At 71.2% G+C, this 115,343-nt stretch carries 87 protein-coding genes, 2 tRNA genes and 1 pseudogene (1 of these 90 running past the window's edge); 57 read left to right on the forward strand and 33 right to left on the reverse strand.

Annotated elements, in window-relative coordinates:
• A partial coding sequence (locus tag D457_RS37690) for a hypothetical protein (RefSeq protein ID WP_017579889.1) occupies window positions 1-348 on the reverse strand: 348 nt, incomplete at its 3' end.
• 57 nt (window positions 349-405) lie between these two features.
• Between D457_RS37690 and D457_RS36380 the strand changes: the two genes are divergently transcribed.
• The 11 genes from D457_RS36380 to der all read left to right on the forward strand — a co-directional run bounded on the left by D457_RS36380 (window position 406) and on the right by der (window position 12,548).
• Window positions 406-1,407, forward strand: a complete 1,002-nt coding sequence (locus tag D457_RS36380; protein WP_017579890.1) for a pseudouridine synthase — start codon at window positions 406-408, stop codon at window positions 1,405-1,407.
• Between the two features lie 120 nt (window positions 1,408-1,527).
• Window positions 1,528-1,890 (forward strand): chorismate mutase, encoded by a 363-nt coding sequence (gene aroH, locus D457_RS0106770; RefSeq protein ID WP_017579891.1) that lies wholly within the window; start codon window positions 1,528-1,530, stop codon window positions 1,888-1,890.
• A gap of 386 nt (window positions 1,891-2,276) precedes the next feature.
• Window positions 2,277-3,809 carry an anthranilate synthase component I family protein gene (locus D457_RS0106775; RefSeq protein ID WP_017579892.1) on the forward strand — a complete coding sequence of 511 codons (1,533 nt, stop codon included), beginning with the start codon at window positions 2,277-2,279 and terminating at the stop codon, window positions 3,807-3,809.
• Window positions 3,806-4,378 carry an anthranilate synthase component II gene (locus D457_RS0106780; protein ID WP_017579893.1) on the forward strand — a complete coding sequence of 191 codons (573 nt, stop codon included), beginning with the start codon at window positions 3,806-3,808 and terminating at the stop codon, window positions 4,376-4,378. Before D457_RS0106775 ends, D457_RS0106780 begins: the two co-directional genes overlap by 4 nt.
• A complete protein-coding gene (locus D457_RS31990) occupies window positions 4,375-5,088 on the forward strand; it encodes a flavodoxin family protein (RefSeq protein ID WP_017579894.1) in 714 nt (237 codons plus the stop codon). The genes D457_RS0106780 and D457_RS31990 overlap by 4 nt, the downstream gene beginning before the upstream one ends.
• Window positions 5,085-6,347 (forward strand): MFS transporter, encoded by a 1,263-nt coding sequence (locus D457_RS0106790; RefSeq protein WP_017579895.1) that lies wholly within the window; start codon window positions 5,085-5,087, stop codon window positions 6,345-6,347. Before D457_RS31990 ends, D457_RS0106790 begins: the two co-directional genes overlap by 4 nt.
• The gene (locus tag D457_RS0106795) at window positions 6,344-7,516 is read left to right on the forward strand and encodes a nucleotide disphospho-sugar-binding domain-containing protein (protein WP_017579896.1); all 1,173 of its coding nucleotides are present in this window, start codon (window positions 6,344-6,346) and stop codon (window positions 7,514-7,516) included. Before D457_RS0106790 ends, D457_RS0106795 begins: the two co-directional genes overlap by 4 nt.
• Window positions 7,513-8,649, forward strand: coding sequence for a hypothetical protein (locus D457_RS34010; protein ID WP_051072880.1), 1,137 nt, complete (start codon window positions 7,513-7,515; stop codon window positions 8,647-8,649). Before D457_RS0106795 ends, D457_RS34010 begins: the two co-directional genes overlap by 4 nt.
• 195 nt (window positions 8,650-8,844) lie before the next feature.
• Window positions 8,845-10,011: a prephenate dehydrogenase gene (locus D457_RS0106805; protein WP_017579897.1), complete on the forward strand. Its 1,167-nt coding sequence runs from the start codon at window positions 8,845-8,847 to the stop codon at window positions 10,009-10,011.
• A 163-nt stretch (window positions 10,012-10,174) separates the two neighbouring features.
• The gene (gene cmk, locus D457_RS0106810; protein ID WP_017579898.1) at window positions 10,175-10,873 is read left to right on the forward strand and encodes a (d)CMP kinase; all 699 of its coding nucleotides are present in this window, start codon (window positions 10,175-10,177) and stop codon (window positions 10,871-10,873) included.
• 235 nt (window positions 10,874-11,108) lie between these two features.
• Window positions 11,109-12,548: a ribosome biogenesis GTPase Der gene (gene der, locus D457_RS0106815; protein WP_017579899.1), complete on the forward strand. Its 1,440-nt coding sequence runs from the start codon at window positions 11,109-11,111 to the stop codon at window positions 12,546-12,548.
• A 215-nt stretch (window positions 12,549-12,763) separates the two neighbouring features.
• Here der and D457_RS0106820 read toward each other — a convergent pair whose 3' ends face one another.
• Window positions 12,764-12,973, reverse strand: a complete 210-nt coding sequence (locus D457_RS0106820; RefSeq protein ID WP_017579900.1) for a hypothetical protein — start codon at window positions 12,971-12,973, stop codon at window positions 12,764-12,766.
• 290 nt (window positions 12,974-13,263) lie between these two features.
• Here D457_RS0106820 and D457_RS0106825 point away from each other — a divergent pair, with 290 nt between their 5' ends.
• Window positions 13,264-13,743, forward strand: a complete 480-nt coding sequence (locus D457_RS0106825; protein WP_017579901.1) for a MarR family winged helix-turn-helix transcriptional regulator — start codon at window positions 13,264-13,266, stop codon at window positions 13,741-13,743.
• On the opposite strand, the gene D457_RS0106830 is transcribed toward D457_RS0106825, so the two are convergent.
• A complete protein-coding gene (locus D457_RS0106830; protein ID WP_017579902.1) occupies window positions 13,700-14,932 on the reverse strand; it encodes a DUF418 domain-containing protein in 1,233 nt (410 codons plus the stop codon). The two genes, D457_RS0106825 and D457_RS0106830, sit on opposite strands and share 44 nt — an antisense overlap.
• Before the next feature lie 163 nt (window positions 14,933-15,095).
• On the opposite strand from D457_RS0106830, the gene D457_RS0106835 reads away from it, so the two are divergent.
• Window positions 15,096-15,392 (forward strand): AbrB/MazE/SpoVT family DNA-binding domain-containing protein, encoded by a 297-nt coding sequence (locus D457_RS0106835; protein ID WP_017579903.1) that lies wholly within the window; start codon window positions 15,096-15,098, stop codon window positions 15,390-15,392.
• Between the two features lie 84 nt (window positions 15,393-15,476).
• Here D457_RS0106835 and D457_RS0106840 read toward each other — a convergent pair whose 3' ends face one another.
• A complete protein-coding gene (locus tag D457_RS0106840; RefSeq protein ID WP_017579904.1) occupies window positions 15,477-16,931 on the reverse strand; it encodes an MFS transporter in 1,455 nt (484 codons plus the stop codon).
• Window positions 16,932-17,029: 98 nt separating this feature from the next.
• On the opposite strand from D457_RS0106840, the gene D457_RS0106845 reads away from it, so the two are divergent.
• On the forward strand, window positions 17,030-17,527 hold the full coding sequence (locus D457_RS0106845) for a DUF523 domain-containing protein (protein ID WP_017579905.1): 498 nt from the start codon (window positions 17,030-17,032) through the stop codon (window positions 17,525-17,527).
• Window positions 17,528-17,594: 67 nt separating this feature from the next.
• Here the strand turns inward: D457_RS0106845 and D457_RS0106850 are convergent, their stop codons facing one another.
• Both D457_RS0106850 and D457_RS0106855 read right to left on the reverse strand, forming a co-directional pair.
• Window positions 17,595-18,155 carry a dihydrofolate reductase family protein gene (locus D457_RS0106850; protein WP_017579906.1) on the reverse strand — a complete coding sequence of 187 codons (561 nt, stop codon included), beginning with the start codon at window positions 18,153-18,155 and terminating at the stop codon, window positions 17,595-17,597.
• A gap of 32 nt (window positions 18,156-18,187) precedes the next feature.
• The gene (locus D457_RS0106855; RefSeq protein ID WP_086002187.1) at window positions 18,188-19,252 is read right to left on the reverse strand and encodes a helix-turn-helix domain-containing protein; all 1,065 of its coding nucleotides are present in this window, start codon (window positions 19,250-19,252) and stop codon (window positions 18,188-18,190) included.
• A gap of 73 nt (window positions 19,253-19,325) precedes the next feature.
• Between D457_RS0106855 and D457_RS0106860 the strand changes: the two genes are divergently transcribed.
• Window positions 19,326-19,399, forward strand: a tRNA-Pro gene (locus D457_RS0106860).
• Here D457_RS0106860 and D457_RS34545 read toward each other — a convergent pair.
• The 5 genes from D457_RS34545 to D457_RS0106885 all read right to left on the reverse strand — a co-directional run bounded on the left by D457_RS34545 (window position 19,365) and on the right by D457_RS0106885 (window position 26,565).
• Window positions 19,365-20,240, reverse strand: a complete 876-nt coding sequence (locus D457_RS34545) for a site-specific integrase (RefSeq protein WP_152514161.1) — start codon at window positions 20,238-20,240, stop codon at window positions 19,365-19,367. The two genes, D457_RS0106860 and D457_RS34545, sit on opposite strands and share 35 nt — an antisense overlap.
• Window positions 20,241-20,570: 330 nt before the next feature.
• Window positions 20,571-23,342: an alpha-L-rhamnosidase gene (locus D457_RS32000; RefSeq protein ID WP_083926688.1), complete on the reverse strand. Its 2,772-nt coding sequence runs from the start codon at window positions 23,340-23,342 to the stop codon at window positions 20,571-20,573.
• Between the two features lie 149 nt (window positions 23,343-23,491).
• On the reverse strand, window positions 23,492-24,745 hold the full coding sequence (locus D457_RS0106875; RefSeq protein ID WP_017579910.1) for an ABC transporter substrate-binding protein: 1,254 nt from the start codon (window positions 24,743-24,745) through the stop codon (window positions 23,492-23,494).
• A gap of 48 nt (window positions 24,746-24,793) precedes the next feature.
• Window positions 24,794-25,615, reverse strand: a complete 822-nt coding sequence (locus D457_RS0106880) for a carbohydrate ABC transporter permease (RefSeq protein ID WP_017579911.1) — start codon at window positions 25,613-25,615, stop codon at window positions 24,794-24,796.
• Entirely contained in the window at window positions 25,612-26,565 is a 954-nt protein-coding gene (locus D457_RS0106885) for a carbohydrate ABC transporter permease (protein WP_017579912.1), read from the reverse strand. The genes D457_RS0106880 and D457_RS0106885 overlap by 4 nt, the downstream gene beginning before the upstream one ends.
• A gap of 482 nt (window positions 26,566-27,047) precedes the next feature.
• Between D457_RS0106885 and D457_RS0106890 the strand changes: the two genes are divergently transcribed.
• Complete coding sequence (locus D457_RS0106890; protein ID WP_017579913.1) at window positions 27,048-28,049, forward strand: LacI family DNA-binding transcriptional regulator; 1,002 nt, start codon at window positions 27,048-27,050, stop codon at window positions 28,047-28,049.
• A gap of 162 nt (window positions 28,050-28,211) precedes the next feature.
• Here D457_RS0106890 and D457_RS0106895 read toward each other — a convergent pair whose 3' ends face one another.
• Together D457_RS0106895 and D457_RS0106900 are read right to left on the reverse strand one after the other, a co-directional pair.
• Window positions 28,212-29,162 (reverse strand): aldo/keto reductase, encoded by a 951-nt coding sequence (locus tag D457_RS0106895; protein WP_017579914.1) that lies wholly within the window; start codon window positions 29,160-29,162, stop codon window positions 28,212-28,214.
• 200 nt (window positions 29,163-29,362) lie between these two features.
• Entirely contained in the window at window positions 29,363-30,028 is a 666-nt protein-coding gene (locus D457_RS0106900; protein ID WP_017579915.1) for an SDR family NAD(P)-dependent oxidoreductase, read from the reverse strand.
• A gap of 329 nt (window positions 30,029-30,357) precedes the next feature.
• Between D457_RS0106900 and D457_RS32005 the strand changes: the two genes are divergently transcribed.
• A complete protein-coding gene (locus D457_RS32005; RefSeq protein ID WP_017579916.1) occupies window positions 30,358-31,590 on the forward strand; it encodes an MFS transporter in 1,233 nt (410 codons plus the stop codon).
• A 284-nt stretch (window positions 31,591-31,874) separates the two neighbouring features.
• On the opposite strand, the gene D457_RS0106910 is transcribed toward D457_RS32005, so the two are convergent.
• Both D457_RS0106910 and D457_RS0106915 read right to left on the reverse strand, forming a co-directional pair.
• On the reverse strand, window positions 31,875-32,366 hold the full coding sequence (locus D457_RS0106910) for a lipocalin-like domain-containing protein (RefSeq protein ID WP_017579917.1): 492 nt from the start codon (window positions 32,364-32,366) through the stop codon (window positions 31,875-31,877).
• A gap of 409 nt (window positions 32,367-32,775) precedes the next feature.
• Window positions 32,776-33,141 carry a cyclophilin-like fold protein gene (locus D457_RS0106915; RefSeq protein WP_017579918.1) on the reverse strand — a complete coding sequence of 122 codons (366 nt, stop codon included), beginning with the start codon at window positions 33,139-33,141 and terminating at the stop codon, window positions 32,776-32,778.
• Between the two features lie 161 nt (window positions 33,142-33,302).
• Between D457_RS0106915 and D457_RS0106920 the strand changes: the two genes are divergently transcribed.
• Window positions 33,303-33,845, forward strand: coding sequence for a cyclophilin-like fold protein (locus tag D457_RS0106920; protein WP_017579919.1), 543 nt, complete (start codon window positions 33,303-33,305; stop codon window positions 33,843-33,845).
• 47 nt (window positions 33,846-33,892) lie between these two features.
• On the opposite strand, the gene D457_RS0106925 is transcribed toward D457_RS0106920, so the two are convergent.
• The gene (locus D457_RS0106925; protein ID WP_017579920.1) at window positions 33,893-34,792 is read right to left on the reverse strand and encodes a helix-turn-helix transcriptional regulator; all 900 of its coding nucleotides are present in this window, start codon (window positions 34,790-34,792) and stop codon (window positions 33,893-33,895) included.
• A 187-nt stretch (window positions 34,793-34,979) separates the two neighbouring features.
• Between D457_RS0106925 and D457_RS0106930 the strand changes: the two genes are divergently transcribed.
• Window positions 34,980-36,002, forward strand: a complete 1,023-nt coding sequence (locus D457_RS0106930; RefSeq protein ID WP_017579921.1) for a zinc-dependent alcohol dehydrogenase family protein — start codon at window positions 34,980-34,982, stop codon at window positions 36,000-36,002.
• Window positions 36,003-36,451: 449 nt separating this feature from the next.
• Here the strand turns inward: D457_RS0106930 and D457_RS0106935 are convergent, their stop codons facing one another.
• The 3 genes from D457_RS0106935 to D457_RS0106945 all read right to left on the reverse strand — a co-directional run bounded on the left by D457_RS0106935 (window position 36,452) and on the right by D457_RS0106945 (window position 39,614).
• Entirely contained in the window at window positions 36,452-36,805 is a 354-nt protein-coding gene (locus D457_RS0106935; RefSeq protein WP_160167388.1) for a group II intron maturase-specific domain-containing protein, read from the reverse strand.
• A 56-nt stretch (window positions 36,806-36,861) separates the two neighbouring features.
• Window positions 36,862-37,929, reverse strand: coding sequence for a DUF2157 domain-containing protein (locus tag D457_RS0106940; RefSeq protein ID WP_017579923.1), 1,068 nt, complete (start codon window positions 37,927-37,929; stop codon window positions 36,862-36,864).
• Window positions 37,930-38,414: 485 nt separating this feature from the next.
• Window positions 38,415-39,614 carry a cation:proton antiporter gene (locus tag D457_RS0106945; protein WP_017579924.1) on the reverse strand — a complete coding sequence of 400 codons (1,200 nt, stop codon included), beginning with the start codon at window positions 39,612-39,614 and terminating at the stop codon, window positions 38,415-38,417.
• 237 nt (window positions 39,615-39,851) lie between these two features.
• On the opposite strand from D457_RS0106945, the gene D457_RS0106950 reads away from it, so the two are divergent.
• The 4 genes from D457_RS0106950 (at window position 39,852) to D457_RS0106965 (ending at window position 45,586) form a co-directional block, all read left to right on the forward strand.
• Entirely contained in the window at window positions 39,852-41,861 is a 2,010-nt protein-coding gene (locus D457_RS0106950) for a prolyl oligopeptidase family serine peptidase (RefSeq protein WP_017579925.1), read from the forward strand.
• A 140-nt stretch (window positions 41,862-42,001) separates the two neighbouring features.
• Window positions 42,002-43,129, forward strand: a complete 1,128-nt coding sequence (locus D457_RS0106955; RefSeq protein ID WP_017579926.1) for an NAD(P)-binding domain-containing protein — start codon at window positions 42,002-42,004, stop codon at window positions 43,127-43,129.
• A 170-nt stretch (window positions 43,130-43,299) separates the two neighbouring features.
• A complete protein-coding gene (locus D457_RS0106960; RefSeq protein ID WP_017579927.1) occupies window positions 43,300-44,385 on the forward strand; it encodes a class I SAM-dependent methyltransferase in 1,086 nt (361 codons plus the stop codon).
• A 136-nt stretch (window positions 44,386-44,521) separates the two neighbouring features.
• Window positions 44,522-45,586, forward strand: coding sequence for a glutathione S-transferase family protein (locus D457_RS0106965; RefSeq protein ID WP_017579928.1), 1,065 nt, complete (start codon window positions 44,522-44,524; stop codon window positions 45,584-45,586).
• Window positions 45,587-45,612: 26 nt separating this feature from the next.
• Here D457_RS0106965 and D457_RS0106970 read toward each other — a convergent pair whose 3' ends face one another.
• Window positions 45,613-46,512 carry a LysR family transcriptional regulator gene (locus tag D457_RS0106970; protein WP_017579929.1) on the reverse strand — a complete coding sequence of 300 codons (900 nt, stop codon included), beginning with the start codon at window positions 46,510-46,512 and terminating at the stop codon, window positions 45,613-45,615.
• A 112-nt stretch (window positions 46,513-46,624) separates the two neighbouring features.
• On the opposite strand from D457_RS0106970, the gene D457_RS0106975 reads away from it, so the two are divergent.
• Window positions 46,625-47,530, forward strand: coding sequence for an EamA family transporter (locus D457_RS0106975; protein WP_039831046.1), 906 nt, complete (start codon window positions 46,625-46,627; stop codon window positions 47,528-47,530).
• Between the two features lie 48 nt (window positions 47,531-47,578).
• On the opposite strand, the gene D457_RS0106980 is transcribed toward D457_RS0106975, so the two are convergent.
• Window positions 47,579-49,342 carry a TIGR03767 family metallophosphoesterase gene (locus tag D457_RS0106980; RefSeq protein WP_017579931.1) on the reverse strand — a complete coding sequence of 588 codons (1,764 nt, stop codon included), beginning with the start codon at window positions 49,340-49,342 and terminating at the stop codon, window positions 47,579-47,581.
• A 340-nt stretch (window positions 49,343-49,682) separates the two neighbouring features.
• The gene (locus D457_RS0106985; protein WP_017579932.1) at window positions 49,683-50,441 is read right to left on the reverse strand and encodes a FadR/GntR family transcriptional regulator; all 759 of its coding nucleotides are present in this window, start codon (window positions 50,439-50,441) and stop codon (window positions 49,683-49,685) included.
• 159 nt (window positions 50,442-50,600) lie between these two features.
• Here D457_RS0106985 and D457_RS0106990 point away from each other — a divergent pair, with 159 nt between their 5' ends.
• The 27 genes from D457_RS0106990 to D457_RS0107120 all read left to right on the forward strand — a co-directional run bounded on the left by D457_RS0106990 (window position 50,601) and on the right by D457_RS0107120 (window position 96,937).
• Entirely contained in the window at window positions 50,601-51,965 is a 1,365-nt protein-coding gene (locus tag D457_RS0106990) for a glutamine synthetase family protein (protein WP_017579933.1), read from the forward strand.
• Window positions 51,966-51,994: 29 nt separating this feature from the next.
• Window positions 51,995-53,413, forward strand: coding sequence for an aldehyde dehydrogenase family protein (locus D457_RS0106995; RefSeq protein WP_017579934.1), 1,419 nt, complete (start codon window positions 51,995-51,997; stop codon window positions 53,411-53,413).
• Between the two features lie 95 nt (window positions 53,414-53,508).
• Window positions 53,509-54,273 (forward strand): 3-oxoacyl-ACP reductase, encoded by a 765-nt coding sequence (locus tag D457_RS0107000; protein ID WP_017579935.1) that lies wholly within the window; start codon window positions 53,509-53,511, stop codon window positions 54,271-54,273.
• Between the two features lie 70 nt (window positions 54,274-54,343).
• Window positions 54,344-55,054, forward strand: a complete 711-nt coding sequence (locus D457_RS0107005) for a gamma-glutamyl-gamma-aminobutyrate hydrolase family protein (RefSeq protein WP_017579936.1) — start codon at window positions 54,344-54,346, stop codon at window positions 55,052-55,054.
• A gap of 155 nt (window positions 55,055-55,209) precedes the next feature.
• The gene (locus D457_RS0107010) at window positions 55,210-56,907 is read left to right on the forward strand and encodes a hypothetical protein (RefSeq protein WP_239646032.1); all 1,698 of its coding nucleotides are present in this window, start codon (window positions 55,210-55,212) and stop codon (window positions 56,905-56,907) included.
• Window positions 56,908-57,072: 165 nt separating this feature from the next.
• Complete coding sequence (locus D457_RS0107015; protein ID WP_239646033.1) at window positions 57,073-58,758, forward strand: outer membrane protein assembly factor BamB family protein; 1,686 nt, start codon at window positions 57,073-57,075, stop codon at window positions 58,756-58,758.
• 93 nt (window positions 58,759-58,851) lie between these two features.
• Entirely contained in the window at window positions 58,852-60,702 is a 1,851-nt protein-coding gene (locus tag D457_RS0107020) for a hypothetical protein (RefSeq protein WP_026116415.1), read from the forward strand.
• Window positions 60,702-62,486, forward strand: a complete 1,785-nt coding sequence (locus tag D457_RS0107025) for a PQQ-binding-like beta-propeller repeat protein (protein WP_017579940.1) — start codon at window positions 60,702-60,704, stop codon at window positions 62,484-62,486. The genes D457_RS0107020 and D457_RS0107025 overlap by 1 nt, the downstream gene beginning before the upstream one ends.
• Window positions 62,487-62,585: 99 nt before the next feature.
• Window positions 62,586-62,659, forward strand: a tRNA-Pro gene (locus D457_RS0107030).
• Between the two features lie 589 nt (window positions 62,660-63,248).
• Window positions 63,249-64,790: an ABC transporter substrate-binding protein gene (locus tag D457_RS0107035; protein WP_017579941.1), complete on the forward strand. Its 1,542-nt coding sequence runs from the start codon at window positions 63,249-63,251 to the stop codon at window positions 64,788-64,790.
• Window positions 64,787-65,761: an ABC transporter permease gene (locus D457_RS0107040; protein ID WP_017579942.1), complete on the forward strand. Its 975-nt coding sequence runs from the start codon at window positions 64,787-64,789 to the stop codon at window positions 65,759-65,761. The genes D457_RS0107035 and D457_RS0107040 overlap by 4 nt, the downstream gene beginning before the upstream one ends.
• On the forward strand, window positions 65,758-66,597 hold the full coding sequence (locus tag D457_RS32010) for an ABC transporter permease (protein WP_017579943.1): 840 nt from the start codon (window positions 65,758-65,760) through the stop codon (window positions 66,595-66,597). Before D457_RS0107040 ends, D457_RS32010 begins: the two co-directional genes overlap by 4 nt.
• Entirely contained in the window at window positions 66,594-68,147 is a 1,554-nt protein-coding gene (locus D457_RS32015; RefSeq protein WP_017579944.1) for an ABC transporter ATP-binding protein, read from the forward strand. Before D457_RS32010 ends, D457_RS32015 begins: the two co-directional genes overlap by 4 nt.
• 26 nt (window positions 68,148-68,173) lie before the next feature.
• Complete coding sequence (locus D457_RS32020) at window positions 68,174-70,069, forward strand: ABC transporter ATP-binding protein (protein WP_017579945.1); 1,896 nt, start codon at window positions 68,174-68,176, stop codon at window positions 70,067-70,069.
• Window positions 70,066-71,871: an ABC transporter ATP-binding protein gene (locus D457_RS0107060; protein WP_017579946.1), complete on the forward strand. Its 1,806-nt coding sequence runs from the start codon at window positions 70,066-70,068 to the stop codon at window positions 71,869-71,871. Before D457_RS32020 ends, D457_RS0107060 begins: the two co-directional genes overlap by 4 nt.
• A 156-nt stretch (window positions 71,872-72,027) precedes the next feature.
• On the forward strand, window positions 72,028-80,367 hold the full coding sequence (locus tag D457_RS32025; protein ID WP_017579947.1) for a non-ribosomal peptide synthetase: 8,340 nt from the start codon (window positions 72,028-72,030) through the stop codon (window positions 80,365-80,367).
• Window positions 80,364-85,895, forward strand: a complete 5,532-nt coding sequence (locus tag D457_RS0107070) for a non-ribosomal peptide synthetase (protein WP_017579948.1) — start codon at window positions 80,364-80,366, stop codon at window positions 85,893-85,895. The genes D457_RS32025 and D457_RS0107070 overlap by 4 nt, the downstream gene beginning before the upstream one ends.
• On the forward strand, window positions 85,892-87,037 hold the full coding sequence (locus D457_RS0107075; protein ID WP_017579949.1) for a saccharopine dehydrogenase NADP-binding domain-containing protein: 1,146 nt from the start codon (window positions 85,892-85,894) through the stop codon (window positions 87,035-87,037). Before D457_RS0107070 ends, D457_RS0107075 begins: the two co-directional genes overlap by 4 nt.
• Window positions 87,034-88,173, forward strand: coding sequence for a Gfo/Idh/MocA family oxidoreductase (locus tag D457_RS0107080; RefSeq protein WP_017579950.1), 1,140 nt, complete (start codon window positions 87,034-87,036; stop codon window positions 88,171-88,173). Before D457_RS0107075 ends, D457_RS0107080 begins: the two co-directional genes overlap by 4 nt.
• Entirely contained in the window at window positions 88,170-88,922 is a 753-nt protein-coding gene (locus tag D457_RS0107085; protein WP_017579951.1) for a thioesterase II family protein, read from the forward strand. Before D457_RS0107080 ends, D457_RS0107085 begins: the two co-directional genes overlap by 4 nt.
• Window positions 88,923-88,948: 26 nt before the next feature.
• Window positions 88,949-90,346, forward strand: coding sequence for a cytochrome P450 (locus D457_RS32030; RefSeq protein WP_160167389.1), 1,398 nt, complete (start codon window positions 88,949-88,951; stop codon window positions 90,344-90,346).
• Window positions 90,343-91,980, forward strand: coding sequence for a (2,3-dihydroxybenzoyl)adenylate synthase (locus tag D457_RS0107095; RefSeq protein ID WP_017579953.1), 1,638 nt, complete (start codon window positions 90,343-90,345; stop codon window positions 91,978-91,980). The genes D457_RS32030 and D457_RS0107095 overlap by 4 nt, the downstream gene beginning before the upstream one ends.
• A complete protein-coding gene (locus tag D457_RS0107100; protein ID WP_017579954.1) occupies window positions 91,977-93,524 on the forward strand; it encodes an AMP-binding protein in 1,548 nt (515 codons plus the stop codon). The genes D457_RS0107095 and D457_RS0107100 overlap by 4 nt, the downstream gene beginning before the upstream one ends.
• A gap of 4 nt (window positions 93,525-93,528) precedes the next feature.
• Window positions 93,529-93,801 (forward strand): acyl carrier protein, encoded by a 273-nt coding sequence (locus tag D457_RS32035; RefSeq protein ID WP_017579955.1) that lies wholly within the window; start codon window positions 93,529-93,531, stop codon window positions 93,799-93,801.
• A complete protein-coding gene (locus D457_RS0107110) occupies window positions 93,798-94,940 on the forward strand; it encodes an acyl-CoA dehydrogenase family protein (RefSeq protein WP_204367445.1) in 1,143 nt (380 codons plus the stop codon). The genes D457_RS32035 and D457_RS0107110 overlap by 4 nt, the downstream gene beginning before the upstream one ends.
• Window positions 94,941-94,961: 21 nt before the next feature.
• Window positions 94,962-96,137: an acyl-CoA dehydrogenase family protein gene (locus D457_RS0107115; RefSeq protein WP_017579957.1), complete on the forward strand. Its 1,176-nt coding sequence runs from the start codon at window positions 94,962-94,964 to the stop codon at window positions 96,135-96,137.
• Between the two features lie 29 nt (window positions 96,138-96,166).
• A complete protein-coding gene (locus tag D457_RS0107120) occupies window positions 96,167-96,937 on the forward strand; it encodes an alpha/beta fold hydrolase (protein ID WP_017579958.1) in 771 nt (256 codons plus the stop codon).
• Between the two features lie 146 nt (window positions 96,938-97,083).
• Here the strand turns inward: D457_RS0107120 and D457_RS0107125 are convergent, their stop codons facing one another.
• A complete protein-coding gene (locus D457_RS0107125; protein WP_017579959.1) occupies window positions 97,084-98,031 on the reverse strand; it encodes an NAD(P)-dependent alcohol dehydrogenase in 948 nt (315 codons plus the stop codon).
• A gap of 85 nt (window positions 98,032-98,116) precedes the next feature.
• Here D457_RS0107125 and D457_RS0107130 point away from each other — a divergent pair, with 85 nt between their 5' ends.
• Complete coding sequence (locus D457_RS0107130) at window positions 98,117-98,767, forward strand: TetR/AcrR family transcriptional regulator (RefSeq protein WP_017579960.1); 651 nt, start codon at window positions 98,117-98,119, stop codon at window positions 98,765-98,767.
• Between the two features lie 148 nt (window positions 98,768-98,915).
• A complete protein-coding gene (locus D457_RS0107135) occupies window positions 98,916-99,176 on the forward strand; it encodes a hypothetical protein (RefSeq protein WP_017579961.1) in 261 nt (86 codons plus the stop codon).
• A 62-nt stretch (window positions 99,177-99,238) separates the two neighbouring features.
• Here D457_RS0107135 and D457_RS0107140 read toward each other — a convergent pair whose 3' ends face one another.
• The 6 genes from D457_RS0107140 to D457_RS0107165 form a co-directional block, all read right to left on the reverse strand.
• Window positions 99,239-100,189, reverse strand: coding sequence for an FkbM family methyltransferase (locus D457_RS0107140; RefSeq protein ID WP_026116419.1), 951 nt, complete (start codon window positions 100,187-100,189; stop codon window positions 99,239-99,241).
• Between the two features lie 337 nt (window positions 100,190-100,526).
• The gene (locus D457_RS0107145) at window positions 100,527-100,964 is read right to left on the reverse strand and encodes a hypothetical protein (RefSeq protein WP_017579963.1); all 438 of its coding nucleotides are present in this window, start codon (window positions 100,962-100,964) and stop codon (window positions 100,527-100,529) included.
• Window positions 100,965-101,127: 163 nt separating this feature from the next.
• Complete coding sequence (locus tag D457_RS0107150; RefSeq protein ID WP_017579964.1) at window positions 101,128-102,369, reverse strand: helix-turn-helix domain-containing protein; 1,242 nt, start codon at window positions 102,367-102,369, stop codon at window positions 101,128-101,130.
• 266 nt (window positions 102,370-102,635) lie between these two features.
• Complete coding sequence (locus D457_RS0107155) at window positions 102,636-103,112, reverse strand: GNAT family N-acetyltransferase (RefSeq protein WP_017579965.1); 477 nt, start codon at window positions 103,110-103,112, stop codon at window positions 102,636-102,638.
• Between the two features lie 162 nt (window positions 103,113-103,274).
• Window positions 103,275-104,426, reverse strand: coding sequence for a PrsW family intramembrane metalloprotease (locus tag D457_RS0107160; RefSeq protein ID WP_017579966.1), 1,152 nt, complete (start codon window positions 104,424-104,426; stop codon window positions 103,275-103,277).
• A complete protein-coding gene (locus D457_RS0107165; protein ID WP_026116420.1) occupies window positions 104,423-105,034 on the reverse strand; it encodes a hypothetical protein in 612 nt (203 codons plus the stop codon). The genes D457_RS0107160 and D457_RS0107165 overlap by 4 nt, the downstream gene beginning before the upstream one ends.
• A 335-nt stretch (window positions 105,035-105,369) precedes the next feature.
• Here D457_RS0107165 and D457_RS32040 point away from each other — a divergent pair.
• Window positions 105,370-105,917 (forward strand): annotated as a pseudogene (locus tag D457_RS32040) (hypothetical protein).
• 228 nt (window positions 105,918-106,145) lie between these two features.
• Entirely contained in the window at window positions 106,146-108,011 is a 1,866-nt protein-coding gene (locus tag D457_RS32045; RefSeq protein WP_017579969.1) for a stealth family protein, read from the forward strand.
• Window positions 108,012-108,079: 68 nt separating this feature from the next.
• Here the strand turns inward: D457_RS32045 and D457_RS0107180 are convergent, their stop codons facing one another.
• Window positions 108,080-109,522, reverse strand: a complete 1,443-nt coding sequence (locus D457_RS0107180) for a WGR domain-containing protein (RefSeq protein ID WP_017579970.1) — start codon at window positions 109,520-109,522, stop codon at window positions 108,080-108,082.
• 281 nt (window positions 109,523-109,803) lie between these two features.
• A complete protein-coding gene (locus tag D457_RS0107185; RefSeq protein ID WP_026116421.1) occupies window positions 109,804-110,745 on the reverse strand; it encodes an MBL fold metallo-hydrolase in 942 nt (313 codons plus the stop codon).
• Window positions 110,746-111,044: 299 nt separating this feature from the next.
• Here D457_RS0107185 and D457_RS0107190 point away from each other — a divergent pair, with 299 nt between their 5' ends.
• Complete coding sequence (locus D457_RS0107190; RefSeq protein WP_017579972.1) at window positions 111,045-111,785, forward strand: maleylpyruvate isomerase family mycothiol-dependent enzyme; 741 nt, start codon at window positions 111,045-111,047, stop codon at window positions 111,783-111,785.
• A gap of 153 nt (window positions 111,786-111,938) precedes the next feature.
• Here the strand turns inward: D457_RS0107190 and D457_RS0107195 are convergent, their stop codons facing one another.
• Window positions 111,939-112,781, reverse strand: coding sequence for an alpha/beta fold hydrolase (locus tag D457_RS0107195; protein ID WP_017579973.1), 843 nt, complete (start codon window positions 112,779-112,781; stop codon window positions 111,939-111,941).
• Between the two features lie 118 nt (window positions 112,782-112,899).
• Window positions 112,900-114,372, reverse strand: a complete 1,473-nt coding sequence (locus tag D457_RS0107200; RefSeq protein WP_026116422.1) for a bifunctional phosphatase PAP2/diacylglycerol kinase family protein — start codon at window positions 114,370-114,372, stop codon at window positions 112,900-112,902.
• Window positions 114,373-114,784: 412 nt separating this feature from the next.
• Between D457_RS0107200 and D457_RS0107205 the strand changes: the two genes are divergently transcribed.
• A protein-coding gene (locus D457_RS0107205; RefSeq protein ID WP_017579975.1) for a PQQ-binding-like beta-propeller repeat protein crosses the window boundary here: on the forward strand, window positions 114,785-115,343 show its start. It continues 1,340 nt past the right edge of the window; only the first 559 of its 1,899 coding nucleotides appear in the window; it begins with the start codon at window positions 114,785-114,787; the stop codon falls past the right edge of the window.

Consider the following 115,343-nt stretch of genomic DNA (forward strand, 5'->3'; position numbering starts at 1 on the left):
GGTGGGCGCTCCTTCGAGCGCCGTGACGACAACCGCGGCGGCTACCGGGGTGACCGCGACCGTCGTGACGACCGGGGCCGCGATGACCGTGGCCGTGGTGGTTACCAGGGCCGCGATGACAAGCGTGACGACAAGCGTGGTGGCGGCTACCAGAGCCGTGACGACCGGGGCCGTGGTGGTTACCAGGGTCGTGACGATCGTGGTGGGCGTTCCTTCGAGCGTCGTGACGACCGTGACCGTCGCCCCCAGGGCCGTGACGACAGCCGTGGTGGTCGTTTCGACCGTGACGACCGTCCGCGCCGCGATGACCGTGGCCGCGACGACCGCCCCCGTCGCGACGACCGGCACGGTGGCGACTTCAAGAACCGCGAGGACCGTCCCCGCCGGGACGCCCAGGGCCGTCGCATGCAGGGTGGCGACAAGCGCGGCGGCGGTTACCAGCGCCGTGACGACAACCGTGGCGGGCGTCCGCAGAACCGTGACGACCGTCCCCGCCGCGACGAGGGCCGCGACCCCGACCAGCGTCCGATCCGTCGCGATCACGCCCCGGTCCGGGACGTCAAGAGTGAGAACCAGCTCTCCAAGGCCGCCCGTGAGCGCCTCAACGCCCTGCGCGCGGACTATAACCCGCGTGACGAGGACCGGCACGCCGGTGACCCCCGGGACACCTACACGGACGTGCCCAACGGCATCCGGCTCCAGAAGGCGCTGGCCGCGGCCGGTGTCGCCAGCCGTCGCGCCAGCGAGGAGATGATCGCGGCCGGCCGGGTGAGCGTGGACGGCCAGATCGTCCGCCGCTTCGGTGCCCGGGTCGACCCCGAGGCCTCCGAGATCCGCGTGGACGACATGCGCGTGGTCACCGCCCCGGACAAGCTGTACTTCGCGCTGAACAAGCCGCGCGGCGTCGTCAGCACCATGTGGGACCCGGAGGGCCGCCCGACCCTGGCCGACTACGCCGGTCAGACCGCCGAGCGCATCTTCCACGTGGGTCGGCTGGACACCGAGACCGAGGGTCTCATCCTGCTGACCAACGACGGTGACCTCGCCAACCGGCTCACCCACCCGCGCTACAAGGTCATCAAGACCTACGTCGCGAAGGTGGACGGCCCGGTGCCGCACCGTGTGGTGCGCCAGATCGAGAAGGGCGTGGAGCTGGACGACGGGCCGGTCAAGGTCGACTCCTTCCGCGTGGTCGACAACGACTCCGACCAGGCCATGGTGGAGATCCGTCTGCACGAGGGCCGCAAGCACATTGTGCGTCGCCTCATGGAGGCTGTGGGCCACCCGGTCGCGGACCTGGCGCGTACCCAGGTCGGTCCGATCGACCTGAACAACCTGCGTCTGGGCACCATGCGGGCGCTCAGCTCGCGTGAGGTCGGCGAGCTGTACAAGGCCGCGGGCCTCTAACCACGAGGTCTGTCGCTACAGTTGACGGCGGTCGCACCCCGAACACGGGGAGCGGCCGCCGTCTCTCGTTTCCTCTGCGAGGGACGGCCCGGATGACGAGGACTGAAGGCGGGATCGAACGTGGCGGTACGGGCCATCCGCGGTGCGGTGCAGGTCGACGCTGACGAACGCGAGCAGGTGCTGGAGGCCACGGCCGAGCTGGTGGCCGAGGTGATGCGGCGCAACGAGCTCACCACGGACGACGTGATCAGCGTGGTGTTCACCGCGACCCCTGACCTGACCAGCGAGTTCCCCGCGCTGGCGGCGCGCAAGGTGGGTTTCGCCGACGTTCCGCTGATGTGCGCGACCGAGATCGCCGTTCCGCACGCCCTGCCGCGTGTGGTGCGGCTGATGGCGCACGTGGAGACCGACCGGCCCCGCTCCGAGGTCCAGCACGTCTACCTGCGGGGCGCCCAGGCACTGCGTCTGGACATCGCCCAGTAATCGGGGTCCTTCGGCAAGGGGCGACACCATCAACGACGTCAGCGCGGACCAGGCGAATTCGGATATCGCCTGGTCCGCATTGGTCATCGGATCATCGGATTGAATGGACCTCGGGGTGAGTGAACAGGCCCCCGAGGTCTTGTTGTAAGGTTTCTTTACGGTTCGGGTTGCCCGCCCGGCCGTGAGCCGTGTACCGCCGCGGGAGTTCTCCGAATTCCTCGCGGCGGGGCGCTGGATCGGAGTCACAAGTTCCGGACAGCACTTCTTTTACGCCAGCCCAGGGCCTTTCTTTGTGTACCTCGAAACCCCTTCCGGTTTTCGTCGTGTGAAATGCCCCTTTGTTCCGGACTGTCTCAGTGGACAGTTCGGACTGGAACGGAGAAGTCGTGCGTAAGTCCATCGGTGTCCGGCTCGAACGCCGCACCATGTTCGTCGAGGAGACGTTCGACGTCGCCCGGGAACTCCAAGCGGAGTTCGGGGAGCGGGCCGTCTACTTACTGGAGTCGCTGGGCGGCCCCGACCGGGACCGTGAACGGGCGATCATCGGCATCGGCCCCCTGGTCACCACCGAGGTGCTGGACAGCCGGATCGAGATCACCGGAGACACCGCACTCCGAGATGCGCTGTGGGGAACGCTGCGGGAGGCGGTACCGGGCCTGACCCGGCAGCAGGAGCAGGCCGGGGGCGGGGCGGTGCTGGACGAGCCCAACCGCCTCTGGGACGTCCTGCGGGAGATCACCGGCTGCTTCGACGCACCGCAGACCTCGGACGCGCGGCCCGACTTCGGGTTCCTGACCGTCCTGTCCTACGACGCCGTCCAGTACGTCGAGACGCTGCCGCGCTCCATCCCGCGCGACCGGGCGCGGGTCCCGGACCTGGCGCTCACCCTGTACGCCTCGATCCTCGAGGTCGACCTGCGGACCGGCGCGGGAACCCTGACCACCGCGCACAGCGATTTATGGCAGGCGGTCGACCCGGACCGGGTGGCCGCGGCGGTCGAACGCGCCGCAGCCAGAGCCGGAGCCGCTCCCGGAGCCGCAGCAGCCCCTGAAACCGGGCCCCGGTTCCCGCACCCGCCGAGCACGGACGCGGAGGCCTCCCCCGAAGTGCTCCGGGACGACTACCTGGGCTGGGTCGACATCGCTCTGGAGCACATCCGGGACGGCGACGTCTACCAGGTGCAGCTCGGCTACGACGTCACGCTGGACAGTGAGCTCCAACCGTGGGAGATCTACGCGCGCATGCGCCGCACCAACCCGTCCCCGTTCATGGGGATGCTCCCGCTGCGGGACACCACTCTGCTCAGCGCCAGCCCCGAACTGCACGTCCTCCTCCATGGCGGCGGCGCGACCATGCGCCCCATCGCCGGGACCTCCCGCCGCACCGGTGACGAGAGCGCCGACGAGGCGGCGGTCCACTACCTGAGGACCGCGGAGAAGGAGCACGCCGAGCACATCATGCTGGTGGACCTGTGCCGCAACGACCTGGGCCGGGTCGCGGTGCCCGGGTCGGTGCGCACCCCGGTGATGATGGCGGTGGAACCCTATTCGCACGTCTTCCACCTGGTCTCGACCGTCACGGCGACGGTGGAGCCGGGGTTCGACGTCTTCGACGTCATCAGGGCCACCTTTCCGGCCGGGACCATGACCGGCGCTCCGAAGGTGCGGGCGATGGAGGTCATCGAGTCACTCGAATCCAGCCCGCGCGGTCTCTACGCGGGCGTATTCGGGGTGATCGGTATCGGCGGATACGCCAATCTCGCCCTCACCATCCGCTCCGTCTTCTGCTCCGGGAACACCGTTTCCTCCCGTGCCTCGGCGGGAATCGTGGCGGATTCGGTTCCGCGGTCGGAATGGGACGAGACGCGCGCCAAACTCAGCGCCGCGGTCGAGGCGACGACGGGCGGGGTTCTGGCATGAGGGTTCTTCTGGTCGACGCGTTCGACAGCTTTTCGCACATCATCTACCAGTACCTCAGAATGGCGGGCGCCCAGACCCGGGTCGTCCGCTCCGGTGACCTGAGCCCGGCCGACGTCCTGGCCGCCCCGGAGGACGCCGTCGTGCTCGGCCCCGGGCCGGGGCACCCCGCCAAGTCCGGCCACGTCGAGATCCTTCAGGCCGTCGCGGGCGCCAAGCCCGTCCTAGGGATCTGCCTCGGGCACCAGGCCATCGCCCTGGCCTACGAGGGCACGGTCGACCACGCGGTCCGGCCGATGCACGGCAAGAGCAGCCTGGTGCGCCACGACGGGCAGGGCCTGTTCGCGGGGCTGAGCGGGCAGGTGAGCGTGGTCCGCTACCACTCGCTCGCCGTCCGCCGGTTGCCCGAACCCGGGCCGCTCGTGGTCACCGCCGAGGCCGACGACGGCACGGTCATGGGTCTGCGCCACCGGACCCTGCCGGTCGAGGGAGTGCAGTTCCACCCCGAGAGCGTCTCGACCGACACCGGCTTCGAGATGATCGCCAACTTCGTCCGGGGAGGGCGCTCATGACGGCGGCGAACACAGGATTCCCCGACCCGGAACTCCCGGACACGGGTCCCACGGACACGGCACTCCCGAACCCGGAACTCTCGGACACAGGGCTCTCGTTCGTGGCCGTCAACGGCTCCGCAAGGGCGAACGGAAGCAGCGCCGCCGCGCTGGCCGTCGCCCAGGAGCACCTCGCCGAGAGCGGCGTCCAGCTGGAGGTCATCCACCTGGCCGAGCGCCGGATCCAGGCCTGCCGGTGCGGAGGATGCAACTCCCGGAGCACCCCCTGCCCGGTCGACGACGACGTCGCCGACATCGTCCGCGTCATGACCGGGGCGGACGGGATCGTCTACACCGTGCCCGTGTACGGCTACGGCGCCTCCTCCCTCATGCAGACCTTCATCGAGCGCGCCGGGGTCGGGCGGCTGCGGTTCGACCGGCCGCTCACCAACAAGGTCGGGGGAGTGGTGGTGGTCGGCCGCCGCTACGCACACGAGTCCGTACACGCGCAGATGCTGCACAACCTGCTCCTGAACCGGCTCATCATCCCGGGCAGCGGGTTTCCGGCCACAGTGCGCGCCGGCGGCCCCGACACCGTCACCCGCGACACGGAGGGCATGTCGGCGATGCTGGCCATGCTCGACCGGATGCTGGCACTGGCCGAGGCGCTGCGCGGGCGGCCGATCCCCGTCCCCCGCGGTGTCGAGACCCGGTTGGGGGTGCTGTCGTGACCACCGGGGCCGCGGCGCCGTCGGTCCTGCGCTCGTCCGACTTCCGGTTCATGCTGTCCGGCCGCGCCGCCTCGACCGCGGCCACGGCCGTGACCTGGGTGCTCCTGCCGCTGCACGTGTACGACATCACCGGTTCGGCGACCGCCGCCGCCTCGATGAGCGCGATGAACGTCGTGCCCTTCCTGCTCTTCGGGCTGTTCGCCGGGGCCTACGTCGACCGGTTGCGCCCGCGCACGGTGATGGTCGTGGTCGAGGTGGTCAGTGCGTTGGTGCTGCTCCTGGTCCCGGCCGTCGTCCTGCTGTCGGAACCGCCGTTCGTCGTCTTCCTGGTGATCGGGTTCCTGGCGTCGAGCGCCTTCGTCTGGTTCGACGTGGCGTCCTCGGCGCTCGTGCCCGCCGTCGCGGGCCCCGAGCGCATCTTCCAGGCCAACGGCCACCTGTGGATGGCCGCGACGGTCGTGAACGCGGTCGCCGCCCCGGCCGGGTTCTTCCTGCTGGAGAGGATCGGTCTGGCCGGTGCCTTCCTGGTGATCGCCGGGGCCTACGTGGTCTCGGCGGTCCTCACCTCCTTCCTGAGGGCCGGCCGTAGCGCCGCAGACGGGGCGGAGGGGAGGGAGGGGAACCGGGTCGGCTGGTCGGAGATCCTCGAAGGTCTCCGGTTCATCCGCTCCGACCGGGTGGTGGGCGTGCTCACCCTGGCCGGTGCGGGGATCGGGATCTCCGGCGGCGCCGTCTACAGCACCATCGTGGTCTTCTCCGACCTGTCGCTGGACCTGCGCACGGACGACATCCGGGTTGGCTGGATCATCGCCGGGTGCAGCGTCGGCGCCCTGATCGCGGCCGTGCTGACGCCCCGGCTCAGGTCCCTGGACCCGGTGCTGGTGTCGGCGGTGACGCTCGCCGTCGACGTGGTCCTCCTGGTCGCCTACGCGTGGTCACCGGGCTGGGTGGTGGCGCTGATCCTGCTCGCGGGATGGAACACGGCCCACACCATCGCGATGATCGTGAGCATCTCGGTGCGCCAGCAGCGCTGTCCCGCCCACCTCCAGGGCCGGGTCAACGCCGTCGGCCGGATGGCGGCCTGGGGCGCGGTGCCGCTGGGCGGCGGGCTGTGCGGTGTGCTGATCGACCTCACCGGTCAGGCCCCGGTCGCCCTCACGATCATGGTGCTGCCCTCCCTGGCCGCGTTCGGTTTCGTGCTTTCTGTGGTTTTCGTGCGGCGTGCTGAGTCGCCTGATGTGTCGAAGGAGAACGCGTGAAGGTCCTTTTCGTGGCGTACAGCCGCAGCAGCCTCGGCCACGTGGTCCGGTGCGTGACCGCGGCCGAACTTCTGGTCGCGGCCGGGCACGACGCCGTCGTGGCCTGCCATGAGTCCGTGCGCGGCGTCGTGGAGTCGCGGGGGGTCGGCTGGCGGCCGGTCCGCGAGATCGAACCGGCCCCGGCCTGGACCGGGATCCGCGACCGGGAAGCGCTGCGCGGGTTCGTCCGCGGCCGCCTGGCCAGCCCGGGATACGTGTCGATGTGCCTGGAGGACGAGCTCGCTCTCATCGACGACTACGCGCCCGACGCCGTGGTGGCGGACATGCGCAACACGGCCCCCGTGGCCGCATCCCTGCGGGGGATCCCCGCGTGCAGCCTGCACAACCTGCGGCTGTTCCAGAACCCCATGCACGTCATCCTGCCCGAGCTGCTGGTGACGCTGGACGGGGCCGGGGTGGGCGAGGAACACGCCCGCGCGGTGCTGGGGGGCACGATGCTCGTCCCCGACCTGCCGGTGCTCGACCCGCTGACCGAGGTGCCCGCCGAGACCATGGCGCTCGTGGCCTCCCTGGTCCCCGAGATCCGGCACGTCGGCCCGATCGTGGCAGCGGACACACTGCGCGTGGCGGGCACCCCACGCGCGGAGCTGCCGCAGCGGCGCGGCCGGGACCGGCTCGTCTCCGTGCTTCTGGGCGGCGGCGCCTGGTCGGAGGCCGTGCTCGACGGCCTGGTGGCCGCCCTGCCCGCAGACGTTCAGGCGGAGGTCGTGCTCGCCCGCGAGCCCGAGGGCGAGGTGGCGCGCGCCTATCCCGAGCGGGTCCGGGTCACGGGGTTCCGCCGGGACGCGGTCGACCTCATGCGCGCCTCGGACGCGGCGGTGGTGCACGGCGGGCACGGCACCCTGGTGGACGGTCTGATCGCCGGGACACCCATGGTCTGCGTCCCGGAGACCGCCGAACAGGAGCGGAACGGGTGGCGGGTGGCCGAACTCGGGATGGCGGAGGTCCTGTCGGCCGACGCCCTGACCGATCGTCTCGGTGTCGCGGTCAAGGCCGCTCTGTCCGCCGAGCGCCAGGAGGCCTCGGAACACTTCGCCGGAAGGCTGCGCGGGACCGCCGCGGCCGGGGATCTGGTCGCGGCCGTGGAGAGGAGCGCGATCCTCGCATGAGCACGACCACTGACACGGATACGGCCAGGGACATCAACATCAGCCTGACCTGGGCGATCATGACCCACGCCCGCCGTCGCGAGCACGCCGAGCGCCTGGCCGGGCTCTGCTCCGAGCCGACCCCGACGGTCGTCGAGGACCCCGGGGCGGGCTCCACGCTCGTGACCTCCGCGGCGGCGTGGGCGACGGCCGCGGACGCGAGCCACCACATCGTGCTCCAGGACGACGCCCTGCCGGTCGAGGGCCTGGCCGCACGCGTGGTCGACCTGGTCTCCCGGGCGCCCGACGCCGCGATCAGCCTGTTCACCGAGTGGGGGTGCCGTACCGCGACCCGGGTCCGGATCGCTGCCCTGGCGGGCGAGGCCACAGCACCGGTCGTCGACCCCTACGTGCCGTCGTTGGCGCTGGTCCTGCCGACCCCGGTGGCGCTGGCGTTCGCCGAACACGCGTGCGGGCTCGACCCCGCCACCCCGGACGACGTCGCGCTGCGGGGTTTCCTCAACGACCGGGGCGTGCGCCAGCTGGTCTCGGTGCCCAACCTCGTGGAACACGACACGAACGGAACCACCCCGAGCCTGACCGGGAACGCCTTCCAGGGGATGCGACGATCCGTCTGCTTCGGACCACCGCCCCGGGCTGAGGAGAATGCGTCTTCGGGGAGCGCTCTCCGGTTGGCGCACATCGGCTGGATGCGCGCCACGGCCGAGGTCTTCGATGATTCTCCCCAAGCGCCGTCGGCGTTCGTCGGAACCCCGGTCGCCCAGGCGCTGCCCGAACAGGTCGAACCCGCCCGGTTGACCGAGCGCTTCGAGGAGACGATCACTCGCGTCGCGCGCGAACACGGGCCCGAGCTCACCCGGGTGCTCCACCGGACCGTGCTGTTCGAGCTCTGGACGGCCTGGTACGCCAACGGGCTGGGCTCCGGGCTGCGTGCTGAGCACCTCGAACGCGGCCGCCTCGATCCCGTGGCGGAGGCGGCGCTGGGGACCGTCCTGCCCGGGGTCTTCCGCCGCTACGTGCCCGTCGAGACCCTGGAAACCGTCCGGGACCACACCGTCACCTTCGTGCTGGACGCCATGCGGTACGGGGCGGCCGAGCCGACCGAGGTTCGAGAGGAGTGGCTCAAGGGCTGACGAGGAACCACGGGAGGGCCGGTGGCCGACGGGCCCCGCAGCCCGGATTCAGGGATCGGGGCCCGGACCGTTCCGTTGAACAGTTGCGCGGGCGGCGCCGTGCGCGGTCGGGCGGCCAGGTCACGAGGCCGTAGGCTGGGAGGTGCCTACTCACGTGGGCATCGAGTACGAGCTGAAGTGAGTCGGGGGAGCGTTGTGGGCGAGGAGACGGCCGGTGCGGGGCGCACGGAACTGCGTCGGGTCACGGTGGTGGGCACGGGCCTGATCGGAACCTCGATCGCGCTTGCCCTGCGCGCCCGCGACGTGGACGTCACCCTCTCCGACCCCGACTCCGCCTCCCTGCGGTTGGCCTGCGACCTCGGCGCCGGGCGTCCGCTGGACGAGACGGCCGAGTCCGCGCCCGCCGACATCGCGGTGATCGCGGCCCCGCCCGCCGTCGTCCCGGCGGTGCTGCGACAGGCCCAGGCCCGCGGCCTGGCCCAGGTGTACACCGACGTGGCCAGCGTGAAGGCCAGCGTGCTGGAGGGCGCCGAACGCCTCGGCTGCGACATGGCCACCTTCGTGCCCGGCCACCCCATGGGCGGTCGGGAGAAGCACGGCCCCGGCGCTGCCCGCGCCGACCTGTTCCTCGGCCGCTCCTGGGCGCTGTGCCCCACCGGCAAGGCGGACCCCGGTTCGGTCGCGGCCGTCACCGAGCTGGCCCGCCTGTGCGGGGCGGACCCGCTGGTGCTGGAGGCGGGGGCGCACGACCGCGCGGTGGCTCTGGTCTCGCACGCCCCGCACGTGGCCTCCTCCGCGGTGGCGGCCCGGCTGGTCTCCGCAGGCGAGACCGCGCTGACCCTGGCCGGGCAGGGCGTGCGCGACGTCACCCGCATCGCCGGGGGAGACCCGGCCATGTGGGAGGAGATCCTCACCCACAACGCCGGGCCGGTGGCCGACGTGCTGCGCGAGGTGGCCGCGGACCTGGCCGCCACCGCCGAGGCGCTGCACGCGCAGGCCGCGAACGCGGCCGCCTCCGAGGACGACTCCGCGAGTGAAGCAGGGGCCAAGGACGACATGCAGCCGGTCCGCGACCTGCTGGCCCGGGGCCGCTCGGGGCACGGCCGGATCCCCGGCAAGCACGGCGCTGTCCGCCGCCCCGTCTACACGGTCATCCCCGTGGTCATCCCGGACGAGCCCGGCGCGTTGGGCCGACTGTTCGCGGCGGCCGCGACCGCGGGCGTCAACATCGAGGACGTACGGATCGAGCACACCCCCGGCCTGCCGCTGGGTGTGGCCGAGCTCTACCTGCTCCCCGAGGCCGTGGACACCCTCGCCAAGGCGCTCTCCGCCGACGGCTGGTCGGTGCATCCGGGGGCGTGACCCCGCTCGTGAGCGCGTGTGGTGGTGCCGTGCGTCCCGGCGCGGAGCTCCGTAAGTAGACTCACGGAGCTCCGTGAGCGCCTTACGGAGCAGGTAGGCTGAGGCGTCGGCGGGGGTAGTCCACGCCGCCACCCAGGCACAGTGATTTCGGGAGTCAGCAGCAGTGAGCGCGCAGGGCAAGGGCATCGTCATCGCCATCGACGGTCCCTCCGGGTCGGGCAAGTCCAGCACGGCCAGGGGTGTCGCCAAGGCGCGGGAACTGCGCTACCTCGACACCGGGGCCATGTACCGGGCCCTGACCTGGTGGATGCTGGACAACAAGATCGACGTCAACGACGCCGCCGCGGTGGCCGCCAACGTCGAGCGACCCGTCATCGTGATGGGCAGCGACCCGTCCGCCCCCACCGTGACGGTGGACGGCCGTGACGTGGCCGCCGAGATCCGCGGCAAGGAGGTCACCACCAACGTCAGCGCCGTCTCGGCCGTGCCCGAGGCGCGTGAACTGCTGGTGCGGACCCAGCGTGAGGTCATCGAGGCCGCCCGCGACGAGAGCGCGGGTATCGTGGTCGAGGGCCGTGACATCACGACCGTCGTCGCCCCCGAAGCCCCCGTGAAGTTGTTCCTGACCGCCAGCGCCGAGGCGCGTGCGCAGCGGCGCAGCAAGGAGGTCCGGACCGGCGACGTCGCGGCGACCCAGGCTGACCTGGCCCGTCGTGACAAGCTGGACTCCAGCCGCGAGCACTCGCCGCTGACGCAGACCGCCGACGCCACCGAGCTCGACACCACCGGCCTGACCCTCGACGAGGTCATCGCCCTGGTCGTCAAGCTGGCCGACGAGGCCCGTGAGGCTCAGGCCTTGTAGTAGCGCGCAAGCGTCGGACCCGCCCCACCGGGCGGGAGGCCGGGGAGAGACCGGCCACACCACCCCCGTCAGGGGGAACACAAGATCATCCGCGGGGGTTGCCCCTCGTGGCAGGACACGGGCGCCCGTAGCGGCGCCCGTGAGTGATTCACGTGGCGATCGCGTCGAATCCTTGACACATCCTCACGGCACGCATCCTGGGCGCGTGAGGACCTGGAACCGGGAGTACGAGTACATGAGTGAGTTCGACGTATCCGACGTGGGCGTGGCGCCCGAGGGCGAGGAGGCGGCACTGCCCGTCGTCGCCGTCGTCGGTCGCCCCAACGTTGGTAAGTCCAGTTTGGTCAACCGGATCATCGGCCGCCGTGAGGCCGTGGTCGAGGACGTCCCGGGCGTGACCCGTGACCGGGTGGCCTACGACGCCGAGTGGCAGAACCACCGCTTCACGCTGGTGGACACCGGCGGTTGGGAGACCAGCGTCAGCGGCCTGGCCGCGATGGTCGCCCGCCAGGCCGAGTACGCCGCGCAGACCGCCGACGTGATCCTGTTCGTGGTCGACGCGACCGTGGGCATCACCGATGCCGACGCCGCCGTCACCCGCGTCCTGCGCGCCACCAAGAAGCCCGTGGTGCTGGCCGCCAACAAGGTCGACGGCGGACAGCAGGAGGCCGACGCGCTCGGTCTGTGGAACCTGGGCGTGGGTCAGCCCTTCGCGATCAGCGCCCTGCACGGCCGCGGTACCGGCGACATGCTGGACGCCGTCGTGGAGGCCTTCCCCGAGACCCCCGAGGGTCAGGGGGAGGACGACGACGAGGACGGCCCGTCCCGGATCGCCCTGCTGGGCCGCCCCAACGTGGGCAAGTCCAGCCTGCTGAACCGGCTCGCCGGTGAGGACCGCGTGGTCGTGGACTCCGTGGCGGGTACCACCCGTGACGCGGTCGACGAGCTGATCGAGCTGGGCGGCAAGACCTGGAAGTTCATCGACACCGCCGGTATCCGCCGCCGGTTCCGCGCACTCCAGGGCGCCGACTACTACGCGACCATGCGCACCGGCACCGCCCTGGAGCGGGCCGAGGTGGCCGTGGTGCTGATGGATGTCAGCGAGCCGCTGGCCGAGCAGGACATCCGGGTCGTGGAGCAGGTCGTGGAGGCCGGTCGCGGTCTGGTCCTGGCCTTCAACAAGTGGGACATCCTCGACGAGGAGCGCCGCGTCTACCTGGAGAAGGAGATCGACCGCCAGCTGGCGCGGGTCTCCTGGGCGCCCCGGGTGAACATCTCCGCGGCCACCGGCCGCCACATGGAGCGGCTCGTTCCGGCGATCGAGACCAGTCTGGCCGGTTTCAACCAGCGCATCTCCACCGGGCAGCTCAACAACTGGCTCAAGGAGCTGGTGGCGGCCACCCCGCCGCCGGTGCGTGGCGGCAAGCAGCCCAAGATCCTGTTCGCGACCCAGGCCGGTGCGCGTCCGCCGCACTTCATCCTGTTCACGACCGGCTTCCTCGAGGACAACTACCGCCGCTTCATCGAGCGTCGGCTGCGCGAGGACTTCGGCTTCGAGGGGACCCCGGTGCACATCAGCATGCGGATCCGCGAGAAGAAGGGCGCGACCCCGGGCCGCGCCTCCAAGGGCAGTGTGCGTCCGGACCGCAAGCCGCGCGGCGGCGGCCGCCGCTAACTCGGCGTTCAGCCCTCGGCCCGTGACCGGACACCGTCCCGGTCACGGGCTTCGTCGTTTTCCGGACAGCACGTCGGTCACCGCGGCGTGGTGGTGAGGCGGTGTGGATCGCGGTTCGCCCGTCAAGCGGCCCCGTGCCCTTGGGTCAGTAGCGGTGCTGGAATCGGGAGGTCGGACCCACCAGCCAGGCGGACGTCTACCCGCGAGCCCGTGGTTCAGTCATGGGTGCTCGCCTGGGATCGCTGGTGTGCCTTCCAAGCCCGGTGGAGTTCGCGGCGGCGTTCGTACTCCCTCTTGGCCCGCAGACGTGGGTCGGACTCGGGGCTCAGGGCGGCCGGACCCATGACCTGCAGGAGCGCGTAGTTGATACGGAACCCCATCCTGTACAGCAAGGAGAACGAGTCTTTCCCGTGCGGTTTGTCCATGACCGTGTCCCTCGTAGTTCGGTGGAGTCGCTGGCGCTCGCTCGGTGGCCCGTGGAGGAGCCTCCCCTCCCGAACCATATTGTTAGTGCACTAAATGATAGCCCACGAACATGCGAGGCGGGGCTTGGGGAAACCGTCTGCGTGGCCATGGGCTCTACCTCTGTGTGATCGAGCGCGGGCCAGTGATCCAGCGGCGGGGACTCCACCCACATCCGGTGTTTGCGAGCTAAATGTTAGTGAGCTAATCCTGAGTATGATCGTCCTAGGCGTTCTGGAGCACACACATCGAGGTGGGTTATTTGGCCGAGGAGCAGCAGCTGGACAACCCGTTGGCCTTGGAGCACCAGGTCTGCTTCTCTTTGGCGGTGGCCTCGCGCATGGTCATCGGCCTGTACCGGCCGGTGCTGGCGCCCCTCGGACTCACTCATCCCCAGTACCTGGTCATGCTGGCGTTGTGGCAGTTCGAACCGCTGTCCGTCGGTGAGATCGCGGAAATGTTGGAGTTGGAGTCCGCGACGGTCTCACCGCTGCTCAAGCGTCTTGAGGCCTCAGGGCTGGTAGCGCGGGAGAGAGCGGCCGAGAACGAGCGTCGCCTGACGGTCACGCTCACCCCGCAAGGCCGTGACCTGCGCAGCCAGGCGGAGTCCATCCCTGCCCAGATGATGGAACGCCTGGGTCTTGACGTGGGCCAACTTCAGGATCTGAACAGCGCGCTCCAACAGGTGATCACCAAAGCGGGCCGCGCCGAGGCGGGAGAACACGGCGTGTGATCGTCCTGCTTCGTGCCGATGCGGCTGAATGACAACGCCCGGTGACAGAGCTCCGGGCCGGGTACGCGGGGCCGACCAGGCGCCGCAGCAGGTTTTCGGCGGGACCGCGGTAGCCCCGGCGGCGCATCGTCTCCGCGGCCAGTACCGACACCAACCAGGTCAGGGCGGCTACCCCGAGGGAGGCGGCTAGGCCCATGCGGTCCTGCAGGCCCAGGGCGAGCGGGGAGAACACCGCCACGAACACCACGCTCTGGAACAGGTAGAAGGTCATCGAACGCTGGCCCAGCGCCGAGACGGCCGTGGTCAACGGCCCCTGAGCGCGGGCTGCCCGAATGGCGACCAGCGCGATCAGTCCGGCCATCCCGAAACCGCCGAAGTAGCCGGTGAGCGGCTGGAGCACCGCCGTGCCCCACGCCGCGGCCGTGGAAGCGGGCGTCCACAGACCTGTCTGTGCGAGCGCCGACGGCAGGGCGCCCAGTGCGGATACCGTCATGGTCACCCACACCGCGCGCACCAGGAAGGCACGGTGGCGTGTGGGCTCTTCCAACAGCCCGCGTCGGGCCGCCCACATCCCGGCGATCACCCCGGGCGCCACCAGGACCGTTCCGATCACCATCCCGAACGGAGCCCCGACGAGGCGCTGCGCGTATTGCTCGCCCGGGTCGGTTCCGGCAGGTGCGGCCACCGAGCCGACGTCGAGTACGGACACCCCCTGACCCAGGGCCAACAGCATGGGCACTGCGGAGGCCAGCGTCCCGGGGACCAGGGTGAGCGCGCCGACCCACAGCAGGGTGCGGTCGCGGACCTTCAGCAGCCCCACCAGCAGCAGCGAGGCGATCCCGTACGCGGCCAGGATGTCGATGGGTACCAGCAGCAGGTGGACCAGTCCGAAGGCCAGCAGCCACAGGCCCCGGCGGCGCAGCATCGAGCGGACGTCGGCGGAGTCGTCTCCGTGCGCGGTCCGCCGGTCCAGCAGCTGCACGAGGGCGTAGCCGAACAGGAACGCGAACATCGGCCGGGCGTGGTTGTGCACGAACAGGTCGTGGAAGACGAGGGAGACCCCGTTGGCCAGGGCCTGGCCGTGGTCCACGGCCAGGACGAACAGCGGGGCGTGGGCGAAGGCGATGGCCAGCAGCATGGTGCCCCGGGCCAGGTCCGGGGCGAGCGCTCGTGGTGCGGGAGTGGTCACGGGTCCTCCTCGGCTGGGCGAACATCTACATGCTATTACATGTAAATCATGTAGAGCATGTGAAAGCGTGCTGGATCGTGCGGAGGGGTGAGGGTTCGTGGCCGGAACCGGACATGATCTGCTTGATACGCTGTGTAAAACATGCGCGGAAGGTGGTGGCCAGGTGGCTGACGAGGCGGACGGTACCCCTCGCGGACCCGGCGGCCGGGGGTTCTACGGGGCGGTGACGGTCAGCGAACGCGGTCAGATCTCACTGCCCGCCCAGGCCCGCCGTGACCTGGGGATCTCACCCGGTGACAAGCTGCTCGTGCTGGGCGACCCGGCACAAGGGCTCGCCCTGATGACGGTCGACAAGCTCCTGGGGAACATGGACTTCTCCCCGGTGCTGAAGTCCGTGGTGCGGGAGCAGATGGGCGAGGCGGGCGAGCCCGGCTCCAAGAGCGGCGACGGCTCCGGCTGAGGGCACGGCTGGCAGGCCATTAGAAGGGGCGCTCCGCCGTCGTGAACTGCTCCCCGGAAGTTGGTCAGGAACGGTCGGAAGCGGTCAGGAGTCCGAGGGCAGGCGGCGGACGTTGCTGCCGCGGATCCCCGATCCGAAATCACCGCTCTTCCTCGGATAGGGCAGCTTCCCGGACGTGCCCGGTTCGCGTTCGGGCACCGGGATGGCCGGGGCGCCGGGCAGCGGCTGTCCGGCGCTCTCCTGCATCCGCCAGACCACCAGCACACCCACGACACCGGCGGCCATCACCAGCCAGGCTGGCGAGTACAGATTGCCGGTGGACTGCACCAACGACTCGGCGATCAGCGGGGTGGTGCCGCCGAACAGCGCCACCGAGACGTTGAAGCTGATCGCCAGCGCGCCGTAGCGGACCTTGGTCGGAAAGAAGGCCGGTAGTGCGGCGGGCGCCGCCCCGGAGAAGTGCACCAGGGTGATCGCCAGCACCACCACGCCCAGGGCCGCCGTCCATACGCTGCCCTGTTGCAGCATCCAGAAGGCGGGCAGGGACAGCACGATCGCGAAAACGCTGCCCGAGAGCAGGATCGGTCTGCGGCCTACACGGTCGCTCATGAACCCGAACAGGGTCACCGTGGCCAGCATGAACGCCATCGCGCCCAGGGTGACCACCAGGGCCAGGGTCGTGCTGTACCCCAGCTCCGCCTCCAGGTAGGTGGGCAGGTAGGCGGTCACCATGTAGTTGTTCACGTTGAAGACCAGGACCAGCCCGATGCACAGCACCATGGCGCGCCACTGCCCCACGACGGTCTCGCGCAGCTGGCCCTTGCGCCGCTCGCCCCGGGAGTCCTTGGCGAAACCGTCGGTGTTCTGGTTGAAGACCGGGGTGTCGTCCAACTTGAGCCGCAGGTAGAGGCCGACCGCGCCGAGCGGCAGGGCGAGCAGGAACGGGATGCGCCAGCCCCAGTCCTGCATGGTGTCCGAACCCAGCAGCAGGGTCATCACGGTGACGATGGCGGCGCCGCCGACGTAACCGCTGACCGTGCCGAACTCCAGCCAGGAGGCGAGGAAGCCGCGTCGCCTGTCCGGCGCGTACTCTGCGATGAACGTGGTGGCCCCGCCGTATTCGCCGCCGGTGGAGAAGCCCTGGAGCATGCGGGCGACCAGCAGCAGGATCGGCGCGGCGATGCCGATGGTGGCGGCCGAGGGGATGAGGCCGATGGCGAACGTGCTGACCGCCATGAGCAGCATGGTGAACGCCAGCACGTGCTTGCGGCCGACCCGGTCGCCGAGCGGACCGAAGAACATACCGCCGAGCGGGCGCACGAGGAAGGCCGCGGCGAACGTGGTGAAGGTGGCGATGAGCTGCACGCCGGATGACTGCGCCGGGTAGAAGACCAGCCCGATCGTCACGGCGAGGTAGCTGTAGACGCCGAAGTCGTACCACTCGGTCGCGTTGCCGATCGCCGCGGCGGTGACGGCCTTGCGGGTGGCCTTGTGATCGGTCTTCAGGGTCGGCTGGCCCTGACGCGGTTGTTCGCTCACGTCTCTCCTCCGGTGCAATCACCTTAAGTGCATAGATAAGCACCTTGTGTGACGAAAAGGTGGGAGGCGTACGTGTCGTCCGCGGGTAGCGTTGCAGCATGCGCAAAGTGCTGGTCAGTGCCTGCCTGATGGGGCGCCGGGTCCGCTACGACGGACGGGCCAAACCGGTGGGGGACGACACGGTCACCCGCTGGCGGGAGGAGGGGCGCCTGGTCGTGCACTGCCCCGAGATCGCCGGCGGGCTACCTGTGCCCCGACCTCCCGCCGAGATCGAACCGGGCGCCAACGCCGCCGACGTGCTCGCGGGCCGGGCCCGCATCCTCACCCCCGAGGGCGCGGACGTGACCGATCACTTCGTGTCCGGGGCGCACTCGGCCCTGGCCACCGCCCAGACCCACGGGGTGGTGTTGGCCCTGCTCAAGGAATCCAGCCCCTCGTGCGGGCTGCACGAGGTCTACGACGGGACCTTCCAGGGGCACAAGGTGCCGGGGGAGGGCGTGACCGCGCACCTGCTCCGCGAGCACGGGGTGGCGGTGTTCAACGAGAACGAGGTCGCGCAGGCGGCGGACCGGCTCAGGGTTCTGGAACAGGGCTGAGAGTTCCGGAAAGAGTGGCGGGGCGCCGCCGTCACGGCGACGCCCCAGCCCGGACCCAGGGTTCGGATCAGCCCTTGACGACCTCGTAGCGCAGGCAGGCGAAGGGCCCCGCGAGCTTGGCCTCCAACGGACGCAGCTGGACCCGCCCGTCCAGCAGGGGCGCCCCACCGCCCAGGCTGAGCGGCGCGACGGACACCCGAACCTCGTCCAGCAGGCCCAGCCGGGCCAGGTCGGCGGCGATCCGTCCGCCGCCGACCACCCAGATGTCGCGGCCGTCGGCGGCCTTGCTCATCTCCGCGTGCAGGTCCCGCAGCTCTTGGTCGGTGTCGGCGCTGGTGAACCTGAGGTCGCCCTCGACCCGGGGGAGCTCCCGGTGGGTGAGCACCCAGGTGGGTGCCGCGTAGGGCCAGGGCTTGTCGCCCTCGTGCTCGTGGATCCACTCGTAGGTGGTCGCGCCCATCACGATCGCCCCGGCGCCCTTGATGAACTCCGCGGTCGAATCGAGCGCCTCGGTGTCCTCATCGTCCGGGCTCCCGCTCCCGACGGCGAACAGCCACTCCAGTGAGTTGTCCTGGTCGGCGATGAACCCGTCCAGGCTGGTGGCGGTCTCGTAGACGGTTCTGCTCATGTGGTTTCTCCCCGTTTCCTCGATGCTTCGTCTCAGCTGTGCTCGTACCGGGCCCGCTCGTACCGCTCCTGCAACCACTCCAGCGGGTCGCCGTGGCCCACCTCAACCCCCGCCGCACGCAGCATGTGCCGCACGCTCAGCCTGCGGTGCGCCGAGTAGGTGAGCACGTGCGCGACCACCCCGCCGAGCAGGAAACTCTCCGGCGGGTCGCACAGGGCGTCGATGAGCCGGTCGCCCCAGGCGTCCCGCCGCCCGATGTCGGTGACAGTGGCGATCCAGCGTGACCCCGCGTCCTCGTGCCGCAGCCGCAGCGACTCCGGATCGTCGCCCCCGTGCCCGGGGGTGTCCGCGCCCTCGATGGAGGCCAGCCACATCTCCTTGGCCCACACCAGGCGGTCCAGGGTGGTGGCGATGGACTCCTCCGGGCCGTCCCAGGTCAGCGTGGTCCGGCCCGGTTCGCGGACCTTGCGGTACTCCGCCTCGGGCAGGTCCGCGGCGAGCCGGATCAGCAGCGCGGTGTCGTCGACGTCGTGGTGGACCTGGAGCGCGGTCACATCCATGCTGGGGCGGCCTTTCGGTTGCTCCTCCACCCACAGGTGGATCGGCGGGTGGAAGTGGACGCCGTTGGGTGCGGGCAGCCAGCGGCCGCTGCCCGCCGTGGTGGCGCTGGGCGGATGACCGAAGGCGCGCGCGAAGGCCCGTGTGAACCCCTCCACCGACTCGTATCCGGCCGCGAACGCCGCGTCGGTGACGCTGGCGCCCTGGCCGATCTGCCAGGCGGCCCGCTCCAGCAGGACCCGGCGGCGCAGCGCCACCGGGGACTCACCGGTGTCCCGGGACAGCACCCGGCTGAAGTGGAAGGGCGAGGCGTGCGCCTGCCCAGCCATCTCGCTGAGCCGGTTGTTCTCCTCGGACAGGACCGCGTCGAGCAGCTCCCGCAGACGGTCCCGCCCGGAAGGGGGTCGGTGGTGGGTTCGGTCATGTGACCAGTATGTTCGCGGAGCCCCCACCGTCGCTTGACCGTTCTTGCGCAGTGTCGGCGGGTGGAGTGGCCGCCGGACCATGCCCTCAGCCGACCTCGTGACAGCCGAAACCATGGTGCGAACGCTCCGGGAGATGCGATAGAGTCGTCCCCGTTGGCAGCGCCGGACACGGCGAATGCCCAGCGGCCGGGACGTAGCGCAGTTTGGTAGCGCACTTGACTGGGGGTCAAGGGGTCGTGGGTTCAAATCCCGCCGTCCCGACAGGGAAGTTGTAGTTCGTAGAGGGGTCCACCATCTGGTGGGCCCCTTTCTGCGTCTCTGGTGGGGTAGGAGTGGGGTGGAACCGGGGTCGTGCGGGGTGTTGTCCCGCGTCGTGCAGAATTTCGTTCATCGCGGTTGCCGCGGATCGTCGTACCGGTCGTATCTGGCGGCGGTAGACACGTTCGGTGGTGTCGGTGCCGTTGTGGCCGACCAGCAGGGAGATCTCCTCGATGCTCACCTCGTGGTCGGACAGTAGGGACACGAACGTGTGCCGTAGCTCTCGCGCGGTCCATTCTTTCTCGTTTAATCCCGCCTTTCGCATGATCGTGCGCAGCTCCCGCAGGACGTTGTGGCGGTCCAGCGGGTTGCCGGTGCGTGTGCAGAACACCAGGTTGTTGTCCTGCCACAGCTCTGCGGCCGCCAGGCGCTCGCGGGCGTGTACTGCTCGGTGAGCTCCGATGGCTTTGACCGCCGGGGTGGGCAGTTCCAGTGACCGCCTCGACCTGCGGGTCTTGGTGTCGCCGTCCTCGCGTACCGAGGCCCACACATGGATCGTGGGGATCTTGCCTTCGGTGTCGATCTGATCCCAGGTCAACGCTCGGATCTCTTCGGTGCGCGTGCCGGTGACGATGGAGAGCACCAGATAGGCGTACCACCGTGTGCCCCGCGCCGCCTTCAGCACCGCCACGGCCTGGTCCAGCGTCATCGACTTCGGCGGGCGCCCGGGCTTGCTGCCTTTGAGTTTGCCTCGCTGGTCGATCCTGGCCAGTTCGGCGACGTTGCGGGTCACCAGATCCTGTACCTGCGCGTAGCGGATGGCGCGCTCCAGCAGGCTGAGCACCAGCCGCAACGTCCGTGAGGATTCGAGTGATTCCCGGCCGCACCCGGTACGGACCACGGATGCGGTCGGCTGCCTGAGTGAGATCGCGGCCGGTTACGAGTACGCCAGCCAGGCCGCACCCGAGGGATGACGGCCTGGTGGATCGGTGCGGCGGAAGGCGGACAGGTGGTCGACGTCGGGCGCCTGGGCGGGCCAATCCCGACGGTCGACACCGACCACCTGTCTATCGCAGTCTCGACCTGCACGGGGTCTCGTTCGGGTGCGGCCGACCGGTGGAGCGGCCGGATCTTTCACCGTCCGCTGCCGTACCCCCGAACAGGCGCCGCCGATCTACTCAGCCACCATGAACCGCCACGACCCGGAACCGACCGTGTAGACGGCGTAGCCGTCGCGCACCTCCACGAACGAGGCCTCCGGTGGTGCCGTGACACTCTTCTCTTCCTGGCCAAGGAGGGGGACGTGCACCTCACCGACGGCGTTGGGCGGAACGGTCACCTCCAACTCCAGGGCGCCCTCCCCGTCACGGCGCCAACTCGACGCCACCTCGCCGCGAACCGTCTGGGTGCTCGCCTCGGCGTACTCCAGGTCCTCGGGGACATGGGGCTTGAACCGCGCAGTAGCATAGCCCGGCTCGGCCGGCGTGATCCCGGCCAGGTCGGCGTACATCCAGTGGCCGATGGATCCGAAGAAGTGGTGGTTCAGGGAACGGGTGTCGGCGTGCCAGTGCTCCTGGAGCGAGGTGTTGCCGAGTTCGATCCAGTACCCCCAGCTCGGTTCCTCGGTCTGGGTGGCCACCGCGTAGGCCACGTCGATCCGGCCGTGGTGGGACAGGACGGGGAGCAGGTAGCGGGTTCCGACGACCCCGGTGTTCAGCCGGTCGCCGCGGTCCTGGATGTCGGCGACGAGATTGTCGACGACCGCGTCGACGTGTTCGTCGGGGACGAGGCCGAAGGCCAGCGGAAGGATGTTGGAGGTCTGCCGGTACTCCTCGACCCCGGTGGTGCGGTACAGGCCGGCGTCCTCGTCGAGGAAGGCGCGGTTGAAGTCCTCGCGGATCTCTTCCGCTCGTGCCCGGTAGGTCTCCGCGTGCTCGGGTTCGTCGAGGATCCCGGAGATCTCGGTCAGCTGGGTGGCCATCAGGTGGATGTGGGCCGTCGCACTCAGTACGGGACCCTCCGGCGGGTTGCCGCCGGGGGCGACCCAGTCGCCCAGACCGTAGGGGTAGAGGCCGTCCTCGTCGACTCGCGCGTCCACCCAGGAGAAGTAGAGCCTCATGCCGTCGTAGTAGCGCTCCAGAACCTGTACGTCGCCTTCCATCTCGTACAGGTTGAGGGCCATGGTGAACAGGGCGATGTCCCACTCTGGGGTGGGGCCGTGGACAGCGGGCCAGCCCGGTGCCCCCTCGTAGCTCCAACCGGAGGTCGGGACGATCGTGGGGAGCTCACCCGAGGGCAGCTGGGAATCCAGGATGTCGTCCAGGTACTTGCGGTGGAACCGGCTCATGTCGAACTCGTAGTTCGCGGTCGTGGCCGTGAGCTGTGCGTCGCCCGTCCACCCGGCCTTCTCGTAGACCGGGGTGTCGGTGGGGATGTGCTGGTGGTTGTTGAGCAGGGCGCGGCGGGTGTTGCCGCGGATCGTGTTGAGCAACTCCGAACCGCTGTCGAAGTGGCCGACGGAAGCGAAGTCGTTGTGGGTCCACCTCCCTTGCAGGGTCTCGGTGGTGGGGGCCGAGGGCAGGCCGTGGACCTCGACGAACCGGAAACCCTTGTAGGTGTAGGCGGGCTCCCAGCTCTGCGGCCCCTCACCGCCGCCGAGGGTGTAGAGGTCGGTCTGGACCCGGGGCACGGTGTGGAAGTTCTCGTACTCGGGGACCGAGACGAGGCCGTCGTCGTCCAGCCGCTCCCCGTAGCGCAGGGAGACCTCCGTGCCGACGTCACCCTCGACCGTCAGACGGGCCCATCCAGCGATCTGGACGCCGAGGTCGAACACGTATACCCCGGGTTCGGGTTCGGTGATCTCCGCGGGGGTGATGGTCTCGGTGATCCGGATCGGTTCGTGCGGTTGGGCCCGCAGGTCTCCCTCGGGGCCGGGGGTCGTCTCCGCCTTGTCCCACTCCGCCGCGCCGTCGTAGTCGGGGGTGTTCCACCCGGGCTGTTCCCTGCGCGCGTCGTAGGTCTCGCCGACGAACACCTCGTCGTAGCGGGTGGGTCCGTCCAGTGAGGTGTCCCAGCCCTCTCCTGAGGTGACTGTGCTCGTGGTCCCGTCGGGGTGGGTGACGACCAGTAGGGCCCGCAGCACGGGGTCGGACCACCAGGGCGAAGTGTTCCAGTCCCAGGCGTTGTCGGTACTGATGCCGTAGAACCCGCGGCCGAGCTCGACCCCGATCGCGTTGGAGCCTTCGGTCACCAGGTCGGTCACGTCGTGGGTCACATAGAACGCGGTGTCGCTGTAGTCGGTCTGGCCGGGGTCCAGCACCGCGGTGCCCACCCGCTGTCCGTTGACGTGCGCGACCGAGTACCCCAGACCGCTCAGGTACAGGCGTGCCCGCTCAACGGGGCCGCCGGAGTCGAACTCGTGCCGGAAACGCGGTGCGGGCGGGTGCTCGGCGTCGGGGTCCTCGGAGCTGGCGGGGTTGCCGATCCACGCGGCGCCCTGCCAGTCCGCCTCGTCGAACAGTCCGGTCTCCCACCAGGAGGGGGAGCTCCACCCGGTCAAGGCGCCGTCGGCGTCCTGGACACGGACACGCCAGTGGTACCGGGTGGCCGGTTCCAGAGCGGGGCCCGCGTAGAGGATGTGCGCGGAGGAACCGGACTCCACTGCGCCGGAGTCCCACACGTCGGCCCTGCCCTTGGACAGCGCGGATTCCGAGCTCGCCACCTGGATCCGGTAGGTGGTCTGGAGTACGTCACGTTCCTGCGATTCCAACCGCCACGACAGCCGGGGCTGCGCGACGTCGGTGCCCAAGGGGGTGGTGGTGTCTTCCACCCTCAGGTCGACGGGTGCCACATCGGTCGACGCGGCGACCGGAGGAGAGCTCATCGGAGCCACGAGTAGTCCTAGAGTCAGCGCGAGTGCGATCAGGGGCGTTCGGTGTCTTGACATCGGCCTCTCCCATGAGGGGGTGGGGGTACATCGTCGGCGGCTGTCGAACCGGCTAAGGGTCGGGACCGCCGTCGATGGTCGGTGAGGTCGGCAATGGTGGGGCGGGTTCGACCCGCCCCGGATGTCGAGAAAGTGGACGTCGTCCGTGGTCAGTCCTCCTGGTAGGACTCGTCCAGGCGGGCCAGGGCCTGGTCGATGTCGGTATCTCCGGCGAAGAGCTGTTGCACGGCGGTGAAGTGCTCCTGCTGGACCTCGGGGTTGGGCCAGAGCTGGTCCATGAAGGGCACGGTCCTGCCGTCCGCCTGATAGTCGACCAGGGTCTGTAGGGCGGGGTCGGCGTCGAAGTCCACGTCGGGCAGGGCGGGGAGCGATCCTCCTTCGTCCGCGTAGGTCCTCTGGCCCTCGTCCGAGCCCAGGAACTCCAGGAACTGCCGCGCGCCTTCGGGGTTGTCGGCCTCGGCGCCCATGCCGTAGGCCGCGCCGACCGCTCCGGGCATCAGGGTCTGGTCCGGGGCATCGGTGGCGGGCAGAGCGAACATGCCCAGTTCGGCGTCTCCGGTCTCCTCCCGTAGCTGGGCCAACGTGGCGGTCACCTGGACCACTCCCACGGCTTCGCCCTGGGCGACTTCGCTGACCGAGGCCTCGAAACTGGTGCCGAGCGGGCTGTCGGTGAAGCAGCCCTGTTCATCCATCTCCAGGTACTGCTCAAAGGCGTCGCGCCACCCGGAGTCGGTGAAGCTCGCCTGGCCGTTGGCCAGGTCCTGGTCGAAGGTGGGGTCCTCGGAGTAGACGAGACTGGCGACCAGGGAGTAGGTGACGAGCTGGGTCACCCAGTCGGTCTGGTTGCCCAGGGACAGCAGCACCTTGTCGTTGTCCCTGGCCTGTCCGCACAGGTCGATGAGTTCGTTCCAGGTCTGGGGCGCCTCGCCGCCGATCTCCTCCAGCGTCGCGGTGTCGTACAGGACACCGATCCCCGCGTAGGTGACGGGCACGAGGTAGGTGGCGCCGTCCACGTCGGTCACGGCACGGTCGCCTTCGGCGATGCGTCCGGCGAACTCGGTGTCGCTCAGGTCGGCCAGGAACCCGGCTGGTTGCAGGACCTGCAGCGCCGCGGAGTTGCCGTTGCCCGGCCAGACGGTGAACACGTCGGGTCCGGTGCCCGCGCTGAGCTGGGTGCGCAGCGTGCTCTGCAGCTCGACGGTGTCGGCGTAGGAGGCCGTGACCGTGATGTCGTGGGCCTGCTCGAAGGCCTCGATCACGGCATCCATCGAGGACCGCTCGGTGGCGGCGGCGAACACGGTGATGCCGTCGCCCGAGTCTTCACCCTCCCCGGCACAGGCGGCGAGGAGCGGCAAGGTCAGCAGGAGGGAGGCCGAGGGGATGAGGAGGCGGTGTGGTCGCATGGTCGGTGTGTCCTTCGGTGAGGTTGGTGGGTGGTCAGGGATTTCCGTTCATCCCTTCAGGCCGCTCGCGAAGCCCTGGATGACGTGTTTCTGCATCGCGAAGTAGACGACGAGCACGGGGGCGACGCCGATGATCAACCCGGCGAAGACCAGGGGCCACTGCGCGACGTACTGCCCCACGAAGCCGAACAGGGCTACGGGAATGGTCTGTCGGTCGGTGCCGCTGAGGTACATCAGCGGTGTGAGGAAGTCGTTCCACACGAAGATCGTGTTGATGATGATCACGGTCCCCGTGACCGGCCGCATCAGTGGGAGCACCACGCTGACGAAGGCGCGCAGGGGACCGCAGCCGTCTATCTGGGCGGCCTGTTCGTATCCCGGGTCCAGGGAACGCAGGAAACCGGTGTAGAGGAACACCGACATCGGCATCTGCAAGCCGGTGTAGAAGATGATCAGCGCCACCGGGTTTCCGAGTAGCCCCAGGTCCCGCATCGTCCAGTACAGCGGGATCATCGCGAGCTGGAAGGGCAGGAGAAGCCCGAGCATGAACAGCGCGAACACGCCCTTGGACCACAGCCGGGTGGATCTGGCGATCGGGTAGGCCGCCAGGCTGGCCAGCCCCACCAGCAGGGTGACGCTGCCGACGGTGATCAGCAGGCTGTAGAGGATGGCTGACCCCAGGTCCGCGCGTTCCCAGGCATCGGCGAAGTTCACCAGGGTCGGACTGGTGGGGAAGGACACCGGCGACGAGGTCGTCCCCGAAGGTTCCAGGGCGATCGAGACCAGGATGTAGAGGGGGAAGACGAACACCACTGCCGCGGCGATCATCACCGCCTCAAGCACACCGGTGCGCCAGGTGTAGCGGCTCATGACGCCTTCCTCTCCTCGCGGCGCAGGTATCCGTACTGGACAGCGCTGAGCACGATGACGAAACCCGTCAGTACCAGGGCGAGTGCCGTGGAGTAGGCGAACTGGTTGAACTGGAACGCCTGTCGGTAGATCACGGTGGACAGGGTGTCTGTGGCCCCGCCCGGCCCTCCGCCGGTCATCACCCATACCTGGTCGAAGAGCTTGAGCCCGCCGATGACCGAGAGCATCAGGTTGATGGTGATCGCCGGTGCCAGCATCGGACGTGTCACGTTCCAGAACCGTCGAACAGGTCCGGCGCCGTCCACGGCCGCGGCCTCGTGGAGTTCCTTGGGGATGGTCTGTAGGCCGGCTAGGAAGATCACCATGGACAGGCCGGCGAACTGCCAGATGATCACCGCGACCACCGACCACAGGGCGATGGAGGAGTTGCCGAGCCAGTCCTGTTGCAGGAACCCCAGACCGACGGCGTCCAGCACCGCGTTGATCGCCCCGCGCGGGGCGTAGAGGTAACGCCACAGGTAGGCGGCGACCACGGGGGTGATCACGGCAGGGGCGAAGAAGAAGACCCGCAGGATGTTGCGGGATCTGACCGCGCTGTGCAGTCCCAGAGCCAGCAACAGGCCGATGACGTTCTGCACCACGGTCACCGAGAGAGCGATGATCAGCGTGTTGCCCACGGCGGTCCGGGAGCCCCGGCCGTCGAGGATCTCGCGGAACTGCTCCAGACCCACGAACGTGCGCTCCCGTGCGATCCCGTCCCAGTCGGTGAACGCGAACCATGCCCCTTGCAGGCTCGGTACCAGGACGACGAAGGCGAAGAAGGCGAGTGCGGGCAGCAGGAACCACCAGGGGACGGCCTGACCGCTCTGAACGCGGCCGCGTCGTGTGCGCTTCCTGGGGGTGGACCGCGTTTGAGCCGGGATGTCCGGCGGCGCGTCGGCGACGGCCATGGAGGCTCCTCCGTCCTGAGTCCATGCGGTGTCCTGGACTTCTCGAGTCAGCTTCCGACACCGGGTGAGTTAAAATCTTGAAACGTTTCACTCGATGAAAGTGAACTTAACCCCAAGGGCGTGACAGCGTCAACCCTATGGAGTGGCTGCGGTCACATTGTGAAGAAGTTGCAGTTCGAGGCTGTTCCCAGAGGTTCGTTGGGTGCGCTTCGGGTCCGGGTGTCCGAAGATCCCCATGGGGATGGGAGCCTCGGGGGAGTCACCTGGTAAAAACAGATTGAAACGATTCGATGATCTTCTTGGGAAGACGCCCGAGCTTTGGGGGGCGATGGGGGGCGGTGACCACCGACCATGGACTGGGAGGCCGATCCGCGGCCTGATTCCCTCAGGTATCAGACCGGATCCCGTCAGACGGGTCAGAGGCGCACGGCGCACCGACGCTCGTGCCGGGGCAGACACGGGGAACAGAGGAAACGGACAGCGTGAAGACGGTAAGCATCAAAACAGTCGCGACCGAGGCGGGGGTCTCGATCGCGACCGTCTCCAATGTGGTCAATCGTCCCGCAGTGGTCTCCGCCGCCACGCGCGATCGTGTGCGAGCGGTCATCAACGCGCTCGGCTACGTCCCCAATTCCGCCGCGCGCCACCTGAGCAGCGGACGCAGTACCGCGGTCGGGTTGGTCCTCTTCGGTGTGCGCAACCCCTACTTCGCCGACATCGCCCGTGGCGCCGAGGACACCCTGCAGCAGGCCGGGCACCTGTCGGTGCTCTGCAGCACCGATCTGGACACGGACAGGGAGGAGGACTACCTCGACCAGCTCGCCCAGCAGCAGATACGCGACGTGCTGATCACGCCGGTCCAGGTGTCGGACCCCTGGCTGGACCGCCTCAAGGACCGCGGATTCAACTTCGTCCTGATCCACAACGCGGCGGAACACCCCGAGATCTGCTCGGTTGCGGTCGACGATGCCCTGGGCGGCGAGCAGGCCGCCACGCACCTCCTTGCCCGAGGCCACGAGAGCATCACCTTCGTCACCGGGCCCATGAACATGCGAGCACCCAGCGACCGGTACGAGGGGTGCCTGCGCTCCGTCCTGCGCTCCGGCCGGACGGAGGAAGCGCTCAGGGTGATCGAGGTGGACGACTTCACGATAGAACAGGGGCGGCGGGCCGGTGAGCGGCTGCTCGCCGCCACACGTCCGGGAACAGCGGTGTTCTGCGCCAACGACCTGCTCGCCCTGGGAGTCATGCAGGCGGCCTTCCGTGCGGGCAAACGTATCCCGGAGGACCTCGCGATCGTCGGCTACGACGACATCGAATCGGTCACCACCACCGGTGTTCCGCTGACAACGGTGCGCGTCGAAGGTTATGAGCTGGGACGTGCGGCGGCGCAGATGCTCTTGGACGAGGAACGTGATCCGCAGGAACACGTGCACCGCCGCAAGGTGTTCTCTCCCCGGCTCATCGAACGTAACTCCAGCTGAGCACCAGTACCCGTGGGCGGGGCCGAGGTGTCGGCGCGCTGCCCCAGCTCGCGCCGATCACCTCCGGTTGGCCGGTGTGCGCGGCCTGCTCGTCGAGGTTCTTCGGCAGGTACGGGTCCGCTGCGATCTCGATGCCGTAGCGGTTCTTGTAGCGGGCCGGGGTCAGGGCACGTTGTGCCCGGCGGCCTGGATCAACCCGTACCACTCGCTGCGGGTGAGGGGGATGTCCGAGCCAGCGGCGGCGTCGGTCACGCGCCGGGGCGTGGTGGTGCCGAGCACGACCTGGATGCCCGCCGGGTGCCGGGTGATCCACGCGACGGCGATCGCGGTCGGAGTCACCTGGTACTTCGTGGCTAGGTGTTCGAGCTCAGCGTTCAACTCCGGGTAGTCGGGCGAGTCGAGGAACACGCCGTCCTGGAAGGCCTTTTGGAACGGCGACCACGCCTGCAGGGTGATCTTGTTGACCCGGGCGTAGTCGACGATGCCGCCGCCGTCACGGGTAATCGAGTCCTCCTGGGCCGTCATGTTCGACGACAGGCCCTGGGCGATGATCGTGGAGTGCGTGATCGACAGCTGCACCTGGTCGGCGACGATCGGCTGGGTGACCGCCGTCTTCAGCAGGTCGATCTGCCGGGGCGTGTGGTTGGAGACACCGAACGCCCGGACCTTGCCCGATGACTCGAGGTGGTCGAAGGCACGGGCGACCTCCTCGGGCTCGACGAGCGCGTCGGGACGGTGCAGCAGCAGCACGTCGAGGTAGTCGGTCCCCAGCGCTTTCAGCGACTCGTCGACGGAGCCGACGATGTGCTCGTAGGACTGGTCGTACCCCCACGGTTGGGCAACGATCCCGGTCTTGGTCTGCAGGGTGATCTGCTCCCGCTCCGAGGGGCTCAGCCGCAGTGCCTCGGCGAACTGGCGTTCGCACAGGTGGATTCCGCCACCGGGGTGGTTGAACCCGTACAGGTCGGCGTGGTCGAAGAAGTCGATCCCGGCCTCGCGCGAGGCCGTGTACAGCTCGCGGATCCGCTCGTCGGTACTGCCGGAGATCCGCATCATCCCGGCAACGACGTTGGGTGCCTCGGTGCCGGTGGTTCCGAAGGGAACGGTCCTCATGGATTCCTCTCGCGGGTGGTTCAAAAGGCGGTGTCGATGCGCAGGACCCGGTCGTCGTCCGGACCCGGCCCAGCCTCCGAGGGGGTGGGGGTTGAAGGCGCGCTCCGCGACGCCCCCCGCGGGCTCCGCCCCCGTGCACGCGGTCAGCACGACCAGGGCCGCGGCGGAGGCGGTGAGAATACCGAAGGCTCGCGTTTCCCTCATGCCGGCTGCCCGCCGATGAATGTGCGGAACGCGCCGCGGTCGCGGTGCAGGGACCAGATCCGGTCCGCGAGGGCGTCGGGCTCGTGGTCGGGCTCCCCGCCGCCGATCCCGCGGGGGATGATCAGCTGGGCGACGTGGATACCCTCGCCCGCGAGGGCGTCGTGCAGCATCTGTCCGTAGGCGCTCTCCCCGGCGAAGGCGACGGAGGTTCCCGCGACGTTCCCGTTCGGAGTCGCGGCGCTGCCGCCGTTGATGAACAGGATCGTGCCGCGACCGAGCCCGCGCAGTCCCGGCAGGACGTGCTGGACGGCGGTGGCCGGCCCGTACACCGACTGCTCGACGGGGCCGACGAGGTCCTCCGCGGTCGTTTCGAGTACCGGCTTCATGAACTCCTTCGCGGGCACCGGGCTGTACTGGAGCACCTCGATCGGCCCGAGGTCCGCGGCTGCGGCGTCGAGCGCGGCGCGCAGCGTCTTCAGGTCGCGGACGTCGGCCGTGTAGCCGCGTGCCGTGATTCCGTCTTCGGCGAGCTCGGCGGCGAGCCGGTCGACGTTCTCCCGGGTGCGGGAGATCAGTGCGACGGAGAATCCCTCGCGGCCGAAGCGGCGGGCGGTGGCCCGGCCGAGACCGGGGCCGACTCCGACGATGGTGATGGTGGTCATGGTGATCCTTCCGACGGGGTCCCCGTGTCCAAGGAGGCTGGGCGACCGAGGGGAGACGACCGCTTCCGCATTCCTTGCCGATGTCGCGTCGGCGGGGCCGCAGGGCCGGTCAGGCCCGCGTGGCGGTGCCGTTCACGTGTTCCACGGTAGGCAGCAGACGACACACGTGGGAGTCCCTACGAGTACTCCCATCGACCGGGACTCCCTGATGCGGGCGGGCCGTGCTGCCATGGATCTTGGACGTCGCCGCGCCCTCGGGCCGTACATGTGAACCTCGACCGCCACGACGCCCCGCCTTCCTGTCTTCCACCGAAGGGCCCTCTTCCGTCATGTCCGAAACATCCACACGCCCTGTCGCCGCACCGGCCGGGACGGTGCGCCTGCCGTTCGTGATCTATGTCCTCGCCGCCGGGGTGTTCCTCATGGGCACCACCGAGTTCATCGTCGCCGGGATCCTCCCGGAGATCGCGGCCGACCTCGGGGTGGGCGTCGCGGATGTCGGGCTGATGATCACCGTGTTCGCCATCGGGATGATCGTCGGCACGCCCCTGATGGCGATCGCGACCCTGAGGCTCCAGCACCGGTTAACGCTCTCCCTCGCGCTCATGCTGTTCGCGATCGGCCATGTAGTCGTCGCGCTCAGCTCCCACTTCGGGCTCATCCTCGGCATGCGCTTCGTCACGGCTCTCGCCACCGGCGCGTTCTGGGCTGTAGCCGCCGTGGTCGCCGCCAAGGCAGCCGGGCCTTCCCGCAGCTCCCGAGCGCTGGGCATTGTGCTCGGTGGCGGGATGCTCGCCAACGTCATCGGCGTGCCGCTGGGTTCGTTCGCCGGGCAGGCCATCGGCTGGCGCGGCCCGTTCTGGGCCCTCGCGATTCTCGCGTTGCCGGCAGTGGTGGCGATCCTCAAGCAACTGCCCGCCGACCCGGGCGACGTTCCCCTGCCGTCCCTGAGGCGCGAGCTCGCCGCCCTGCGGGACGTCCGTGTCTGGCTCGTCCTCGCCGGGGCGGCGATCGTGTGCGGCTCGTCGCTGGCTGCCTACAGCTTCATCTCCCCGCTGCTGACCGAGAACACCGGTATGGCGGCGTCTTCGGTCCCGCTGGTGCTTCTCACCTACGGCGTCGGCGCGCTGATCGGCTCCAACCTCGGCGGCCATATCGGCTCGGTCCGCCCCTACCACGTACTCTTCGCGTCCGCCTCGGCGACGTTCCTCGTCCTCGTCGGTCTGGCGCTGTTCTCCCACCTCCCGGCCGCGACCGTGGTCCTGGTGTTCCTGCTGGGCCTGTTCGGCATGTCGACGAACCCCGTCCTCATCGGCAAGGCCGTCGGCTATGCCGACAAGGCACCGACACTCGCCTCCGCGCTGAGCACCTCGGCGTTCAACGTCGGCACCGCTGTCGGTTCCTGGATCGCCGGCTTCGCCATCGAGTCCGCACTCGGTGCGTCCGGTCCGGTCATCGTGGGTGCTGCGATCGCAGCGCTGTACTTCCTGCCGCTGAGCGCGCTGATCGTCAAGGACCGCCGAGCCGGGCGGCTGCGCTTGGAGGACGGGGTGAACGCGTAGGGCCGCCTGCCCTTCGGTGTCTGACGCAGGTTCTTCCCCGGGGAGACCGCCGCCCCGCCTCGCGGCATGCGGGGCGGGGCGTTCGTCGAGTGTTGGCCTCCTCCGAACCCGGACTCTACAGCCGACGGTGGCGATGCGGATTCGCGTGCTGTGGGACGGCATGCACACCTCGCCCAGGGAACGGTCGAAGCGGCCTATCCGCGCTAACCCCACGCCGCGTGAGGGCCGGACCGCCGTATCCCACAGGACACGTGCGAGAAGGCCCCGGCCAGGAGGCCGTCCACCTATTCCGAGAGGCGCTCGTAGGTCACGCGCCAGCCTTCCGAAGAGTCGGTCGGCGTCAGAACAAGCGTGTCCTCGGCCACCTCGTAGTTGCGGGTGAGGGTCTCTCCGATGAGGTCGCGCGCGAGCGCCGACTCGACATCCACCTCGAAGGTACCGGCGTCCGAGTCGACGGTCAGCGCACCGTAGAAGGCCTCATACCCCTCGACCGTGTAGGCGGTGTCCGGGGCTTCGGAGTCGGGGTTCATGGCCTGTACCGACACGCTCTCCGAGGCGAAGGCGATCTCCCCCGAGTACGGCACCTCCTGGAGATCCCCTTCCTCTCCAGCCTCCAGGGACGTCATCCGCCACACGCCCATGAGCTCGTCATCTTCGCCGGCCTGCCCCGCACCCCCGTTGGTCGCCTCCGCGACCGGCTCCGCCGCCTGGGCACACCCGGCCGTGAAGACCAGCAGTCCGAGTGCGCAGGAGGCGAACAGCAGTTCCTTCTTCATCTTGCGACCTCTCAATGTCAGTAGGCGATCACTACCCACGACGCTAGGCGGACCGTCGCGGCGACGGGAGTCCCTGTCAGTGCCCCGCTCCCTGTACCCCCCACGCATCGGAGCTCGGAAAACAGGCGACCACCCCGTCCACAGCGGGCCCGGTCACCCGCCGGAACCCGCTCGGTAAAAGTCGGTGACCCGACTTGCACACCGGTTCACGGACCGACGAAGAGTCCGACCTACCTGCCGGGTCGGTCACAGCACAACAAGCCATGGAAAGGCCTAGTACCACCGCTCCTCGCGTCGGACCCGTGCCCTATGCCGAGCCGGGTGCCCGCATTGCCGCACTCTCTTTGCTTGCGTCGGCGATACCGGCAACCGCGCGCGGCCGCGGAGCCGGTCATGGGGCAAGGCAGGGTCAGGAGGAAGGCAGGGGTGCCGGCGTGACCCTGATGCGGATGCCGTCGGGCAGGTCGCGCAGCACGTCCAGGTCGTAGTCGAACCGTCCCATCCGCACCAGCCCCGGCCACCTGCCGGGGCTGCCGTAGTAGAGGACGAACCCCTGCGACGGGGCGTGGTAACCGATCTCCCCGGGGCGGGGGGAGTCGGCGTCCGGCACCCCGCGCAGAGTGAGGGAACGACCCAGGGGCGCGACCTTCTCGACCTGGTTGAAGTCCTCGAAGACCAGCTCGAGCGGCAGCAGATCCGCGAACTCCCGGGCCACCGGGTGGTCGTAGAGCTCACCCTTGACCCGGGTGCCGTTGACCGCCAGTTCGATCTTCATGCGCCTCCTCCTCACGGACGATGTCCCTTCTCACGCTAACGACACGGCGGCGTTCAGGGAGTCCCTGCCAGTACCTCTCACCACAGGGACTCCCCCCATGAGCGCGCAGCCTGTTCGCTGGACACAGAACCACCATCGCCTCGACCGGAAGGCCGATCTCCATGCGTTTGACCAAGCCCGCCGCCGGTGCGGCGATCGCCCTGGCCCTCGCCGCTTGCGGTACCGCTCCCGAGACGGGGCCGGCCAGCAGTTCCCCGCCTACGGTGTCGGCCACACCGGGCACGGCCCCGACCCCCGGCGCCCCAGCCTCCGGTGGGACCCGTGGAGACGAGCAGGGCGTCATCGGCACGGTCGTGCGGTTCACCGCCGGTTCGGAGAGCGTGGACGTCACCATCGGCGAGGACAGTCCCGCCACCCGCGACTTCCTCGGCATGCTGCCTCTGACACTCGAACTGGAGGAGTTCAGCGGCCGGGAGAAGATCGCCTACCTGCCCCGGGACCTCGAACACCAGGGCTCACCCGGGTCCGACCCCGAGGACGGCGACCTCATCTACTTCGTCCCCTGGGGAAACCTCGGTTTCTACTACAACACCGCTGGTGTCGGCTACTCCGACCAGACCCTGCACCTGGGCACCTATGACGCGTCCGCCGAAGAGCTCGCCCGTTTCGAGGGGCGGGAGACCACCGTCGAGATCGTGGAGTGAGACCGCAGGTGCCGCAAGACCCGGTCGCCTCCGGTAGCGCAGCGGCCCTACAACCCCTCGTCGCGCGGATAGCCGGGTGCGGGTGAATGAGGAGCGGTGCGCTCGTCAGCGGCCCAGGAGGCGAGCAGTTGCATCCGTTCCGCTGACGCCGAGCCCGGCTCCGCAGCGTAGATGGTCAGGGTCAAGCCGGGCTCGGCGGCCATCTCCAGGCCCTCGAAAGCGAGGGTGAGCTCACCGACGACCGGGTGGTGGAAGGTCTTGAACCCGGTGCCGTGGTGGCGGACGTTGTGCGCACCCCACAGCCGGCGGAACTCCTCGTTGCGGGTGGAGAGCTCCCCGATCAGGTCGTGCAGTTCCTTGTTATGCGGGTCGCGGCCGGCCTCGGTGCGCAGGATCGAGACGGTGACCTCAGCGAAGGCGTCCCAGCCCGGATAGAAATCGTGGGCTCGCTCGTCGAGAAAGGTGAACCGAGCGATGTTGGGCGGCTGCCCAGACATGTCGTAGACGCCGGAGTAGAACGCCCGCCCCAGTGCGTTGGCCGCCAGGACGTCCATCCGCCCGTTGCGGACGAACGCCGGACCCGCGATGACCGCGTCCAGCGTCCACTGCAAGCTGGGATGCGGAGCCCAGCGCTTGGCGCTGCGTCGTTTCGGCGGCCGCGCGACGGGGCTGGCGGCGCGGGCGAGGTCGAACAAGTGGGCGCGCTCGGCGTCGTCCAGGCGCAGCGCCCTGGCCAGGCTGTCGAGCACCTCCGGAGAAGCACCCTTGATCGCACCCCGCTCCAGCCGGGTGTAGTACTCCACGCTCACCCCGGCCAGAGTGGCGACCTCGCTGCGGCGCAGGCCCTGCACCCGCCGGTTCGTGCCCGGCGGCAGGCCGACGTCCCGGGGGTTGATCCGGGCACGCCGCGTGGTCAGGAACTCGCGCACTTCGGCTCGGTTGTCCATACCTCCACGCTAGGTCAACACCCCCCTCATCAGGGAGTCCCTCGCAGTACCACCACCGGCCAGGCCTGCCAGCCCCGAGACGGTGTTCAGCGGACACGTGCGGCGTGAGGGTCCCTGACAGTGACTCCCACATGCGAAGATCCCGTGATGTGGTGGTCGGTGAACCATCCAAGACCGAGGAGTACTCATGCGCGCTGTCGTCATGCACGCACCCGGCGACGTCCGGGTCGAGGACGTCCAGAAGCCGGTGATCGTGGAGCCGACCGACGCGGTCATCCGGGTGACCGCCGCCTGCATCTGCGGCTCGGACCTGTGGCCCTACCGCGGTGTCGAGAAACAGGACGGGCCCACGCAGATGGGCCACGAGTACATCGGCGTCGTCGAACAGGTCGGCGACCAGGTGAAAGACACCGCGGTGGGCGACTTCGTCGTCGGGTCGTTCGTGGCCTCCGACAACACCTGCGAGATCTGCCGGGCGGGCTTCCAGTCCCGCTGCATCCACCAGGTGATGATGGGCGCGATCGGCACCCAGGCCGAGTACGCGCGCATCCCGCTCGCCGACGGCACCCTGGTCAAGGTCCCCGGCGAGCCCACCGAGGCGCAGGTGCGCAGTCTGCTGGCCGCCTCTGACGTGCTGGGCACCGGCTGGTTCGCCGCCGTCGCGGCCCAGGCCGGTCCCGGAAAGACCGTCGCGGTGGTGGGCGACGGCGCGGTGGGGCTGCTGGGGATCCTGGCGGCCAGGCGGCTGGGCGCGGAGCGGATCATCGCGATGTCGCGCCACGCGGACCGGCAGGCGCTGGCTCGGAGGTTCGGCGCGACCGACGTCGTCGAGGAGCGCGGTGAGGCGGGCGTCGCGCGGATGAGGGAACTCACTGGCGGCTACGGCGCGCACTCGACGATCGAGGCGGTCGGCACCCAGGAGTCCATGATGCAGGCGATCCACTCTACGCGCCCGGGGGGTCACGTCGGCTACGTGGGCGTCGCCCACGGGGTCGAGCTGGACGGCATGGACCTGTTCTTCTCCACCGTGAGCCTGCTGGGCGGTCCGGCGCCGGTGCGCCGGTTCCTGCCCGAGCTGATCGACCTGATCATGACCGACCAGATCGACCCGGGAGCGGTCTTCGACCTCACCCTGCCCATCGAGGAGGCCGCCGAGGGGTACCGGGCGATGGACGAGCGCCGCGCCACCAAGGTGCTCTTGACCCTTTGAGGCAGCCCGCTTCTGGGCGTGACGAGACGATCCACCGGGTCCCGCGCCAGCCACACCAACGCACACGTCGGTGACTGCCTCGCGGGGCCCCTGACAGAGCTTGTCAGTGGCCCCACTCTGATGGCATTGGTGTTCTGATCACTTTGTGCCGTTCACGTGTGCGCGTCGGCCACCCCGGCTGTTCAGAGCCGTCCTTGATTTCCTCTCTGGACGGCCGGGGGATCTCACGTAAGGGGATCCTTTGGGGGACTCATGTCCCTCACCTGCCTACACGGCCACCTCGGCTACCGAGCCGTTGACACAGGGCAAGATCGAACGCCGCCACGGTTGAGTCGGCCTGGAGCGCGGTTCCGGTGTCGCCACCAGCCCGTTTCTCCAGGCCGCTCGCCGAACCCGGCGTACCCGTCTCCGAGTACCGGGCTCTCCACGGCTCCTCATCGGGCTTGTTCTCAGGCTGTGGGCCAGGCACCGGGAATCATGTCGCCCCGGTAGCGGTACCGGATAATCACCGGTGTCCGCGCCAGATTGATCAACTCGATCCCGTCCGCGCTGACCGGCAGCCACGACCCGTGCGGGCCAAGGAGCCAGCTGCGGACGTCCTTCCACGAACAGCGGTGCATCGTCTTGAGCCACATGATCACGCGATGCCAGAGGAAGGACCCCAGCATCCGGAACGTGTGCTGGGCGATGGCATGCCGGAAGTAGGTTGCCCAGCCGTGCATCATCCGGTTGAGTCGGACCAGCACGTCTTTGGGATCAGCCTGTGACGTCCTGCGGGTCAGGGCACGGGTCGTGTCCTTCACCGAGCGGATGGGCCGCGCGGCGAGGGTCTGGCCAAAGCCGGGGGCGTGGCCGAGGGCTACGGGGTGTCCGGTTCCGTGCGGGGGCGGGCCGGTTTCGCGGCGGCCCGGTGGCGGAGGCGGATGCCGACCGCGCTGGCGATGAGTAGTACGGCGCCCGCGACGAGTAGGACACCGGCTGCCGACACCTCACCGTCGGTGAGCTCCCAGACGAGCCGCGGAACCGCGACCGTGGCGGCGAGGACGCCGAACACGAGCGCCGAGCCGGGTCCGCGCGCCGTCGAGTGCCAGAGCGCGAACAGGGTGAACAGGCCCGCCGTGACGGCGAGTTCGGCGACGTGGTTCACCGGCGTTTCCAGCATCAGCGCACCCGTGTAGGAGGTCACCGCGCCGAGCCCGACCGCGGTCCCCTGCTCGCGCAGCACGCCAACCACCGCGAGGGCGATCCCCACCACGCCGAGGAGGAGCAGACCCGCACCGGCTGCCGAGGACGCGGTCTCCCACCCGGTGGAGGAGAATCCGCTCCTGCTGTCCGAGCCGACGATCTCGTAGACCACCTCCTGCACTCCGAAACCGACGAGGAATGCGCTCATGCCCCAAACGGCCACCAGCCCGGGCGCGGAGCGCAGCAGCGCGTAGGCGGTCACGGCAACGGCCAGCCCGGCAGCGGATGCCCAGGTGGCAGCGCTCGGTACGAACTCGGGTGGCAGTGCTTCCTCCATGGCTTCGGCGACGGCGAAGGCCGCGGAGAGCGACGCCAACGCGAACAGGGCGCCACCGATCCGGCGGCGGACCGGGGCGGTCTCCGCAGACCGGAGCAGCAGGGACCGGCCTCCGGCCATGGCGAACCCCGCGCCGACGAGCACGGCGGCGACCACCGCGAGCAGGGTGATCCGCACGCCTACGTCCAAGACGTCCCATGCGGTGGCCATGAACGTGGCCACGGCCGCCAGCACCAGACCGCCGCCGACATAGCCCAATACCTCCGCCCAGCGGCTCTTCGTCTCGGAGCGCCCCTCGGTCGCCTCCAGAGCGGCGACGACCGCGTCGGCCTGCCCGCGGTCGATCACCCCCTGTTCGACCAGCCTGCGCAATGCCTCAGCGTGGTCCCCATCGCGTGCCTCCATCAGGTGCCGCCTTCCCATCGCCTACGTACCGCCCTCTGCCGTCCGCCCCGGCCCCGCGGTGCGGATGCCTTGGTGACTGGGGCCAGCATCACCCATCCCAACGCAAAACGGACGCGCTGTCCTGAGCATGGATACTCAGAGCGCCGTGTGGTCGGGCACAAGGGAGGTCGGGTGGCCGATCAGGGAATCGTGTAGGCACACCTGGTACGCGTGCCCGCGACAGAGAGACCGCGCAGGCGGGCGTCGATCCTCCTCACGTTGATCGCGCACCCGGTCAGCATGGGGGAAGTCGGGTCCGGGCCAGCCCTCGGTAGCGGCTGCGCCGGTTCCCGTACCTCGTGGTCGATGGAGATGGAGCCGTGCCAGAGCTCACCCCGTTCGGGGTTCCAGTGACATCGCACCGCTTCCGGGGGACCCGACACTGGGCGGAGCGGTACCCCAAGGGCTCAGAAGTGACCGGTTCGCGTGTTCTCGAACAGAGTCGTTCAGCCCGGGGAGGACGTCAAGCGTGCGGCCACGAACGGGAAGAGCAGGACCGTGATGGCTCCGGCGGTGACCATGACGGAGGCGACGGTGCCGTCGATGACCCCCGAGGACACCGCGACCTGGGTCACGGCCACGATGATGGGCAGACCCGTCGCCGCGTACAGACCGAGTGCGGCCTGGTCGCCCCTGGCCGTCAACCCGGAGTGCGTCGTGGTCCACCGTTCCCGGAGGAAGACCGGCAGCCCGCGCACCATCAGGATCACGGCGACGAAGCCGAGCAGCAGGGGCCACTGGGCGGCGACGGCGGAAAGGTCGATGCTCATACCGCTGGTCACGAAGAACACCGGGATCAGCAGACTGAATCCGACGATCTCGACCTTGTGCATGATCTCGGCCGCGTGTTCGGGAGCCGTGGCGCTGAGCGCGGCGTTCAGCAGCAGACCCGCCGCGAAGGCGCCCAGGGCGACGTCGAGTTCGAGCACGGCGGTCAGCAGCATGAGCGTCACCAGGACCAGCACGGTGACGCGCAGAGTGGTCTGCATGGTCGTGTTGGAGGCGTCCGCGAAGGCCCTCCTCAGCAGGGGGAGCCGGCTGAAGAAACGCCCGGGGACCATCACCACCGCCACCGCGGCCACGGAGAACAGGACCAGGACCGCGGCGGCCTGCCAGGTGCCCCGGGTGGACAACAGCAGTGACATCGCCACGATCGGCAGGAGCTCACCGTAGGCGCCGTGGACCATGGTGGCCCGCCCCAACGGCGTTCCCATCGCACCGGAGTCCTTGAGGATGGGCAGCAGGGTTCCCAGAGCCGTCGACGTCGAGGCGATCGCCAGCACGATCGCGACATGCACGTCCCCCTCCAACAGGAGCATCCCCGCTCCGAAGCCCAGCAGGGCGCACAGACCCCAGGTCAGGGCGGCGTGCCTGCCCTGCCTGCCGCGCATGTCGGTGGTGTTGACCTCGAAGCCAGCCAACAGGAACAGGAAACCCAGGCCGAGCTCCCGCAGGAAGTGGACCGCTTCGGTCTCGGCGGCCAGCCCCAGGGCGTGCGGGCCGATGATCGTGCCGAACACCAGCAACCAGACCACGTCCGGCACCTTGCGCCGGGTGGCCAACGCCAGTACCGGACCGAGCACCGCCGCCAGGGCGATCCACCACATCGACGCCAGATTGTCCACGAGCATGTGTGTCTCGGCCATCCGGGAATGCTAACGAAGAAGGGGCTGACCTGCTCGGAAGCGGGATCGTCCTTGACCTAACACCTGCCTGGGAGCTGCTTTCCTCCTCGACCGGGTGAGTCGCGGCAGTGATCCCCTCGGCTCCAGCGGGCTTCAACCCGCCGCGGGTGAAGGGGACCGCGGTGGTGCACCCGCCCTCCGCGATGAACCTGAACCGGGTCTCTTTCTGCGTCCGCGGCGGGGTAGTACCGTGACCCGGTGCCCTCACCGAAACATGCCCCCTTCTCCGATTTCACCGACATCGACGCCTTCACCCGCATCCCCAGGATTTCCGCTGTGGCAGCCGGAGGCGACGGTCAGGTGGTCGCCTCGATCGCCGAACCCGACGAGCACGGGTCCAAGCTCAGGTCGGCTCTGTGGGCGCTCGACCCGCAGGGACGGCTTCCGGCCCGCAGACTGACCTTCACCAAGGACGGGGAGAGCGCGCCGCGGTTCGCCCCCGACGGTTCGCTCCTGTTCACCTCGCGTCGTCCGGATCCGGAGGACGAGGCAGAGAAGGGCACCAACGCCGTCTGGCGCCTGCCCGCGCACGGGGAAGCGCACCTGGTCGCCTCGGCCCCCGGCGGCCTCGGCATCGTCGGGATCGCGGACGACGGCTCGATCCTCGCGACGACCAGCGTGCTGGCCGGGGCCACCCTGGACGACGACGCCGAGCGCCGCAAGGCCCGCAAGGACGCCAAGCAGAGCGCCATCTGGCACACCGGCATGCCGATCCGCCACTGGGACCGCGAACTCGGCGACGTCAGCCCGCGCCTGGTGCTCGTCTCCCCCGGAGGAGAGGTCAGCGATCTCACCGAAGACGCCGACACCGTGGCCCTGATCAGCGCTTCGGCCGACCTGTCCCCGGACGGCAGCACCGTCGCGACGACCTGGACCGAACGGGTCCGGGGCGGGCAGACCCGTACCGGTATCGTCCTCATCGACACCGGGACCCGCGAACGCACCACCCTGATGGCCGCCGACGACCACCGGGAGTACGGCTCGCCGCTGTTCTCCCCGGACGGCGCCCGCCTCGTGGTGAAGCGGATCATGGTGTCCACGCCCACCGACACCAGCTACGGCTACCTGGAGATCCACCCGCTGACGGGCGGGGAACCGGTGATCGCCGACCTCGGCGACCTCACGTTCAGGGAGTACGCCTGGAGCCACGACGGCACCCTGCTGGTCGCCGGTGACCTGCACTCCTCCGGGGCGGTGCTGGCCGTCGACCCGCGCACCGCGGAGGTACGGCCCCTGGCGGAGGCCGGCGTGTTCACCTGCCTGGCCCCCGCCCCGGACGGGTCCGTGTACGCGCTGCGCTCCGATGTCACCACCCCGCCGCGGCCGGTCCGGATCACCCCCGGTGGTGAAGTGCGCGAGCTCCCGGCCCCTGGAGCGGTGGCGGCGCTGCCGGGCCGGCTGGAACGGGTGCGAACCGAGGTCGACGGCGTACACGTCGGCGGATGGCTGTGCCTGCCCGACACCGCTGACGAGACCGCACCGGCCCCGACGATGCTGTGGATCCACGGCGGCCCGCACGGTTCCTTCAACGCGTGGTCCTGGCGCTGGTGCCCGTGGCTGGCGGTCGCCCGCGGCTACGCCGTGCTGATGCCCGACCCCGCCATGTCCACCGGCTACGGGCACGCCGGAATGAACCGCGGCTGGCCCCGGCGTCCGGACGTGGTCTTCACGGAGTGCGAGGCACTGCTCGACACCGCGCTGGAGCGCCCGGACCTGGACGGTTCCCGCACAGCGGTGCTCGGCGCCTCCTTCGGCGGCTTCATGGCCAGCTGGATCGCCGGGCACACGGACCGCTTCTCGGCGGTCGTCACCCACGCCGGGTCGTGGGCGATGGGCCAGCAGCACCGCACCACCGACGCGGCCGCGCACAAGATGCGCGTCCACGGCCACGAGGACGAGCAGCCGGAGTGGTACCTGAACAACTCTCCGCACCTGAGCGCGGCGCTGGTGTCCACACCGGTGCTGATCACCCACGGCAACCGGGACTACCGGGTGCCGATCAGCGAGGCCCTGCGGATGTGGTGGGACCTGGTCTCGGCCTGGGACGGCCCGCCGGAGACGATGCCGCACCGGTTCCTACAGCTGACCGGCGAGAACCACGGGGTGCTCACCCCGTCCAACAGCCGCGTGTGGAACGAGACGGTGCTGGCCTTCTGCGACCAGCACGTCCTGGGCGCCGACCCGGTCCCCGACACCCTGCCCTGGTGAGCACCGCTCCGCCCCCGCCGGCCGGGTGCGTGGGTGGAGCGACACCTGCGCGGTGGTGACCGCCGCCGGAGGCGCTGGCCCGGCATGAACCAGGCCCCTCTGTTGTTCTTGACTGTCGGCGGACGACGGGAGGATCGGTCGTGGCGGAAGTTCGGGAAGGCGCGCTGCCGGGCGCGGTGGACGTCGTGGTGGTAGGGGCCGGGCAGGCCGGGCTGTCGGTGGCGTGGCACCTGCGGAGGATGGGGCTCGAACCAGGGGCCGGGTTCGTGGTCCTGGACCGGGGGCCCGACGCGGGCGGGGCCTGGCAGTTCCGCTGGGACGCGCTGCGCCTGGACGACGCGCACAGGGTCCACGACCTGCCAGGGATGCGGGAGACGGGCTTGAGCTTCGCCACCGCGGATGCGTCGAGGCCAGCCCGGGACGTGGTGCGCGACTACTACGAACGCTACGAGCGGTGGTTCGGGCTCAACGTCCTGCGGCCGATCCGGGTCGGCGCGGTCCGTGCGGAGGAGGCGGGGTTTCTCGTCGCGACCGACAAGGGCGACGTGCGGGCGCGGGTGGTGGTCAACGCCAGCGGCACCTGGGCGCGGCCCTTCCGGCCCTACTTCGCCGGGGCCGCGGACTTCCGCGGCGTGCAGATCTCCACCCCGCAGTACCGGGCGGCCGAGGACTTCGCCGGGATGCGGGTGCTGGTGGTCGGCGGGGGCACCTCGGCGGTGGGGTTCCTGCGCGAACTGGAGGGCGTGGCCGCGGGCATGGTCTGGGCCACCCGGCGGCCGGTCGAGTTCACCGACGACCCCGAGGGCGGGGTCCGCGCTGTGCGGCAGGCGGATGAGGCGGCCCGGGCGGGGCTGCCGCTGCCCAGTATCATCCACGGCACCGGGCTGCCCGCCACCCCCGAGAACCTCGCGGCCCGGGACAGGGGTCTCCTGGTGGCCAGGCCCATGTTCAGCGCGATCGACCCCGACGGGGTCCGCTGGGCCGACGGGTCCTTCGAAGCGGTCGACGCCATCATCTGGGCTACCGGGTTCCGGGCCGAACTCACCCACCTGGCGCCGTTGCGGCTGCGCGAGCCCGGCGGCGGAGTCCGGGTGGAGAACGGGCGGTCCACCCGCGAACCGGGCTTGTTCCTGGCCGGGTTCGGTCCACAGGCCAGCACCATCGGCGCCAACCGGGCCGGTCGCACGATCGCCCGCCAGGTGCTGGACGAACTCCGCTCCGAGGCCGGGACACTGACCGGGGCCCCGACCGGGACCGAGGCGGATTGACCACTCTCGGCCACCGGGTTCTCGGGGGCGAAAGACCCTGTGGTGCGCGAGAGGGCCAGGAGTAGAATGTCCGGTTATCGAGTTGGCGGGTGGTACGCCCGTGGCTCGTGTCACGGCCCCCGTCAACGGCCCGCCGCAGGCGGGTTCCTCATCCATGCGGGGTGACCGTCATGACCGCTCACAGCACCGAAACGACCTTGGACCAGGCACGGGCGGAGGAGTTCGCCAACCGCATGGTCGAGGTCCTGGACACCGCGAGCACCTCCCTGCTGATCAGCCTGGGGCACCGGCTCGGGATCTTCGACACCATGGCGGGGCGCGGTGCCATGACCTGTGCGCAGATCGCCGAGGCCGCCCAGCTGAACGAGCGCTACATGCGCGAGTGGTTGGCCGGGGCCACCATGGCCCGCCTGGTCGACTACGACCCGCAGGCCGACACCTACCTGCTGCCGCCCGAACACGCAGCCTGTCTCACCCGTGCGGCCGGGACCGACAACCTCGCCCGGTTCATGGCGGTCGTGCCCCTGCTGGCCTCCGTGGACGAGAAGGTCGAGGACGCCTTCCGCCACGGCGGGGGAGTGCCCTACAGCGCCTACACGCGCTTCCACGAGGTCATGGCCGAGATGAGCGGCGAGGTCGTGGACACCTCCCTGATCAACACCCTCCTGCCGATGATGGACGGCTTGCCCGAGCGCCTGGCCATGGGCATCGACGTGGCCGACATCGGTTGCGGACGCGGGCACGCGGTCAACGTCATGGGGCGCACCTACCCCGACAGCTCCTTCGTCGGCTACGACTTCAACGACGAGGCCCTGGCCTTCGCCCGGGGCGAGGCCGACGCGATGCGGCTGTCCAACGTGCGCTTCGAGTCGCGCGACGTGGCCGACCTCGGGGTCACGGAGGAGTTCGACCTGGTCACGGCGTTCGACAGCATCCACGATCAGGCCCACCCCGCCCAGGTCCTGGCCGCTGCCCACCAGGCGTTGCGCCCTGGCGGCGGTCTCCTGATGGTGGACGTCAGGGCCTCCAGCCACCTGCACGAGAACATGGACATGCCGTTGGGCACCTTCCTGTACACGGTGTCCCTGATGCACTGCATGACCGTGTCGCTGGCCCTGGACGGCGACGGTCTGGGCACCGCCTGGGGCGAGCAGAAGGCCCGCGCGATGCTCGCGGAGGCGGGCTTCGGGGAGGTGCGGGTCATGGAGATCGACACCGACCCCCTCGACTCCTGCTACGTCGCGAAGAAGATGTGAGGGACGCTCGCGTTCCCTTCTCCCGGCGGTGGCCCCGACCAGGCTGGGAACGCCCTGTGGACAACTGCCTTCGGCGTCCGCCCGGGACCTAGGATCGGATGCGGATCCAGTTCCCTGAGCGCCGGAGGTAGCGAGTATGCGGGCCAACAAGCTTCCCACCGAGGAGATCGAACGGGAACCGGCGGCCTTCGCCGACCGGGTCACGGCGGACGGTCGCTTCGGGTTCACCGCGGAGCCGGGCCGCTACCGGCTGATCGTCAGCCGGGCGTGCCCGTGGGCGCACAGGGTGGTGCTGACCCGGCGGCTCATGGGGCTGGAGGAGGCGGTCTCGCTGGCCGTGACCGACCCGGTCCAGGAGATCATCGAGGGCGATCCGCACTGGGTGTTCACCGAACGCACCGGCAGCCTCGGCGACAAGGACCCGGTCCTGGGCATCCACGCCCTGCGCGAGGCCTACCTCGCCCGCGACCCGGAGTACGACGGCGGCGTGGGCGTGCCCGGGCTGGTCGACATCCCCAGCGGGCACCTGCTGTCCAACGACTACAACCAGCTCAGCGTGGACATGGCCACCGAGTGGGGGTCCCACGTCAGGGAGGGAGCGCCGGACCTGTACCCGGCGGCGCTGCGCGAGGAGATCGACGCCGTGAGCGCGGTGGTCTACCAGGACCTCAACAACGGCGTCTACCGCTCCGGGTTCGCCCCTGACCAGCGACGCTACGACCGGGCGGTGGCCGCGGTCTTCGACCGGCTGGACGCCCTGGAGGAGCGCCTCACCGGCCGCCGCTACCTGGTGGGCGACCACATCACCCTGGCCGACCTGCGCCTGTGGCCCACTCTGGTGCGCTTCGACGCGGTCTACCACGGCCACTTCAAGTGCAACCGCCGCAAGCTCGTCGAGTACCCGGCGTTGTGGGCCTACGCGCGCGACCTCTACCAGACCCCGGGGTTCGGGGACACCACCGAGTTCGAGCACATCAGAGCCCACTACTACCGTGTGCACACGGCGTTCAACCCGACCGGAGTGATCGCGATCGGCCCCGACCCCCGCGGCTGGCTCACCGAGCACGGCCGCGAGACGCTCGGCGGCAGCCCCTTCGGCGAGGGCACCCCGCCCGGCCCGGTCCCGACCGACGAACGCCTCCGACCCCTGGCCGAACAGGACCGCCCGGCCGGAGACGACTGGTCCGTCCCGAAGAGCTGAGCGTGCGGTCCGTCGAAGGCGGCAGCTCAGAGGAGCATCGTGTGTTCGCGTAGCAGGCGCACGGTTTCGGTGACGGCCGGTCGGCGGGAGGTGCCCTCGCGCCAGAGGGCCGAGACCCCGCGCACCGGGGTGGGTTCCAGGGGCTTGACCACCAGGGTGTCGGGAACGGAACCCCGGCCCAGGCGGGGGACGATCGCGATGCCCAGACCGACCTCGACCAGGGCGATCTGGGTCTGGTACTCGGCCACGAAGTGCGCGACATCCGGTTCGGCGCGGACCGGGCGCAACGTGCGCATCAGCCAGTCGTGGCAGACCGTCCCGGGCGGTTGGCAGATCCAGCGGGCCGCGGCCACGTCCTTCCGGTTCAGCACCGGCAGCGCGGCGAGGGGGTGATCGCGGGGCAGGACGACGTCGCACCGGTCCTCGCCGAGCACGGTGCGCACCACCCCGTCGGGGACGGTCATCGGCGCGATGTCCCAGTCGTGCACGACGGCCAGGTCCACGGTTCCCTGCGCGACCATGTGCGGGGTGGCGTGCGGATCCTCCTCGACCACCCGCAGATCCAGGTCGGGGTACCTGCGGGTGAGCTCGGCCAGGGGGCGGGGGAGCAGACCGCGGGCCGCAGTGGAGAAGGCGGCTACGGTCAGCCTTCCCGAAGGCCTGCCGCGCTGTTCCTCCAGCGCCACCTCGGCGGTCTCCATGATGGCGAGCATCCGGGCAGTCCTGTCCACGAGCATGCCCGCGGCGTCGGTGAGCACCACCCCGCGCCCCTGGCGTTCCAGGAGCGGGGTGCCGGTCTCCCGTTCGAGTTTGGTGACCTGCTGGGAGACGGCCGAGGGCGTGTAGCCGAGTGCCTTGGCCGCGGCGCTGACCGAACCGTGCACGTGAACCGCGTGCAGGGCCCGGAGCCGGGAGAGGTCGAGCACGGGAACTCCTTCCGGGCGGCGGGACCGTAGGCGAATTCTTAAGCAGTGCTGAAACCAACCTAGTAGGAGGTTTCGCTGGTGCTAAAGCCGGGGCGACGCCATGATCGGTTCCATGCCTCTGCGTCACTCCCTTCTCGCCGTGCTTGTCGCGGCCGTGTGGGGGGTCAACTTCGTCGTGATCGAAGTCGGCCTCGACCACTTCCCGCCGCTGCTGTTCTCCGCCCTGCGGTTCCTGGCGGCCGCCCTGCCCGCGGTCTTCTTCGTACGCCGCCCCGGGGTCGCGTTCGGCTGGATCGTCCTGGTGGGGCTGGTGCTGGGGGTGGCCAAGTTCGGGCTGGTCTTCACCGGCATGGACCTCGGCATGCCCGCCGGGCTGACCTCGCTGGTCCTCCAGGTCCAGGCGGTGTTCACCGCCTTCTTCGCGGTGCTCTTCCTGCGGGAGAGCCTGCGCCCAGTCCGCTACCTCGGGATGGGCGTCGCCCTGTGCGGAATTGGGGTCGCCGCCTACGACCACGGCGGCTCGGGGCCGCTGACCGCGTTCGCGCTGGTCGTGGCGGCCGCGGCGTTCTGGGGACTGTCCAACGTGATCACCCGCAGGGCGGCCCCACCGGACGCGCTGAGCTGGATGGTCTGGGTCAGCGTGGTGCCACCGCTGCCGTTGTTCGCGCTGTCCCTGCTGGTGGAAGGGCCTGAGGCGGGGCTGGCCGCGGTGCGGGGTCTGGACCTGGCCGGGGTGGGCGCGATCCTCTTCGTGGCCTGGGCGGCCACGGTGTTCGGCTTCGGTGCCTGGGGGTACCTGCTGCGGCAGAACGAGGCCTCCGCCGTGGCGCCCTACTCGCTGCTGGTGCCGGTGTTCGGGATGGCCTCGGCGGCCCTGTTCCTCGGTGAGGCCGTTAGCCCGCTGAGCCTGGTGGCCGCGCTGCTCCTGGTGGGCGGGGTGGCGCTCACGGCGCTGGGCGGACGATCGAGCAAGGCGGTGGGTGCGGGCTCCCCGGAACCTGCGGGGAACCCGCGCTGAGCCAGCGGTGTTGAGCGGACTGCCGGACTGCCGGACTGCCGGACTGCGCTAGCGAGCCGGGTGGTGGGCGGCGACCAGGAGTTCGACGTTGCGGTCCTGGGGACCGCCGTAGTTGGCCGGGTCGGCGTACAGGTCGTTCACGGACAGCTCCCGGTACAGCGAGGCCAGACCCTCCACGGAGAAGTCGCCGTGGTCCACCTGGTAGGGGCTGTCGGCCTCCAACAGGGTGGTGAACAGCGACATCGTGCCGTCCGCGTTGTCCACGATCTCGATGCTGCGGGCCAGCTGCGGGTGGTCGATGTGCGAGGCGGTGTTGATCTCCCAGAACCCGCGCTCCGGGACGCGGGAGGTGTGCGCCCGCACCCTGTTGTAGTGGGTGTGGCCGTTCACCCAGGCCAGGACGTTGGGGTAACGCTTGAGCATGGCCACCAGGATCTCGCCGGTGTAGCGGAGTTCGGCCGGGCGACGCCGGTCCGGCAGCGGGTTGTTCATCGTGCCACTGGTGTGGTGGCTGAACAGCACGAACAGCTCGTCGGTCACCTGCTGGGTGCGTCGGCGGCCGAGCAGGTCGTAGTAGACCGAGCTGGACGCGCGCAGGGTCCTCTCCAGCCAGTCGTACTGCCGCTTGCCGATGGAACCGTTGGCCAGCCCCGCGAGCGTGGTCGTGTCCATACTGATCCCGGTGACGCCCTCGGCGATCGGGAAGGTGTAGAAGCAGTCCACTCCGTCCGCGTTGTCCTCGGTGTAGCCGTGCCCGACCGGCCCGGGGCCGGTGTTGGCCTCCGCCAGGTGGGCGGCGACGAAACCCGCGGTGTCGAAGGGCCTGCGCCGCTCGTCCGGGGTGACGGTGGAGGTCAGCGCGGCGGTGGACATCGTGTCGGCGTCGTCGGGGTTCTCGACCTCGTCGGGGATGTCGCCGAGCTGGTCCTCCTCGGTCATGGCCTCGGCCATCTGCTCGGTGACGTCGTCGTCGGCGAACATCAGCTTGCGGTCGCCGACGTAGACGTCGCCCAGGGTGCGAGCGGGCAGGGTCCCCGCCGGGGTGTTGTCGTGGTTGCCGATGGTGCAGTACCAGGGCACGTCCAGCCCAGGGCTGTGGAATTCGGCCGTGGCGGCGGCCAGGTAACCGGGCAGGTGGGGGAAGCCGCCCCGGTCCTTGTAGCGGTCCGGGCTCTGGCTCTCCGGCTGCCAGTACAGCCCGGAGCCGCAGTTCTGCACGCCCTCGAACCGCCCGGGGTCACCGGTGTCCGGTGTGAGCGAGCCCCCGTTGAGGATCGTCATGAGCCAGTCGAGCTCGATCTCCTCGTGGTTGTCGGTGTTGTCGCCCGTGGTCATCATGAAGTCGAAGGGGCGGCCGGTCACCGGGCCGTTCCGGAGCGAGTTCACCCTCTTGACCAGCGCCGAAGCGCCCACCATGGCGAGCGCCTCCTGCGGCCGGTGCGCGCTGGAACCGATGATGGGGTGGGTGTACTCGAACCGCACCGGGCTCTGCACGTCCAGCACGTGCAGGTCGGTGAACTGCACGAAGGCGGCCAGCGGCTCGCGCCGTTCGTCGCGACCGGACTGGGCGGGGACCAGGTCCTCGCGGACCTCCAGCGGCCAGCCGGGTCCGGCGGTGAGCAGCTGGTAGCCGTCGCCGACGGGGGAGGCGACCTGGGCGAAGGTGGTGCCCTCGGGGTCGGTGATCCGGTCGAGGGTCTGCCGGATGAGCTTGTCGTGGGTCGCGGCGGAGACGGGGAGAGCGGGCGGACCGAGGGCGAACCCGAGGCCTGCGGAGGCGGTGAGGAATCCGCGCCGGTTGAGGGAAGCCATGGGTGGCGGCGTCCTTTCGGCCCTGCCGGGGGCCTGTGAGGAGAGCGGGGGCGCCGTCATTAAAGGCCTGAGTCAGGGCAGGGGGCAACGGGGGAGCGGCCACCGGTGTCGGCCCCGGTGCGGTGCGGCCTGAGGCGGGGTGGGTACGATCACCAGTTCGGCTCGTTCCGGTCACCGCTCCCGCGACGATGCCCTACCGAGAGTGATCGTCCGGCGTCCGCGCGTACGTCGGCGGCGTGTGGCGGGCTGTTCTCCTGGGCCGTGATGAACCGTCATAAAGGTGAGTGCTTCTCACGTTTGGCCGGATGCGGCCAATGCCGTCCCGGGTGCGACTCGGGCCTCAGGTGAGGAAGCCCCGGATGAGGGCCTCGCTGCCCTCCAGGTGTTCGCGTACCGCGCGCACCGCCGCCTCGGGGTCGGCGTCCCGGACCGCCTGGACCATCTCCCGGTGCTGGATGTTGCTGTGCTCCAGGTTGCGCACCAGCATGGGCATGGCGTCAAGCAGGTCGTTCACGCGCATCCGCACCTCGGTGAGGGATCGGGTGAGCGAGGCGGAACCGGTGAGTTCGGCCAGGGTCAGGTGCAGGACCGTGTCCAGGCGCCGGTAGTCCGCCACCTCGGCCGCCTCCACCGCCGCCAGCCGCTCGGTGAGCAGCCGGTCCTGCTCGGGGGTGAGCCCCTTCTCGGCCAGCACCACGGCCGCCCCGGTCTCCAGGGCCCGGCGGTGGGTGAACAGGTCGTCCAGGTCGGTGCCGGTGTCCCGCAGGACCCGCTGGGCCTCGCTCCGGCTCGGTTTGGGACGCACGTACGTGACGAAGGCGCCGCCGAACCGCCCGCGCCTGGACTCCACGTACCCGGCCTCCTGGAGGGCGCGCAGGGAGTCGCGGAGGATGACCCGGCTGACCCCGAGCCGCGCGGCGAGTTCGCGCTCGGCGGGAAAGCGCTCCCCGTGCCCGACCACACCCAACCGGATCGCGGACAGCAGCCGCTCCACCGTCTCCTCGAACGGGTTCCCGGTGCGCACGGGGCGGAACACGGCCTGGGCCGCGACCCCGGTCAGGCCGCCGTCCGCGGCCGGACCGCTGTCTGAATGGTGCATTTTTGTTCCTTTTCCCTTTCCTGTCGGTGATACGCGGACAGGTCTATCCCGATCAGGCAAACCATTGACAGCTCCGGAGGGCTCCTGGTTGCATGTTCCACCATTGGTCTGAAGTCGAACCATACTCCCAGACGTCATGACGCTGACAAGGAGCACCAGGTGCGAACGAACGGCAGCCTCCCCCCACTGTCGCTGGACCAACTCAGAATCGAGGCCGCCTCCGGCGAGGTCGACACCGTCCTGGTCGCCTTCACCGACATGGAGGGCCGCCTCCAGGGCAAACGGCTCTCCGCCCGCTACTTCCTGGAGGAGACCCTCGAGCACGGCACGGAGGGCTGCAACTACCTGCTCGCCGTGGACGTGGACATGAACACCGTCGACGGGTACGCCATGTCCTCCTGGGAGACCGGCTACGGCGACTTCGTGATGGCACCGGACCTGTCCACCCTGCGGCGCACCCCCTGGGCCGAGGGTGCGGTCATGGTCACCGCCGACCTCACCTGGCACGACGGCAGCCCGGTCGCGGCCTCGCCCCGCCAAGTCCTGGACCACCAGCGCCAACGCCTCGCCGAACACGGCTGGCAGGCCTACGCGGGCACCGAACTCGAGTTCGTGGTCTACCGTGACACCTACGAACAGGCCTGGAACAGCGCCTACCGCGACCTCACCCCCGCCAACCAGTACAACGTCGACTACTCGGTCCTGGGCGGCGCACGCGTCGAACCCCTGCTGCGCCGCGTCCGCAACGAGATGACCGGCGCCGGACTGTACGTGGAGTCGGCCAAGGGCGAGTGCAACCTCGGCCAGCACGAGATCGCCTTCCGCTACGACGAGGTCCAGCGCACCTGCGACCAGCACAGCGTCTACAAGAACGGCGCCAAGGAGATCGCCGCGCAGGAGGGCATGTCGCTCACCTTTATGGCCAAACCCAACGACCGCGAGGGCAACTCCTGCCACATCCACCTCTCACTGCGCGACGACGACGGAACCCCCGTCATGGCCGAGGGGCGGGGGCTGTCGGAGACCGGCCGCCACTTCCTGGGCGGCCAGCTCGCCGCGCTGCGCGAGCTCACCCTGCTGCTGGCGCCCAACATCAACTCCTACAAGCGCTTCGTCCCGGGCAGTTTCGCGCCCACCACCGTCGCCTGGGGCCACGACAACCGCACCTGCGCGCTGCGGGTGGTCGGCCACGGGCCCTCGCTGCGGGTGGAGAACCGGGTCCCCGGCGGCGATGTGAACCCCTACCTGGCCAGCGCCGCCATGGTCGCGGCCGGACTGCACGGGGTCGAGCACGGCATCGAACCGGGCGAGCCACTCACCGGCAACGCCTACACCTCGGGCCTGCCCACCGTCCCCACCACCCTGCGCGAGGCCCTGGAACTGTGGGAGGGCAGCGCGCTGGCCCGCGAGGCCTTCGGCGAGGAGGTCGTCGCCCACTACGCCAACCGCGCCCGCGTCGAACTGGCGGCCTTCGACGCCGCCGTCACCGACTGGGAGATGTTCCGCGGCTTCGAGCGGATGTAGCGGATCCAGATGACAGGGAGGGACACCCGGTGAACACCGACGAGAGCACGCCGCCCGAGCGGCCGAAGCAGTTCGCACAAGAAGGGCAGCGCGAGCAGAAGGTGGTCGACCCGGCCAGCGGGCAGGTGGTGGCCACCGTCCCCCTGGCCTCCGAGGCCGAGACCGACGCCGCCGTCGCCCGCGCCGCCGCGGCCTTCCCCGCCTGGCGCGACACCCCGCCGGGCGAACGCGCCCGGCTGCTGCGCGCCGTGGCCGAGCGCATCGACGCCCACACCGAGGAGCTCGCCCAGCTGGAGGTCGCCAACGCCGGGCACCCCGTCGGCCAGGCCCGCTGGGAGGCGGGCAACGCCAGGGACGTGTTCACCTACTTCTCGGCCGCACCCGAGCGCGCCACCGGACGGCAGATCCCCGTCCCCGGCGGCTGGAGCGTCACCTTCGCCGACCCCCTCGGCGTGGTCGGCGTCATCGTCCCCTGGAACTTCCCGATGCCGGTCCTGTCCTGGGGCACCGCACCCGCCCTGGCCGCGGGCAACACCGTCATCGTCAAACCCGCCGAACTCACCCCGCTCACCGCCCTGCGCATCGGCGAACTCGCCCGGGAAGCGGGGCTGCCCGACGGAGTCCTGCAGGTCCTGCCCGGCACCGGGCCGGTGGCCGGAGCGCGCCTGGTCCGCCACCCCGACGTCGCCAAGATCGTCTTCACCGGCTCCACCCGGGTGGGCAAGGGCATCATGGCGGCGGCCGCCGACGACCTCACCCGCCTCACCCTCGAACTCGGCGGCAAGAGCGCCAACATCGTCTTCGCCGACGCCGACCTGGACAAGGCCGCGGCCGCCGCGCCCATTGCCGCCTTCGACAACGCCGGACAGGACTGCTGTGCCCGCTCCCGCCTGCTCGTCCAGGCCGACGTGTACGAACGCTTCCTGGAACTCCTGCGCCCGGCCGTCGAGGGGATCACCGTCGGCGACCCCCGCGACCCCGACACCGAGATGGGTCCGCTGATCAGCGCCGCCCAGCGCGACCGCGTCGCCGCCTACGTGGACGGCGCCACCGTCCTCTTCCAGGGGAGCGCGCCCCGGGGACCCGGTTTCTGGTTCCCGCCCACCGTGCTCGCCACCCACGACCCGGCCGAACCCGCCTTCCGCGAGGAGATCTTCGGCCCGGTCCTGTCCGTACTGCCCTTCGAGACCGAGGCCGACGCGGTACGCATCGCCAACGACACCGAGTTCGGGCTGGCCGGATCGGTCTGGACCCGCGACGTCGGCCGTGCCCTGCGGGTCTCCCGCGCCGTCCGCGCCGGAAATCTGTCGGTGAACTCGCACTCGGCCGTGCGCTACTGGACGCCCTTCGGCGGGATGGGCCAGTCCGGCCTGGGCCGTGAACTGGGCCCCGACGCACTGGACGCCTTCACCGAGACCAGGACCGTCTTCCTCTCCGACGACACCTGACGGGCCCACCGGACCGACCGCCCCACGGCCCACCCGAGGTGCCCACTTCTGACAGACCCCGTCTGGCGGATCCATCTCTGAGCTGGAGGAACACCATGCAGCGATTCCAGGACCGCGTCGCCGTCATCACCGGGGCGGCGGGCGGTATCGGCCGTGCCACCGCGCTCCGCCTTTCGGAGGAGGGCGCCACCGTCGTCGCCGTCGACCTCGACGAGGAGGGCGGCAAGAGCGTGGCCGAGGCCACCGGAGGCGGGTTCATCCGCGCCGACGTCACCGACGAAGCCGCGGTCGAAGCCCTCTTCGCCCGGGTCAAGGCCGAGTACGGCAGCGTGGACGTGGCCTTCAACAACGCCGGGATCTCACCTCCCGACGACGATTCCATCCTCACCACCAGCCTCGACGCCTGGCGGCGGGTCCAGGAGGTCAACCTCACCTCCGTGTACCTGTGCTGCAAGTACGCCCTGCCGCACATGCGCGCACAGGGCAAGGGGGCGATCGTCAACACCGCGTCGTTCGTCGCCACCATGGGTGCCGCCACCTCCCAGGTGTCCTACACCGCGAGCAAGGGCGGGGTGCTCGCGCTCAGCCGCGAACTGGGCGTGCAGTTCGCCCGCGAGGGCATCCGGGTGAACGCGCTCTCTCCGGGGCCGGTGGACACACCCCTGCTGCGGGAACTGTTCGCCAAGGACCCCGAACGCGCCGCCCGCCGCCTGGTCCACGTCCCGCTGGGCCGTTTCGCCGACGCCACCGAGATCGCCGCCGCGGTGGCCTTCCTGGCCAGTGACGACGCCTCGTTCGTCACCGCCTCCAACTTCCTCGTGGACGGCGGTATCTCCGGCGCCTACGTCACCCCGATCTAGGCTCGTCCCAGGCCCGCCGCCGCCCCGAACCCGGCGAACCCCGACCCCCGCCCCGAAGGAGGCCGCTCTCATGCCACCGGTCGTCGGCATCACCGCCTACGCGGAACAGGTCCGCTGGGGCGAGGCCTGGGACCTGCCCGCCACTCTGCTGCCCCAGCACTACGTGGACTCCGTCGCCGCAGCCGGGGCTGTGCCCCTCCTGCTGCCGCCGGTCGCGGGGATCACCGGGGCGCTGGACCGGCTGGACGGGCTGCTGCTGGCCGGGGGCGGCGACATCGACCCCGGCCGCTACGGAGCTCCGACCGGAACGCACACCGCCGGGGTTCAGGCGGGTCGCGACACCGCCGAGGTGGACCTGCTGGCCGGAGCGCTCGCCCGGGGCCTGCCGGTCCTGGGGGTGTGCCGGGGTATGCAGCTGCTCAACGTCTGCCGCGGCGGCACCCTCAACCAGCACGTGCCCGACGTGGTGGGCCACACCGGGCACCGCCAGCGCACCGGGATCTTCGACACCCACCCGGTCACCGTCGCCGAGTACTCCCGCACCGCCCGGGTGCTGGGCCGCACCATGCTCGACGTGCCCACCTACCACCACCAGTCCGTCGCCGCTCTGGGCCGCAACGTCTCCGCCACCGCCTGGGCCGAGGACGGCACGGTCGAGGCGATCGAGTACACGGACGTGTTCAACGTGCTCGGCGTGCAGTGGCACCCGGAGATGGGCACCGACCCCACCCTTTTCACCTGGCTCACCGAACGTGCAGGTGAAGGAGCCAGCGACCACTGAGCCTTCAGAGTCGCCGGGCCGACCCGCCTTCGCAGCCACTCTCAGCATCCCGATGCCTCACTCTGGGTGACTGGCTGTTAGGTTGACCGGCGGCATGTCGGATATCAGCGGAAAGTGAAGTGGCCCGGGTGGCGGAGGAGAAGGAGCACGGACGCGTGCGGAGCGCGTTGGTGTGGATCGGGGCCGGGCTGCTGCTCGGGTCCGCGGTGTGGGCGCTGGCCACAGCTTTCGCGATCGGTGAAGGACTGCTGGAGGAGGTGGGCGGCTGGTGGATCGCCGCCGTCGTCATCGCCTGCTTCGTGCTGGCGTTCGGGATCCGCTGGCAGGAACACCCCCACGTATACGTGAGCGATCACAGCACCGTGCTGTACCGGTGCTGGATGGTTCTATTCTGCCTCGCAGGGCTGGCCCTGCTCGGGCTCTACTCCCTGGCCGACCCCTTCAGGTTCTTCGGTTCGGTCCCGCTGTTCGACACCCTGTCACCGTTCGTGCACCTGTGGCTGGCGATGTGCGCCTTCGCTCTGGGAGCCGTGTTCATGCTGCTCTCGTGGCGGGTCCCCAACCCGAGGCCGTTCGGGCGGAGCATGACCCTGCTCGGCGCCGGTGCGCTGGCGGTGGTCGTCCTCGGGGGCGCGATCGTTCTGGTCGTTCCCCGGGAACAGCACCGGGTGGCCGACGAGCTCGGTGAGCCCGCCCCGGTCCCGGCCGAGGTTTCCCAGGTCGGCTGGGAGTGGCAGCCGCCGCAGGGCGCCTCAGTAGTCGAGGTGCGTGTGGGAAGCCACGGGCCGCTGGCCCTCCTCCGGGACGGGGTCGTGTCACTGGACGGTGAGACCGGCGAGGTGCTGTGGTCCTACCGGCGCCCCCACGACCCGGTCCATGACGTGTGGCGCGACGATGGCGGCGTGTTCGTGAGCTACGAGACCCGAGCCGCCTGGGGTGACTCCGGACAGCTGGTGACGGTGCGGCTGGACGGGCAGACCGGAGAGAAGCTCGGGGAGGTCGCCGCCGACCGCCCGGCCGAGTACAGCCCGCCGTTCCGCGAGCGCGCCACCGCGGTGAACGAAGCTCTGTCGCTGCCCGAGGAGTGCGTGGTCTCGCGGGACGTGGAGAGTTACGGCAACACCCTGGTCGCCTTGGTCGGATGCCTGGTTGACGTCGACACGGAGACCCTCGAGAGGGTGATCTACTCCGGGGACCCCTTCGCGTGGCCGGAGATCGAGGTGGACGTCATGGTCGTCGCGGTTGATCAGCTTGAGGAGCGTGAACTCTGGCGGGTGGAATGGCCCGATCCATCTGAGGGCGAAGACAGGCAGCTTCGGCTGGCCAAGGTTCCGGGGCCCGCCGGGTCGCAGCAGGTTCTGGTGAAAGAGCGGCATGAGGAGCAGGGCACACTCCTGGACCTGGGCACCGGGGAGGAATTGGTGGCCCTACCGGAGAGCCTGATGGCGAGTGATGACCTCATCGGGGTGGCGTACGCCGACACGGACGGCGCCGTGATCACTGAGTCCACCACCAGACGGCACGGTGACCAGGATGGTTCCTTCACATCGCAGACCACGTTCCACCGGGTGGACGCCGAGGGGGAACCCACCGGCACGGCCGTGGTCGAGGGAGGCTACCTGAAACCCAGCATCGGTACCTCCGCCATTCTTCTGCTTGAGGAGTCCCTGGCCATCACCTGGGAGGGGAAGGTGGCGATCGCGCCGTTCGGAGAGACCATCAGCTGGGACGAAGTAGCCCTGCCCACCGCTGAGGCCGCGCCCGTCACCGAGGCTGATGTGGATCTGACCCTGACCGCTGCCCCGGGCGCGGTTGTGCTCGTCGGAGACAGGATCACGGCCCTGGTGCCCTGACCCGGGGTCGGAGCTCCTGGCCCATGTGGTTGCACGTTGCTCCGAGGTGAAGGACCCCGTTAGGGGACCTGACCCGGTGACGGTGGGGAGGTTCCGAGCTGCGGCGTGTCCCGGCACTGCTAGGTTCTGCGGCGGTATGGCGGATATCGCACGAAGGACGGAACGGTGACTGGGGAGAGGAAGCTCGGACAACTGAGCGGAATTCTGGGGTGGGCCGGGGGCGGGTTGCTGGTCGGGGGTCTGCTGTGGGCGGTAGCGACCGGCGTGGTCGCCGGGGGAGGGCTGCTCGGGAAGGCCGACGGCTGGTGGGTGCTGTCCGTCCTGATCGCTCTGCTCGTCCTCGTGCGCGGGGTCGCCTGGCGGCGCCGCGAAACGGCTCCCGACACCGGGCGGCACGTGTTCTGGATGTGCCCGGCGGTCGGGATCGGGCTGCTGGCGTCCCTGCTCGCCTTCCCCCGGGACGCCTTCGAGGCCACCACCCCCGGCCCCTGGGCGTTCGCGCCCGCGCCGTACGCCGTGCACCTGTGGTTGGTGACCTGCGCGATCACCGTGGGATGCGCGCTGATGGCCGCCAGCGGGCGCAAACCCGACCCGAAACCGTTCCGCCGGGCGTTCCCCGCCCTGTTGACCGGGACGGCGGCCGTGGCTCTGGCGGGGGTTTTGGTCGCGCGGTTCTTGGTCCCCTGGGTGCCGCACCAGGTCGCCGATGAACTCGGTGAACCCGCTCCGTTCCCGGCCGAGGTCTCCCAGACGAGTTGGGAGTGGCAGGCACCGATGGGAACCAAGGTCAGGGGCGTACTTCCGGGCAGTCACGGGCCGCTCGCCCTTCTCTACGACGGGGCCGTGGCCCTGGACGGCGAGACCGGCGCGGAGCTGTGGTCCTACCGGCACCCGCACGACCGGGTCGGGGACGTGTGGGCCGAGGACGGCCAGGTCAACGTGCGTCACCGAGTCGGCACCGACGAATCGAGCGGCGAGGACCGGTGGGAGACGGTCGTGCTGGACGCCGGGACGGGGGAGGTCCTCGACGAGAACTCGGATGCGGAGGTTCCCCCGACCGGCTGGTTGAACGAGCACGGCCGGACACTCGTCAGTGACGTGCTGGACCTGCCCGACCACTGCGAGGTCGTGGACGCCCGAAGCTACGGACACTGGCTGCTGGGCGTGTTCGGCTGTCTGGAGGGCGAGGACAGCGGCGCCCAGAGCAGCAACCCCTTCGAAGGGGAGAGCAACGAAACCACTGCCGCCGTCGTGGCCGTCGACCCCCTGACAGAGACCGAACTCTGGCGCGCGGAGTGGACGGCTCCTCCTTCGGCCCCGGAACCCCGCCTGGCCGAGGCCCCGGGCGGTGCGGCTGGTCCGTCGGTGGTCGTGCGCGACGGCTACGAGGGGCGGCTCACGGTCCTGGACCCGGCGACAGGTGAGGAACTCGTCGCTCAACCCGAGGAACTGGTGGGCGGAGCGGACCCGGCGGAGGCGGCGTATGCCGACACGAACGGAGCCGTCTTCGCGGTGAACAGCGGTCACCTGGAGACGACGTTCCACCGGGTGGACCCCGCAGGGGAGATCACCGAAACGGCGGTGGTCGAGGAGGCCTACTTCTTTGGCCAGGTCGGCTCCCCGATGATCGCGGTGCTCGACGACGCCCTGGTGATCGTGCGGCATACGGATACGGCGAGTGCGGCCAAGGAGGTCGTGGTCGCGCCCTTCGGCGAGACCACCCGGTGGAGTGACGGGGTCGTGCACCGGACCGAACGCGAGGGTGACGCTGCCCTGACCGCTGTCCCGGGTGCGGTCGTGCTCCTTACCGAGAACGACGGGTCCGAGCTCGTGACGGCCCTGGTCCCCTGACCCACCCGCGGCAGACCCTCGGGACACTGCTAGCTTTTCGTGGCGGAAATTGGCCTTTCGGTCACGAGATCACGGAGTGGTAGGCGGTGCGGGGTGGCGCGCGAGCGGCGCATGGAGAAGGCCCTGTCCTGGGTCGGGGCGGGCACGGTCGCGGGGGCGCTGCTCCTGGCAGCGGTGACCGTGGCCCTGCACTGGGCGGGGCAGGACACCGCGGTGTTCCAGGAAGCCGGGCTGGCCTGGTTCTGGGTCTGTGTGCTCGGCGGGTTCGTCCTGGTGCTCGGGGTGCGCTGGAAGAACGCGCGTGCCGGTGAACCAGCGGATGCGGAGAGCGGCTGGGACTACGCCCTGTGCCTGGCCGGGGCAGCGGCCCTCACCGCCCTCATCGCGGGCAACGGCGTGCTCCTGGGCGCGGACGCTCCTGGAATCGGCGCGCTCTCCCTGATCGAGCTGAGGATGGCGGTCGTGGTCTGCGCTGTCCCCCTGGGTGTGCTGCTCATGCTGACCGTCGTGCGCCGACCGCTCCTACCGCCCCGAAGCCGCTCTCTGCCGCCCTTCGCCGCGGGCGTGCTTGCCGTTGCGTTGGTCGGGGTGACCGTGCCGCTGCTCCTCGTCGATGAGGAGGAGGGCGGTGTACGGCACGTCGTCGCCGAGGACCTGCCGGGGGTGGCGGCATTCCCTGACCGGGTCAACCGGTCCGGGTGGATCTGGGAACCCGAGCAGTCGGGCACGATCGACCGGATCGTTCGGGGGGCTCACGGCCCCCTCGTGGTCCTCAGCGACGGTGTGGTGTCCCTGGACGGGACCGACGGCACGGAGATCTGGTCGTACCGTGAGCCCGCTGCCAGGGACGCCACGGTCTGGGTGGGAAACGGACACGTGCTCTTCACCCGAGTTCCGGAGCGGGACGAGGATGCCGCGGAACAGGGCGAGGACGCACCCGAAGAGCGGGCCACCCGGGTGTTCGACGTGGTCAACGGTGCACTGGTCACCGAGTTCAGCGCAGACACAGGTGAGGCTTCGGAAAGCAGTGCTCGTGCTCTCGTGGGCTGGTCGGACGGTGTCCGCGTGCATTCCGACCGGCGCGATGGCGTCGAGCGGGACGAGGCGCCCGGGGTGAGCGCCTGGGACGCGGAGTCCGGCGAGGAACTGTGGTACCGGAACCCGGCCCCCGAACCGGGGATGGCCTGTGCGGGTGAGCCGCCCCGGGTACGCGCGGAGACGGTCGTGTACGCCGTGGCCTGTGTCCGCGAGGAGGATCTCACCGGCAGTACATGGGAGATCGAATCCCTTATCCGTGACGAGGAACCCGACAAGCGGTTCAGGGTGGTCTCCGTGGATCTGCGTACCGGTGAGGAGCAGTGGAGCTACGAGCTGGAGGGGGAGGAGGTCTTCGTCCCCGACCGGCCGTGGGCGGCCCCGGGGGCGGACGGCCGGGGCAGTGTCCTCGCCGTGCAGGGCTACTACTCGTCCGACCCCGTCCTCCTGCTGGACCCGGGGAGCGGAGAGGAACTCATGTACCTGAGCGAGGACATGGTCGAGGCGGAGGAGGGTCTTTCCCGGGAGGCGGTCATCGACGTTGACGGCAGCGGCATCACCATGCTGTTCTCCCGGTCGGGCGAGGGGGTCGAGGTCGGCCGCATCGATCCGGACGGCAACCGCACACCGCTGATCGGAGCGGGTGGTGCCTACGCCAGTCGTTACAGCCACAGGGCTGTACTGCCGGAGCAGGTGGTGTTCACCACTGACGAATCCGAAAGGGCCGGGGACCGGGCCCAGGTCAGCGTGGCCTCGCACGGGGAGCTGTTCGGTGAGGGACTGCGCAACCGGATCGTTCTGGGAAGCCGGGCAGACGTGGGACAGCTCGTGGCTGTCCGCGGTGGGGTCGCCGTCCTACTGACCGAGCCGCGCCACCAGGGTGCGCGGGTGGAAGGTCTGGTGCCGTGATGCGTTGGATCAGTGCGGACACGCTCTGGCGGCTGATCTCCTGGGCGGGCACCGGGGCAGTCCTAGGCGGGGTGCTCGCGTTGGTGGGAGCCGCGTTGCTGAGCCCCGCGGAGCGCTGGGGTGAGACTTCTCCGCTGCTTCACTGGGGGCTGGGCGGCGCGATCGTTCTGCTCACCGCTGCCTGGGCTCTGCCCGGCGGTGAGCACAGGCCCGGGTCGGGGTGGGACCGTCGCCCTGGTGAGGGTTCGGGTCCGCTCCGTGCGGCGGCCGTCCTTGTGGGGTGCCTGGCGGTGCTGGTGGCCCTGCGGGAGGTCCCGGGCGCCCGGACTCCGGTTCGCGCGTCGGGGGAGGGGGAACCGCTGCCGGACGTCCTGGTGGACTTCGGGGCTGTCTCCCACCTGTGGTACCTGTCCGCGCTCACGCTGCTGGCGGGCGCACTGATGCTCGCCGTCGCCGGGCGCCCCGAACCGCTCCGGCCAGCTTCCGGTCGGCCCCGGATACAGGCGGTATCGGCTGGGCTGGCCCCGGCCGTCGCCCTCGCGGTGCTCGCCGTCCCCCCGGTCTGGGACCGGGACCCTTCCGTGCACACCCTCGCCGAACCGCTCGCCTCGGCCGAGGCGGCAGCTTCGGTCCACGGTGACGAGGTCACCTGGGTTTGGGAGCACCCCGAAGCGGGATCGGCGGGTGAGATCTCCGTGGCCGCGACGGACACCGGGGCGCTGATCCACGGCCCTCGGGGCGTGTGGGCCCTGGACAGCCGGGACGGCAGCGAACGCTGGCGGTTCCAGCCGGTCGGTGAGGTTCTGTGGTCCGAGCCCACCCCCGACGGCGAACGCGTGGCGGTGCTGTACCGAGACGAGACCGGAGCGGACCACGAGCAGCGGTCCGTGGCGGTGCTGGCCGCCGACACCGGTCGGCCGGTCGGTTATCACCGGATCCGAGACGAGGCGGACCGGGTTCTCCTGACCGACCGAGCTTTCCTGCAGGTGGAGGAGAGCGGCCGCTTCACCCTCCGGGACCATGAATCCGGGGAGGCGAACCGCTACCAGAGAGACAGGGGATGTGTACAGACCGGTGCTCCGGTCATCGCGGATGCCAGGATCCTGGTCCCCGAGGAGTGTCCCCCGGACGAGGACGACGCCGAGTCGGCAGAGGAGGAGTCCCACCAACTGCGAGTACTGACCGAGGCGGGTGGCACCTACGGCAGACGCGAGATCCCCGGTCCTGTGGAACAGGTGCTCTCCGCCCCCGACGGCTGGGCCGTGGTGGTCCACTACGGCGGTGACGACCCGGGGGTGCTGGCCGTCCGCAGCAGGAACAGGGGTGTGACCGCTGAGAACCTGCCCACCGAACCCGGCCGGGTGGTTCCTGTCAACGGTGAGCTGCTGATGTACACCGAGACCGACGAGGACACCGACCAGGTCGAGTACCGCCTGGAGCGGCCGGTGGTCGGCGAACCGGGCGGAGACATCCCCGACACCGAGACCGTGGACAGCCTCGTGTTCGCCACTCCGGCCCCCGTTCCGGAGAGTGTCGCGGTCAGCCCCGAGCTGTTCGCCGGGGTCCGCGCGGAGGGGCCCGACGGGAACGAACCGGCCGTCCTGCTCGTCGGCGCCTGGGGTGCCGACGGCATCGAGGTCCCGCTGGACTCGGCTGCCGAGGGCCTGGCCCCGGACGGCTCGACCTTCGGAGTGGCGCTGGCCCCGCACGCGATCGTGGTGTCCGGCTTCTCCGTCGGGGACCGCGCCCAGGTCATCGGTGTGGGTTCCGGTTCCGTGAGCTGACTCCCGCCTTGACCCCTGAGCTGCCCTGGTCTGAACGGCCCCGCCGATGCGGTAAGGTTTTACCTGTTGGCGGGGGCGGAAACGCCGCCGCTCAGCGGACGGGACGTAGCGCAGTTTGGTAGCGCACTTGACTGGGGGTCAAGGGGTCGTGGGTTCAAATCCCGCCGTCCCGACAGAGCAGTAGCGGTTCATAGAGGGGTCCACCATCTGGTGGGCCCCTTTCTGCGTCTCGGGTGGGGTGGAGCCGGGGCGTGTGGGATGTTGTCCCGCGTCGTGCGGGATCTCCTTCATCGTGGCCGTCGCGGAACGGCGCGACACCAGGTCGCTGTCCTGACACGGCTCCGCCGCTGCCGCGCTGCGCCGTTCGAGCCCGTTGGGGATGGTCGGGATACCTTGCGGCCTCCGTTTCGTCTCCACGTCGTGGAGATGGCGCGACCGCCTTCACCCTTGTGGCCGCAGGTGATTCACGCTTGGCCGGGCTTCGTGCCGAGCGGTGCGTACGAGTCGCTGATACAGGGGTTCCGCGCCTCGGTGCGGAGCGTGCGCGGCGGTTCGGTGACGGGTCGCCTCCCAACGGGCCCTTCGTCGTGTGTACGCGGGCCCGGTCTTCGGTGCTCCGCGCCCCAGACCCCGTCCCTGCTCTGACTTCCCACCGCGGGCACCGCCCGGGTTCCCGTTGGTATCCGGCTTTCACCCCTACCCCCTGGGGGTGTCGTACTGCTAGCATTTGGGTATGAAAATCATTTTCATTGAGGTGGATCGATGAGCGATGGCACGCTGACCCGACCGGGAACCCCCGTCCTCGGTCGCCGGGCCCTCCTGCGCGGTTCCCTCGGTCTGGCCGCGGCGGCGGCGCTCCCCCTGACGGCGTGTTCGGGCGACGAGGGGGCTACCGACGGCAGGCTCCGGATGGGAGTGGCCGGAGCCGCGCTGGAGACGCTCAACGTCCCGGTCGCCTCGGCCATCTCCGACTACGTCACGATGTTCGCCCTCTTCGACCCACTCGTGGTCCTGCGCGGCGAGGACGTGGTCATGCGCCTGGCGGAGGAGATCGAGGCCAACGACGACGCCACCGAGTACACCGTCCGGATCCGCGAGGGCGTGGAGTTCCACGACGGCCGCCCCCTCACGGCCGAGGACGTCCGCTACAGCCTGGCCCTGCTCGCCGACCCCGAGGAGAGCCCCAACTACGCCCAGTTCTACGCGGACCTGGACCGGGACGGCCTGGAGGTCCTCGACCCGCTCACTCTCCGGGTCCCCCTCACGCGTCCCCGCGCCGACTTCGTCGAGGCCGGGCTCGCGACCTTCTCCCTGGTCTTCCCCGACGGAACCACCGGGGAGGCGTGGGAGGAGGGCATCGGCTCGGGGCCCTACCGGCTCGCCTCCACCGGCTCCGGCGGCCGGGTGCTGGAACGCAACGACGCCTACTGGGACGAGCCCGCGGTGCTCGACGAGGTCGAGATCGTCTCCATCAACGACGCCGAGACCCGGATGAACGCCCTGCGCGGCGGCCAGATCGACTACGCGCACGCCGTCAGCCCGGCCAACGCGGCCGCGGCCGACGACTCCATCGAGATCGTCCGCGGCGGCACCTCCGACTCCGGCTTCCTCGCCCTGCACATGAACACCACCCTGGAGCCCTTCGACGACCCGGACGTGCGGCTCGCCGTCAAGCTCCTGGTCGACCGCCAGGCGATGGTCGACACGGTCCTCCACGGCCAGGGAACCGTCGGCAACGACCTCGTCGGCCAGGGGCTGGCCGACTTCGCCGACGACGTGCCCCAGCGCGAACGCGATGTCGAGCAGGCCCGGGAACTGCTGGAGTCGGCCGGGGTCAGCGAGGTCACCCTGCGAGTCGCCGAGCTCGTCCCCGGCATGACCGCGGCGGCGGAACTGCTGGTGGAGCAGGCCGACGAGGCGGGGCTGACCGTGCGGCTCGACGAGGTGGCAGCCGACACCTACTTCGCTGACATGGAGACCCTCATGTCGACCCCGTTCCAGTCCCTGTACTGGGCGAACCGTCCGGCGGCCACGCACGTCGCGGGCTTCACCGGCGAACGGGGCGGGTTCAACGTCACCGGGCTCTCCGGCGGAGAGTACGACGAGATGCTCGACGCCATGCAGGCCACCGTGGACGACGACGAGCGCCGGGAGGCCCTGGCGGCGATCCAGCACTACCTGTGGGAGCAGGGTGGCGACGTCGTCTGGGGCTTCGCCGAACAACTCGACGCCACCGTGCCCGGTGTCTCCGGCATCGAGTACACCCAGGCCCTGCCACGGCTCGACCGCCTGTCGATGTCGTGAGCGCGCGCCGCACCGGGATCTCGGTCGCCCGCCGCCTGCCGGGAATCGTCCTCCTGCTGCTGGCGGTGAGCGCGGCGCTCTTCTGGTCGGTCGAGGTCCTGCCCGGGGACCCGGCCAGCCAGGCCCTGGGCGCCCAGGCCGACCCCGAACGCGTGGCCGCGCTGCGCGAGCGGCTCGGCCTTGACCGCCCGGTCGGCGTGCGTTACCTCGACTGGCTCTCCGGCGTCCTCACCGGGGACCTGGGCGAGAGCGCGGTCACCGGCCTGCCGGTGGCCCCGCTCGTCGCCGACCGCGCGGCCCGCAGCCTGGTCCTGGGCGCGAGTGCCCTGCTGGTCGTGGTCCTGGTGGCCGTCCCAGCGGGCGTCGCGGCGGGCGCCCGCCCCGGCGCGCTCCGCGATCGGGCGGCCTCGCTCGGCGCGCTGCTGGTGCTCTCGGTCCCCGAGTTCGTCCTGGCCGCGCTTGTGGTGAGCGTCCTGGCCCACGGACTGGGCTGGTTTCCGCCGGTGTCCCTGGTCGGTGACGGGTTCGGGGCCCTGACCGAGCCCGACAAGCTCGTCCTGCCGACACTGACCCTGGCCGCCGTGGCCGGCGCCTTCGTCCTGCGCCTGACCCGCGCGGCCGTGGCCGAGGCCGCCGGAGCACCGCACGTGGAGGCCGCGCGCCTGGCCGGGGTGCCCGAACACCGGGTCCTGGCCCGCCACCTGCTGCCCTCGGTGCGCGGGCCCGTCGCCCAGGCCGTGGCCCTGGCGGTTCCGTACACGGTCGGCGGCGCGCTCGTCGTGGAGGCGGCCTTCGGCTATCCCGGCCTGGGCGCCCTGACCGCCGAGGCGATCGGGCGCAGGGACGCCGCGGTGGTCAGCGGGGCGGGCATCGTCCTGGCGGGCGCGGCGGCCCTCGGCTTCCTCGTCGCCGAACTCGCTGGCGCGGCGTCCCCGGACCGGGCACCACAGCGAACGGGGGCGCTCCGATGACCCCGGCCTCACGGACACGTTCCCGGACCCTGGCCCGGACGACCGACGCGGCCGGCTGGGTGCTCCTGTGCCTGCCCGGAGGGCTCGCCCTGGCGGCGGCCTTTCTCGGCCCCCTGGCGGTCGGCCCCGGGGAGACCAGTTCCCAGGGCCGTCCCTTCCAACCGCCCGGCGACGGGCTGCCCCTGGGCACCGACCACCTGGGCCGCGACGTGTGGGCGGTCCTGCTCGACGCCGGACCCGCGCTCATCCTGCTGCCGTTGGCCGCCACCGCTCTGAGTACCCTGCTCGGCACCGTCCTGGGCCTGCTCACCGGCTGGTACGGGGGACACCTCAGCTCCCTCGTCCTGCGTTCGGGCGAACTCCTGCTCGTGGTCCCGCCACTACTGGTCACCCTGCTGGCCGCAAACGCCGCGTCGGGCCCCACCGTCCTGGTTGTGGTCATCGCCCTGGTCGGCACCCCCGCCACCTTGCGCTTCACCCGAGCCGCGACGCTCACCGCCGTCTCGCGCGGCCACGTCGAGCACGCGGTGGCCCTGGGCGAGCGCACACCGGTCGTCCTCGTGCGCGACGTGCTGCCCACCATCGCGGCGCCGGTCCTGGCCGACGCGGGGCTGCGACTGGTGAGCGCGGTCTACGTGGTGGCCTCGATCGGCTTCCTCGGGTTCGGCGGCCCGACCCTCGGAGACAGCTGGGCGCGCATGACCGCCGACAACCTGGCGGGAGTCCCACTCAACCCGTGGGCGCTCGCGGCACCGGCCGCGTGCGTGGTCGCCCTCGCCGTCTCCGTGAACCTCATCGCCGACCGGTGCGCCGACCGATTCAGGAGGGGAATGTGACAGCCGAGACACTGGTCGTGGAGAACCTCTCGGTCACCGACCCGGCCGGGGCGCCCGTGTTGTCCGGAGTCGGACTGCGACTCTCGGCGGGTGAGCGACTCGCGGTCGTGGGGGAGTCGGGGGCGGGCAAGTCGACGCTCGGCCTGGCCGCCCTGGGCGTGGTCCGGCCGGGGCTGCGCAGGGCCCACGGAAGCGTGCGCGTGGCGGGCGAGGACGTCTTCGCGCTCTCCGAGCGGGCCCGGCGGCGGCTGCGCCGCACCACCACCGCCTGGCTCAGCCAGGACCCGGCGTCCGCGCTCACCCCCACGATGGCGGTGCGCAAGCTGATCGCCGAGCAGCTCGGCCGCGCCTCACGCGCCGAGGTCGCCGAACGGCTCCGTGCCCTGGACCTGCCCGACGACGCCGCCTTCCAGGACCGCCTGCCGCACCAGCTCTCCGGCGGCCAGCAGCGTCGGGTGGCGCTGGCCCGTGCCCTGGCCGCGAGCCCCCGCCTGGTGGTCCTCGACGAACCCACCGCGGGCCTGGACCCGGCGGCCGCCCGCACCCTCGTCACCGAGGTAGGGCGGCTCCAGCGCGAACTCGGCTTCGCGCTGCTGGCCATCACCCACGACCTGGGGCTCATGGCACGCGAGTGCGACGAGGTGCTCGTGTTGGACGGCGGGCGCGTGGCCGACCGCGGACCGGACGCCCTCGTCCGGATCAGGGCGGACACCGGGGCCGAACCCACCCCGCGCGCGTTTGTGACGGACCGTCGCGAGCCCGCGTCCGGCCAGCACGCACCGGCGCCCGGCATCGACGGTCCCGAGTCCGGCCGCATGGACACGCGTCCCCTGCTGAGGGTCGAGTCCCTCGCCGTGGGCCACGGCGCCGGGGACCTGCTGCGCGGTGTGGACTTCGAGGTCGCGGCGGGAGAGGCCGTCGCCCTCGTCGGCCCCAGCGGGTCCGGCAAGAGCACCCTCGCCCGATGCCTGGCCGGGCTGCACCCGCCCTCCTCGGGCACCGTGGCCCTGGACGGGCGCGTGCTGGCTCCCCGGGCCCGGCGCCGTACCCCCGACCAGCGCGCCCACCTCCAGCTGGTGGGCCAGGACCCCTTGGGAGCATTGCACCCGCGCCGGTCGGTGCGCTCCTCGATCAGCGGCCCCGCACGCCTGCTGCGCGGCTTGTCCCGGGCCGCGGCGGACGAGGAGGCCATCGCCCTGCTCGACCTCGTCGGACTTCCGGTCGGTCTGGGCGATCGACGGCCGCGTGAACTCTCCGGCGGCCAGTGCCAGCGCGTCGTCCTGGCCCGCGCCCTGGCCGTCCGCCCGCGCCTGCTCGTGTGCGACGAGGTCACCTCCGCGCTGGACCGTGCCACCGCGCGCGAGGTGACCGGGCTCATCGACGAGCTGCGCACGCACCGGGGCCTGGCGGTCCTGCACGTCACCCACGACCCCGACGTCGTCCGGAGCGGCTGTGACCGGGTCCTCGCCCTCTCCGACGGCACCGTCGCCGACCGGGACCGGGAACCCGCGGCGCCCACCGCCGTCGGCGCACCGGCACCACCACCCTGACCGCGAACGACACAAGGAGGCGACCCATGAGCGTCGATGCCACCACCGAGGAGCCGAGCGCGCAGGAGCGGCCACCGCCCGACGAGACCGCGCGGGAGGAGGAGCCGTCCGACTCCGTGGCCCAACGGGTCGCTGCCCTGCTGCCCTTCGCCCGCGAGGACCGTGCGAGCTACGTGCTCTCCGCCGTGCTCGCGACCGCGGGCACCCTGGCCCTGCTCGGGCAGTTCTACGTCATCTACCTCGCCATCGACGGCGTCGTCGCTGACGAGGCCACCGGCCCCGGCATGTACGCACTGGCCGGTGCCGTTCTGGCCCTGCTCGTCGCGCACCACGTCCTCATGGCAGTGTCCACCCTCATCTCACACCGGGCGGCCTTCCGAACCCTGTACCGCCTCCGCCTGCGGATCGGCCGGCGCCTGGGCCGCGTGCCGCTCGGGCGGGTGACGGGGCGGCGCTCCGGGGAGATCCAGCGGACACTGTCGGAGGACGTCGAACGCCTGGAGTCCTTCCTCGCCCACGCCATCCCCGAACTCGTCGCGGCCCTGGTCGTGGTCGCCGTGACCACGGTGTGGATGTTCGCCGTCGACTGGCGCATGGCCCTCGCGGCCGCGGCCTGCCTGGCCCTGGCCGTGACGCTGTCCGGCCGTGCGGTGCACGGCAGCCAGGCGCTCATGGGCGGCTACATGGCGGCCATGTCGCGCATGAACGGATCGATCGTCGAGCTGGTCCGGGCCATGCCGGTCGTGCGGACCTTCAACCGCACCGGCGACACCTTCGCCGAGGCCCGGGACGCCATCCGGGGGGCGGCCGACTACCAGGCGCGCTGGGGACTGCGGTTCCTCCCGCTCTTCACAGGGTTCTTCACCCTGGCCGCCGCGCCCGCCGTGACCATCGTCCCGGTGGGGCTACTGCTGTGGACCAACGGATCGATCTCCACGACCGACCTCCTCTTCTTCTTCGTCATCGGGCTCGGTTACGGCGGCCCCGTGACCAAGCTCCTGAACTTCACCGCCCAGCTGACCCAGCTCAGCTACGGCGCCCGCCTGGTCACGGACCTGGAGGAGGCCGAGGTGCTCCCCGAGCGCGAGCGGGTACCCGGGCCCGGTGACGGCACGGTGGAGTTCGACGGCGTCGGCTTCCGCTACGAGGGAGCCGGCACCGAGGCACTCACCGACGTGAGCTTCCGTGCCAGCCCCGGCACGGTCACCGCGCTCGTCGGCCCCTCCGGCGCGGGCAAGAGCACCGTCGCCAAGCTGTTGTGCCGTTTCTTCGACACCGACACGGGTACCGTCCGCGTCGGCGGCGACGACGTGCGCGACCTGCCCTTCTCCGCCCTGATGAGCCGGGTCTCCTTCGTCTTCCAGGACACCTTCCTGTTCGATGACACCGTCGCAGCCAACCTGCGCGTCGCCGACCCCGACGCCGACGGCGCCAGGCTGGAGGACGTCTGCCGCCGCGCCCGGGCGCACGAGTTCGTCGCCGACCTCCCCGAGGGCTACGAGACCCGTGTGGGTGAGCAGGGCTCCCGGCTCTCCGGCGGGCAGCGACAGCGCCTGGCCATCGCCCGCGCCCTGCTCAAGGACACCGACGTCATCGTCCTGGACGAGGCCACCGCCTTCATCGACCCCGAGAACGAGGTCGCCGTCCAGGAGGCCGTCGAGGCCCTGGTGCACGACCGCACGGTGATCGTGGTCGCGCACCGGCTCTCCACCATCACCGGCGCTGACCAGATCCTGGTCGTGGACGGGGGCCGGATCGTCGAGCGGGGCCGCCACGACGACCTGGTCGCGGCCGACGCCCTGTACGCGCGGATGTGGCGGGCCTTCGAGGCCACCGAGTCCATCGCCCTGGGCGAGGCCGTCCACGGCGCGCCGACCGAACCGATCCAACCGACCGCCCCCAACGGACAGGAGGACGTATGAGCATCGCGGCCCCGCCCCGGAAGGCCCCGTCGGCCCAGGCGGGAGAGAGCTTCTACACCGGCACCCTGGGCACGCTCTGGAAACTGTTCGGGTCCTACCGGTCCTCCTTCGCGGCCGCCCTGGGACTGCGCGTACTGGCCTCGCTCGCGGCGGCCGTGCCCGTGGTCACCCTGGTGTGGGTCATCGAACTCGTCCGTACTGAGGCTCTCACCGGGCCCGTGGCGGGGCTCGCGGCAGGCGCGGTCGTCGCCGGAGCCGGCGCCCAGTACCTCTTCGGTTACCTCAGCAACCGCCTGGCGTGGACCGGTACCTTCCACGCCGTGGGGGCCGCACGGGAACGAACCCTCGAACACGTGCAGAGCCTGCCGGTCGGCGAGGTCCGCTCGGCGGGGGTCGGCGAGGTCTCCACCGTGCTGACCTCCGACATGGACGCGGTGACCGACTACGCGCACTCCGCGCTTCCCCAGGCCTTCAGCGCCGTCTCCCTGCCGGCCTTCGTCTTCGCGGGACTGCTCCTGGTCGACGCGCCGATGGCGGCTGCCGTCGCGGTCAGCGTCGTCGTGGCGGTCCCGCTCTACCGGTGGACCTCGCGGCACTTCGGACGGCACGCGCTCGAACGGGGCGACCTGCTGGCCGCCGCCAACGGCCGCATCGCCGAGTACGTCCAGGGCCTGCCGGTCGTGCGCTCCTTCGACCACACCGGCGAGCGCATGGGCTGGTTCCGGCAGGCGGTGGAGGACGTGCGGGAGGTCAACGACCGCATGGCCACACGCCTGGTGCCCGTCACGCTGGTCGCGATGGGGGTGGTCCAGCTCGGCACACCGCTGACCATCGCCGCGCTGTCCTACTGGTACTTCGGGGGACGGCTCGACGCGGGCACCGTCCTGGTCTTCCTGGTCCTGGTCCTGCGCGTGTACACGCCCCTGCTGGAGGTGGCGGGCAGTGTCGAGCGGTCGCGGCTGGCCGACGCGGCGCTGCGCCGGATCGGCCGGGTCCGTGACATGGCCGTGCAGGAGACGCCGGAGCGGGAGCACACGGCCGTGGGGGAGCCGACGGTGGCCTTCGAGGGCGTCTCGTTCTCCTACTCACCTGGCGAACCGGTCCTGCGGGAGGTCTCCCTCGAGGTCCCGGCGCGCACCATGACGGCGGTCGTGGGGCCCTCCGGGGCGGGCAAGAGCACCCTGTTGTCGCTGGTCGCCCGCTTCTGGGACGTCGACTCCGGAACGGTGCGGGTCGGCGGGGCCGATGTGCGCGACCTGACGCGCGAACAGCTCTTCGGCGCCTTCACGATCGTCTTTCAGGACCCCTACCTGTTCCAGGGGACCGTCCGCGACAACATCGCGTTCGGCCGTCCCGACGCCGACGAAGCGGCGGTGGAGGAGGCGGCGCGCCGGGCGCGCGCCCACGACTTCATCACTGCCCTTCCCCAGGGCTACGACACCCCGGTGGGGGAGGGCGGGGCCACCCTGTCCGGGGGTGAGCGCCAGCGCGTGTCGATCGCCCGGGCCATCGTCAAGGACGCGCCCATCGTCCTGCTCGACGAGGCCACCGCTGCGCTGGACCCGATCAACGAGCGCGACGTGCAGGGCGCGTTCGCCGAGCTCGTACGCGACCGCACCGTGCTGGTCGTGGCGCATCGCCTCAACACGATCCGCTCAGCCGACCAGATCCTCGTGCTGGACGGCGGCCGGGTGGTCGAGCGCGGCGGCCACGACGAGCTGCTCGCGGCTCGGGGGCGGTACGCGGACCTGTGGTCGCAGCGGGAGCGGGCGGCCCGGTGGAGGCTGGGCCGTAGGGGCTGACCAGGGACGCGACTGGTCTGCGGCGGTGTCTGGGGCGACTCCCGGCGCCGCCGCTTCGTGTTGTTCGTCCCGAAATTCCCTGGTTCCCCCTTGACCATCCCGTGACTTTATCCTTAGGATGCAAAATGATAATCATTTTCAATACAAGGTGGTGTGATGCCCGATCAGCTCGCCTTCCCCCGCTCCGACAGCCTCAACGGCCCGGGCGGTACTCCGCCCGCCACCGTCGCCGACATGCGGGCCCAGATCTGCGAACTGACCGGACTGCCCAGCGAGGAGGTCGGTGACGACACCGACCTGCTGACCCTCGGCATGGACTCGATCTTCGTCATCCGCATGGCCGCCCTCATGCGGCGCTACGGCGTCCGCGTCGGCTACCGTGACCTCGCCGAGGCCCCCACACCGGCCGCGTGGTGGGCCCTCGCCCGGCAGGGCTCTGAGCAGGCCGGCCCCACCGGCCCCCGGCCCTCGGCGGACGTCGACCCCGACGCCCCCTTCCCTCTGGCCGTCATGCAGCACGCCTTCTGGGTCGGCCGTGACCCGGCCCAGGACCTCGGCGGCGTGGCCGCGCACCTGTACACCGAGCTCGACGCCCCCGGTCCCGACGGCGTAGACCCCCGGCGCCTGGAGGGGGCCGTCCGGCACCTGGTCCGCAGACACGGCATGCTCCGGGTGGTGATCGGCGCCGACGGCACCCAGCGCATCACCGAGGAGGGCCACTGGCCCGGCCTGACCGTCCACGACCTGCGCGGCCTGTCCGACGACGAGACCGACGCGCGCTTGGCGGAGATCCGCTCCGGCCTGTCCCACCGGATCATGGACATCGGCGCCGGGGAGGTCTTCGACGTCCAGCTCACCCTCCTGGGATCCGGCGCCACCCGCCTGCACGTCAACCTCGACATGGTCGCCGCGGACGCCTTCAGCCTGCGCACCCTGCTCGCCGACCTCCTGCACCACTACGAGCTCTCCGAGCAGCCCCTCCCCGAGATCTCCTACGGCTACCCCCACTACCTCGCCGACCGCGCCCAGGTCCGGCACGAGCGCCGGGAGGAGGCCAGGCAGTGGTGGCTCGACCGCCTCGACGACCTGCCCGGCGCACCCGAGCTCCCCGTGCGCTCCGACCGGGGGAGCACGCCCACGGTCACCCGGCGCCACCGACTGCTCACCCCCGAGGAGAAGCAGACTCTGCGCGGGCGTGCCCGCGCCCGGGGACTCACCCCCTCCATCGCTCTGGCCACCGCCTTCGCCGAGATCGTCGGCGCCTGGAGCGCCACCGACCGCTTCATCCTCAACCTGCCGGTCTTCGACCGCGAACCGCTGCACGAGGACGTCGACCGCCTGATCGGCGACTTCTCCAGCTCCGTCATGCTCGACGTCGACCTGTCCGCGCCCGCCTCCTTCGCCGAGCGCGCCCACGGCCTCCAGGACCGGCTGCGGGAGGCGTCGAGCCACGCCGAGTACACCGGCGTGGAGGTCCTGCGGGACATGAGCCGCGCCGCGGGGGGAGAACGCGTGCTCGCCCCCGTCGTCTACACCAGCGCGCTCGACCTGGGCGACCTGTTCAGCCCGCAGGTGCGGCGCGTCTTCGGGGAGCCGTCCTGGATCATCTCCCAGGGGCCCCAAGTGTGGCTGGACGCCCAGGTCACCGAGTTCAACGGAGGCGTCCTGGTCAACTGGGACGCACGTGACTCCGTCTTCCCGCCCGGCCTGCTGGACGCCATGTTCGACGCGTTCACCGCGTTGATGGACCGCCTCCTGACCACCGACGACGCCTGGACCGAGCAGGTGCCGGTCGAGCTGACCGCGGGCCAGAGCCGCGCCCGCGCCCTGGTGGGGGCCGCCGGTCCCGGCGCCACCGCCGAACCCGCGCCCGTGACCGAGTCCGCTCCGGCTCCTGCCGCCGCCGCCCGGGCCGTGCCCCTGCACGAGCGGTTCTTCGCCCTGGCCCGGGCCGAACCGGGCCGCACCGCCCTGATGTGGGACTTCGACGGCTCGATGACCTACGGTGAGCTCTCACTGCGCGCCCGCCGCCTGGCCTGTCTCCTGCGCGAGCGCGGGGTCGGCCCGGGCGACAGCGTCGGCGTCACCCTGCCCAAGAGCCCGGACCAGGCCGTCGCCGTGCTCGGCATCCTCGCCACCGGGGCCGCCTACGTGCCCTCGGGCGTGGAGGTACCGCCCGCCCGCCGTGCCCAGGTCCACCGCGCGGCCGGAGCCGCGCTCGTCGTCACCGACGAGGCGACCGCCGCCGGGGAGGGGCCCGAGGGCCTGTCGGCGGTGACCGTGGCCGACTCCGCGGACCACGAACCGCTGCCGGACCCGCTCCCCGCCGACCCCGAGTCCGTCATGTACGTGATCTTCACGTCCGGCTCCACGGGCGTTCCCAAGGGCGTGGCGGTCCCGCACCGGGCGGTCGCCAACACCGTCGACGGCGTCCAAGCGCTCTTCGACGTGGGCCCCGACGACCGCACGATCGCGCTGTCGGCGCTCGACTTCGACCTGTCCGCCTACGACCTGTTCGCCTTCCTCGCCTGCGGCGGCGGCGTCGTGGTCCCCGACCAGGCCCAGCGCAGGGACGCCGCGGCCTGGGCCGGACTCGTCCGCCACTGGGACGTCACCGTCCTGAGCTGCGTTCCCGCCCTGCTCGACATGCTCATCGTCGCCGGGGCCGAGGACGGCTTGGGCGACACCCTGCGTCTGGTCATGCTCGGCGGCGACTGGGTGACCGTGGACCTGCCGTCGCGTCTGCGCGCACTCGCCCCCGGCTGCCGCTTCGCGGGACTGGGAGGGATGACCGAGGCCGCCATCCACGCCACCGTGTGCGAGGTCGGCGAGGTCGACCCCGACTGGCGCGCGGTCCCCTACGGGCGGCCCCTGCCCGGCGTCACCTGCCGCGTGGCCGACTCCACCGGACGGGACCGCCCCGACTGGGTGCCCGGCGAACTGTGGGTCGGCGGACGGGGACTGGCCCACGGCTACCGGGGCGACCCGGAGCGCACCGCCGAGAAGTTCGTCGAGTACGACGGCCAGCGCTGGTACCGCACCGGCGACATGGCCCGCTACCGGCCCGACGGGACGATCGAGTTCCTCGGCCGCGCCGACCACCAGGTCAAGATCCGCGGCCACCGCATCGAACTCGGCGAGATCGAGTCGCTGCTCGCCCAGCACCCCCGGGTGGACCGGGCGATCGCCACCGTCGTCGAGCACGCCTCGCGCCAGCTGGCCGCGGCCGTGGTCGCGGACGAGGCCACCGAACCGGCCGAACTGCGCGCCTGGCTGGCCGAGCGGGTCCCGGGCTACATGGTGCCCGAGCACCTCGTCGTGCTGGACGCCTTCCCCATCACCTCCAACGGCAAGACCGACCGCAAGGCCCTCAGCCGGGTGCTCCAGGAACGGGGCGGTGGCGGTGACGCGTTCGAGGAGCCCGTCGGAGCGATCGAGCACGCCCTGGCCCGCCTGTGGCGCGACCTCCTGGACGCGCCGCGCGTGGGCCGCGACGACGGCTTCTTCGTCCTGGGCGGTGACAGCCTGCTCGCCACCCGCCTGATGCGCCGGCTCGGCGAGGCCGGACTGACGGGAGCCGAGCTCGTCGACCTCTTCCGCCGGCCTGTCCTGAAGGACTTCGCCGCACTCCTGGCCCCCGGCACCGCCGAGGCCCGCCCCGAGCTCCACGCCGACACGGAGCGGCGGCATGAGCCCTTCCCCCTCACCGACGTGCAGCGCGCCTTCTGGATCGGCCGCGACGAGCGGCTCCCCCTCGGCGGTGTCGGATCGCACTTCTACCTGGAATTCGACGGGGAGGACGTGGACACCGACCGCCTGGAACGGGCGTGGAACCGCCTCGTGAACCGGCACGAGATGCTGCGCGCGGTCATCGGCCCCGACGGCACCCAGCGCATCCTGCCCGAGGTCCCCGAGTACCGCATCGCCGTCACCGAGGCGGGCGACCGGCCAGAGACTGCCCTGCACCGGGCGCGCCAGTCCCGTTCGCACCACGTCGCCGACACCTCGGCCTGGCCGCTCTTCGACATCCGTGCGGTGCGCTACAAGCTCGGCCGACAGCACCGTACCCGGCTCCTGGTCGGGCTGGACAGCATCGTCATGGACGGCCGCAGCATCATGGTCCTGTACTCGGAGTGGGACCGCCTCCACCGCGACCCGGACGCGGAGCTGCCCCCGATCGGCTTGTCCTTCCGCGACTACGTGCTCCAGGCCGAACCCGACCCCGCCCGCCGCGAACGCGCCGAGGCGTACTGGCGCGAACGCGTCGGCGAGCTGCCGCCCGCGCCCGGCCTGCCCCTGGCCAAGGACCCCGCCAGCGTCCACGCACCCGTGTTCACCCGTCTGCACCACCGCGTCGACACCGATCGCTGGGAGGCGCTCAGGAACCGGGCCCGCGAACACGGGCTCACCCCCAGCGTGGTGCTGCTGGCCTGCTACACGGAGGTGCTGGCGCGCTGGAGCGCCGAGCGCGACCTGACGGTGAACCTCACCCTGTTCGACCGGCGCGACGTGCACCCCGACATCGACCGCGTCGTCGGCGACTTCGCCTCGCTACTGCTCGTGGGCCACGGCTCCGAGCCGGGGGAGGGCTTCGCCGACACCGCCCGGCGCCTGCAGGAGCGCCAAGCCCAGGACCTGTCCCACCGCGAGGCCTCGGGTGTGTGGATCCTGCGCGAACTGGCCCGGCGTTCCGGCGCTGCCTCCGCCGCCATGCCCGTGGTGTTCACCAGCGTCCTGGGCGTCGGCGACGACGAGGTGTCCCTCGACCTGTCGGAGGACTTCCCCGACCAGGTCTACGGCCTCACCCAGACGCCCCAGGTCTGGCTGGACAACAAGGTGGCGTCCGCTGGCGGCGGAGTCACCGTCGACTGGGACGCCGTGGACCAGCTCTTCCCCGAGGGGGTGCTCGACGCGATGTTCGACGACTACGTCGCCCTGGTCGAGCGCCTGGCCGACGCCGACACCGACTGGTCGGCGCCCGTGCCCGCGCTGCCGCCCTCCTGGCGCGAGCTGCGCGACGAGGCCCACGAGGCCGCACGCACCGTCCCGGCCCCGCGGCCCGCGGCTCCCGCGGAGCGAACCGGCGATCCCGACGCCCTGACTCCGGTCGAGCACTCCGTCGCCCGGATCTGGGCGGACCTGCTGGGAGTGGAGGGCGTGGGCCGCGACGACGGCTTCTTCGCCCTGGGCGGCGACAGCATCCTCGCGACCCGCCTCATGAGCAGGATGCGGGCCGAGGGGCTGGAGGGCGCCGAACTGGCCCGGCTGTTCATCGACCCGACCCTGGGCGGGTTCGCCGCCACCGTCACCCGCGGAGAGGCCGACCACGGCCCCGTCCTGCGCGCCGACCCCGAGCGGCGGCACGAGCCCTTCCCCCTCACCGACGTGCAGGCCGCCTACTGGCTCGGCCGGTCCGAGGACTTCGCGCTCGGCGGGATCGGCGCCCAGCTCTACAACGAGTACGAGTGGGACGGCCTGGACACCGACCGGCTGGAACGAGCGTGGAATCAGCTGATCGCCCGGCATGAGATGCTGCGCGCCGTCGTCTCACCCGACGGCACCCAGCGGATCCTGCCCGAGGTCCCCGAGTACCGCATCCCCGTCACCGACGCCGGGGACGACCTCGACGCCGCCCTGGAGGACGTCCGGGAGCGGATGTGCGGGCACGCCATCGACGCCGCCGCCTGGCCCCTGTTCGACATCCGGGTGGTCCGTGCGGCGGACGGCCGCGCCCACGTGGCCGTGGCCTTCGACAACCTCGTCACCGACGGGCTGAGCATCCTGGTGCTGTTCTCCGAGTGGCACCGGCTCTACGAGGACCCCGACGTCGAACTGCCCCCCGTCGGCGTCTCCTTCCGCGACTACGTCCTCAGCGCGGCGCCCACCCCCGAGGCACTGGAGGGGGCCCTGGCCTATTGGCGGGGACGCATGGCGCAACTGCCGCCCGGCCCCCGGCTCCCGCTGCGCACGACACCCGAGAGCGTGGGCCGACCCCGGTTCACCCGCCGTGAGGCGCGCCTGGACTCCCGCACCTGGAAGGCGGTCCGGGAGAAGGCCCGCGAACACGGGCTCACCCCCAGCGTGGTGCTGCTGGCCTGCTACACGGAGGTGCTGGGACGGTGGAGCGCCGAGCGCGACCTGACGGTGAACCTCACCCTGTTCGACCGGCGCGACGTGCACCCCGACATCGACCGCGTCGTCGGCGACTTCACCTCGCTGCTCCTGGTCGCCGACCGCCCCGAGCAGGGCGAGAGCCGTCTCGGCCGCGCCCGCAGGCTCCAGGAACAGGTCTGGCGCGACCTCGACCACCAGGACGTCTCCGCGGTACGGGTCCTGCGTGAACTCGCCAAGGAGAACGCCGGTCCGGCCGAGCCCGTCCCGGTCGTGTTCACCAGCATGCTCGGTGTGGACGACGACCTGGCGCGCTCCGTGCGCTGGCCCGATCTGACCCGGTCGCAGACCCCGCAGGTGTGGCTCGACCACCAGGTGATCGAGCTGCCCGACGGGCTGCTGCTGAGCTGGGACTCGGTGGACGAGCTGTTCCCGGAAGGGACGGTCGAGGCCATGCTGGAGGCCTACCACCGCCTCCTGGCGGAGCTGGCCGACGCCGACTGGGACGCGCCAGCCCCCGAAGGGCTCCCCGAACCCCAGCGGGCCGTCCGCGCGCGGGTCAACGACACCGCCGGACCCGACCCGCGCACCGTGCACTCCGGCCTGCTGCACGGCGGCTTCTTCGACCAGGCCGAACGCGACCCCGACCGCCCCGCCCTGCTGTGGGGTGAGGACGGGGCGATGGCCTACGGGGAGCTGGCGCGCTGGACCCTGCGGATCGCGGCCCTGCTCGCCGACCACGGGGTGCGCCCGGGTGACCCGGTCGCGGTGAGCCTGCCCAAGGGCCCGGCCCAGGTCGCCGCCCTGCTCGGCGTCCTCGCCGCGGGAGGGGCCTACGTGCCCGTCGCCGTGGACCAGCCGTCCGTGCGGAGGAAACGCATACTGGCCACCGCGGATGCCGCCGTCCTACTGCACGACGGCACCGCGGAACCGGGCGGCGGGGACGGTGGCGGCTCCGCCCCCACCCCCGTCGACGTCGCCGACGCCGAGCGGTGCCGGCCCCTGGACGCACCCGTGCCGACACGGCCCGACGCCCTGGCCTACGTCATCTTCACGTCCGGCTCCACCGGTGAGCCCAAGGGAGTGGAAATCACCCACGAGAGCGCCGTCAACACCCTCGACGACGTCCTCTCCCGCTACGGCGTGACCGGCCGGGACCGTGTGCTCGCGGTGTCGGCCGCCGACTTCGACCTGTCCGTCTTCGACGTCTTTGGCCTGCTCTCCGCAGGCGGCGGCGTCGCCCTGATCGAAGAGGAGGACCGCCGTGACCCGCAACGATGGCTGGAGCTGGCGCACCGCCACGGCGTGACGGTCTGGAACTCGGTCCCCGCCGTGCTCGACATGCTCCTGACCGCCGCCGAGAGCGGCCCCGGCTTGCCGAAGGCACTGCGGCTCGCCCTCGTCTCCGGCGACTGGGTCGGCGTGGACCTACCCGGACGCCTGGCCGAGGCCACCTCCGGACACTGCCGCCTCATCGCCCTGGGCGGCGCCACGGAGGCCTCCATTTGGTCCAACGCCTTCGACACCGCTGACCTTGCCCCGGAGTGGACCTCCGTCCCCTACGGACACCCGCTGCGCAACCAGCGTTTCCGTGTCACCGACGGCCAGGGCTGTGACCGTCCCGACTGGGTGACCGGTGAGTTGTGGATCGGCGGCACCGGCGTGGCCCGCGGTTACCGCGGCGACCCGGAGCTGACCGCGGCCAGATTCGTCGAACACGACGGCCTGCGCTGGTACCGGACCGGAGACCTGGGCCGGTACTGGCCGGACGGGACCCTGGAGTTCCTCGGACGCCAGGACGGCCAGGTCAAGATCCGCGGCCACCGCGTGGAGCTCGGCGAGATCGAGGCCGCCGCGGCCGCGCACCCGGCCGTGGCCAGGGCGGTGTGCGTCGCGGTCGGCGACCGCGACTCCAAGCGCCTGGTCGCGTTCGTCCAGCCGGACGGACCCGCGGGCGCGACGGTGCTGGCCGAACTGCCCGGCTTCCTCGCCGACCGGCTCCCGGCCCACGCCGTTCCCGACATCGTGCCCGTGGCCGACCTCCCATTGACCGACAACGGCAAGGTCGACCGGGCCCAGCTCGTCGAACGCGCCGGACCAGCGCAGCCGCCACGGCCGGCCGAACCGCCCCGGACCGAGACCGAACACGCGCTCGCCGACGTGTGGGGCCAGGTCCTGGGCCGCGCACCGGCCGGCCGCACCGACAACTTTTTCACCCTCGGCGGGGACTCGCTGGCGGCCACTCGCCTGATCCAGCAGGCCGACCGCGCCTTCGGAACCACGCTCCGGCTGCGCGCGTTCTTCGCCGACCCCACGGTCGCGGCCATGGCCGAGGAGATCGACCACCAACGGAACTCGGCCGACGCCGAGGAAGGGGCACTGTGAACGTCAGCGCACTGGTAGGAGAACTCCAGCAGCTGGGCGTACGCCTGTGGGCCGACGAGGGCACACTGCGCTTCCGCGCGCCCAGGGGCGTGCTCACCGAGGAGCGGCGGGACCAGCTCACCCAGCACAAGGCGGCCCTCCTGGAGTACCTGGCCCGGGACCCGCTGGAGGGCTCCCTGGTCCCGGACCCCGAGCACCGCCACGACCCCTTCCCCCTCACCCAGGTGCAGTCCTCCTACCTGCTCGGACGCCACCAGGCTTACGCCTACGGCGGCGTGGCCTGCGTCAGCTACCTGGAGATCGCCTTCCCCGGGATCGACCCCGGGCGCCTCGCCGACGCCTGGCGCGTGCTCGTGCGCCGCCACGACATGCTGCGCGCCGTCGTGCACGGCGACGGCCACCAGCGTGTCCTGCCCGAAGTCCCCGACTACGACGTCCCGGTGAGCGACCTGCGCGGTGCCACGCCTGAACGGGTCCGGGAGCACCTGGACGCCCAGCGCGACCAACTCACCGGCCGCCTGGGCGAGACCGACCAGTGGCCGCTGTTCGCCCTGCGCGTCACCCGCACCGACGACGACGCCGTCCTGCACCTGGCGGTGGAGCTCCTGGTCATCGACGCCGCCAGCCTGCGCACACTCCTGGCCGAGCTTGACGCCCTCGTACGCGGTGCGGACACCGGGCGCGCCGCCCCCGGCGAGCAGGACCCCACCTTCCGCGACTACGTGCTCGCCGAGCAGGGCGCGCGCGGCGGCCCGCACCACGAACGCGACCGCGACTACTGGATGGCGCGGTTGGACGAGCTGCCGTCCGCACCGGACCTGCCCACCGCCGACGGCCTCGCCCCGACCGGGCCCGTGCGCTTCGACCGCCTCCACCGCCACCTGTCCGAAACCGACTTGGCGGGGTTGCGCGAGCGGGCCGCCGCCCACGGCGTGACCCCCTCCGCCGCGGTGCTCGGAGCCTACGCCGAGACCGTCGGCCGGTGGAGCCGCCACCGGCGGTTCACCCTCAACCTCCCGCTGTTCAACCGCTTGCCGCTGCACGAGCGGGTCAACTCCCTGATCGGCGACTTCACCTCCGTGAACCTGCTCGCCGTCGACCTGGACAAGGCGGACACCTTCACCGACCGGGTCCGCCTGATCTCCGACCGCCTCTTCGACGACCTCGACCACCGGTTGTTCACCGGCGTGGACGTGTTGTCCGAGCTGACCCGCCGCCAGGGCTCGCCCGCGCTCATGCCGGTGGTGTTCACCAGCACACTCGGGATGGACGCGGGCGCGGAGGCCGAACGCCCCCTGGGCCGGATCCTGCGCGGCCTCACGCAGACACCGCAGGTCTGGCTCGACTGCCAGGTGACCGAACACGAGGGCGGACTCCTACTCGGCTGGGACGTACGCCGGGGCGTGTTCGAGCAGGGCCTGGCCGAGGCCGCCTTCGGGGCCTTCGCCGACCTCGTGGCGCGGCTGGCCACTGGGGACGAGGCGTGGCGGGCGCGTTACCCCGTCGCGCTGCCCGCAGCACAGCGCGACCGCCGCCGACGTGCCAACGACACCCGCGCCGAACGGGTCGAGCGGCTGCTGCACACGCCGGTCCTGGCCCGTGCGGAGACCGACCCCGGCGCGCCCGCCGTGGTCGCCGGCGCCGGCGTGCTCACCTTCGCGGAACTGGCCGCGCGCGCCACCACCACCGCCGGGCTGCTGCGCGAGGCCGGATGCGTTCCGGGCGAGCGGGTCGCCGTCGTGATGGAAAAGAGCCCCGACCAGGTCGTCGCCGTGCTCGCGATCCTGCTCACCGGGGGCGTCTACCTGCCTTGCGACTCGGCCTGGCCCACCGCCCGGCGCGACCGGGTCCTGGGCGACGCCGGGGTACGCCTGGCCCTGACACGGGAGGCGGACGAGGCCGACCGTGACCTGCCCGCCGGTGTGTGCTCCGTACGCGCCGACACCGCGCCGGGGCGGACACCCGCCGCCCCGGACACTCTCACCGAGGTGCCCGCCCCGGGCACGGATCCGGGCGACCCCGCCTACGTCATCTACACCTCCGGCTCCACCGGCTCGCCCAAGGGCGTAGTGATCAGCCACCGGGCCGCCGCCAACACCGTCGACGACGTCAACCGCCGCTTCGGAGTCGGCCCCGGCGACCGCGTGTGCGGCATCGCTGAACTCGGCTTCGACCTGTCGGTGTGGGACGTCTTCGGCGTCCTCAGCGCGGGCGGCACCCTCGTCCTGCCCGACCCCGACCGACGGGGTGACCCCTCCCACTGGGCGCACCTGGTCCGGGAACACCGGATCACCCTGTGGAACACCGTTCCGGCCCAGCTCCAGATGCTTCAGGACTACCTGGACACCGCCCCGGACGCCGACGCGTCCTCGCTGCGGCTGGCCCTGCTCTCCGGCGACTGGATCCCCGTCGACCTGCCCGACCGTGTCCGCGCCCACCTGCCCGGACTCCGGATCGTCAGCCTCGGAGGGGCGACCGAGGCCGCCATCTGGTCCATCTGGCACCCGATCGGTCAGGTCGACCCGGCCTGGCGCAGCATCCCCTACGGCACCCCGCTGGAGAACCAGACCTTCCACGTCCTCGACGACACTCTCCAGGACCGCCCCGAGCTTGTACCCGGCGAACTCCACATCGGCGGAACCGGCCTGGCCGAGGGCTACCTCGGCGACGAGCGGCGCACCGCCGAGCGCTTCATCACCCATCCCGTCACCGGGCAGCGCCTGTACCGCACCGGAGACCTGGGCCGCTACCGCTCCGACGGCAGCATCGAGTTCCTCGGCCGAGAGGACACCCAGGTCAAGATCCGCGGCCACCGCGTGGAGCTCGGTGAGATCGAGGCCGCACTGCGCGCACACCCCGCGGTCGCCGACGCCGCGGTGCTGGCCGACGGCGATCGCGGAGCCGCCCGCCTGGCGGGCTTCGCCGAGGCTCTGGTGAGCGCGCCGGGCGCCTGCGGTCTTCCCGACACCGCCCCCGTCCTGTCCGCCGCGCGAGCGGCGGCCGACCGGGTGGAGGCCGAGATCGACAGTGACGACTTCACCGCCCTGATGCGCGCGGTCGACGAGGTCGCCGTCACTGCGATGGCCGCACGGCTGCGCGCTGACGGTCTCTTCACCGACCCGGAGGCCGGACACGACATTCCCGCCATCGCCGAGGCCACCGGCGTCGCGGCCTCCCAGAGCGGGCTGCTGCGCAGGTGGATGGGGGCGCTCGTGCACGCGGGCGCCGTTTCCCTCGACGAGGCCACCGGCCGCTACCGCGGGCTCGTGGACGCCGACGCGCCGGCCGTCGAACGCGCCTGGGAGCGGGTCTTCGACCTGAACGAGCAGGTGGGTTACGGCAAGGAGACCCTGGACTACATCCGCACGTGCGCCGACCGGCTGGACGAGCTCGTCCGGGGCACCCTGGACGTACGTGAGCTGCTGTTCCCCGACGGCCGCGTCGGTGCGGCGGGCGCGGTCTACCGCGACAACCTCGTCGGGCACAGTGTGCACCGGATCGTCATCGACAGCGTCCGGGCCATCGCCGGGCAGCAGGGGAACCGGCGGCTGCGCGTCCTGGAGGTCGGGGCGGGTATCGGCGGCACGAGCACCGAGTTGATCCCCGCGCTCGCCGAGTTCGAACCCGACTACCGGTTCACCGACCTGTCGGAGTTCTTCCTCGGCGAGGCGCGCACCGCCTTCGCCGCCTACCCCTGGGTCCGCTACGGCCGTTTCGACATCAACGCCGACGCGCGCTCCCAGGGCACCCCTCCCAACAGCGCCGACGTCATCCTGTGCGCCAACGTGCTGCACAACTCCCGGAACGCGGGGGAGGTGCTCGCCCGCCTGCGCGAGGTCCTGGCCCCCGGCGGGTGGCTGGTTTTCCTGGAACCCACCAAGCAGCACAACTACCCGTTGCTGGTGTCCATGGAGTTCGAGTTCTTCAGCGAGCTCACCCGCTTCACCGACCTGCGTCAGGACACCGACCAGGCGTTCCTCACCCGGGACCAGTGGATGGGGCTGCTCACGGAGGCGGGCGCGGACGAGGCGGTGTGCCTGCCGCCTGCCGACCACGCCCTGTCCTCCTCCGGCCAGGGGGTCTTCGTGGCGCGTTTCAACACCGACCGCCACCTCACCACCACCGAGGACCTCGCGGCCCACCTGTCAGAACAGGTTCCCGCACACATGGTGCCCGCCCACCTGGAACTGGTCGACGCCCTGCCTCGCTCGGCCAACGGCAAGACCGACCGGGCCGCGCTGGCCGGCTGGCTACCCGACCGCGACGGCGCGGGCGAGCCCGAGGAGGTTGAGGAACCCGCCGACGACCTGGAACAGCGCATCGCGGACCTGTGGTCCGAGATGCTCGGGGCCGAGCGGGTCGGGCGCGACCAGGACTTTTACTCCCTGGGCGGGGACTCCCTCCTGCTCTCGCGCATGGTGGGCCGACTCAGGGAACGCGAACCGGAGGCCGCGGCGCTGGAGTGGCAGGAGCTGCTGCGCCAGATGCTGCGCGACGCCACCATCCGGGGCCTTGCCGACCACCTGCGTGCGACCCGGGGCACCGTACCGGGCGCCCCACGGGAAGCACCGTCACCCCTGATCCGCCTCACTCCGCGCACCGCGCGCGCCGATGGCGCGGCGGCGGCACCCCTGGTGCTCGTGCACGGCGGCACCGGCACCCTCCAGCCCTACAGCCCGCTCCTGCCGCACCTGCGGTCGCTGTACCCGGGCGACCTGATCGGGCTGGAGATCGAGGACATGGACCGCTACCTGGACCTGCCCCCCGAAACGGTCGTCGACCGGCTCGCAGCCGACTACACCCGGGAGCTGCTGCGCACCGGAGACCGGTTCCGCATCGCCGGTTACTGCGTCGGCGGGCTCCTGGCCGCCGAGGTCGCGCGTGGCCTCACCGAGGCGGGCGCCACCGTCGAGGACCTGACCGTCATCAGCTCCTACCAGCCGCCCGCCGTCCACGACGAGTCGATGGTCGAGTACGTCTTCGCCCTGTCCGTGGGTGCGGACCTGGCCGCGGCCGGACTGCCTGCCGACGCCGACCGGTGCGCCGCCGCTATTCGCTCCGTACTGGAGCGCACACCCGACCGGATACCGGCCGGGGCTCTGGCCGCCCTGGACGGCCCCCACGAGGCCGTGGGCGCCGCCTTCCGCGCCCACGAGAGCCGTGATTCGGACGAGCGCCTGTCGGCTCTGCACCGCGCCGCCACCGGGGGAGGGGCCTACAACTCCGGCCGCCACTCCCTGGAGGAGTTCACCCGCTACTTCGGCGTGTTCCGCCAGAGCATGCACGCGGTGTCGCGGCACCGCCCCGCCCCCTACGCCGGGCGGGTGACGCTGCTGCGCAACAGCGAGTCCTCCACCCTGCTCCCCGGGACCCGCGCCGACGTCGCCGCGTTCTGGCAGGGCGTCTGCGTGGGCGGACCGACCGTCCACGACATCCCCGGCGACCACTTCGGATGCGTGTCGGCCGAGCACGCGCCCGACCTGGGCGCCCGCCTGGCCGGTGCGTCCGTGCCCGGAGGCGGCCAGTGACCGGCCCGGGCACCGTCGCGGTGCTGGGCGCCACCGGAATCGTGGGCCGGGCCGCACTGGACCTGCTCCGCCGGCTGGGGGTCACCGACCTGCGCGCCGGGGCGCGCGACCCCGAACGGCTCCGGCTGGTCGCCGCGGAGACCGGGGCCCGAGCGGTCCCGGCCGACGCCGACGACCCGGCCTCGCTCGCCGCTTTCTGCGAGGGCGCCCGCCTGGTGCTCAACTGCGCGGGCCCCTCCTACCTCCTGCTGGACCGGGTGGCGCGGGCCGCGCTCGGCGCGGGCGCCGACTACGTCGACGTGTCCGGCGACGGACCCGCCCACCGCCTTCTCGGCGGGACCGACCTCCTCGAAGGGGGACGCGTCGCCGTCCTGTCCGCCGGGATGCTCCCCGGCCTGGCCAACCTCGTCCCCGCCCACCTGGGCGGCGACGACCTGTCCGGGGCCCGGCTGCGCGTGTACGCCGGGGGTATCGAACGGTTCAGCCCCGCCGCGGCCGGCGACCTGGTGCTCTCGGTGGACGGCGCCGACGGCACCGGAGGCGACCACTGGTACGGCGAGGCCCTGGCCGCCTGGCGCGGCGGGCGCCGCGTCCCGCGCGCCCTGTCGGCGGAGGAGGACACCGAGGTCCCCTACTTCCCGGGGCGGGTCACGGTGATGCCTTACCTCACCGCGGACTGCGAACGGCTGGCACGGTCGGCAGGCCTGGCCTCCCTGGAGTGGTTCAACGTCTTCACCGGCCCCCAGTTGCGGCCCGCGCTGGGACGCCTGCGCGGACACGTCTCCAGGGACCCCGCAGCCCTGGCCGCGGCGGTGGAACAGGTCCGGGCCGCCGGGGAGCTCGACCTCGGGCACAACAACCCCTACTACCTCATGGCCTTCACCCTCACCACGCCCGAGGTCACCCGCACGGCGGTGCTGCGCACTCCGAGCAGCTTCCGCCTGACCGCCGCCACGGCCGTCCTGGCTGCGCGGTCCGTGCTCGACGGAGCGGTGCCGCCGGGCCTCCACTTCGCCGACGAGGTCCTCGACCCGGGACCGACCCTGCACGGCGCCCGGCGGCTGGGCACCCTGCCCCTGCTGGACGTCCACGACCACGACGGCGGCGACCACGCCCTCCCGATCGAGGAAGGAAGCCTTTGACCACCCAACCCGACCGCCCCAGGACCGTCGTGTGCGGCACATCCTTCGGCCGTGTCTACCTCCAGGCGGTGCACGAGGCACCCGACCTCGAACTGTCCGGAATCCTGTCCCGCGGCAGCGCGGCCTCCCGCGACCTGGCCGACTCCTACGGGGTCCCCTCCTACACCGACGTGGACGAACTGCCCGACGACACCGACATCGCCTGCGTGGTCGTCCGCGCCTCGGTGGCGGGCGGCGCGGGCTCCGAACTCTCCCGGCGCCTCCTCGGCCGGGGCGTCCACGTCCTTCAGGAACACCTGCTCCACCCCGAGGAGCTGGTCGCGTGCCTGCGTGCCTCCCACGAGTCCAAGGCACGCTTTCGGGTCAACGCCTTCTACCCGCACCTGGCGGCCGTCCGCCGCTTCCTTGACGCGGCCCGCCTGCTCCGCGAGAGGCAGCGGCCCCTGTTCGTCGACGCCGCAGCCGGAGGCCAGGTCCTCTACCCCCTGATCGACGTCATGGGCCGCGCCCTCGGCGGGTTCCGGCCCTGGCGGTTCGCCGATCCCGACCCCGTCCCGGCGGACCTGGAGGCGCTGTCCGACACCGCTGCCCCCTACACCCACCTGCACGGGGTCGTCGGCGGCACACCGGTGTCCCTGCGGGTGCAGAACCAGATCGCCCCCTCCGACCCCGACAACCACGCCCTGCTCCTGCACCGGCTCTCCGTCGCTTTCGAGGGCGGCGTGCTCACCCTGGCCGACACCCACGGGCCCGTGCTGTGGAGCCCGCGCATGCACAGCGAACGCGACGGCACCGGTCGGCTCATCATGGCCGGCCCCGGCACCGAGCGCCTCGCCGTGCCCAGCACCGAACCGCTGGGTCCCGCCTCCGGGCCCGCCTACCACGACGTGTTCGACCAGGAATGGCCCGGCGCGGTGCGCACCGCCCTGGGTGAGCTGCGCGCCGACGCCGACGACCCCGTCCGCGCCGCGGCGGCCGACCAGTGGGCGCTGACCGTGACCGACGTCTGGCACGACGTCTCCGGCCGGATCGGCCCGCCCGTGCTCCTGGACCCGCCGACCCCCGAACCGGTGCCCCTGCCCGACCTGTTCGCGGAGCGGGCCGCGCAGACGGCACCGGAAGGGAGCCGGGTATGAGCCCCCGTACCGACCGGTGGCTGCGCTGCCACCGGCCCCGCCCCTCGGCCGCGCTCACCCTGGTGTGCTTCCCCCACGCGGGCGGCTCGGCGAGCGCCTACCGGGCCTGGCCCGACCTCCTCGGCCCCGGGGTCGAGGTGCACGCGGTGCAGTACCCCGGCCGCGAGGACCGCCTCACCGAACCCCTCGTGGACCGCATGGACACCACCGTCGACCGCGTCACCACCGAGATCGCGCCGCTGACCGCGCGCCCCTACGCCCTCTTCGGCCACAGCATGGGCGGCGCGGTCGCCTACGAGACCGCCCTGCGCCTGCGCGACCTGGGCTTCGCGCAGCCCGAGCACCTGTTCGTCTCGGGCCGCCAGCCGCCCGAGCACCACCGCCATGGGGACCTGCACACCCGCGGCGAACAGGCGATGGCCGAGGAGATCGTCCGGCTCAACCCCGACAGCGCCGCGCTGCTGGAGGACCGCGAGCTCGCCGCGATCGTCCTGCCGGCCATGGGCAACGACTACAAGCTGATCGAGACCTACGCGCCGCGCCGGGCCGCCCCGCTCGACTGCCCGATCACCGCCCTGGTCGGCGACAAGGACACCGAACTGACCACGGCCCAGGCCCGCGACTGGGCCCACCGCACCCGGGGAGAGGGGTGCACCGTGGAGCTTCCCGGCGACCACTTCTACCTCGTCGAGCACCGCGCCGCCGTCACCGGCATCGTGGCCGACGCCCTGGGGCGGCCGATCCGATGACCCCCGCCGAACCGAAGGACCAGCCGTTGGCACCGACCAGCACCAGATTCCGCGTCCCCACCGACCCGATCACCCGCCTCCGGAGCCGCCTCGGCCAGATCAGCGACCTCAAGGACTTCTCCACCGACCCCTACTCCGCCATGGACCGGCTCCACGACCGCAACGGCCCGGTGTCCTGGGTCGGCACCGGCCCGATCCGGTTCGCCCTGCTGCTCGGACCGGAGGCCAACGAGTTCGTGCTGGGCAACACCGACCTGTTCAGCTGGAGCCGGGCCTTCGAGGGCCTGGTGCCGCTGGCGGGCCCCGGAGCGCTCCTGGTCAACGACGGCGAGCGGCACCGCCGCCTGCGGAGCCTGGTCCAGCCCGCGTTCACCGCCCGCGCGGTCCACGCCCACGTGGCCACGGTGCGCGCGCACGTCGACCGGGTGGTCGACACCTGGGAACGCGCGGACGTGGTCGAGGTGAGCGGGGCCTTCCGGACCGCGCTGCGCCGCGCGACGATCCAGAGCCTGTTCGGCTCCCGCGCCGTCGCCGACGACGCCCCGCTCCAGGCCCGGCTCCAGACTGTCCACGAGGCCATCGACACCTCCTCCCTTGTGCGCCGGGTACAGAGCCTGGGACTGCCGTCCTGGAAGCGCGCCCTGGCCGCGCGCGCCCACGTACAGAGCTGGGTGGCCGGGGAGATCGCCCGCTACCGGGAGGCTGGCGGCGACCCCGAGCGCCACGTGCTGGGCACGCTGCTGCGGAGCCGGGACGCGGACGGTGCCGGCCTGACCGAGGACGAGCTCTCCGACCAGCTGATCAGTCTCCTGGAGGCGGGCGCTGAGACCACCTCCTCCGCCTTCGTCTGGACGCTCTACGAGGCCCTGGCGGACCGGCGGGTGTGGGAGGCCCTCGCCGAGGAGGTGCGCGAGCACGCCCCGGAGGGGGAGGAGCTCGGGGCGGAGCACGTGGAGCGCATGGACCTGTTGGACCGGGTGGTCCGCGAGACCCTGCGCCTGCACCCGGCCACCGTCGTCGCCTCACGGATGACCGCCACGCCGTTCCGCTTCGGCGGCCACGGCTTCGGCCCGGGATCGAAGATCGTCTTCAGCCCCTACCACACACACCGGCTCGCCTCGGTGTGGACCGACCCCCTGCGCTTCGACCCCGGCCGCTGGGACCCCTCGGGCGACGGCTACCGCAAACCGCGCCCGCACGAGTACCTGCCCTTCGGCGGCGGCCCGCACCGGTGCGTCGGCGCCGCCTTCGCCACCCTCGCGGTCAAGACCGCGATCGCCCAGGTCGTCCGGCGCGCTGACCTGTGGCTCGCCCGCAAGGGCGCCCACCCCTCCGGCCTGATCGGGATGCGCCCCAAGGAGGGGCTCACCGTCCTGGTGACCGGCACGCACGAGGCGAACAAGGACGAGGAGGCGACGGTATGACGGCCGACATGGTGCACTGGCCCGAAGAGGACGCCCGCACCTACCGGGCCGCCGGGTACTGGAGGGGCGAGACCTACGCCGACCTCCTCACCCGGCTCGCCGACGAACACGGCGACCGGACCGCGGTGGTCGACGAGCGCGTCCGGCTGAGCTACCTGGAGCTGGACGCGCGGGCGGTGCGCGTCGCCCACGGGTTGATCGGTTTGGGCATCGGTGCCGGGGACAGGGTGCTGGTCCAGCTGCCCAACCGCGCCGAGTTCCTCGTCCTGTGGTTCGCACTGGCCAAGATCGGCGCGGTGGCCGTGCACACCCAGCCCGGCCACCGGCACGCCGAACTGACCCACCTGGCCCGCCTCAGCGAGGCGTCCGCGTACGTCATCCCCGACACCCACGCGCGCTTCGACCACCGAGACCTCGCCGAGACCGTACGCGGGGCCGCCCCGTCACTGCGCCACGTGATCGTGGTCGGTGACCCGGGGGAGCACGGCTTCACCGCCTACTCCGACCTGGAGGGCGCCCGCCCGGCCGAGCCGCTCCCGCCCCACGGGGCCCGGTCCGAGGACATGGCGCTGCTACTGCTCTCGGGCGGCACCACCGGCCTGCCCAAGCTCATCCCGCGAACCCACGACGACTACCTCTACAACGCGCGAGCCGCGGGCGAGGTGTGCGGGCTCGGCCCCGAAACCGTCTACCTCGCGGTTCTGCCCGTGGCGTTCAACTACACGATGAACTGCCCCGGGGTGCTGGGCGCGCTCGCCGTCGGCGGCACCGTCGTAATGGCGCCCGACCCGGACCCGGCGCTGTGCCAGTCCCTCGTCGAGGCCGAGGGGGTGACCGTCACCTCCATCAATCCCCAGCTCGCCCCGCTGTGGCTGGAGGAGGCGGCCGCCGGGGCCGCCGACCTGTCCACATTGCAGATCCTGCAGGTGGGCAGCGCGCGCCTGGCGGACGACGTCGCCAAGCGGATGGTCGCCGAGCTGGACTGCACGGTTCAGCAGATCTTCGGCATGGCTGAGGGGCTGATCTGCCTCACCCGGCCCACCGACCCGCCGGAGATCGTCACCACCACCCAGGGCCGCCCGATCTCCGAGGCGGACGAGGTGCGCGTCGTCGACGAGGACGGCGCCGAAGTCCCTGAGGGCGAGGTCGGCGAGCTGCTCACCCGCGGCCCCTACACCCTGCGCGGCTACTACCGCGCGGCCGAGCACAACGCCAGGAGCTTCACCGCCGACGGCTTCTACCGCACCGGCGACCGGGTCCGCCGCGTTCCGACGGGCCACCTGATCGTGGCCGGGCGCAGCAAGGACCAGATCAACCGGGCCGGGGAGAAGATCGCGGCCACCGAGGTCGAGGGGCACCTGGCCGCCCACCCGACGATCCGTTCCGCCGCCCTGGTGCCTGCGCCCGACCCCGTGCTCGGTGAGCGCTCGGTCGCCTTCGTCGAGACCACCGGACAGGGCACACCGACCCGCCGCGACCTCGTCGGCTTCCTCGCCGAGCGCGGACTGGCCGCCTACAAGGTGCCGGACGAGGTACGCGCGCTCGACGCCATGCCGCTCACCCCGGTCGGGAAGGCGGACAAGAAGGCGCTCGCCGCGCTCCTGGAGAAGACAGCGGAAGGAGCTGCCCGATGAACGCCGATCCGACGGGTACCACTGGGCGGCCCACCCGCTTGGACGCCCTGTTGTCCGCCGCCGCACGCGAGTACCCCGACCGCCCCGCCGTCAGCGACGGCGACCGCGTCTCCACCTACGCGGAACTGGACGCACTGGTCGCAGACCTGGCCGGGGCCCTGGCCGGCGCGGGGGTACGCGAGGGCGACCACGTCGGCGTGTACCAGCACAGGGGCCTGGACGCCGTCGCGGTGATCCACGCCCTGCTGCGCCTGGGTGCCGTCGCCGCACCGCTGGAGGTCACCGACCCCGTCGAGCGCACGGCGCGCATGGCCGACGCCGGACTGGCCCTCCTGGTCGCCTCACCCGCGACCGCCGCCGCGGCCGAGCGTGTGCGCGCGTGTGCCGAGCGGGCAGGTGGCGGACCCGTTCGGGAGGCCGCCGGATTCCCCGTCGTGCCCCTGGACACCCCCGGGGCGCCCGCCCCGCGCACCCCCGGCGGGGGCTACCTGCTGTTCACGTCGGGCAGCACCGGCCGCCCCAAGGGTGTGCTGCTGTCCCACGGTAACGTGCGGTACTTCGCCGACTGGGCGGTCGGTGAACTCGGTATCGGCCCCGGGGACCGCATCGGCGCGCAGGCCTCGCTCACCTTCGACCTGAGCACCCTCGACCTCTTCGGCGGAGCCCTGGCCGGAGCGTGCGTGTGCGTCATGCCCGAGGAATACAAGGCCTTCCCCCGGGACGCGGTCGACTGGCTCGGCCGGGAACGGATCACCGTCCTGTACGCCGTGCCGACCCTGTACACGGCCATGCTGGAGCGGGGCGGGATCGCCGAGCGGCCCCCGCGCGACCTGCGGCTGGCCGTGTTCGCGGGCGAGCCCTTCCCCCTGGCGGCCCTGCGCCGCTACACCGGCCTCCTCGACGGCGCGGCCTTCTACAACCTGTACGGCCCCACCGAGACCAACGTGTGCACCTTCCAGCGGCTGCCGCCGGACTGGACGGAGAAGGACGGGACCCCGATCGGCACGGCCCTGCCGGGAACCCGTGTCGAGCTGGTCGACGACTCCGGCGCGGTCGCGGCGGACGAGGGCGAGATCGCGGTGGCCGGACCCTCCGTCCTCAGCGGATACCTCGACGGCCGCCGAGCACACCCCGCCACGGTGCCGCTGGTGTGCGGCGACGGGGTGGCCCGGCAGGCCTACCTGACCGGGGACCTGGCCTGCCGGGACGACGCGGGCCGCCTCCACCTGCGTGGCCGCCGCGACCACCAGGTCAAACGGAGCGGCCACCGGATCGACCTGGGCGAGATCGAGGCCGTCGTGGGCGGGCTCGACCAGGTCCGGGCGTGCGCGGCCACGTGGACACCGGGCGGGCCCGGCGGCGGACGCATCATGCTCCACGTCGAGGCCCGGGCCCCCGAGACCGAGGTGGAGCGGTCCGTGCGCGCCGCCCTGCCCGTTGCCATGACCCCCGACCAGATCGTGTTCACCGGCGCCCTGCCGCTGAATTCCCGGGGCAAGACCGACCGCCAGGCCCTGGCCGCGGTCCCAACGACGAGGAAGTGATCAGGTGGACGACGTCCAAGCCCTGTGCGCGGAGATCCGCGACGCCGTCAGCGAGTCCCACGCCGTAGCGGACGGGGAGATCGGACCGGACACGCCCCTGCTGGTGTCCGGACTGCTCGACTCGCTGACCATCATGCGGATCGTCAGCCGGGTCGAGAAGCGACTGGGCATCGCCTTCCCCGAAGAGGCGGTGGTGGCGGCGAACTTCCGCACGCCCGCCGCCCTGTGGAAGGCGGTCGAGGAGGTCCGCGGCGCCGGCGCCGGGAGCGTGTGGTGACAGACGACGTACTGGTGCAGAGCCCGGAGATCGAGGCGGCGGTGGCCGACGCCTCGAAGAGGGCCGCGTTCGCTCTCGAGAGCTGCCGGGGCGTCGGTTACCGTGACCGGTGGCGGGCCCTGACCGACGCCATCGCGGCGGGCGGGGACGCCGAAGGGCTCGGCCCCGTCACCCGCGAGGTCGCCGCCCTGGAGGGGGTGGGCCGGGCCGGGGTCGGGGCCGGGCTGACCTACGCGCTCACCTCCCAGAGGTTCGGCTTGCAGGCACCGCTGCGGTCTATCCTGACCCCCGGGCAGTGGCGCGCCCTCGGAGACGTGGAGGGCGGGGCGGCCCTGCTGTGCCACGCGCTTACCGAAGAAGGGGGCGGCAGCGACCCGCTGTCGATGGCCACACGCGCCGAACCGCTCGCCGACGGCGGGTACGTGCTCACCGGACGCAAGGCCTACGTCACCGCCGCGCCGGTCGCCGACACCGCGCTCGTCTTCGCCCGTACCTCCGAGGGCGGGCACCCGTTCGTGCTCACCCCGTTCCTGGTCGACCTGTCGGCGCCCGGGGTCAGCAGGAGCGAGCCCTTCGCCAAGACCGCGCTCGTGGAGGTGCCCATGGGGGCACTGGACTTCGACCGGGTGCGGCTCGGACCGCGAACCCTGGTCGGACGCGAGGGCGCGGGCCTGGCCGTGCTCAACGCCACGACGGCCTGGGAGCGGGCCCTGCTCCCCGCCTACGCGCTGGGGCCGATGCGGCGCGTCCTGGACCGCACCGTCGAGTGGGCCCGCACCCGGCGCCACTTCGGCCGTCGGATGGGGGAGAGCCACCTGGTCGCCGCCCGCGTGGCCGACATGGCCCTGGCCCTGATGCGCTCCCGCAGGCTCGTCTACGCGATGGCCGCACGCCTGGACGCGGGCGAGAGCCCGGCCGCGGTCGGCGTCGAGGCCGCGCTGACCAAGATCTCCGTGGCCGAGGACCACCAGGCCTTCACTCGGTGGGCCGCGATGCTCGGCGGCGCGCGCTCCTTCGTCGAGGAATCCGGACTCACCGCGGACCTGGCCACCCCCATGGCGGCCTCCGTCTACGCCGGCCCCGACGACTTGCTGCGCGTCTCCGTCGCCCGCGGGCTCGGGCTGCCCGTCGAGAACTGACCGAAGGACGAGGGAACGCACATGACCACCACCGATGTAGCGGCCGAGGACCGGATCAGGGCCGCCGCCGAAGGGCTGGCTCCCGGAGCTGCCGACATCGACCAGGGCCGGGCCGATCCGCGCGCGGCCTACACGACCCTGCGCGAGGCCGGGATGCTCGCTCTCCTGGTTCCCCGATCCGCGGGAGGGGAGGGGATGACCTTCCTGGAGTACACGCGCGCCCTGGAGACCCTGGCCACCGGCGACGGCTCGGTGGCGCTCGGGTTCAACATGCACAACGTCGCCATCGGCGGCCTGTGCGAGTCGGCCGGGGCCGAACTGCCCGCCGCCGCGGCGCGGTTCCGGGACTGGGTGTTCGACGAGGTGGTCGAGCACGGGCGCATGTTCGCCTCGGCCGTCTCCGAACCGGGGACGGGGGCCAGGCTCCGCGGAATCCGGGCGACCTACCGCCGGACGCCGACCGGGTTCGTCATCGACGGCACCAAGTCCTTCGTCTCCCTGTCGGGTGTCGCCGACCACTACGTGGTGACCGCCCGCCCGCAGGACTCCGAACACGCTGATGAGGTCTCCCACTTCGTGGTGTCACGCGACCAGCCGGGGGTGTCGTTCGGCGGTTACTGGGAGGGCGCCGCGCTGAACGCCACCGCGACCGCCGCGATGACGCTGACCGGAGTGGAGGTGGGCCGGGAGCGGCTCTTCCTCGGTGTGGAGGGGATGTCCCTGTTCAAGCTGGTGCGTGAGCCGCACTGGATGGCGGCTGGGTACGCGGGCGCTTACCTGGGCATGTGCGAGGCGATCCGCGAGGAGGTGGTCGCCCACGTCGCGGGGGACGAACGCCGCCGTGCCTCGGAGGCCGTTCGCGCCGAGGTGGGCCGGCTGTGCGTGGCGGTCGACGCCGCCCGGGCTCTGGTGTACGAGGCGGCCCGGCGCGTCGACGAGCGCAGGGGCACTGTGGGGGCCAACACCGCGGTGCACGCGGCCAAGTACGCCGTCGGGGAGCTCGGCCCCCGCCTGGCGGCCGACGCCGTCCGCATCTGCGGTTCCGCCGCGCTGCGGCGGGGCGGCGCACTGGAGCGCCTGCAGCGGGAGACCGCGTTCTGCTCGGTGATGCCCGCCAAACCGGACGCGTGCCTGGACTACGTGGGCAGGGCCGCGCTGGGGTACGACATGTTCGACGCCGACGGCCTGGACTGGTGAACGAACCGCAACGGAGGAGGGGATGACGGGTGCCGCGCGCGACTCTGTCGGAGGGCTCGGTCGAGTTCCGGGTGGTCGGGGGCGAACCCGGGCCGGGCAGCCTGGTCTTCCTGCACGAGGGACTGGGGTGCGCTGCCACGTGGTCGCGGCTGCCGGAACGCGTGGCGCGGGCCACGGGCCGCACGGCCGTGGTGTACTCCCGCCTGGGGTACGGCGGGTCGGAGCCGCTGCGCGTACCGCGCAGTGCCGACTACCTGCACGAGGAGGCCCACCGGGCGCTCCCGGAGTTCGCCGCCGGGCTCGGTATCGAGCGGCCGGTCCTGGTCGGGCACAGTGACGGCGCGTCCATCGCCCTGCTCCACGCCGCGCGGTACCCCGTGGCCGGGCTGGTGGCGATGGCCCCGCACGTGTTCGTCGAGCCGGAGACCGTAGAGGGTGTCTCCTCGGCGGTGTCGGCCTTCGACGAGGGCCGCCTGGCACGCAAGCTCGCCCTGTACCACGACGACCCCGAGGGCGTGTTCCGGTCCTGGTCGGGAGTGTGGCTGTCGCCGGGGTTCCGCGACTGGAACATCGAGGAGGAGCTGTCGGACGTCGACTGCCCCGTCCTGCTCGTCCAGGGTGAGCACGACCGGTACGGCACCGCGGCCCAGCTCCGCGCCATCGAGGCCGGGGCCCGCGGCCCGGTCCACCGGGTAGAGGTCCCCGACTGCGGTCACGCCCCTCACCTGGAACACCCCGACACCACCGCCGAGGAGGTCAACGCCTTCGTCTCTGGTCTGGAGAAGCAGCCGGGCGTGTGAGCCTGGGCCGCGTCGTGCCTGGTTACGGCGCCCTGTTCGCGAACCGTCACCCCTACAGGCTCCATCCTGCCCGCGCGTGAGTGACTGTTGGGCAACCGGTCGGCCGCACGTTTTGGCGGGGCGGCGCGGTTAGTGGTGCTGCGGACTCAGGGTCGGATCAGCGCGTTGCCGACCTTGCGGCCCGAGTCCGCCCGCCGGTAGGCCTGCGCGATCTCCTCGATCGGGTCGATCCGATCCGTGACCGGGGTGAGGTTGCCCTCGGCCACCAGCCCCAGCAGGAACGCGAAGTCCTCGGGGCGCTCCGGCGCGGCACCCGCTCGGACGTTGCCGCGGGCCCCGACCAGCTCCCACAGCCCGGCCGCGGCCAGGAGCAGCACTCCGCCGCCGTTGAGCAGTCTGCGTCCGGAGGTGGGGGAGAGGTTGCCGACGGTGTCCAGGACGACGTCGAACCGGTCGGTCAGGGAGGCAAGGTCGGTGCTCGTGTAGTCGACGGTGTGCTCGGCGCCCAGCTCGGTGACCAGGGCCAGGTTGGGTGTGCTCGTCACCCCGGTGACCCGCGCGCCGAAATGCCTGGCGAGCTGAACGGCGTTGGTGCCCACCGCCCCCGACGCCCCGTTGACCAGCACCGAGGCGCCCGGTTTCAGTGCGGCCTTGTCCCGCAGGAAGAACAGCGCGGTGGTCCCGCCGAACAGCACCCCGGCCGCGTCCTCGTGGCTCACCCCGGCAGGCTTGGGCACGGCCCTTGCAGCCGCGACCACCACGTACTCGGCGTGCGCGCCCATCCCCGGCCCGGTCATGCCGCACACCTCGTCCCCGGGGGAGAGATCGGTGACCCCCGCGCCGACGGCGTCCACGGTCCCGGAGAACACGTTGCCCAGCACCTTACGCCGCGGGCCGCGTACCCCGAACATCAGCCGGGCCAGCGGGCCGAACCCCTTGGGGAAGCGGGCGCCGCGGATCCGGGCGTCCCCCGCGGTGACCGCCGTGACGGCCACTCGCACGCGCACCTGCCCGGTCCGTGGTTCGGGGGTGGGTGACTCGACGAGGCGGACCACGTCCGGAGCCCCGTACCTCTCGACGATCGCAGCCTTCATGGGAGCTCCCTTACACATGTAAGTCACCTGTTCTGGAAAACGGTACCCTTACAGGTGTAAGTCCACAAGAGTCGGTGAGGTGAAAATGGTCGAGCGCCCAGCGCTGAACCGTGAGTGCGTGGTCGAGGCGGCGATCGCGGTCGCCGATCGCGGCGGGCTGACCGGGGTGAGCATGCGCAGTGTCGGCCGGGAACTGGGGGTGGAGGCGATGTCGCTCTACCACCACGTCTCCGGTAAGGAAGCCCTGCTCGACGCGATGGTGGACTGGATCTTCGCCCGCATCGAACCCCCAAGCGCCGGACAGCCCTGGCGGCAGGCGATGGAGGCCCGGTGCGCCTCGGCCCGCGCCGTGCTCGCCCGGCATCCGTGGGCGCTGGGGCTGATGGAGTCCCGCAGCTCCCCGGGCCCGGCGCTGCTGCACCACCACGACGCGGTACTGGGGTGCCTGCGCGCCAACGGATTTCCGGTGCGCCTGGCGGCCCACGCCTACTCGGCGCTCGACTCCTACGTCTACGGGTTCGTGCTGACCGAACTGCACCTGCCCTTCGCCCCAGGCGAGGGCGCCGAGGAGTTCACCGCGGAGCTCGCACCGCCCCCGGACGTCTACCCCCACCTGGCGGAGTTCGTCGCCGAGCTGGTGGCCGGCCGGGAATACGCCTACGGCGACGAGTTCCCCTACGGGCTGGCGCTCGTCCTCGACCAGCTGGAGCAACGGCTCGCCGACCAGGTTTCCTAGCCAGAATTCCTGGTCAGAGTCCCTCAGCTGTGGAGAACACGGGCCGGTCGCCCTGGACAGCCGGACCGGGGAGGAACTGTGGACCTACCGCTTCCCGCACCCCGGGGTCGGGCCGGGGTACGCCAACCAGTGGAACAACGGTGAGCGGGTGCGGACCGACGAAGAGCTGGCGTACGTCGAGCACCACGACGACATCACCCCCGAAGGGCCCCGGGCGGTCGCGCTGGATGCGCGCACCGGTGAGGTGGTCGAGGGCGAACACCCCGGCTTGGCGCAGGTACGAGCCGACACCGAACAGTGGCGTGCGGAGGCTAGCTCGGCCTGGTCACAGGTGGTGGGGGACGGCCCGGACTGCCATCAGGCGCCGAGCCGCCCGTTCGACGACCTGATGGTCGCACTGCTGCCCTGACCCACACCTGCCCTGCGGTGGGGCCGGTGTCTGCGGCTGTGCCGGTCGGTCCGCCGTTCTCCTCAGCCCTCGGCGGGCAACGCGTCGGCGCGCACCATCACGCAGTCGAACTCCAGCACCCGCCCGGTGCTCTCCTCCCGGGTGACCGGGTACATGCCGGTGATCTCGAAACCGTCCGCCTCATAGGTCCGGATCGCCTCATCCATACGCGGCATGCCCTCGTAGATCTGTATCAGCGCCACCTCTGACTGCATCCCGACGAATTCCCGGATACGCTCGCCCGCCCCAGCGTAGGCCTCCAGGTCGAAGCCCTGGGTGTCGAGCTTCAGGTAGGGGCGCGGGTCGGCGATACCGGCGAGGGCCTCGTCGAGGAGTCCGTCGAGGCGGCGCAGGATGACCTCCTGGGTCCGGGTCTTGCGGAACCGCTTGTACCGGGTGTCGCCGAACTCGGTTGGCCCCAGCATCGAACTCATGGAGCCGTGCACGACGTTGATGCTGTCTGTGCGGTCCTCCCGGCCCAGGGCGAACGGGCGCACCCACCAGTCCGGGTCGTCCTCGGTGACCTGCCGCAGCTTGTCGGCCACGGCGGCGACCGGCTCGAAGGAGACGATGCGGCCCCGGTAGCCGTGCGCGCGCAGCTGCTGACCGTACTGTCCGATGTTGGCACCCACGTCGAAGACGCAGTTCACCCGGTAGTGGCGCAGCAGCGAGGCGATGTGCCGCGCGCCCAGGTACTCCTGGGCCTTCTTGTGCAGCGCGAGCTCCGCCGCCGGGGGCATGTCCCGTGCCACGGACAGCGTCGCGCCGGGGCCGAGCGGCACGGGTTCGGGGACGGCCGCCGACAGGCCCGCGGAACCGGAAGTGTCCCTGGTCACGGCCCAGGAGCGCTTGTCGCTCCGCGAGACCCGGTAGTCGCCGCGGCGTTCGAGGACCACGGCCCCGGGCCCGAGATCGTGCACGTTGACGTTGAACTTCGTGAGGAGTCTGAGCAGACGTCGCCGTAGCGTTGCCATGCCCCCAACGTAACCACGAACACGCCGAAAGCAACAGATCGCCGATCTGGTCGCGGCAGCGGCCGTGGCCCTGATAGCGGTGGCGGCAGTGGTGGTGGCCACCGGCTCGGCGGGCTCATCCGCGGTCGAGGGCGTGGACGAGGGGCGCGGGGATCAGGGTCGGGTCCAGCGCCTCCACGAGCACCCGGCCGTACCGGATCTCGCGCCCGCTGGTGGTGCCCAGGAAGCGGCGCAGCCGCTGGTCGGCGGGGCGGCCGTGCTGCGCGGGCTCGCTTCGGTGGCACTGCCCGTGTGCTCCGCCCCCGGCCTTCAGCGGACCACAGCCAATACCTACTCCCTAGTACCGCGCCACCCCGGGCTTCCACAGGGTCGCCCGTTCCACTACGTAGACCTCCAGGTTGCTGATGCTCGCCCCGCACTCGGCATGGCGTTCGGTGGTGACCAGCGCGGAGGCGATGAGTTCGGCCCGGTGCCGCTCCTCGGCCTCGGTGTCGCCCACCGGGATCACCTGCCGGACGTGATGGCACCGCGCCTGGCCCTCGGCATGGACCAGCCCCACCACATACGTGCGCTTCCAGCGCCGCAGCGCGGCCTGGCGCGGGATCACGTACCGATAGCGGCAGCGCACCCGGCTGCCGTCGGGCAGCCCGGCCTCCGCCTGGTAGGTGATCGACCACCAGTTCTCGGCTACTGGCACGACCGGCGCGTGCATGGCCCGCGCCCATGCCTCCAGGGCCGACCGGTTCTTGGCCTCGATGGTGGCGGCGTCGCCCACGGCGCCCCCTGAACTGTTGAACGGGCCCCGGGCACCCCCTTGCCCTGCCCGGGGCTCTGACATTGGGTAACTCTAGGTAGTTGTCAAGATCCGAGGGGTACAGAATGTATCCCCTGCGCCTTGGTTCCCACCGGTGCTTCCCAGGAGTAGATGCCCGGTCCGGTCAGGACAGCAAACCGATCCGTAGGGCCAGCCCACCCGCCCGGTCCCGGCGCCGTGCCTGGCGTGACTCCAGTTCCTCCAGCACCATCCGCCGGGCGAAGCCGTTGTACCGGATCGTCTCCGGGGCGGCCTCGTGCGCCGCCTCCAGCACCCGCATGGCCTCCCCCGGCTGCCCCGCCAGATGATGGGCGCGGGCCTGCTCGATCCGGTGCCGGGCCCTGCGCGGCCGCGACGGGATCGCCTCCGCCGGGGCTCGTTCGGCCTGGCGCACCGCCTCGTGACCACCGCGCAGCTCCACCGCCACGGTCACCGCGTGCGCGCCCAGCACCGGTCGGGAGAACGAGGTCACCGGATGGTAGTAGGACGCGGGCAGACGTTCGGCCGCCCGGCGCGCGCTGTCCCAGTGCCGCCACGCCGTTCCGGCCTCCCCGCGCCGCGCCGCCGTGTACCCCGCCTCGAAGCGCAGCGAGCCCCAGACCGCCAGCACGTCCCGGTTCCCGTCCGGCAGGTGCCGGACCAGATGGCGGCTGGCATCCTCGGTGACCGCGTCGGCGGCCTCCCAGTCGCCCGCGTCCCGGTGCGCCTGGGCCAGCAGCCAGGCGGCCACCCCCAGCGCGTGCGGGTCCTCGGCCTCCTGTGCGGCCACCATGCCGCGCTCGGCCACCCGCCACAGCAGACTCTGCGCGGGCTGGTAGGCGATGAAGAACTGCGCGAGCGAGCACACCTCTGACAGCACCGACTGCGCCGAGGCCCGTGCGGCCCCGTCCTCGGCCTGGCGCACCGCCCGCTGCGCGTCCTCGAACAGCCCGGGCAACAACCGGCCCACCACCTCCCGGTGGTTGGGTGCCGAGTGCCGGGCCCGCCAGGCCCCGGCCAGCCGGGCACGCAACTCTTCTGTCGGTGGGGAGGGCCGGTCGTCCCACCCAGGCAGGGCGTTGACCGCCGCCCGCACCCTCGGCAGCAGGGTGTGCCCCGGACCCGTGAACAGCTCCACCGGAACGGACTGCTCACCGGTGAGCTCGGCGAGGTCGCGGATCCGCAGCGCCTCGACCAGGCGCAGCAGGATCGGGAGTTTCGGAGTGCCCAGACGACCGGTCTCCACGGCCTTGACCCACGAGGCCGAGCGGCCCACCAGCCCGCCCAACACCTCCCTGGTCAGGCCGCGCCTGGTGCGGTTCAGTCTGAGACGGGTACCGAAGGAGACCTCGACCTCGTGTGGGTCCGGGGTGCCGTCCACGGGCATCGCGCTGCCGTCCTTCCCTGGGGAGACGCGGAGTCCAGGGTACGAGGGCACCTCCTACTCCGGGGCGGGAACGGCCGAACCTCCTCCTGTCGAGCCCCTTCCGCCTCCCATCCTTCCTTCGAACCCCCTCTGGCCTGTGCTGATGCCTCTTTCAGGCCTCCGGCGGGTGAGAGGACCGGCCAGCGGACGAAGAGGAAATCCGCGCGGCCTGCTCGCGGCGCGGCCTGCTCGCGGCGCGGCCCGCTTGCCGCGCGGCAAGCGCCTGGTCAGGTAACGACAGCGGCACCTGGCCCGGTCTGCAGGAGGATCGGGGACACGGCGAACCCGTGGCGGGTGTAGGCGGAGACCGCCCGGTCGCTGGAGTGGACGGTCACCCGCTCCACCCCGAGTTCTCGGGCCAGTTCCAGCACCGCCTCGACCAGCTGACCGCCCAGGCCGCCGCCGCGCAGCTCCGGGCGCACGTACACGCACTGCATGTCAGCCGAGGCCCGCTCGAACGATCGCGGCTGCGGCACGCGCGGGGTGATAGCCAGCCAGGCCATGCCGACGACCGACCCGTCCAGGGCCGCGACGAAGCAGTGGTGGGAGCCCTGGTGTTGTTTGCCCCAGTCCACGAACCGGGGTACGAACTCGTCGAGCGTCAGGTCGGGGGTGCCGCGGTTCTCCTGTTCCCACAACCACCGGAGTTCGGCGACGGCGTGCAGGTCCTCGGGGCCGGCGGTGCGGATGACGACATCGTTCATGCCCCGATTGTGCAGCAGCGGCCCGGAACGGTCACCGGGATTTCCCAGTGCCCGAAGACTCCGAACTCGAGGGCTCCGGACACTGAGGAGCTCTTTGAACCCGAAGGCTCCGGACACGGCGGAGCCCCCGGACCGTTTGGCTCCGAGGGCTCCAGCGGTTCCTCAGCCGCGGTACTCCGACGCACGGTCCTCGGCCGCCGCCACCATCTGTTCCTGCCGGGCACGGACCGCGGGCCGCTCCGGGTGCGCCACCCGGCTCAGTTCGTTGCGGCGGCCGTGGCGGTTGGCCAGGGCCACCGCAGACGAACGGCGGATGCCCAGCTCCTCGCCCTGTTCGGCCAAGGACTGGCGTACTCGGCCGCGGTAGGCGTGCCGCGCCACGAAGTACACGAGCACGGCGGCCAGGAACACGGCCAGGGTCTTGACGAGGATCCCGAGGAGGTTCCCCATCAGCGGTGAGTCGAAGAACCAGTGCACGCCCATCGCCAACAGCAGCAGGAGCAGCGCACCCACCCCCCGGCGGGCTCCGGGCCGCCAGGCCGCGGCGGCCAGCAGGCCGATCGCGGTACCCGCCACGGCCGACATCGCCCAGTGCGAACCCAACCCGGTGAGGCCGACCCGCAGGAAGAGCGTCTGGACCACCGAGGCCATCCCCTCCGTGGCCCCCTGCATGGTGATCATGTTGAGCGCGTAGGTGAGGTCCTCCACCAGCTGAAACCCCAGCCCCACCAGGGCACCCATGATGAAACCGTCGATCGGTCCGCGCACCGCGCGCGGGGCGATGACCGCGATCAGCACGACCCCGGTGACCTTGAGCAGCTCCTCGTTGATCGGCGCGGTCAGCGCCGCACCCCAGGCGGAGCCGAACTCCAGGCCACCGGCCCGGGACCACGCGGATATCAGCTGGTGGTTGGCGACCAGTGCCAGCCCGATCGCTCCGGTCATGCCCCAGATCAGGGCCAGTAACGAGAACGTCAGGCTCGGGGCCCGGACCGGGCGGATACGGCGCAGGATCCAGAACCCGAGTACCCCCACCCCGGCGAGCAGGATCATCGAGACCACGGCTTCGGCGGTGAAGACCCGGATCGCCCCGGTGAAGTTCAGCAGGGTGTAGCCGAAACCGCCCAGGCAGAGCACTCCGAAGAGCACCATGGCGACCAGGCTCGGCAGACGTTGTGTGCGTGGCGGTTCCGGGGCCGTTCTCTGCGCGGGCAGGCGTTCGGTGCCCTCGTTGCCCTGTCCGGACTCCCGGGGGGTGGGCACCTGGCCGCCAGCGGTGGACGGAACGCGGGGTTCGGGGTGCGCATGGCTCATGAGGTGCCTCCGGAGGACCGGTCGAACCGGAGCGACTGGAGCAGTTTCTCCGCGTCGGCGAGTTCGGTTTGGCTGGCGTTGGCGCCGAAGACCTGTGCCTCCACCGCGAAGTCCTCGCGCGGGGCGGGGAAGACGGTCGCCGAACCGGTGTGCTGCCGGATGTGCATGTCGCCGGTGAGCCCCTCCGCGCCGCTCTCCGACGTGATGGGTTTCGGTTCGCCCAGAGCCGCCGAGGCGTCACTGACCCGGACGATGTCGCGCATGCCCTCCCACAGTTCGCTGGCGGTGGCGCTCTCCACCGGTTGCACCACGCTCACAATGAGGTTCACCGGCCCCTTGGTGAAGAGGTACTGCTGCCCCTGGGAGCTGGAGCCCGCATCGAGCTCCCAGCCGTCGTCGAAGGTCACCGAGGCCTCGTGAGTTTCGCTGGACCCGAGCATCATGCTCTGGCCCTCGGCTATCTCCTCGGTCTTGGGCAGAGCCGAGTTCACCAGCGCCCACCCCCCGGTCAGTACCGCGACCACTACCGCGGTGACCCCCAACGGGAACCAGTTGCTCCGCGGCCCCCGCGGTCTGGCATGGCGCAGCTGCGCGCTCTCCTCCGCCATCGTGCCCCCACCCCTGTGTTCGTCTGAACGACATGTCTGTGCAACAGCGAAACACCCAAAGAAGGGCGTAAGGTCGAAAAAAGGGATACTTGGCGCATGTTTGCGGTGATTTCACCCGGGCCGGGGGTAGTGCGACCAGCACTTTGCCTCCGAAACAGCGGTGGGTCCGCTCCGCGGTCGTCGGGGGAGCCCCGGCGGTCCTCGAAAAGCGCCCGGTACGCGTTGGCCGAAGGCGGCCCCCGTCAGCGGGCTTTGCTCCCTTGGCGGGGAAGTCCACCCGTGAGGGGATGCCATCCCAGCGTGATGGCCTACCGACGGAAGAGCACGGGAAACCGATGCCGAAGCAGCCCACCGATCCCCTCGACGCGGATCGCTCCTCACTTAGCCACCGGATCCGCTACGCGTTGCGCCCCCCGGGCGGATCGGGCCCTACGTGCTCCGCTCCGCGCGCGACCTGCGACTCCGCCTCATCCACCGCGACCACGTCTCCTACTACCGCGCGGTGATGGCCTCCGACGCCGCACGCGGCCTCCAGCACAAACTGCCGCACCTGACCCTCACCCAGGACCTGACCTTCGACTTCCTCCCCGAAGGCGCCTTCGACGTCGTCCACGCGCACAGCGTCTTCTCGCACTCGCCCCTGGAGGTGATCGACGAGTGCCTGGCCCACGTGGGCAGGGTGCTCGCCCGGGGCGGGTTCTTCGATTTCACCTTCGACCGCACGGAGGGGGCCGAACACCACGTGCTGCGGGAGGACTTCTACTACCGCGCCGAGACCCTGATCGACCTCGCTGCCGAGCACGGGCTGCGGGCACGCTTCATGGAGGACTGGGAGGAGCGACCGCACGGCCAGTCCAAGATCCGGGTCACCGCCCCGGACTGATCCTTCACCCTGGGCGGAGGTTGTGGACGCATCGGGTCACCACGAGGCCTGTCCGGTCGCGATTCGGTCGCAGGTGGGTCTTTGTTCAGTTTCTCGTATGTGATCGTGTCATCCGGGCGAGTGACTCGCGGGTCAGGACAGTGTGGCCTCCGAACGCCATCCCCCGGTCACGACTCAGGGGCGGAACCGGTCCAGAGCCGAGGCGCGCCACCAACCGAAAGGATGTCCATGTCCTTGGCAGCACGCGCCAAGCGCACCGCTGAACGCCTGCTCCCGCCCTCCGTCCGAGCCCGACGGGAGGAGGAGCGCCAAGCCGCCGCGGCCCGGGCCGCCGAGGAGCGCCGACGGGCCAGGACCGCCGCTCGCCGCGCCGCCCTCCTGGCCGAGGACCCCCAGCTGCGCGCCTTCACCGCGCCGCCGGGCGAGACGGACGCGGAGACGGACATGGACAAGGGTGGCGGGCAGGCCCGACCCCAGGAACCGAGCGCACTGCTGGGCCGGGTCGTTCGGCACTTCACCGCCGCCGACGCCTCCGCCCGCAACCTGGACCTGGTCACCGAGGCGCTGCGCAGCGCCGGAATCGACCACTTCATGGTTCCGGGCCGCTCCCCGCTGCGCCACGTCGTGGGCGTGCACCGCTCGGACAAGAAGGCCTTCCTGACCGCCATGCGTGAACTCCACGCGAACAGCGCCGTCTACGCCGTCAAGCCCGGAGCGCAGGGTGTGGCCGCCCACTACTGCGCCTACGTCGACGGCGCCCTGAGCGACGCCGTCAAGTCGGGACTGATCATTCGCTTCGCCGAACAGCTGCTCTCCCCGCGGGGAGATCTGTTCGCCGGGCTCGAGTACGGCTGTGACGTGGAGTTCTGGCGGGACGGCAGCTCCGTGCTGGAGAGCGAACGAGCGGCCCAGGCCCTGGACAGGCTCCGGGTCAAGGTCCCCGTCGAGGCCATGGCGGACGCGCTGCTGGCCCCGCGCCCCAACCGGATCGCGGATGTCCTGCCCCCCGCCGAACGCGTCCCGGCCACCCTCACTGTCCAGGACCGCGAGCTTCCCACCTACCGGCCCTTCTCCCACCGGCGGGCCGAGGAGGTCGCCTTCCCCGTCGACGTGGTCTACACGTGGGTGGACGGCTCCGACCCGGTGCACGCCGACAAGCGGGCCCAGCACCGGGGCCAGCGCTCGGACCTGGCCTCACACGCCGCCAACGTCTCCCGTTACACCGACCACGAGGAACTCCGCTACTCGCTGCGCTCCCTGCAGATGTACGCGCCGTTCGTCCGGAACATCTACGTGGTGACCGACAGCCAGGTCCCCTGCTGGCTGGACGTGAGCCAGCCGGGCATCACGGTGGTCGACCACCGTGACATCTTCACCGATCCCAGCGTTCTGCCGGTCTTCAGCTCACGGGCGATCGAGACCCAGCTGCACCACATCGAGGGCCTCTCCGAGCGCTACCTCTACCTCAACGACGACGTGTTCTTCGCCGGCCCGGTCGGCGCCGAGCACTTCTTCCACGCCAACGGGATCGCCCTGCTGCCGTTCTCCTCGCACCAGATCGGCGTGGGCCCGCCCATCCCGGAGGAGGTGGCGCCCAACTGGGCCGGGAAGAACGCTCGCGAACTCTTCCTGGAGTCCTTCGGCGCGACCATCACCCACAAGATCCGGCACGCCCCCTTCCCGCAGATTCGCGCAGTGCACCGGGAACTGGAGGAGCGGTACCGCGAGGACGTGGAACGCACCGCCGCCTCCCGGTTCCGGCACCCGGACGACATCGCCATGGCCACCACGCTGCACCAGTACTACGCCCTGCTCAGCGGCTACGGGGTGCGCGGTGAGTACCGGACCAGATACGTGGACATCGGCACCGACACCGCGGCTGACCGGCTCGCCGCACTGGCCGCGGGGGATCCGGCGGAGGGGGAGTACGACTTCCTCTGCCTCAACGACTGCGACACCCCGCCCGAACGCCAGGAGGCGGTGAGCCGCATGGTCCGCGACTTCCTGGAGCGCCGCTTCCCCTTCCCCTCCCGCTTCGAGAAGGAGAGCGAACCGGTCGGCGGCCCCGAACCGGAGATCTCCGCAGCCGCCTGACCCGCCCGGCCTGAACTGGTGACTCGTAGGGGACCCGTGCCCGCACGGGCCCCGGTTGTGTCTCGGGGTCAGCGCAGGCGGCGGATGTCGCCTCGAACGCGGTAGAAACCGCCGCTGGTGGAGGTGAGGACCTCACCCACGACGTAGCGGGCGCCCGGGTGCCGGATGTCTTTGGGGAACTGCACCCTCAGCGAGGGGTCGTAGCCGTCGGAGACCACGCGCACGCGCAGTCGGCCGCCCTCGTTCACGCACTCCACGACGATCCCGTCGGCGTCGGAGATCTCGGCCGCGCGAACGGTTTCCAGTTCGGTGGCGGGGGTGACCGCGTCCCAGGCCGGAGCCTTGACGCAGACCGGCTCCGGGACGCTGCCCTGTTCGGCGGCCATGATGGCGGACTCAGACGCGTCGATGCAGGCCAGGGAGCCGTCGGTGGTGACGATGTAGAGCCGGTCCTGGTGGAACTGCATCGAGTAGGCCGAGCCGCACCCCGTCGCCAGCTTCCACAGGCGGCGGCCGTCCCGGGCGAAGCAGTAGACCGAGGAGTGATTGTCACCCGCGAAGACGTAGCGGCCGTCCGGGGAGGCCGCGCAGGAGAAGACAGCGCCGTCGCAGCGGTAGGTCGACCGGTGTTCCCCGTTCTTGCCGATGCGGTCCACGGAGTTGCGGGCGGTGGCGGCGAAGACCTCCCCGCCCTCCTGCCAGCCGAACAGCACCGCGCCGCTGGTCGGCACTGACCAGCGCTCGTCTCCGGTGCGCGCGTCGTACATGGTCACGCCCCGGGAGTGGCCGTGGTAGACACCGGCCTCGTCGTGGCGGACCATCCACGCGGAGTTGCCCGTGCTGCGCCGTGCCCACTGGAACTCGTCCTCGTGGTCAATCACGGTGATCCGGCCCGCGACGTCGGAGACTCCCAGCACGCCGTCGTGGATGTCGAGCCAGTAGATGTCCACGTCCTCGGCGATCTCGTACGCCACGTGCGGGATCTTCGCGCCCAGGTCGTAGACCTTGCCGTCGTCACAGCCCGCGTAGATCCAGAAGTCGTCGGCCACGATGCACTTGACGCCGTCCGGCAGGCCGTAGCGGGCGGTGACCTCGCCCTGGTGGGACAGGGTGTACACGTCTCCCCGCTCGTTGCCGACCCAGCAGCGCTCGTCGTCGACGAAGATGCCGAAGGCGGGACTACCCGAGCGGAACCGCCACAGCACCGGGGCCTGACGCGCGGTCGACCGCTGGCTGACGATGCTCCGCCGGGTCACGGCGCGCCGCTTGCGGACCCCGGCCACCGCCGGCTCGTACCCTTTGCGGCGCTTCTCGGCGATCTTCTTCGCCGCCGTGGCCTCGGCCTTGGCGACCGTGGCGTGGCCCGCGGTGCGGGACTGGCCGGGCTCACCGATCCGCCCGTAGCGGATGGTGACGTCGGTGCCGTCCACGATGACCTCGTAGAACTTGTGCGCGCCGCCGCCTTCTTCCGAAAGTTCCAGGTAGGTGCGGGTGCTGCTGGTGGAGGTCATGGACCGTACCCTTCGGCGATCGGTTCCCGGGCACACCGAAGGAACGGCGGGCACCAGGCAGAGGAGGAGAGGGGGTGCGTGCCTCCGGGGGCGGAGGCCGTGTCGACTGGTTTCCAATCTACGGACCGGTACCGACAATCCAGCGTCTACGCAGTTCAGAAGCGCACTTCGCGGTTCAGGGCCGCACCCCGAAGCCGGCTCTGCGCTCCGCCCCGGTGCCAAGGCCGGAACCGTGTACCGAAGTCAGGTTCCTGTTCTCACGCCGTTCACCGTGCCGACCTTCACAGTGTGGTGGGCATCGGGCCGCCGTTCCACTCGACCGTGTCCGTCAGGGAACGGACCAGGTCCAGGGGTTCCCCGGCCAGGTCCGCCATGGCGCGGTGGAGGTTCATGACGATCCGTTCGGCGTCCGCCCAGCCCGCGAACTCCCCGAGGCCGGTGCTGCGCGCGCACTCCAGAGGGGTGCGGCCCGCGCGGACGGCTTCTCCGGCGGTCTGCAGCACGAACCGGTAGTAGCGCTCGTGGGCGGCCAGGACTCCGTCCAGTTCGCTGCCGGTCAGGACCGGGCCGTGGCCGGGCACCACGTGGTCCGGGGCGAAGGAGCGCACCCACTCCAGGGAGCGCAGCGCCCCGTCGAGCGAGCCCATGAGCACCAGCGGAGTCAGCCCGTGGAAGAGCAGGTCACCGGTGAACAGGACCCGCTCCCCGGGCAGCCAGGCCACCACGTCACCGGGGGTGTGCGCGGTGTACCCCGGGTGGTGCAGGTCCACCCGGCGCCCGCCCAGGTGGAGGGTGAGTTCGCGGTCCAGGGTGAGGGACGGGAGCCTGCGGGTGACCGCGCCCCAGTCGGGGACGGGCTCCCAGACCGGAGGCGGGTTCTCGAACAGGGGGTCCGCGCTGAGCGCCTCGCGCATGGCGGTCTGGCCGATCAGCACGGCGGTGTCGGGGAGCACGCTGTTGCCGTAGGTGTGGTCGCCGTGCTGGTGGGTGTTGACCGCCCAGCGGATCGGTGCGCCTGCCGTGGCGGTGCCGAGCGCGTCCAGGAAGCGGCGGGTGCGGGTCTCGGTCGCGCAGGTGTCCACCACCAGCACCCCGTCCTCACCGGCCACGGCACCCGCGTTGTTGACCCACCAGGTGCCGTCGGGCTGCACCCACGCGTACACCCCGTCGACGATCTCGCTCAACGCCCCGGCCCGTGGCCCGGTCGGTGCGGCCTTTCCCATCGCGGTTTCCTCGCTCACTGTGATCGCCTGTGCCCGATGCGGCAGTAGCCTAGCCCGAGGCCCTGGCGGGAAAGGGCGCTCCACTCGATTTCACTGGTCCAGCAGAGAAAGCATGCACCCGTCCCCAGCGGCTTCGGGAGGTATCAGGGGCCCGACGACCGCCACCACCCGGGCCCACGGCGCCACCTTCACCTTCTGCGCGGCTCGGCCCGGACACCGTCCAGGTATTGGTGCCCCTGACCAGGACCGGCCTGTGGAAAACCGGACTTCGATCACTGCGGGGTGCTAACGTCCCGGACATGGACACCCCCCGATACCTCACGGTTCTCCGCGAGAGCGGGACTCTCCTCGCCGACGCGGCCGAGGACAGACCCCACGCACACGTACCCACCTGTCCCGAGTGGAACGTCGCCGACCTCGTCTGGCATGTCGGCGAGACCCATCACTTCTGGAGATCGATCGCCACCGGAGAGATCAAGGACCCCGACGACGGCTACGTGCAGCCGGAGCGGCCCAAGGACGAGGACCTCCTGCCCTGGTACCGGGAAGGCCTGGCCGAAACGCTCACCGTACTCACCGAGCTCGATCCCGAGGAGCCCCGCTGGACCTGGGCTCCGCAGAAGGACGGCGCGTTCATCCAGAGACGGATGGCCCACGAGACCGCCGTGCACGCCTGGGACGTGCTCAACGCGATCGGCAGCCGTGCGCCCTTACCCGCCGACGTGGCCGCCGACGGGGTGGACGAGTTCCTCTCCTTCTTCCTGGGCCTGGCCGAGATGCTGGGCCTGCCCCGGGAGTCGGTCGGACCGGTCGGGACGGTGCTGTTGAGCGCGACCGACACCGGACACGTCTGGTCGGTGGACCACACCGGTCAGCACTGGCGGGTCAGCCGCAGCGAGACACGGGCCAGTACCGCGGTCGAGGGGACCGCATCCGACCTGCTGCTCGCTCTGTGGCGGCGGATCGGCACCGAAGGCCTCAGTATCACGGGTGACGAGGAGGCCTTCGCGCGCTTCCTCAGAGCCGCCGAAACCGAGTAACCGGCCCGACCCGGGGGAGGGTGCGACAGGCTGGTCAGGTTTCGACAAGACAGAATGCCCGCGGTGAGGGAAGCACCAGGAGACGGGAGCACCTGGGGCAGGAGCGCTGGGGAGAGGCACGCGCCGGTCATGAGGTCCCGCGAACCCCGGCGGTCAGCGGTCGAGGAAGTCCGCGACCGTCCGCACGAAGAAATCCGGGTCGTCCAGCCAGGGGAAGTGGCCGCCGCCCGGCTGCACCGCCAACTCGCCGTCGGCGAACAACTCCGCGATCTGAGCACCCACCCTGGGAATCGGAGCGCTGTCCAGCTCGCCCGCCACCACCAGTACACGGACATCCCACGACTTGGCGATCGCGCGGGCCCCGTCCGGATCGAAGGCGTCCCAGGGCGAGAACAGCCCGGCCGCTTCCCGGTTGGTCTGGGCCACGTCACCGGCCGCGTGCTCGCGGGCGGCCTCGTCCCAGCGTCCGTAGAAGAACGGCATCATCGCGTCCCAGTCCGCGTCCGAGTCCGACCCGGCCATCAGGTTCTGGTACGCCTGGAACGCCTCCTCGTACCAGGGCTCCTCCACCCGCAGGGCGGCCCGCTCGTCGCGGTGCTCGCGGGTGAACTCCACCCCGAGGGGGCGGGCGCGGGCGGTCACCAGGGTGAGGGTTCGGACGCGGTCCGGGTGCGCGAGCGCGTACAGCAGCCCCAGGTCACCGGAGGCGGAGTGGGCGAGTAGGTCCACTCGGTCCAGACCCAGGTGTACGCGCAGGGCCTCGATATCGCCGACCTGCCGGTCGCAGCGGTAGCTGGCCGGGTCCGCGGGTTCGGCGGAGTCACCGGTACCGCGCAGGTCGAGCAGGAACAATCGGCGTCGGCTCGACAGCCCGCCGAGGTCACCCAGGTAGACGGAGGCGCGCATGGGGCCGCCGGGCAGACAGAGCAGGGGTTCGCCCCGGCCTTCGATGCGGTAAGCGAGTTCGGTCCCGTCCGGGGCGGTGAAAGTCGGCATGGCGAGATCCTTGCCCCACCGGGTTCGGTGGGGCAAGTGGTTTGTCCACGTTGGTCCGGCCGCCTCACCAGTCCCATCAGGTCCCGTAGCCACTCTGGTCCTACCGGGCAGAGCGGTCTCAGCCCTTGTCGAGAGGGACGAACACCTTCAGCGCGGCCGGGCGCTTGCGGAAGGCCATCGTCGGCGACCCTTCCATGACCTCGCCGTCCACCGCGAGCAGCCGCGGCTCCTCCGGGATGGCCAGTGCCAGAGACTCGGTCAGCCGTTCGGTGTAGCCGCCACCGGACACCGCTCGGCCGAACAGCACGTCCGCCAGGGCCCGCAGCCGGGGGAACGGCGACCTCGCGCACAGCACTCGCACGTCCAGCTGTCCGTCGTCCAGGGCTTCTCGCAGTCCCGGAACCCGCGCGTGTGTCCGGTACCGGCAGTTGCCCACGAACGCCCACCACACCTTGGCCGGGCGGCCGTCCACCAGCGCCGGGGTGGGCTTGACCTCGCGCAGGTCCCGCCAGAGCGCCAGCGCGAACGCGGGCCACTTGCCGATCCGGCCGGTCCACCGGTCGCGTCGCTCCACCATGCGCGGGTACGAGCCGAACGACGCCGTGTTCAGGAAGATGTTCCCGTCCACCTCGCCCACGTCCACCCGGGCCAGCCGGCGGTCGGCGAAGGCGCGTAGCGCGATCTCCACCGAGGTCAGCCCCAGGGTGCGGGCGAAGTTGTTCAGGGTGCCGTCCGGCAGTACCAGCAGCGGCCGGTCGTGTGCCAGCGCCGCCGTGGCCCCGGCGTTGACGGTTCCGTCACCGCCCGCCACCGCGAGGACCTCGCAGTCGCGCGCCGCCTTGTCCATCACCTCGGGCAGGTCGTCGTCGGCGGACAGCGGCACGATCCGTGCCCGGGGCAGCTGGCGGGCCACCCGGGTGGTGGTGTCGGCGGTGGTCAGGGTGGGCACCCCGGTGTCACCGCCGCGCGGGTTGACCACCACGGTCACCCCGGCGCCCTCGGGGTCCACGGCTGCCTCCCCGGCGGGGATGGTGTTCGCACCAAAGACGAGTTCGGGCCGGGGCGGGATGAGCGCGCGGGCCAGCAGGGCCGCCCCGGCGCCTACGGCCAGTCCGCCGAGTACGTCGCCCGGGTAGTGGACGCCGCTGTGCACTCGGGAGAAGCCCACCGCGCCCGCCATCGCGGACACCAGGACGGAGAGCGGTAGCGGGGCGTCGGCCGCGACCCCGCCCGCGTAGCCGGTCGCGGCGGCGGTGTGCCCGGAGGGGAAGGAGGAGCTGAGGTAGGAACGGTAGGGGAAGCGGGCCTCGGGCACCGCCGAACTGTCCGGTCGGGGGCGCCGTGCCAGGTACTTGATCCCGGTGGCGGCGATGTTGGCGATCCCCGCGGCGGCGATCGCCCGCAGCGCGGTGCGGCGCAGGCGGGGCCCGCCGGTGACCGCGAGCGTGGCCGAGACCAGGACCCACGGCGCCATGTTGTCTGTGCTCTGCACGAACTTGGGCGTGTACCCGTCCAGGACGGGTGTGCCCACCCGGGTCACCCGGTCGTAGACGCGCTTGTCGATCCGTTGGAGCCGCTGGAGCAGTCGCATGGGGCCAGCCTGGTGGTAACCGGGTGAGTTGTCCATAAGGCTCGCTTCGGCCCGGGCGAGGACGCGGTCCGAGCCCGGCTGGAGGTGGTCGACGCGGTCGCCTTCGAGCAGCACACCCGTCTGGTCCTGGAGTTCACCAACCAGAGCGAGGCCGATACCCGGTTCGACCCGGAGACCGGAACCGCCTACCAGGAGCTCCGCCTCGGCGACCCCGACGGTGACCCCGACGGTGATTCGGTCCCCCTGAGCACCTTCCCCTGGCCCACGGTCCAGGGCAACCACCTCCTGCCGGAGGGGCGGATCCACCTGACCGCTCCGCCCGGTCCCAGTACCTCTGCGCCAGGCACTCGGGACGCACTGTTATCTTCGCGGGCACGCGAAGAGTGGGATTTCATCAGAAGGCGGGACACAAGTGAACAGAGAGTCCGAAGGCGGTGCGTGGTACGACTTCAGGCGCATCCGGTCGGCGGGGCGCGGGATGGTGCTGGGAGGCGCGCTCCTCGTTCTGGCCGTGCTTCTGCTGGACTTCTACGAAGCCTTCCGGCCGCTCCGGGTGCCGGAAGAGCTGGTGACCGGCCTGCCCTGGCTCCTGCTCCCTGCCGTGATCATCCTCCTCGTGGGGTTCGTCAGTTACCTGGAGGAACCCGGGGCTTCGGTGACCCCCGAAGAGTTTAGGGACGCCGAGGTTCTCGAGCAGGAACAGACCACCAAGGCCTCGGTAGAGGCCAGGATCCTCGAAGAGCACGATTCCACCGGGAAACCCGTCGGCTGGTGGCCGGTCCTCTGGGCGGTCTTCATCGCACTGGTCATGACCGTGCCCCTGGTCATCTTCTTCCCCACCGAACTGTTCGCCTGGACGGCGGAGGAACCACGGGACCACACGCCCTCGGCCTTCGGCGTCGCCATGCTGCTGGGCTACGCGGCCATGGCCCTCGGCGCCTGGGCCCTGGCAGCGGTTCAGCGTCCGGCCC

The organism is Nocardiopsis valliformis DSM 45023, from assembly GCF_000340985.1.
Lineage (GTDB): Bacteria > Actinomycetota > Actinomycetes > Streptosporangiales > Streptosporangiaceae > Nocardiopsis > Nocardiopsis exhalans.

Coding starts and splice junctions, on each gene's coding strand:
- D457_RS36380 (WP_017579890.1), top strand. CDS start 406: ATGCAGGGTGGCGACAAGCGCGGCGGCGGTTACCAGCGCCGTGACGAC.
- D457_RS0106780 (WP_017579893.1), top strand. CDS start 3,806: ATGAGGGTTCTTCTGGTCGACGCGTTCGACAGCTTTTCGCACATCATC.
- D457_RS31990 (WP_017579894.1), top strand. CDS start 4,375: ATGACGGCGGCGAACACAGGATTCCCCGACCCGGAACTCCCGGACACG.
- D457_RS34010 (WP_051072880.1), top strand. CDS start 7,513: ATGAGCACGACCACTGACACGGATACGGCCAGGGACATCAACATCAGC.
- der (WP_017579899.1), top strand. CDS start 11,109: ATGAGTGAGTTCGACGTATCCGACGTGGGCGTGGCGCCCGAGGGCGAG.
- D457_RS0106820 (WP_017579900.1), bottom strand. CDS start 12,973: ATGGACAAACCGCACGGGAAAGACTCGTTCTCCTTGCTGTACAGGATG.
- D457_RS0106845 (WP_017579905.1), top strand. CDS start 17,030: ATGCGCAAAGTGCTGGTCAGTGCCTGCCTGATGGGGCGCCGGGTCCGC.
- D457_RS0106850 (WP_017579906.1), bottom strand. CDS start 18,155: ATGAGCAGAACCGTCTACGAGACCGCCACCAGCCTGGACGGGTTCATC.
- D457_RS0106855 (WP_086002187.1), bottom strand. CDS start 19,252: ATGGTTTCGGCTGTCACGAGGTCGGCTGAGGGCATGGTCCGGCGGCCA.
- D457_RS32000 (WP_083926688.1), bottom strand. CDS start 23,342: ATGTCAAGACACCGAACGCCCCTGATCGCACTCGCGCTGACTCTAGGA.
- D457_RS0106875 (WP_017579910.1), bottom strand. CDS start 24,745: ATGCGACCACACCGCCTCCTCATCCCCTCGGCCTCCCTCCTGCTGACC.
- D457_RS0106880 (WP_017579911.1), bottom strand. CDS start 25,615: ATGAGCCGCTACACCTGGCGCACCGGTGTGCTTGAGGCGGTGATGATC.
- D457_RS0106885 (WP_017579912.1), bottom strand. CDS start 26,565: ATGGCCGTCGCCGACGCGCCGCCGGACATCCCGGCTCAAACGCGGTCC.
- D457_RS0106895 (WP_017579914.1), bottom strand. CDS start 29,162: ATGAGGACCGTTCCCTTCGGAACCACCGGCACCGAGGCACCCAACGTC.
- D457_RS0106900 (WP_017579915.1), bottom strand. CDS start 30,028: ATGACCACCATCACCATCGTCGGAGTCGGCCCCGGTCTCGGCCGGGCC.
- D457_RS32005 (WP_017579916.1), top strand. CDS start 30,358: ATGTCCGAAACATCCACACGCCCTGTCGCCGCACCGGCCGGGACGGTG.
- D457_RS0106910 (WP_017579917.1), bottom strand. CDS start 32,366: ATGAAGAAGGAACTGCTGTTCGCCTCCTGCGCACTCGGACTGCTGGTC.
- D457_RS0106915 (WP_017579918.1), bottom strand. CDS start 33,141: ATGAAGATCGAACTGGCGGTCAACGGCACCCGGGTCAAGGGTGAGCTC.
- D457_RS0106920 (WP_017579919.1), top strand. CDS start 33,303: ATGCGTTTGACCAAGCCCGCCGCCGGTGCGGCGATCGCCCTGGCCCTC.
- D457_RS0106925 (WP_017579920.1), bottom strand. CDS start 34,792: ATGGACAACCGAGCCGAAGTGCGCGAGTTCCTGACCACGCGGCGTGCC.
- D457_RS0106930 (WP_017579921.1), top strand. CDS start 34,980: ATGCGCGCTGTCGTCATGCACGCACCCGGCGACGTCCGGGTCGAGGAC.
- D457_RS0106940 (WP_017579923.1), bottom strand. CDS start 37,929: ATGGAGGCACGCGATGGGGACCACGCTGAGGCATTGCGCAGGCTGGTC.
- D457_RS0106945 (WP_017579924.1), bottom strand. CDS start 39,614: ATGGCCGAGACACACATGCTCGTGGACAATCTGGCGTCGATGTGGTGG.
- D457_RS0106960 (WP_017579927.1), top strand. CDS start 43,300: ATGACCGCTCACAGCACCGAAACGACCTTGGACCAGGCACGGGCGGAG.
- D457_RS0106965 (WP_017579928.1), top strand. CDS start 44,522: ATGCGGGCCAACAAGCTTCCCACCGAGGAGATCGAACGGGAACCGGCG.
- D457_RS0106975 (WP_039831046.1), top strand. CDS start 46,625: ATGCCTCTGCGTCACTCCCTTCTCGCCGTGCTTGTCGCGGCCGTGTGG.
- D457_RS0106980 (WP_017579931.1), bottom strand. CDS start 49,342: ATGGCTTCCCTCAACCGGCGCGGATTCCTCACCGCCTCCGCAGGCCTC.
- D457_RS0106985 (WP_017579932.1), bottom strand. CDS start 50,441: ATGCACCATTCAGACAGCGGTCCGGCCGCGGACGGCGGCCTGACCGGG.
- D457_RS0107000 (WP_017579935.1), top strand. CDS start 53,509: ATGCAGCGATTCCAGGACCGCGTCGCCGTCATCACCGGGGCGGCGGGC.
- D457_RS0107005 (WP_017579936.1), top strand. CDS start 54,344: ATGCCACCGGTCGTCGGCATCACCGCCTACGCGGAACAGGTCCGCTGG.
- D457_RS0107025 (WP_017579940.1), top strand. CDS start 60,702: ATGCGTTGGATCAGTGCGGACACGCTCTGGCGGCTGATCTCCTGGGCG.
- D457_RS0107035 (WP_017579941.1), top strand. CDS start 63,249: ATGAGCGATGGCACGCTGACCCGACCGGGAACCCCCGTCCTCGGTCGC.
- D457_RS32010 (WP_017579943.1), top strand. CDS start 65,758: ATGACCCCGGCCTCACGGACACGTTCCCGGACCCTGGCCCGGACGACC.
- D457_RS32020 (WP_017579945.1), top strand. CDS start 68,174: ATGAGCGTCGATGCCACCACCGAGGAGCCGAGCGCGCAGGAGCGGCCA.
- D457_RS0107060 (WP_017579946.1), top strand. CDS start 70,066: ATGAGCATCGCGGCCCCGCCCCGGAAGGCCCCGTCGGCCCAGGCGGGA.
- D457_RS32025 (WP_017579947.1), top strand. CDS start 72,028: ATGCCCGATCAGCTCGCCTTCCCCCGCTCCGACAGCCTCAACGGCCCG.
- D457_RS0107085 (WP_017579951.1), top strand. CDS start 88,170: ATGAGCCCCCGTACCGACCGGTGGCTGCGCTGCCACCGGCCCCGCCCC.
- D457_RS0107095 (WP_017579953.1), top strand. CDS start 90,343: ATGACGGCCGACATGGTGCACTGGCCCGAAGAGGACGCCCGCACCTAC.
- D457_RS0107100 (WP_017579954.1), top strand. CDS start 91,977: ATGAACGCCGATCCGACGGGTACCACTGGGCGGCCCACCCGCTTGGAC.
- D457_RS0107115 (WP_017579957.1), top strand. CDS start 94,962: ATGACCACCACCGATGTAGCGGCCGAGGACCGGATCAGGGCCGCCGCC.
- D457_RS0107125 (WP_017579959.1), bottom strand. CDS start 98,031: ATGAAGGCTGCGATCGTCGAGAGGTACGGGGCTCCGGACGTGGTCCGC.
- D457_RS0107130 (WP_017579960.1), top strand. CDS start 98,117: ATGGTCGAGCGCCCAGCGCTGAACCGTGAGTGCGTGGTCGAGGCGGCG.
- D457_RS0107140 (WP_026116419.1), bottom strand. CDS start 100,189: ATGGCAACGCTACGGCGACGTCTGCTCAGACTCCTCACGAAGTTCAAC.
- D457_RS0107150 (WP_017579964.1), bottom strand. CDS start 102,369: ATGCCCGTGGACGGCACCCCGGACCCACACGAGGTCGAGGTCTCCTTC.
- D457_RS0107155 (WP_017579965.1), bottom strand. CDS start 103,112: ATGAACGATGTCGTCATCCGCACCGCCGGCCCCGAGGACCTGCACGCC.
- D457_RS0107160 (WP_017579966.1), bottom strand. CDS start 104,426: ATGAGCCATGCGCACCCCGAACCCCGCGTTCCGTCCACCGCTGGCGGC.
- D457_RS0107165 (WP_026116420.1), bottom strand. CDS start 105,034: ATGGCGGAGGAGAGCGCGCAGCTGCGCCATGCCAGACCGCGGGGGCCG.
- D457_RS32045 (WP_017579969.1), top strand. CDS start 106,146: ATGTCCTTGGCAGCACGCGCCAAGCGCACCGCTGAACGCCTGCTCCCG.
- D457_RS0107180 (WP_017579970.1), bottom strand. CDS start 109,522: ATGACCTCCACCAGCAGCACCCGCACCTACCTGGAACTTTCGGAAGAA.
- D457_RS0107185 (WP_026116421.1), bottom strand. CDS start 110,745: ATGGGAAAGGCCGCACCGACCGGGCCACGGGCCGGGGCGTTGAGCGAG.
- D457_RS0107190 (WP_017579972.1), top strand. CDS start 111,045: ATGGACACCCCCCGATACCTCACGGTTCTCCGCGAGAGCGGGACTCTC.
- D457_RS0107195 (WP_017579973.1), bottom strand. CDS start 112,781: ATGCCGACTTTCACCGCCCCGGACGGGACCGAACTCGCTTACCGCATC.
- D457_RS0107200 (WP_026116422.1), bottom strand. CDS start 114,372: ATGCGACTGCTCCAGCGGCTCCAACGGATCGACAAGCGCGTCTACGAC.